Origin of the sequence: Cellulosimicrobium sp. PMB13 (assembly GCF_051294865.1) — a bacterium.
In the GTDB taxonomy this organism is placed as follows: Bacteria; Actinomycetota; Actinomycetes; order Actinomycetales; family Cellulomonadaceae; genus Cellulosimicrobium.
Genome location: NZ_CP145910.1, coordinates 737,749 through 852,358, shown reverse-complemented (window position 1 = coordinate 852,358; position 114,610 = coordinate 737,749). Strand labels below are relative to the sequence as shown.

At 71.5% G+C, this 114,610-nt stretch carries 106 protein-coding genes, 2 tRNA genes and 1 pseudogene (2 of these 109 running past the window's edge); 50 read left to right on the top strand and 59 right to left on the bottom strand.

Going from position 1 to position 114,610, the window contains the following annotated elements; all coding sequences use genetic code 11:
- The 4 genes from V5D56_RS04120 to pknB form a co-directional block, all read left to right on the top strand.
- Window positions 1-1,163: the 3' portion of an FtsW/RodA/SpoVE family cell cycle protein gene (locus tag V5D56_RS04120; protein WP_435738949.1), read on the top strand. Its footprint begins 511 nt before the window's first position; the window shows 1,163 of its 1,674 coding nt (coding positions 512-1,674); its start codon lies beyond the left edge, outside the window; the stop codon is at window positions 1,161-1,163.
- Window positions 1,160-2,623, top strand: coding sequence for a peptidoglycan D,D-transpeptidase FtsI family protein (locus tag V5D56_RS04115; RefSeq protein WP_435737792.1), 1,464 nt, complete (start codon window positions 1,160-1,162; stop codon window positions 2,621-2,623). The genes V5D56_RS04120 and V5D56_RS04115 overlap by 4 nt, the downstream gene beginning before the upstream one ends.
- Window positions 2,620-4,245, top strand: coding sequence for a protein kinase domain-containing protein (locus V5D56_RS04110; protein ID WP_435737791.1), 1,626 nt, complete (start codon window positions 2,620-2,622; stop codon window positions 4,243-4,245). Before V5D56_RS04115 ends, V5D56_RS04110 begins: the two co-directional genes overlap by 4 nt.
- 110 nt (window positions 4,246-4,355) lie before the next feature.
- A complete protein-coding gene (gene pknB, locus V5D56_RS04105) occupies window positions 4,356-6,422 on the top strand; it encodes a Stk1 family PASTA domain-containing Ser/Thr kinase (protein WP_435737790.1) in 2,067 nt (688 codons plus the stop codon).
- Window positions 6,423-6,571: 149 nt separating this feature from the next.
- On the opposite strand, the gene V5D56_RS04100 is transcribed toward pknB, so the two are convergent.
- The 4 genes from V5D56_RS04100 to V5D56_RS04085 are packed head-to-tail and all read right to left on the bottom strand — an operon-like array spanning window position 6,572 to window position 9,004.
- A complete protein-coding gene (locus V5D56_RS04100) occupies window positions 6,572-7,222 on the bottom strand; it encodes an aminodeoxychorismate/anthranilate synthase component II (protein ID WP_435737789.1) in 651 nt (216 codons plus the stop codon).
- Window positions 7,219-7,422 carry a hypothetical protein gene (locus V5D56_RS04095; RefSeq protein WP_435737788.1) on the bottom strand — a complete coding sequence of 68 codons (204 nt, stop codon included), beginning with the start codon at window positions 7,420-7,422 and terminating at the stop codon, window positions 7,219-7,221. The genes V5D56_RS04100 and V5D56_RS04095 overlap by 4 nt, the downstream gene beginning before the upstream one ends.
- Entirely contained in the window at window positions 7,419-8,198 is a 780-nt protein-coding gene (locus tag V5D56_RS04090; protein ID WP_435737787.1) for a class E sortase, read from the bottom strand. Before V5D56_RS04090 ends, V5D56_RS04095 begins: the two co-directional genes overlap by 4 nt.
- Window positions 8,195-9,004 (bottom strand): DUF881 domain-containing protein, encoded by an 810-nt coding sequence (locus V5D56_RS04085; protein ID WP_435737786.1) that lies wholly within the window; start codon window positions 9,002-9,004, stop codon window positions 8,195-8,197. The genes V5D56_RS04090 and V5D56_RS04085 overlap by 4 nt, the downstream gene beginning before the upstream one ends.
- Before the next feature lie 209 nt (window positions 9,005-9,213).
- On the opposite strand from V5D56_RS04085, the gene V5D56_RS04080 reads away from it, so the two are divergent.
- Entirely contained in the window at window positions 9,214-9,468 is a 255-nt protein-coding gene (locus V5D56_RS04080; protein WP_435737785.1) for a cell division protein CrgA, read from the top strand.
- 95 nt (window positions 9,469-9,563) lie between these two features.
- On the opposite strand, the gene V5D56_RS04075 is transcribed toward V5D56_RS04080, so the two are convergent.
- Together V5D56_RS04075 and V5D56_RS04070 are read right to left on the bottom strand one after the other, a co-directional pair.
- Window positions 9,564-10,286, bottom strand: a complete 723-nt coding sequence (locus V5D56_RS04075) for a rhomboid family intramembrane serine protease (protein ID WP_435737784.1) — start codon at window positions 10,284-10,286, stop codon at window positions 9,564-9,566.
- 203 nt (window positions 10,287-10,489) lie between these two features.
- Window positions 10,490-11,029, bottom strand: a complete 540-nt coding sequence (locus V5D56_RS04070) for a peptidylprolyl isomerase (RefSeq protein ID WP_435737783.1) — start codon at window positions 11,027-11,029, stop codon at window positions 10,490-10,492.
- Between the two features lie 149 nt (window positions 11,030-11,178).
- Here V5D56_RS04070 and V5D56_RS04065 point away from each other — a divergent pair, with 149 nt between their 5' ends.
- Window positions 11,179-12,351: a hypothetical protein gene (locus tag V5D56_RS04065; RefSeq protein ID WP_435737782.1), complete on the top strand. Its 1,173-nt coding sequence runs from the start codon at window positions 11,179-11,181 to the stop codon at window positions 12,349-12,351.
- A 100-nt stretch (window positions 12,352-12,451) separates the two neighbouring features.
- Here V5D56_RS04065 and V5D56_RS04060 read toward each other — a convergent pair.
- The 6 genes from V5D56_RS04060 to gyrB form a co-directional block, all read right to left on the bottom strand.
- Window positions 12,452-12,524, bottom strand: a tRNA-Ala gene (locus tag V5D56_RS04060).
- A 40-nt stretch (window positions 12,525-12,564) separates the two neighbouring features.
- Window positions 12,565-12,684 (bottom strand): DLW-39 family protein, encoded by a 120-nt coding sequence (locus V5D56_RS04055; protein ID WP_251152963.1) that lies wholly within the window; start codon window positions 12,682-12,684, stop codon window positions 12,565-12,567.
- Window positions 12,685-12,712: 28 nt separating this feature from the next.
- Window positions 12,713-12,786 (bottom strand) — tRNA-Ile (locus V5D56_RS04050).
- Between the two features lie 137 nt (window positions 12,787-12,923).
- Window positions 12,924-13,838 (bottom strand): DUF3566 domain-containing protein, encoded by a 915-nt coding sequence (locus tag V5D56_RS04045; RefSeq protein ID WP_435737781.1) that lies wholly within the window; start codon window positions 13,836-13,838, stop codon window positions 12,924-12,926.
- Window positions 13,835-16,450, bottom strand: a complete 2,616-nt coding sequence (gene gyrA, locus V5D56_RS04040; protein WP_435738948.1) for a DNA gyrase subunit A — start codon at window positions 16,448-16,450, stop codon at window positions 13,835-13,837. Before gyrA ends, V5D56_RS04045 begins: the two co-directional genes overlap by 4 nt.
- A gap of 210 nt (window positions 16,451-16,660) precedes the next feature.
- Window positions 16,661-18,709, bottom strand: coding sequence for a DNA topoisomerase (ATP-hydrolyzing) subunit B (gene gyrB, locus V5D56_RS04035; RefSeq protein ID WP_435738947.1), 2,049 nt, complete (start codon window positions 18,707-18,709; stop codon window positions 16,661-16,663).
- Between the two features lie 624 nt (window positions 18,710-19,333).
- Here gyrB and V5D56_RS04030 point away from each other — a divergent pair.
- Window positions 19,334-20,848 carry a hypothetical protein gene (locus V5D56_RS04030; protein ID WP_435737780.1) on the top strand — a complete coding sequence of 505 codons (1,515 nt, stop codon included), beginning with the start codon at window positions 19,334-19,336 and terminating at the stop codon, window positions 20,846-20,848.
- Window positions 20,849-20,936: 88 nt separating this feature from the next.
- Here the strand turns inward: V5D56_RS04030 and V5D56_RS04025 are convergent, their stop codons facing one another.
- The 5 genes from V5D56_RS04025 to dnaA all read right to left on the bottom strand — a co-directional run bounded on the left by V5D56_RS04025 (window position 20,937) and on the right by dnaA (window position 27,661).
- A complete protein-coding gene (locus V5D56_RS04025; RefSeq protein ID WP_435737779.1) occupies window positions 20,937-21,554 on the bottom strand; it encodes a DUF721 domain-containing protein in 618 nt (205 codons plus the stop codon).
- A complete protein-coding gene (locus tag V5D56_RS04020; protein WP_435737778.1) occupies window positions 21,541-22,926 on the bottom strand; it encodes a DNA replication/repair protein RecF in 1,386 nt (461 codons plus the stop codon). Before V5D56_RS04020 ends, V5D56_RS04025 begins: the two co-directional genes overlap by 14 nt.
- Before the next feature lie 55 nt (window positions 22,927-22,981).
- Entirely contained in the window at window positions 22,982-23,917 is a 936-nt protein-coding gene (gene gnd, locus V5D56_RS04015) for a phosphogluconate dehydrogenase (NAD(+)-dependent, decarboxylating) (RefSeq protein ID WP_435737777.1), read from the bottom strand.
- 43 nt (window positions 23,918-23,960) lie between these two features.
- Entirely contained in the window at window positions 23,961-25,091 is a 1,131-nt protein-coding gene (gene dnaN, locus V5D56_RS04010; protein WP_251152957.1) for a DNA polymerase III subunit beta, read from the bottom strand.
- A gap of 1,136 nt (window positions 25,092-26,227) precedes the next feature.
- Window positions 26,228-27,661, bottom strand: coding sequence for a chromosomal replication initiator protein DnaA (gene dnaA / locus V5D56_RS04005; protein WP_435737776.1), 1,434 nt, complete (start codon window positions 27,659-27,661; stop codon window positions 26,228-26,230).
- 557 nt (window positions 27,662-28,218) lie between these two features.
- Here dnaA and rpmH point away from each other — a divergent pair.
- The 9 genes from rpmH (at window position 28,219) to V5D56_RS03960 (ending at window position 36,555) form a co-directional block, all read left to right on the top strand.
- Window positions 28,219-28,356 carry a 50S ribosomal protein L34 gene (gene rpmH / locus V5D56_RS04000; protein WP_012880118.1) on the top strand — a complete coding sequence of 46 codons (138 nt, stop codon included), beginning with the start codon at window positions 28,219-28,221 and terminating at the stop codon, window positions 28,354-28,356.
- Window positions 28,295-28,729, top strand: coding sequence for a ribonuclease P protein component (gene rnpA / locus V5D56_RS03995; protein ID WP_435737775.1), 435 nt, complete (start codon window positions 28,295-28,297; stop codon window positions 28,727-28,729). The genes rpmH and rnpA overlap by 62 nt, the downstream gene beginning before the upstream one ends.
- A 71-nt stretch (window positions 28,730-28,800) precedes the next feature.
- The gene (yidD, locus tag V5D56_RS03990; protein WP_435738946.1) at window positions 28,801-29,091 is read left to right on the top strand and encodes a membrane protein insertion efficiency factor YidD; all 291 of its coding nucleotides are present in this window, start codon (window positions 28,801-28,803) and stop codon (window positions 29,089-29,091) included.
- 54 nt (window positions 29,092-29,145) lie between these two features.
- A complete protein-coding gene (yidC, locus tag V5D56_RS03985; protein WP_435737774.1) occupies window positions 29,146-30,210 on the top strand; it encodes a membrane protein insertase YidC in 1,065 nt (354 codons plus the stop codon).
- Window positions 30,211-30,254: 44 nt separating this feature from the next.
- Entirely contained in the window at window positions 30,255-30,785 is a 531-nt protein-coding gene (locus tag V5D56_RS03980) for a protein jag (RefSeq protein ID WP_435737773.1), read from the top strand.
- A 130-nt stretch (window positions 30,786-30,915) separates the two neighbouring features.
- Window positions 30,916-31,578, top strand: coding sequence for a 16S rRNA (guanine(527)-N(7))-methyltransferase RsmG (rsmG, locus tag V5D56_RS03975; protein ID WP_435737772.1), 663 nt, complete (start codon window positions 30,916-30,918; stop codon window positions 31,576-31,578).
- Between the two features lie 117 nt (window positions 31,579-31,695).
- Entirely contained in the window at window positions 31,696-33,123 is a 1,428-nt protein-coding gene (locus V5D56_RS03970) for a ParA family protein (RefSeq protein ID WP_435737771.1), read from the top strand.
- A complete protein-coding gene (locus tag V5D56_RS03965; protein WP_435737770.1) occupies window positions 33,120-34,472 on the top strand; it encodes a ParB/RepB/Spo0J family partition protein in 1,353 nt (450 codons plus the stop codon). The genes V5D56_RS03970 and V5D56_RS03965 overlap by 4 nt, the downstream gene beginning before the upstream one ends.
- A gap of 1,303 nt (window positions 34,473-35,775) precedes the next feature.
- Window positions 35,776-36,555, top strand: a complete 780-nt coding sequence (locus tag V5D56_RS03960) for a hypothetical protein (protein ID WP_435737769.1) — start codon at window positions 35,776-35,778, stop codon at window positions 36,553-36,555.
- Window positions 36,556-37,166: 611 nt separating this feature from the next.
- Here V5D56_RS03960 and V5D56_RS03955 read toward each other — a convergent pair.
- From V5D56_RS03955 to V5D56_RS03920, 8 genes are all read right to left on the bottom strand, one after another.
- The gene (locus tag V5D56_RS03955) at window positions 37,167-38,231 is read right to left on the bottom strand and encodes a D-alanine--D-alanine ligase family protein (RefSeq protein ID WP_435738945.1); all 1,065 of its coding nucleotides are present in this window, start codon (window positions 38,229-38,231) and stop codon (window positions 37,167-37,169) included.
- Between the two features lie 96 nt (window positions 38,232-38,327).
- A complete protein-coding gene (locus V5D56_RS03950) occupies window positions 38,328-39,677 on the bottom strand; it encodes a PLP-dependent aminotransferase family protein (RefSeq protein ID WP_435737768.1) in 1,350 nt (449 codons plus the stop codon).
- Window positions 39,678-39,752: 75 nt separating this feature from the next.
- Window positions 39,753-40,085 (bottom strand): thioredoxin, encoded by a 333-nt coding sequence (gene trxA, locus V5D56_RS03945; protein ID WP_435737767.1) that lies wholly within the window; start codon window positions 40,083-40,085, stop codon window positions 39,753-39,755.
- A 74-nt stretch (window positions 40,086-40,159) separates the two neighbouring features.
- Complete coding sequence (gene trxB, locus V5D56_RS03940; RefSeq protein WP_435737766.1) at window positions 40,160-41,200, bottom strand: thioredoxin-disulfide reductase; 1,041 nt, start codon at window positions 41,198-41,200, stop codon at window positions 40,160-40,162.
- Between the two features lie 319 nt (window positions 41,201-41,519).
- A complete protein-coding gene (locus tag V5D56_RS03935; protein WP_435737765.1) occupies window positions 41,520-43,478 on the bottom strand; it encodes a protein kinase family protein in 1,959 nt (652 codons plus the stop codon).
- 121 nt (window positions 43,479-43,599) lie between these two features.
- Window positions 43,600-45,429, bottom strand: coding sequence for a murein biosynthesis integral membrane protein MurJ (gene murJ, locus V5D56_RS03930; RefSeq protein WP_435737764.1), 1,830 nt, complete (start codon window positions 45,427-45,429; stop codon window positions 43,600-43,602).
- 80 nt (window positions 45,430-45,509) lie between these two features.
- On the bottom strand, window positions 45,510-47,636 hold the full coding sequence (locus V5D56_RS03925) for a DUF6049 family protein (RefSeq protein WP_435737763.1): 2,127 nt from the start codon (window positions 47,634-47,636) through the stop codon (window positions 45,510-45,512).
- Window positions 47,633-48,379: an NUDIX hydrolase gene (locus V5D56_RS03920; RefSeq protein ID WP_435737762.1), complete on the bottom strand. Its 747-nt coding sequence runs from the start codon at window positions 48,377-48,379 to the stop codon at window positions 47,633-47,635. Before V5D56_RS03920 ends, V5D56_RS03925 begins: the two co-directional genes overlap by 4 nt.
- Before the next feature lie 58 nt (window positions 48,380-48,437).
- Between V5D56_RS03920 and V5D56_RS03915 the strand changes: the two genes are divergently transcribed.
- Window positions 48,438-50,036: a CCA tRNA nucleotidyltransferase gene (locus V5D56_RS03915; protein WP_435737761.1), complete on the top strand. Its 1,599-nt coding sequence runs from the start codon at window positions 48,438-48,440 to the stop codon at window positions 50,034-50,036.
- Window positions 50,037-50,344: 308 nt separating this feature from the next.
- On the opposite strand, the gene V5D56_RS03910 is transcribed toward V5D56_RS03915, so the two are convergent.
- The gene (locus tag V5D56_RS03910) at window positions 50,345-51,835 is read right to left on the bottom strand and encodes an MDR family MFS transporter (RefSeq protein WP_435737760.1); all 1,491 of its coding nucleotides are present in this window, start codon (window positions 51,833-51,835) and stop codon (window positions 50,345-50,347) included.
- 443 nt (window positions 51,836-52,278) lie between these two features.
- Between V5D56_RS03910 and V5D56_RS03905 the strand changes: the two genes are divergently transcribed.
- A complete protein-coding gene (locus V5D56_RS03905) occupies window positions 52,279-53,502 on the top strand; it encodes an epoxide hydrolase family protein (protein ID WP_435737759.1) in 1,224 nt (407 codons plus the stop codon).
- Here the strand turns inward: V5D56_RS03905 and V5D56_RS03900 are convergent, their stop codons facing one another.
- The 3 genes from V5D56_RS03900 to V5D56_RS03890 all read right to left on the bottom strand — a co-directional run bounded on the left by V5D56_RS03900 (window position 53,503) and on the right by V5D56_RS03890 (window position 56,991).
- Window positions 53,503-54,834: an MFS transporter gene (locus V5D56_RS03900; protein ID WP_435737758.1), complete on the bottom strand. Its 1,332-nt coding sequence runs from the start codon at window positions 54,832-54,834 to the stop codon at window positions 53,503-53,505.
- Between the two features lie 373 nt (window positions 54,835-55,207).
- The gene (locus V5D56_RS03895; RefSeq protein WP_435737757.1) at window positions 55,208-56,299 is read right to left on the bottom strand and encodes an inositol-3-phosphate synthase; all 1,092 of its coding nucleotides are present in this window, start codon (window positions 56,297-56,299) and stop codon (window positions 55,208-55,210) included.
- Window positions 56,296-56,991: a helix-turn-helix transcriptional regulator gene (locus tag V5D56_RS03890; protein ID WP_435737756.1), complete on the bottom strand. Its 696-nt coding sequence runs from the start codon at window positions 56,989-56,991 to the stop codon at window positions 56,296-56,298. Before V5D56_RS03890 ends, V5D56_RS03895 begins: the two co-directional genes overlap by 4 nt.
- 404 nt (window positions 56,992-57,395) lie before the next feature.
- Here V5D56_RS03890 and V5D56_RS03885 point away from each other — a divergent pair, with 404 nt between their 5' ends.
- From V5D56_RS03885 to rplI, 5 genes are all read left to right on the top strand, one after another.
- Window positions 57,396-59,777: a transglycosylase domain-containing protein gene (locus tag V5D56_RS03885; protein WP_435737755.1), complete on the top strand. Its 2,382-nt coding sequence runs from the start codon at window positions 57,396-57,398 to the stop codon at window positions 59,775-59,777.
- A 203-nt stretch (window positions 59,778-59,980) separates the two neighbouring features.
- Window positions 59,981-60,271, top strand: a complete 291-nt coding sequence (rpsF, locus tag V5D56_RS03880; protein ID WP_435737754.1) for a 30S ribosomal protein S6 — start codon at window positions 59,981-59,983, stop codon at window positions 60,269-60,271.
- Between the two features lie 160 nt (window positions 60,272-60,431).
- Window positions 60,432-60,977 (top strand): single-stranded DNA-binding protein, encoded by a 546-nt coding sequence (locus V5D56_RS03875; RefSeq protein ID WP_435737753.1) that lies wholly within the window; start codon window positions 60,432-60,434, stop codon window positions 60,975-60,977.
- A 91-nt stretch (window positions 60,978-61,068) separates the two neighbouring features.
- Window positions 61,069-61,305, top strand: a complete 237-nt coding sequence (rpsR, locus tag V5D56_RS03870; RefSeq protein ID WP_021481584.1) for a 30S ribosomal protein S18 — start codon at window positions 61,069-61,071, stop codon at window positions 61,303-61,305.
- A 19-nt stretch (window positions 61,306-61,324) separates the two neighbouring features.
- Window positions 61,325-61,771: a 50S ribosomal protein L9 gene (gene rplI / locus V5D56_RS03865; RefSeq protein ID WP_435737752.1), complete on the top strand. Its 447-nt coding sequence runs from the start codon at window positions 61,325-61,327 to the stop codon at window positions 61,769-61,771.
- Window positions 61,772-61,980: 209 nt separating this feature from the next.
- On the opposite strand, the gene V5D56_RS03860 is transcribed toward rplI, so the two are convergent.
- Window positions 61,981-63,336 carry an MATE family efflux transporter gene (locus V5D56_RS03860; RefSeq protein WP_435737751.1) on the bottom strand — a complete coding sequence of 452 codons (1,356 nt, stop codon included), beginning with the start codon at window positions 63,334-63,336 and terminating at the stop codon, window positions 61,981-61,983.
- A 331-nt stretch (window positions 63,337-63,667) separates the two neighbouring features.
- Here V5D56_RS03860 and V5D56_RS03855 point away from each other — a divergent pair, with 331 nt between their 5' ends.
- Entirely contained in the window at window positions 63,668-67,291 is a 3,624-nt protein-coding gene (locus V5D56_RS03855; RefSeq protein ID WP_435737750.1) for a replicative DNA helicase, read from the top strand.
- Window positions 67,292-67,449: 158 nt separating this feature from the next.
- Here V5D56_RS03855 and V5D56_RS03850 read toward each other — a convergent pair whose 3' ends face one another.
- The gene (locus V5D56_RS03850; protein ID WP_435737749.1) at window positions 67,450-68,325 is read right to left on the bottom strand and encodes an oxidoreductase; all 876 of its coding nucleotides are present in this window, start codon (window positions 68,323-68,325) and stop codon (window positions 67,450-67,452) included.
- Window positions 68,326-68,462: 137 nt separating this feature from the next.
- Between V5D56_RS03850 and V5D56_RS03845 the strand changes: the two genes are divergently transcribed.
- Window positions 68,463-68,882: a winged helix-turn-helix transcriptional regulator gene (locus V5D56_RS03845; protein WP_435737748.1), complete on the top strand. Its 420-nt coding sequence runs from the start codon at window positions 68,463-68,465 to the stop codon at window positions 68,880-68,882.
- An 87-nt stretch (window positions 68,883-68,969) separates the two neighbouring features.
- Here V5D56_RS03845 and V5D56_RS03840 read toward each other — a convergent pair whose 3' ends face one another.
- A complete protein-coding gene (locus V5D56_RS03840) occupies window positions 68,970-69,884 on the bottom strand; it encodes an oxidoreductase (protein ID WP_435737747.1) in 915 nt (304 codons plus the stop codon).
- A gap of 96 nt (window positions 69,885-69,980) precedes the next feature.
- Here V5D56_RS03840 and V5D56_RS03835 point away from each other — a divergent pair, with 96 nt between their 5' ends.
- Entirely contained in the window at window positions 69,981-70,565 is a 585-nt protein-coding gene (locus tag V5D56_RS03835) for a TetR family transcriptional regulator (protein ID WP_435737746.1), read from the top strand.
- Between the two features lie 261 nt (window positions 70,566-70,826).
- Here the strand turns inward: V5D56_RS03835 and V5D56_RS03830 are convergent, their stop codons facing one another.
- A complete protein-coding gene (locus tag V5D56_RS03830; protein ID WP_435737745.1) occupies window positions 70,827-71,231 on the bottom strand; it encodes a DUF2000 domain-containing protein in 405 nt (134 codons plus the stop codon).
- A 122-nt stretch (window positions 71,232-71,353) separates the two neighbouring features.
- Between V5D56_RS03830 and V5D56_RS03825 the strand changes: the two genes are divergently transcribed.
- Window positions 71,354-71,812, top strand: coding sequence for an Lrp/AsnC family transcriptional regulator (locus V5D56_RS03825; protein WP_435737744.1), 459 nt, complete (start codon window positions 71,354-71,356; stop codon window positions 71,810-71,812).
- 75 nt (window positions 71,813-71,887) lie between these two features.
- Here the strand turns inward: V5D56_RS03825 and V5D56_RS03820 are convergent, their stop codons facing one another.
- The gene (locus tag V5D56_RS03820) at window positions 71,888-72,406 is read right to left on the bottom strand and encodes a DUF1992 domain-containing protein (RefSeq protein ID WP_435737743.1); all 519 of its coding nucleotides are present in this window, start codon (window positions 72,404-72,406) and stop codon (window positions 71,888-71,890) included.
- A gap of 97 nt (window positions 72,407-72,503) precedes the next feature.
- Between V5D56_RS03820 and V5D56_RS03815 the strand changes: the two genes are divergently transcribed.
- Complete coding sequence (locus V5D56_RS03815) at window positions 72,504-73,133, top strand: TetR/AcrR family transcriptional regulator (RefSeq protein ID WP_435737742.1); 630 nt, start codon at window positions 72,504-72,506, stop codon at window positions 73,131-73,133.
- A 189-nt stretch (window positions 73,134-73,322) separates the two neighbouring features.
- Here the strand turns inward: V5D56_RS03815 and V5D56_RS03810 are convergent, their stop codons facing one another.
- Window positions 73,323-74,843 (bottom strand): discoidin domain-containing protein, encoded by a 1,521-nt coding sequence (locus tag V5D56_RS03810; protein ID WP_435737741.1) that lies wholly within the window; start codon window positions 74,841-74,843, stop codon window positions 73,323-73,325.
- Between the two features lie 313 nt (window positions 74,844-75,156).
- On the bottom strand, window positions 75,157-75,522 hold the full coding sequence (locus V5D56_RS03805) for a winged helix-turn-helix transcriptional regulator (protein WP_435737740.1): 366 nt from the start codon (window positions 75,520-75,522) through the stop codon (window positions 75,157-75,159).
- A gap of 107 nt (window positions 75,523-75,629) precedes the next feature.
- Here V5D56_RS03805 and V5D56_RS03800 point away from each other — a divergent pair, with 107 nt between their 5' ends.
- A complete protein-coding gene (locus V5D56_RS03800) occupies window positions 75,630-76,268 on the top strand; it encodes an NADPH-dependent F420 reductase (protein WP_435737739.1) in 639 nt (212 codons plus the stop codon).
- A gap of 265 nt (window positions 76,269-76,533) precedes the next feature.
- Here the strand turns inward: V5D56_RS03800 and V5D56_RS03795 are convergent, their stop codons facing one another.
- Entirely contained in the window at window positions 76,534-77,031 is a 498-nt protein-coding gene (locus V5D56_RS03795) for a MarR family winged helix-turn-helix transcriptional regulator (RefSeq protein ID WP_435737738.1), read from the bottom strand.
- A 224-nt stretch (window positions 77,032-77,255) separates the two neighbouring features.
- Between V5D56_RS03795 and V5D56_RS03790 the strand changes: the two genes are divergently transcribed.
- Window positions 77,256-78,047 carry an SDR family NAD(P)-dependent oxidoreductase gene (locus tag V5D56_RS03790; protein ID WP_435737737.1) on the top strand — a complete coding sequence of 264 codons (792 nt, stop codon included), beginning with the start codon at window positions 77,256-77,258 and terminating at the stop codon, window positions 78,045-78,047.
- A 72-nt stretch (window positions 78,048-78,119) separates the two neighbouring features.
- Here V5D56_RS03790 and V5D56_RS03785 read toward each other — a convergent pair whose 3' ends face one another.
- Window positions 78,120-78,920: a class I SAM-dependent methyltransferase gene (locus V5D56_RS03785; RefSeq protein ID WP_435737736.1), complete on the bottom strand. Its 801-nt coding sequence runs from the start codon at window positions 78,918-78,920 to the stop codon at window positions 78,120-78,122.
- A gap of 186 nt (window positions 78,921-79,106) precedes the next feature.
- Here V5D56_RS03785 and V5D56_RS03780 point away from each other — a divergent pair, with 186 nt between their 5' ends.
- Both V5D56_RS03780 and V5D56_RS03775 read left to right on the top strand, forming a co-directional pair.
- Window positions 79,107-79,901 carry a 3-ketoacyl-ACP reductase gene (locus V5D56_RS03780; RefSeq protein ID WP_435737735.1) on the top strand — a complete coding sequence of 265 codons (795 nt, stop codon included), beginning with the start codon at window positions 79,107-79,109 and terminating at the stop codon, window positions 79,899-79,901.
- An 11-nt stretch (window positions 79,902-79,912) separates the two neighbouring features.
- On the top strand, window positions 79,913-82,051 hold the full coding sequence (locus V5D56_RS03775) for an FAD-binding protein (protein WP_435737734.1): 2,139 nt from the start codon (window positions 79,913-79,915) through the stop codon (window positions 82,049-82,051).
- A 15-nt stretch (window positions 82,052-82,066) separates the two neighbouring features.
- On the opposite strand, the gene V5D56_RS03770 is transcribed toward V5D56_RS03775, so the two are convergent.
- The 3 genes from V5D56_RS03770 to V5D56_RS03760 form a co-directional block, all read right to left on the bottom strand.
- Window positions 82,067-82,633 carry an RNA polymerase sigma factor gene (locus V5D56_RS03770; protein WP_435737733.1) on the bottom strand — a complete coding sequence of 189 codons (567 nt, stop codon included), beginning with the start codon at window positions 82,631-82,633 and terminating at the stop codon, window positions 82,067-82,069.
- Entirely contained in the window at window positions 82,630-83,259 is a 630-nt protein-coding gene (locus tag V5D56_RS03765; RefSeq protein WP_435737732.1) for a hypothetical protein, read from the bottom strand. Before V5D56_RS03765 ends, V5D56_RS03770 begins: the two co-directional genes overlap by 4 nt.
- Window positions 83,260-83,360: 101 nt before the next feature.
- Window positions 83,361-84,044, bottom strand: coding sequence for a class I SAM-dependent methyltransferase (locus V5D56_RS03760; RefSeq protein WP_435737731.1), 684 nt, complete (start codon window positions 84,042-84,044; stop codon window positions 83,361-83,363).
- A 185-nt stretch (window positions 84,045-84,229) separates the two neighbouring features.
- Here V5D56_RS03760 and V5D56_RS03755 point away from each other — a divergent pair, with 185 nt between their 5' ends.
- From V5D56_RS03755 to V5D56_RS03730, 6 genes are all read left to right on the top strand, one after another.
- On the top strand, window positions 84,230-85,117 hold the full coding sequence (locus tag V5D56_RS03755; RefSeq protein ID WP_435737730.1) for a hypothetical protein: 888 nt from the start codon (window positions 84,230-84,232) through the stop codon (window positions 85,115-85,117).
- Window positions 85,118-85,272: 155 nt separating this feature from the next.
- A complete protein-coding gene (locus V5D56_RS03750; protein ID WP_435737729.1) occupies window positions 85,273-86,208 on the top strand; it encodes an ABC transporter ATP-binding protein in 936 nt (311 codons plus the stop codon).
- Window positions 86,208-87,002, top strand: a complete 795-nt coding sequence (locus V5D56_RS03745) for an ABC transporter permease (protein WP_435737728.1) — start codon at window positions 86,208-86,210, stop codon at window positions 87,000-87,002. The genes V5D56_RS03750 and V5D56_RS03745 overlap by 1 nt, the downstream gene beginning before the upstream one ends.
- Window positions 87,003-87,008: 6 nt before the next feature.
- Window positions 87,009-88,352 carry a sensor histidine kinase gene (locus V5D56_RS03740; protein ID WP_435737727.1) on the top strand — a complete coding sequence of 448 codons (1,344 nt, stop codon included), beginning with the start codon at window positions 87,009-87,011 and terminating at the stop codon, window positions 88,350-88,352.
- Entirely contained in the window at window positions 88,349-88,969 is a 621-nt protein-coding gene (locus V5D56_RS03735; RefSeq protein ID WP_435737726.1) for a response regulator, read from the top strand. The genes V5D56_RS03740 and V5D56_RS03735 overlap by 4 nt, the downstream gene beginning before the upstream one ends.
- A 137-nt stretch (window positions 88,970-89,106) precedes the next feature.
- On the top strand, window positions 89,107-89,670 hold the full coding sequence (locus V5D56_RS03730) for a hypothetical protein (protein WP_435737725.1): 564 nt from the start codon (window positions 89,107-89,109) through the stop codon (window positions 89,668-89,670).
- A gap of 39 nt (window positions 89,671-89,709) precedes the next feature.
- Here the strand turns inward: V5D56_RS03730 and manD are convergent, their stop codons facing one another.
- Complete coding sequence (manD, locus tag V5D56_RS03725; RefSeq protein ID WP_435737724.1) at window positions 89,710-90,936, bottom strand: D-mannonate dehydratase ManD; 1,227 nt, start codon at window positions 90,934-90,936, stop codon at window positions 89,710-89,712.
- A 234-nt stretch (window positions 90,937-91,170) separates the two neighbouring features.
- Here manD and V5D56_RS03720 point away from each other — a divergent pair, with 234 nt between their 5' ends.
- Entirely contained in the window at window positions 91,171-92,244 is a 1,074-nt protein-coding gene (locus tag V5D56_RS03720) for an NAD(P)H-binding protein (protein ID WP_435737723.1), read from the top strand.
- Window positions 92,245-92,265: 21 nt separating this feature from the next.
- Here the strand turns inward: V5D56_RS03720 and V5D56_RS03715 are convergent, their stop codons facing one another.
- The 3 genes from V5D56_RS03715 to V5D56_RS03705 are packed head-to-tail and all read right to left on the bottom strand — an operon-like array spanning window position 92,266 to window position 95,700.
- Entirely contained in the window at window positions 92,266-93,939 is a 1,674-nt protein-coding gene (locus V5D56_RS03715; protein WP_435737722.1) for an ABC transporter permease, read from the bottom strand.
- Complete coding sequence (locus V5D56_RS03710) at window positions 93,936-94,961, bottom strand: ABC transporter ATP-binding protein (RefSeq protein WP_435737721.1); 1,026 nt, start codon at window positions 94,959-94,961, stop codon at window positions 93,936-93,938. Before V5D56_RS03710 ends, V5D56_RS03715 begins: the two co-directional genes overlap by 4 nt.
- Before the next feature lie 52 nt (window positions 94,962-95,013).
- Window positions 95,014-95,700, bottom strand: a complete 687-nt coding sequence (locus V5D56_RS03705; RefSeq protein ID WP_435737720.1) for a TetR family transcriptional regulator — start codon at window positions 95,698-95,700, stop codon at window positions 95,014-95,016.
- Between the two features lie 1,072 nt (window positions 95,701-96,772).
- Between V5D56_RS03705 and V5D56_RS03700 the strand changes: the two genes are divergently transcribed.
- A complete protein-coding gene (locus tag V5D56_RS03700) occupies window positions 96,773-97,714 on the top strand; it encodes a hypothetical protein (RefSeq protein WP_435737719.1) in 942 nt (313 codons plus the stop codon).
- Between the two features lie 24 nt (window positions 97,715-97,738).
- On the opposite strand, the gene V5D56_RS03695 is transcribed toward V5D56_RS03700, so the two are convergent.
- From V5D56_RS03695 to V5D56_RS03675, 5 genes are all read right to left on the bottom strand, one after another.
- Window positions 97,739-98,149, bottom strand: coding sequence for a helix-turn-helix transcriptional regulator (locus V5D56_RS03695; protein WP_435737718.1), 411 nt, complete (start codon window positions 98,147-98,149; stop codon window positions 97,739-97,741).
- Window positions 98,146-98,394, bottom strand: coding sequence for a helix-turn-helix domain-containing protein (locus V5D56_RS03690; protein ID WP_435737717.1), 249 nt, complete (start codon window positions 98,392-98,394; stop codon window positions 98,146-98,148). The genes V5D56_RS03695 and V5D56_RS03690 overlap by 4 nt, the downstream gene beginning before the upstream one ends.
- Before the next feature lie 9 nt (window positions 98,395-98,403).
- Window positions 98,404-98,583, bottom strand: coding sequence for a hypothetical protein (locus tag V5D56_RS03685; protein ID WP_435737716.1), 180 nt, complete (start codon window positions 98,581-98,583; stop codon window positions 98,404-98,406).
- A gap of 647 nt (window positions 98,584-99,230) precedes the next feature.
- Window positions 99,231-99,821, bottom strand: a complete 591-nt coding sequence (locus V5D56_RS03680; RefSeq protein ID WP_435737715.1) for a recombinase family protein — start codon at window positions 99,819-99,821, stop codon at window positions 99,231-99,233.
- Window positions 99,822-99,988: 167 nt separating this feature from the next.
- Window positions 99,989-101,749: an FAD-dependent oxidoreductase gene (locus V5D56_RS03675; RefSeq protein WP_435737714.1), complete on the bottom strand. Its 1,761-nt coding sequence runs from the start codon at window positions 101,747-101,749 to the stop codon at window positions 99,989-99,991.
- Window positions 101,750-101,994: 245 nt separating this feature from the next.
- On the opposite strand from V5D56_RS03675, the gene V5D56_RS03670 reads away from it, so the two are divergent.
- The gene (locus tag V5D56_RS03670; protein WP_435737713.1) at window positions 101,995-102,255 is read left to right on the top strand and encodes a metal-sensitive transcriptional regulator; all 261 of its coding nucleotides are present in this window, start codon (window positions 101,995-101,997) and stop codon (window positions 102,253-102,255) included.
- A gap of 436 nt (window positions 102,256-102,691) precedes the next feature.
- On the opposite strand, the gene V5D56_RS03665 is transcribed toward V5D56_RS03670, so the two are convergent.
- Genes V5D56_RS03665 through V5D56_RS03655 form a run of 3 tightly spaced genes read right to left on the bottom strand, consistent with a single transcriptional unit; the run spans window position 102,692 to window position 104,795 of the window.
- Window positions 102,692-103,828: a flavin-containing monooxygenase gene (locus tag V5D56_RS03665; RefSeq protein WP_435737712.1), complete on the bottom strand. Its 1,137-nt coding sequence runs from the start codon at window positions 103,826-103,828 to the stop codon at window positions 102,692-102,694.
- Entirely contained in the window at window positions 103,825-104,436 is a 612-nt protein-coding gene (locus tag V5D56_RS03660; protein ID WP_435737711.1) for a cadmium resistance transporter, read from the bottom strand. The genes V5D56_RS03665 and V5D56_RS03660 overlap by 4 nt, the downstream gene beginning before the upstream one ends.
- Complete coding sequence (locus tag V5D56_RS03655; RefSeq protein ID WP_435738944.1) at window positions 104,430-104,795, bottom strand: ArsR/SmtB family transcription factor; 366 nt, start codon at window positions 104,793-104,795, stop codon at window positions 104,430-104,432. The genes V5D56_RS03660 and V5D56_RS03655 overlap by 7 nt, the downstream gene beginning before the upstream one ends.
- Window positions 104,796-104,953: 158 nt before the next feature.
- Here V5D56_RS03655 and V5D56_RS03650 point away from each other — a divergent pair, with 158 nt between their 5' ends.
- The 7 genes from V5D56_RS03650 to V5D56_RS03620 all read left to right on the top strand — a co-directional run bounded on the left by V5D56_RS03650 (window position 104,954) and on the right by V5D56_RS03620 (window position 109,957).
- A complete protein-coding gene (locus V5D56_RS03650) occupies window positions 104,954-105,163 on the top strand; it encodes a hypothetical protein (RefSeq protein WP_435737710.1) in 210 nt (69 codons plus the stop codon).
- A 120-nt stretch (window positions 105,164-105,283) separates the two neighbouring features.
- A complete protein-coding gene (locus V5D56_RS03645) occupies window positions 105,284-105,844 on the top strand; it encodes a hypothetical protein (protein ID WP_435737709.1) in 561 nt (186 codons plus the stop codon).
- A gap of 214 nt (window positions 105,845-106,058) precedes the next feature.
- Window positions 106,059-107,072: a thioredoxin-disulfide reductase gene (gene trxB / locus V5D56_RS03640; protein ID WP_435737708.1), complete on the top strand. Its 1,014-nt coding sequence runs from the start codon at window positions 106,059-106,061 to the stop codon at window positions 107,070-107,072.
- Window positions 107,069-107,392, top strand: a complete 324-nt coding sequence (trxA, locus tag V5D56_RS03635) for a thioredoxin (RefSeq protein ID WP_435737707.1) — start codon at window positions 107,069-107,071, stop codon at window positions 107,390-107,392. Before trxB (V5D56_RS03640) ends, trxA (V5D56_RS03635) begins: the two co-directional genes overlap by 4 nt.
- Entirely contained in the window at window positions 107,389-108,495 is a 1,107-nt protein-coding gene (arsB, locus tag V5D56_RS03630; protein ID WP_435737706.1) for an ACR3 family arsenite efflux transporter, read from the top strand. The genes trxA (V5D56_RS03635) and arsB overlap by 4 nt, the downstream gene beginning before the upstream one ends.
- Window positions 108,492-109,502 (top strand): metalloregulator ArsR/SmtB family transcription factor, encoded by a 1,011-nt coding sequence (locus V5D56_RS03625; protein WP_435737705.1) that lies wholly within the window; start codon window positions 108,492-108,494, stop codon window positions 109,500-109,502. The genes arsB and V5D56_RS03625 overlap by 4 nt, the downstream gene beginning before the upstream one ends.
- Window positions 109,503-109,519: 17 nt before the next feature.
- On the top strand, window positions 109,520-109,957 hold the full coding sequence (locus tag V5D56_RS03620) for an arsenate reductase ArsC (protein WP_435737704.1): 438 nt from the start codon (window positions 109,520-109,522) through the stop codon (window positions 109,955-109,957).
- A 59-nt stretch (window positions 109,958-110,016) separates the two neighbouring features.
- Here the strand turns inward: V5D56_RS03620 and V5D56_RS03615 are convergent, their stop codons facing one another.
- On the bottom strand, window positions 110,017-110,505 hold the full coding sequence (locus V5D56_RS03615; RefSeq protein WP_435737703.1) for an N-acetyltransferase family protein: 489 nt from the start codon (window positions 110,503-110,505) through the stop codon (window positions 110,017-110,019).
- Between the two features lie 9 nt (window positions 110,506-110,514).
- Window positions 110,515-111,933, bottom strand: coding sequence for an FAD-dependent oxidoreductase (locus tag V5D56_RS03610; RefSeq protein ID WP_435737702.1), 1,419 nt, complete (start codon window positions 111,931-111,933; stop codon window positions 110,515-110,517).
- 83 nt (window positions 111,934-112,016) lie between these two features.
- Between V5D56_RS03610 and V5D56_RS03605 the strand changes: the two are divergent.
- Window positions 112,017-112,392: pseudogene (locus V5D56_RS03605) on the top strand (ArsR/SmtB family transcription factor).
- Between the two features lie 33 nt (window positions 112,393-112,425).
- Entirely contained in the window at window positions 112,426-112,932 is a 507-nt protein-coding gene (locus V5D56_RS03600) for a hypothetical protein (RefSeq protein WP_435737701.1), read from the top strand.
- A gap of 33 nt (window positions 112,933-112,965) precedes the next feature.
- Here V5D56_RS03600 and V5D56_RS03595 read toward each other — a convergent pair whose 3' ends face one another.
- From V5D56_RS03595 to V5D56_RS03580, 4 genes are all read right to left on the bottom strand, one after another.
- A complete protein-coding gene (locus V5D56_RS03595; protein ID WP_435737700.1) occupies window positions 112,966-113,277 on the bottom strand; it encodes a DF family (seleno)protein in 312 nt (103 codons plus the stop codon).
- 98 nt (window positions 113,278-113,375) lie between these two features.
- On the bottom strand, window positions 113,376-113,849 hold the full coding sequence (locus tag V5D56_RS03590) for a hypothetical protein (protein WP_435737699.1): 474 nt from the start codon (window positions 113,847-113,849) through the stop codon (window positions 113,376-113,378).
- Window positions 113,850-113,881: 32 nt separating this feature from the next.
- Window positions 113,882-114,328, bottom strand: a complete 447-nt coding sequence (locus V5D56_RS03585; protein ID WP_435737698.1) for a hypothetical protein — start codon at window positions 114,326-114,328, stop codon at window positions 113,882-113,884.
- Window positions 114,325-114,610, bottom strand: the final stretch of a protein-coding gene (locus tag V5D56_RS03580) for a heavy metal translocating P-type ATPase (protein WP_435737697.1). The gene runs 2,072 nt beyond the window's last position; the window shows 286 of its 2,358 coding nt (coding positions 2,073-2,358); the start codon falls outside the window, past its right edge — the gene reads right to left on this strand; its stop codon occupies window positions 114,325-114,327. The genes V5D56_RS03585 and V5D56_RS03580 overlap by 4 nt, the downstream gene beginning before the upstream one ends.

The window sequence follows — 114,610 nt, the reverse complement described above, 5'->3', positions numbered from 1 at the left end:
CGGGCTTCTCGCTCCAGCCGGCCGAGTTCGCGAAGATCGCGTTCGCGATCTTCTTCGCGGGCTACCTCGTGACCAATCGCGACACGCTCGCGCTCGCCGGGCCCAAGCTGCTCGGCCTCCAGCTCCCGCGCCTGCGCGACCTGGGCCCGATCATCATCGTGTGGCTCGTCTCGCTCGCGATCCTCGTGTTCGAGCGCGACCTCGGGACGTCGCTGCTGTTCTTCGGGCTGTTCGTCGCGATGCTGTACATCGCGACCGAGCGCGTGAGCTGGGTCGTCATCGGCCTCCTGCTCTTCGCCGCCGGAGCGGTCCTCGCCGCCACGACGTTCGGCCACGTGCAGGCCCGCGTCGACGTGTGGCTCGACCCGCTCGCGCCGGAGATCTACAACCGCGACCCGGGTGGTTCCGGCCAGCTCGTCGGCGGGCTGTTCGGCATGGCGAACGGCGGGATGTTCGGCACCGGGTGGGGCGAGGGCTACCCGCGCCTCGTCCCCTACGCGTTCTCCGACTTCATCTACGCGTCGCTCGGCGAGGAGCTCGGCCTCACGGGCCTGCTCGCGATCCTGCTCGGCTACCTCGTGCTCGTCGAGCGCGGCCTGCGCACCGCGATCGGCGTGCGCGACGGCTTCGGCAAGCTCCTCGCGGGCGGCCTCGCGTTCGTCATGGCGTGGCAGCTGTTCGTCGTCGTCGGCGGCATCACGCGCATCATCCCGCTCACGGGCCTGACCATGCCGTTCGTCGCGCAAGGCGGCTCGTCCCTGCTCGCGAACTGGATCGTCGTGGGCCTGCTCCTGCGCATCTCCGACGACGCGCGGCGACCGTCGTCGCTGCCCGTGCGCGGTCTCGTGGCGCCCGGCGGGGCGCGACAGCGCACCGACAGCGACCCCGTGGAGGTCGTCGGCGGGACCGGGGCGATCCCGGTGGGAGCGATGCCCGACGACGCCCCCACCACGGTCGGCGGCGGGCAGCCGGGCACGGGGCCGGTCCGGGCGGCGACCGGCGTCCAGGCGGCGGTGCCGCGCGCGGGCGAGCCCGCGCCGTCGGGCACAGGGCCTGGCACCGGACCTGGCACAGGCCCGGACCGTGACCCGGACGCCGACGACCAGCGCACCGAGGTGGTCAGCAGACCGACCGACGCCGACCCGTGGGGAGGAGCCCGATGAACGTCCCCCTGCGCCGTGTCGCGAGCGTCGTCCTCGTGATGTTCCTCGCGCTCATGGTGTCGACGACCTACATCCAGGTGTTCCAGGCGGACAGCCTGAACAACGACGGTCGCAACGTCCGCACGATCTACCGCGAGTACGGCAACTTCCGCGGCCCGATCGTCGTCGCGGGCGAGGCGATCGCGTCGTCGACCCCGGTGGACGACCCGTTCGGGTTCCAGCGCGCCTACACGAACGGGCCGCTGTACGCGCCCGTGTCCGGGTACTTCTCGGTCGTCAACGGCACGTCGGAGATCGAGCGCGCGGAGAACGAGTACCTCAACGGCGAGGCGAGCTCGCTGTGGCTCGACCGGCTCACCGCGCTGTTCACGGGCGAGCAGCCCCAGGGTGCGTCCGTCGAGCTGACCATCGACCCGGCCGCCCAGCAGGCCGCGTGGGACGCGCTGGGCGACCAGCGCGGCGCCGTCGTCGCGATCGAGCCGAAGACCGGCCGGGTCCTGGCGCTCGTGTCCAAGCCGAGCTTCGACCCCAACGCGCTCGCCACGCACGACACCGGGGCGGCGAGCGCGGCGTTCCAGGAGCTGACGAACGCCGACGGCGACCCCATGAGCAACCGTGCCATCCGCGGCAAGACGTACCCGCCCGGGTCCACCTTCAAGCTCGTCACGTCGGCGGCCGCGATCGAGAGCGGGCAGTACACGTCCGAGTCGGTCGTCCCGGCCCCAGACGTGTACCAGCTGCCCCAGTCCGGCCAGCCGATGAACAACTTCGGCGGTATCCGATGCTCCCCGACGGGGGAGATGACCCTCGCCGACGCCCTGCGCATCTCGTGCAACTCCGCGTTCGCCGACCTCGCCGTGACGCTCGGCGACGACGCGATGCGCGACCAGGCGGAGGCGTTCGGGTTCGACGACGACTCGCTGACCATCCCTATGGACGTCACCGCGAGCCACTACCCGACCGAGGAGCAGTCGGCGCCCGACGACCTCGCCCGTGCGGGCATCGGTCAGGGTGAGGTGAAGGCCACGCCGCTGCAGATGGCGATGGTCTCGGCCGCGATCGCGAACGACGGCGTGCAGATGGCGCCGTACACCGTGGAGACGATCCGCAACCCGGACCTCGAGGTGGTCCAGCAGACCGAGCCGCGCCGCCTGCGCACCTCCGTCTCCCCGTCGACGGCCGACCAGCTCACGCAGATGATGCTCGGCGTCGTCCAGAACGGCTCGGGCACGGCCGCGCAGATTCCTGGCGTGCAGGTGGCGGGCAAGACGGGCACGGCCGAGAACGATCCGGCTCTCCCGCCTCATGCGTGGTTCACGGCCTTCGCCCCGGCGGACGACCCGCAGGTGGCCGTCGCCGTCATCGTCGAGAACGGCGGTTCCTCAGGCAGCGAGGCGACGGGCGGTGCGGTCGCCGCGCCGATCGCGAAGGCCGTCATGGAGGCGGTGTTGAACGGATGAAGCCCGTTCGAGGGCTCCACCTCGGCAACCGGTACCGCCTCGTGCGGCGCATCGCCGTCGGGGGCATGGGCGAGGTCTGGGTCGCGGCGGACGACGCGCTCGGTCGCGAGGTCGCGGTCAAGGTGCTGCGCACCGAGTACGCGGGCAACGAGGACTTCCTCAACCGCCTGCGCACCGAGGCCCGCAACAGCGCCGCGCTGTCGCACCCCAACATCGCGCAGATGTACGACTACGGCGAGCAGGACCGGTCGGGCTACCTCGTCATGGAGCTCGTGATCGGCGAGCCCATGGCCGACCTGCTCGAGCGCGAGCCCGTGCTGCCGCCGTCGCGGCTCCTGCCGATCCTGTCGCAGACGGCGCGCGCGCTGCACGCCGCGCACGTGTCGGGCGTCGTGCACCGCGACGTCAAGCCGGGCAACATCCTCATCGACCGCTCCGGCACGGTGAAGATCACGGACTTCGGCGTCTCGCTCGCGGCCAACCAGGTGCCGATGACGGCCACCGGCATGGTCATGGGCACCGCGCAGTACCTGTCGCCCGAGCAGGCGGTCGGGCAGGCCGCGACCGGCGCGTCCGACGTGTACGCGCTGGGCATCGTCGCGTACGAGTCGGTCGTCGGGAACCGGCCGTTCACGGGCTCGACGCCCGTCGACATCGCCGTCGCGCACGTCAACGAGGCCGTCCCGCCGCTGCCATCGTCGGTGGACCCGGAGCTGGCCGCGCTCATCATGGCGATGCTCGCGAAGGACCCGCTGGCGCGCCCACGGACGGCGGCGAGGCTCGCCCAGACGCTCGACGAGATCGGCGCCCGGCTCGCTGCCGACCCCTGGTCCGCGCGCGTGAGCGGGCAGCCGACGCGACGGTCCCGACGCGGTCGCCACGAGCCCGAGGACGCGGCGTCGGCGAGCGCGGGATCCACCGGCGCTGCGGCCGGGGACGCCGGACGCGGCGGCGCCCCGCACGAGGACCTCGCCCCGGTCATCACGCCGATCGTCATCCCGGCGACCGTCCGCGAGCCGCAGCCGGACGACGAGCGCCCGGCACCGCCGGCACCGCCCGCCCCCACGGAGGCTCCGCCGTACGCCGGCGGTCCGGCGCTGCCGTGGGAACGGCCGTCGTCGCCCACGCCCGGCACGCCCGGGGAGGACGACGACGCGGCGTCCCCTCGCTCCTACCCGCCCCGCCGAGAGATGCACGGCTCGTCCCGCACACGCCGTCCGGCACCTGCGGCAGCGCGGCCCGGCTCGCCGCGCGCCGCGACGCGGAGCACGGGCCCCACGGGCCGGCCCGACGTGCCCGGGGACCGACCGGGCTCGGGCGACCGGACGGCGTCGGGCCCGCCGGCGACCCGTGCGGAGATGCGCCGCCAGACCCAGGACACGCCCGGACGCACGACCACGGCGCGCCGGACCTCGACCACGACGGGCCAGCGGATCGGCGGCATCCCGAAGGGGATGACGTGGCCGCTCGTCGCGCTGCTCGGGCTGCTCCTCGTCGTCCTCGTGGCGACGATCGTGACGGGTGGCGACGGCTCCGCGGACGACGCCGCGCGGTCCGCCGTCCCGACGACGACCGTCGTCGCCCTGCTCGCCTCCCCGGGGGAGCACGGGGTGACATCGTGACGACATCGTTGTGTTCCCGTCCCTCCCGGAAGCCCTCGGGTGGGATGATTGCGCCAGATGTGCCGCGCGCGGACGCGCCCGCGGCTCCGACGACTCCGAAGGACGAATGAGTGGTGGACAACGCTCCCCGCGTGCTTGCCGGTCGCTACGAGGTCGGTGAGCTCATCGGCCGCGGCGGCATGGCCGAGGTGCACATCGGCCACGACGCCCGGCTCGGACGCACCGTCGCGATCAAGATCCTGCGCTCCGACCTCGCGCGAGACCCGTCGTTCCTGGCCCGCTTCCGCCGCGAGGCGCAGGCGGCCGCGTCGCTGAACCACCCCGCGATCGTCGCCGTGTACGACACGGGCGAGGACGTGCACACCGACACCCAGGGTGCGTCGGTGCACGTCCCGTTCATCGTCATGGAGTACGTCGAGGGCCACACCGTGCGCGACATCCTGCGCGACGGCCAGGCGGTCCCCATCGACGAGGCCGTGGAGATCACGGCCGGCGTGCTGGCCGCGCTCGAGTACTCGCACCACGCGGGCATCGTGCACCGCGACATCAAGCCGGCCAACGTCATGATCACGCCCACGGGCGCGGTGAAGGTCATGGACTTCGGCATCGCGCGTGCCGTCGCGGACTCCGCGGCCACGATGACGCAGACCCACGCCGTCATCGGGACTGCGCAGTACCTGTCGCCCGAGCAGGCGCGCGGCGAGACGGTGGACGCGCGCAGCGACCTCTACTCGACCGGCTGCCTGCTCTACGAGCTCCTCACGGGTCGCCCGCCGTTCATCGGCGACTCGCCCGTCGCCGTCGCGTACCAGCACGTGCGCGAGGCCCCGGCGACGCCGAGCGCCGTCGCGCCCGACGTCCCCGAGGTGCTCGACCGGATCACGCTCAAGGCGCTCGCCAAGGACCGCACCGCGCGCTACTCGAACGCCGCCGAGTTCCGTGCGGACCTCGAGAACGCCGTGCGCGGCGGGGCGATCACCGCGCCGTCGCTCGGGGTCGCGGCCGCGGCCGCCGGCCTGGGCGCCGTCGCCGCAGCGGACATGCAGCCGACGATGGTGGAGTCGGCCACCCAGGTCATGAGCCCCGCAGCCGCACCGCCGAACCCCTGGGCGACGGCGGCGGCCCCCGCCGTCCCGCCGGGCGACGTCCCCGGCGAGGACGAGGAGGAGCCGAAGAGCCGCAAGGGTCTCATGTGGACCCTCATCGCGGTCGGCGTCCTCGCCATCGCCGCGATCGTCACCCTGTGGCTGCTCAACCGCCCGCCGGCCGAGCCGGACACGGTCACCGTCCCCACGGTCCAGGCCGGGATGACGGAGGAGGAGGCGCGCGCGCTGTTCGAGGACCTCGACCTCGAGTTCACGCCGGTGCTCGAGCAGAGTGCCGACGTGCCCGAGGGCGAGTTCATCCGCCAGGACCCGGCGGGTGGGGAGGACGTCGATCCCGGCACCGAGGTCAGCGTCTGGTTCTCCACCGGCCCGGACAGCGTGCAGGTGCCCGACGTCGCGGGCAGGAGCCAGGACGAGGCGCGCCAGCTCCTCACGGACGCCGGTCTCACGGTCGGGACGGTGAACACGGAGAACTCCTCGAGCGTGCCGGAGGGCAGCGTGACGCGCACCGATCCGGGCGCGAACGAGACGGTCGCGGCGAACTCCGCCGTCACGCTCTACACGTCCGACGGGCGCGTCGAGCTCGGTGAGCTCGTGGGCATGAACCGGCAGGACGCCGAGGCCGCGATCACCGAGCTGGGCCTCAACCCCGTCGTCGAGGAGACCGAGTCCGACGAGGCCGAGGGCACCGTGCTGTCGCAGCGCCCCAACCCCGGCCAGGTTCCCCAGGGTTCCGACGTGACGATCGAGGTCGCGATCCCGCGGGCGGTCGAGACGACCACCGTCCCGACGGGCCTCGCCGGCATGACCGAGGCGCAGGCGACCGAGGCGCTGGGGGGCGCCGGGCTGAACGCGTCACCGAACCGCCAGACGCAGGAGTCGGACACGTGGCCCGCGGGCACCGTCATCGGCTCCGACCCGCGCGGCGGGACGGAGGTGCCCGAAGGCACCGAGGTCTCGCTCATCGTCTCGACCGGGCCCGGCCCGTCCGGCGGCGAGACCGGTGGCGGTGGTGGCGAGGGCGGCGGCAACGGCGGCGGGAACGGCGGCGGCGACGAGGGCGAGGGCTGACCTCGGGCCCTCGCCCCGCCGGCGCCCCGCCCGGAGCACCGCGCCGCGCCTGGAGCACGCACCACGACGGCGGCCCCTCACCTCGCGAGGTGAGGGGCCGCCGTCGTGCACGGTGGGGAGCCGCTCGGGTCCGGCCCGAGCGGGCGGGGCTACTGCCGCACGAGCGGTGCCATGCCCGCGGACCGCTCGACGGCGCCGTCGAGACCGCACGCCTCGAGCCAGTTCGCGAGCAGGCGGTGCCCGCCCTCGGTGAGCACGGACTCCGGGTGGAACTGGACGCCGTGCAGCGGCAGGTCGCGGTGCTGCAGACCCATGACGACGCCGCCTGCGGTCTGCGCCGTCACCTCGAGCACGCCCGGGACGGTCTCCCGCACGACGGCGAGCGAGTGGTACCGCGTGGCGGTGAACGGCTCGGGCAGGCCGCCGAGGACCCCGGCGCCGTCGTGCTCGACCAGGCTCGTCTTGCCGTGCATGAGCTCGGGGGCGTGCGTGACGGTCGCGCCGTAGACCTCGGCGAGAGCCTGGTGGCCCAGGCACACGCCGAGCATCGGCGTGCGCGACGCGGCGCACGCCCGGATGACCTGCTCGCTCTGGCCGGCCTCCTTGGGCGTCCCGGGGCCGGGGGAGACGAGCACGCCGTCGAAGGGCGTGCCGTCGGTGTCCCGGAAGACGCCGTCGGCGTCGGGCTCCGGGACGGCGTCGTTGCGCACGACGACGGTCTGCGCGCCGAGCTGGTCGAGGTAACCGACGATCGTGTAGACGAACGAGTCGTAGTTGTCGACGACGAGGATGCGGGTCATCTCGGGGTCTCTCCTGCCTCTGCCGGGATGCCGACGGCGCCCGTCTGGACGTTGGGGTCGTTGAACGGCATGCGCTCGGCGACGATGGGGAACAGCCACTCGAAGCACACCAGCACGACGGCGGCCGCGAGGACGAGCAGCAGGAGCACCCGGACCCACGCGGGCCCCGGCAGGACGCGCCACAGCGCTCCGTACATCATGCGCTCCCGTCGGTCGGTGCGGTCTGGCCCACGAGGTCGGGCGGCGTGCCGTCCGCGACGGGCAGCCAGTAGTCGAGCTTCGCGTTGACGATGAAGCGCGCCTGGAGCGAGTTGAGCCCGATGGGGTGGCACGTCGTGAGCGTCAGGTACCGCTCGGTGGGCTCCACGCCGGGCTCCCACGGGACCGGGGCGACGGCCTCGACCTGGTCCGGCTCGACGGCCTGCATGTGCGTCACGCGGTACACGTACCAGGTGTCGTCCGCCTCGACGACGATCGGGTCCCCGACCTGCAGCTCCTCGGCGCGGTGGAAGATCGCGCCGTAGGTCATGCGGTGGCCGGCGAGCGCGAAGTTGCCCACGTCCCCCGGCATGACGGTCTCGGGGTAGTGGCCCGCCATCGCCTTGTCGAGGATCGCCCGTTTGTCGGTGCCCTCCGCGATCGGCATGACGGCGTCGTCCCAGCGCGGGACGTGCAGCGTGCCGAAGACCTCGCCGGCGGCCGGCGGCTCCATGACGGGCGGCGCGTCCCGGCGCACCTGGACCGCGACGTCGTCCGCGTCCGGGACCGGCGCGTCGAGTTCGGCGAGGATCTGCGCCTGCTCGCGGTCGGCCTGCACGTCGGTCCACCAGAGCTGCCACACCACGTAGAGGCCGAGCAGCACCCCCAGGGTGATGAGAAGCTCGCCCACCACGCCGACGACGGCGGAGACCGGGCCACCCCGACGCGACCTCCCGCCGGAGCGGTGTCGGATCGGTGGTGCCGTGGCGGTGCTCACGGGGCGACCTCGGCGGGCCGGTCCTCGTCCGTCTGCGTGGCGTCGTCCGGGACGGACGTCGGCGAGGACGAGCGCGCGTACTTCAGCTCGAGCGCGCCCTCGTAGCGCGGCATGTCGATCCGGTCGTGGTCGTCGACCGCCCACCCGAGGTTCACGGCGTCGACGTACTCCTGGTAGATGTCGATCCGGTCCGAGCGGTCGAGCGCGGCACGGAGCTGCTGCGGGTCCCCGACGGCCTCCACCACGTACGGCGGCGAGTAGACGCGACCGTGGAGGAGCAGGATGTTGCCGGCGCACCGGAACGCGGACGTCGCGGTGACGCGCTGGCCCTGGAGGGTCATCGCCTCGGCGCCGCCTGCCCACAGGGCGTTGACGACGGCCTGGATGTCCTGCTGGTGCACCACGAGGTCGTCCGGACGGATCGACGCGGGGTAGCTCCCCTCGGGCGGCGCGTCGTCGAGCATGACCGAGACGCCCGGACCGCTGACCGCGACGGTGCCCGCGGCGACCCCGGACCGGCTCGCGAGCCCGGGGTCGACCGCGCCGGAGGCCGGGTCGGCCGCCGAGGGCGAGGCGATCTCGTCGTCGAGCGCGTCCACCTGGGCCGCGAGGTCGGCGACGCGATCGGACTCGCGGTCCACGAGCTGGGCGAGGTTCTCCGGGTGCCGGCTCTCCTCGCCGCGCGCGAGGCGCGCGCTCGCCGTGAACATCAGGCCGGCGAGGGCCAGCACGAAGGCGACGGTCAGCGCGGACCGCCAGCGCCGGGCGCGCGAGGGCGCAACGGCCGGGGGATGCTCGGTGCTCATGCGCCCTTCCTTCCTGCGCCGGGGTGCGGTGGCGTGGTCTATTGTGTGCGCCCACTACGCTAGACGACGAACGCCGTCCACGGACGGGACGACTGTCGCGACCCGGGCAAGAGCCCCGGACCGCGACCGCCCGTCGACGACGTCCACCCGAGCCACGCACGGTTCCTGCACGACGGCGGCAGGAACCACCAGGACAGGAGCCATCCCTCGTGCCCGAGTCGAAGTCCCGCAAGAAGCCGGCGCGCCCGGCCCGCGAGCCCCGCCAGCCCAAGCCCGACACGGGGAACCCGCGCTGGCTCGTCCCGACCATGCTCACGCTGATGCTCGTGGGTCTCGCGTGGATCGTGCTGTTCTACCTCAGCGGCTCCGCGCAGCTGCCGATCCCCGCGCTCGGTGCCTGGAACCTCGGCGTCGGGTTCGCGTTCATCATCGCGGGGTTCGCGCTCACCACCCGCTGGAAGTAGCGACCAGCGGGCCGCGGGCCGCGGGCTGCGACGGAATGACACACACGTAGTTCGTTCCACACCTGTGAACAACCCTGTGGACAACCGTGTGAGGGTCAGCCGACCAGCCCTGCGGGGAGTGCGACGGACCGGTACGTCAGCCACGCCGTGAGGATCAGCGCGAGGGTGACGAACGCCGTCGCGCCCACCGAGACGAGCGTGCGCTGCGCCTTCGGCGCGTACGCGTACGCGAGCCCGAGCAGCACGCCGACGACCAGTCCGCCGAGGTGCGCCTGCCACGCGATCCCGGGGAAGAACAGCCCGATCGCGAAGTTGATGCCGATGAGGACGACGATCTGCATCGCGTTGCGCCCCGTGCGGCGCAGGACGAGCAGGATCGCGCCGAAGAGCCCGAAGACGGCCCCGGAGGCGCCGACGACGGCCGTGTACCAGGCCTGCTCGGCGGGTCCGCCGGCGAGCACGAGGTAGCCGACCGAGCCACCGAGGGCCGACAGCAGGTACAACGCCGTGAACCGCCAACGCCCCAGCATCTGCTCGAGGAACGGCCCGGTGATCCACAGGGCGTACATGTTGAACAGGATGTGGACGGGGCTGGTCGAGTGCAGGAAAGCCGCCGTGAGGAAGCGGTACGGGTCCTGCTCGCCCACGACCGGCGCGAACGCCAGCATCCGGGTCCACTCGCCACCGGTCACGAGCTGCAGGATCCAGCTGACCACGCACAGCCCGATGATCGTGAACGTCACGACCGGCGGACCGCCGCGCACCTTCCCGCCGAGCACCGTGCGCGGCTCCGGCGCGTTGCGCGACGCGTCGCGCACGCAGTCGACGCACTGGATCCCGACGGCCGCAGGCCGCTGGCACTCGGGGCACGTCGGCCGACCGCACCGTTGGCAGCGGACGTAGGAGACGCGGTCGGGGTGGCGCGGGCACACGGGCGGGACGGCGGGGCCGTCGTGCGGCCCGGCCGTCCCGTACGCGGGAGGCCCCGGGGGACCCGGGGGTACCGGTGGCTGCGAGATGGTCAGTCCTCGATGGTGACGGAGCTGATGACGATGTCCTCCTGCGGGCGGTCGCCGGGACGCGTCGGGGTGTTGTTGATCCCGTCGACGACGGCGCGCGACGCGTCGTCCGCGACGGTGCCGAAGATCGTGTGCTTGCCGTTGAGCCACGGCGTCGGGATGGTCGAGATGAAGAACTGCGACCCGTTGGTCCCCTCGACGTCGCCCGTGACAGGGTTGCGGCGGAGCCCCGCGTTGGCCATGGCCAGCAGGTACGGCTTGTCGAACTGGAGCTCGGGGTGGATCTCGTCGTTGAACGTGTAGCCCGGGCCACCGGTGCCGGTCCCGAGCGGGCAGCCGCCCTGGATCATGAAGTCGGAGATCACCCGGTGGAAGATCAGGCCGTCGTAGAACGGCTCCGTGCGCTCGGCGCCGGTGCGGGGGTCGGACCAGGACTTCGTGCCCTGGGCGAGCCCGACGAAGTTCGCCACCGTCTTCGGGGCGTGGTTCGGCAGGAGCTCGATCCGGATGTCACCAGCGGTCGTGTGAAGGGTTGCGAACATGCCCACCATCTTCCCACGAGACCCGCGCGGTACCCGTCGGACCCCGACGCCCGGGACATCTCGCGGGCGCGCCCCGCTGGTGGCAGAGTGGGCGGAATCGTGACCTTCCACCACTCGTCCACCCGGACGACGACACCCGAGGAGCGCGCATGACTCGTTCTCGCTCAGGGTCCAGCCCGATCAAGGAGACGATCGACTCGCTGGACACCGAGAAGATCAAGGACCAGGCGGCCGTCGCCGCCGCATCGGCGCAGAGCGCGGCGATCCAGCTCGCGGACCAGGCGAAGGACGCGGCGGTCCACGCGAAGGAGTGGAGCACCCCGAAGGTCGAGGCGTTCCTCGAATGGCTGCAGCCGCGCGTCGAGAAGGCGTGGCAGGACAGCATCCAGGCTGCCGCACCGCGCGTCGAGAAGGCCGCCGACAAGGCGTCGCCGGTCATCGACACCGCGCACGACAAGATCGTCGACGACGTGCTGCCGAGGATCGTCGCCAGCTTCAACGCCGCGGCGGCCAGTGCCTCCGAGGCCGCGCAGCGCGCCGCCGACGACGCCGCGGCCGCCACGGCTGCGGCGAGCGCCGCTGCGGCGGCAGCCAGCGGCAGGAAGGGGCGCAAGCTCGCGAAGCAGGCGAAGAAGGCCGCCGAGGAGGCCGCCAAGCAGGCGAAGAAGTCGTCGGGCAAGGCGGGCAAGAAGGCGGCGAAGGCTGCCGACAAGGCCGCCGACAAGGCGAGCAAGAAGCTGGCCGAGGTCGCTGACAAGGCGAGCAAGAAGGCCGCGGAGAGCGACGCGTCGGGCAGCAAGGGCAAGACGCTGTGGTGGATCGCCGGTGGCGTCACTGCCGCGGGCGTCGGCTACGTCCTCTACCGCCGCGCACAGCCCACCACAGACCCCTGGGCCGAGCCCTGGGAGCAGGAGGAGCAGCAGGTGCGGTTCGACGACGTCGTGGGCGACGCCCGCCACGCCGTGGGCGACGCCGCCGAGACGCTCGGGGAGGCGGCGGGCACCGCCGTCGCCAAGGGACGCGAGGCGACCGACAAGCTCTCCGAGCGTGCCGCCGAGGTACGCGACGACGTCAGCGACCGGGTGACCGGTGCCGTGGGCGACGCCAAGGAGGCCGCCAAGAAGGCGACCAGCCGCCCGCGCGGCGGCGCCGCGAAGAACGCCACCGGCACGGCGTCGGCCGTCCCGTCCGACACGACGGAGTCCACCGCCGGCGGCGACGCCGACAAGGCGGCGGAGCACGTCGAGCAGGCGGCGAAGAAGGCCCGCGAGGCCGCCGAGGCCAAGGGGCAGGACGCCGCGGACAAGGCCGACGACGTCTGACGTCCAGTTCCCCGGGGTGGCGGTGCACCCGCCGTCCCGGGGAGGAGGACGACGAAGGCCCCGCACCGTGAGGTGCGGGGCCTTCGTGCTGTTCAGAACGTGGAGCCAGGGGGACTCGAACCCCCAACCCCCTGCTTGCAAAGCAGGTGCGCTACCAATTGCGCCATGGCCCCGGGACGTCCGGCCGAGGACCGGAGGTGTCGAGCCGCGGACTCACTCGAACGTGTCGGTGACCTCTGCCCACAGATCGCGTTCGGCGTTGTCCTCCGAGTACTTGCGCCACAGGAGGTAGCCGGCGCCGGCGGCGAGCAGAAGGACCAGGAGCTTCTTCATCACGTTCCCCCTCGAGTGGGTTCGGCAGTGGGCCTAAGAGGACTTGAACCTCTGACCTCTTCCTTATCAGGGAAGCGCTCTAACCGTCTGAGCTATAGGCCCGTTCGCCGGCGACGACGCAGGCTCCGACACCAGGTCAGGAGCTGCTCCGCACGCAGGCAGCGCTTGAGATTACCCCACGGGGCGCCGGAGGCCCAAACCGAGGCCGGGCCGGGACGCCCCGTCGGAGCGCTCGAGCGTCAGTCGTCCGTCAACGTCAGGTGCACGCCACCGACGAGAGCAGCGACGATGTTGTACAGGAACGCCATGATCGTCGACAGGGCCGTGATGATCACCACGTTCACGACGCCGAGCAGGGTCGCGACAGAGATGACGCGTCCGAACTCGACGAACTGCAGCATGTCGACGTTGCTCTCCTCGCCCGCGATCTGCGTGACGAAGTCCTGCACCTTCTGGAAGACCATCATCCCGTCGAGGACGTACCAGACGACCGCGGTCGCCACGACGGTCATGATGCCGATCGCGACCGCGAGCAGGAACCCGAGCTTCATGGCCGACCACGGGTCGACGCGGGAGACCGACAGCCGCACGCGACGGGGCCCGTCGTGCCGGACCGTCGGGGTCGCGCCCGTCGCGGGCGACGCCGCAGGGGTCGCCCCGGTGACCGGGCTCGCGGTGCCGGTGACCCCGGCTGCGGAGTAGTGCATCGACGAGGAGCCCGTGGGGGAGCCGTTCGTCGCCGTGGCCGGCGCGGCGGCACCCACCGACGCGGCAGCAGACGTCGTGGTCACGCGCTTCACCGTCCGATCGTCGATCTCGTCGTCGTGCGCGGTCTCCGGGGGAGCGGCCGGCACGGACGCGGACACCTTCTTTGCCGCGGACTTCGCCGCGGCGATCGCCGCGGCGGCGGCCTTCACGGCACCGGCCCGGGCCACCGCGACGCGGCTCTCGCCGGACGCGACCTCCATGCCCTCCGACGGACCGTCGTTCCGCGGGGAGCCGTTGCCCGCGGTGCCGGAGGTCCCGTTGCCCGAGGTGCCGTTGCTCTCCGCAGGGGCGGGCGGGGGCGGAGGCGGAGGCGGGGTGCTCGCGTCAGGGCGTGCCACGGTCAGCCTCGGCGTGATCGCCGGCGGTGCGTTGTTCTCGGTGCTCATCTGGCTTCCTCGGTGGTTCCGTGCGCCGTGTCGGTCCCACCGGCCTCCTCGGCCGTGGCGCTCTGGTCGGTCTCCGGGGCGGAGTCGTTCGACGTGCTCTCCTCGCCCACGGTATCCCGATCCTCCCCGAGACGACGCTCGACGTTCCGGGCGACGGCGATGATGCGGTCCCCCTTGTCCGGCTTCGCGAACGTCACTCCCTGGGTGTTGCGCCCGGTGAGGTTGACCTCGTCGACTGCCGACCGGACGATCTTCCCCCGCTCCATGATGACGAGGACCTCGTCGTCGGACTCCGTGACCAGTGCTCCCACAAGATCTCCACGAGCCTCGACGAGGTTGGCGACCTTGATGCCCAGACCGCCGCGTCCCTGGACGCGGTACTCGTCGAGCCGGGTGCGCTTGGCGAAGCCCCCCTCGGTCACGACGAACAGGTCTGCGCCCTCCTCGACGACGTCCGCCGAGAGCAGCTCGTCCTCCTCGCGGAACTTCATGCCCGTGACGCCCGACGTCGCGCGACCCATCGGTCGGAGCGCGTCGTCGTCCGCGGTGAAGCGGATCGACTGGCCCTTGCGCGAGACGAGGATGAGGTCGTCCGTCGAGTCCACGAGACGCGCCGAGACGAGCTCGTCCGGAGCGCCCGACTCGTCCTCGCGCAGGTTGATCGCGATGAGACCGCCCGAACGGGGCGAGTCGTACTCGGTGAGCCGGGTCTTCTTCACGAGGCCGCGACGCGTGGCGAGCACGAGGTACTCCGCCGCGGCGTAGTCGCGCAGGTCGAGCACCTGGGCGATCTTCTCTCCCGGCTGGAACGCGAGGAGGTTTGCGACGTGCTGCCCCTTGGCGTCACGGCCGCCCTCGGGCAGCTCGTACGCCTTCGCCCGGTAGACACGGCCGAGGTTCGTGAAGAACAGCAGCCAGTGGTGCGTCGTCGTGACGAAGAAGTGGTCGACGATGTCGTCCTCGCGCAGCTGCGTCCCCCGGACGCCCTTGCCACCACGGCGCTGCGACCGGTAGTTGTCGCTGCGGGTCCGCTTGGCGTACCCGCCGCGCGTGATCGTGACGACCATCTCCTCCTCGGCGATGAGGTCCTCGATCGAGACCTCGCCGTCGAACGGCAGGATCGTCGTCCTGCGCTCGTCACCGTACCGGTCCACGATCTCGCGCAGCTCGTCGCCGACGATCTGTCGCTGGCGCTCCGGCGACGCGAGGATCGCCTCGTACTCCAGGATCTCGCGCTGGAGCTTGTCGTGCTGGTCGATGATCTCCTGGCGCTGCAGCGCGGCGAGCCGGCGCAGCTGCATGTTGAGGATCGCCGTCGCCTGGATCTCGTCCACGTCGAGGAGCGCCATGAGGCCCTCGCGGGCCTGGTCCGCGTCGGGCGAGCGACGGATGAGCGCGATGACCTCGTCGAGCGCGTCGAGCGCCTTGAGGTACCCGCGGTAGATGTGGATCTGCTTCTCGGCCTCGCGCAGCATGTACTGCGTGCGCCGCACGACCACGTCGAGCTGGTGCGCCGTCCAGTGCCGGATGAACGCGTCGAGGCTCAGCGTGCGCGGCACGCCGTCGACCAGCGCCAGCATGTTCGCGCCGAACGTGTCCTGGAGCTGCGTGTGCTTGTACAGGTTGTTGAGGACGACCTTGGCGACGGCGTCGCGCTTGAGCACGACGACGAGGCGCTGCCCGGTGCGGCCCGACGTCTCGTCGCGGATGTCCGCGATGCCCTGCACGCGGCCCTCCTTGACGAGGTCCGCGATCTTCGCGGCGAGGTTGTCGGGGTTGACCTGGTACGGCAGCTCCGTGACGACCAGGCAGATCCGCCCCTGGATCTCCTCCACGTTGACGACCGCGCGCATCGTCACGGAGCCGCGCCCCGTGCGGTACGCCTCCTCGATGCCCTTGTGCCCGAGGATCGTGGCGCCCGTGGGGAAGTCCGGGCCCTTGATCCGCAGCAGGAGCGCCGCGAGGAGCTCCTCGCGGCTCGCCTCGGGGTGGTCGAGGTGCCACTGCACGCCCTCGGCGACCTCGCGCAGGTTGTGCGGCGGGATGTTCGTCGCCATGCCGACGGCGATGCCCGCCGACCCGTTGACCAGCAGGTTCGGGAACCGGGCCGGCAGGACCGCCGGCTCCTGCGTGCGGCCGTCGTAGTTGTCCTGGAAGTCGACCGTGTCCTTGTCGATGTCCCGGACCATCTCCATGGCCAGCGGCGCCATCCGGCACTCGGTGTACCGCGGGGCGGCAGCCGGGTCGTTGCCCGGCGAGCCGAAGTTCCCCTGGCCCGCGACGAGCGGGTACCGCAGCGACCAGTCCTGGACGAGACGTACGAGCGCGTCGTAGATCGCGGTGTCGCCGTGCGGGTGGAACTTGCCCATCACGTCGCCGACGACGCGCGAGCACTTCGAGAACGACCGGTCCGGCCGGTAGCCGCCGTCGTACATCGCGTACAGCACGCGCCGGTGCACGGGCTTGAGCCCGTCACGCACGTCGGGCAGCGCACGCCCGACGATGACGCTCATCGCGTAGTCGAGGTACGACCGCTGCATCTCGAGCTGCAGGTCCACCTGCTCGATGCGCCCGTGGTGCACCGCGACGGCCGTCCCGTCGGAGTGCACGATCGCCTCGGCCCCGTCGCCGGGGACCGTGGGCTCGATCTCGGGGTTCTGCTCGTCGGTCACGATCTACCTCGTTCGTCGTCTTCTCGTCGTGCTGCTGTCGCCGTGCGCCGTGTCATGGCCGCCACCGCGCGGGGTGCGCCGCCCGCGCGATCGTGCCGGACCGGGGCCGGAGGGGCGGCCCGGCACACACCCGCACCCTCGACCAGCGGCTCAGATGTCAAGGAAACGCACGTCCTTGGCGTTGCGCTGGATGAAGTTGCGTCGCGACTCGACGTCCTCGCCCATCAGGACGGAGAAGATCTCGTCCGCGGCGGCGGCGTCGTCCAGCGTCACCTGGTTGAGCGTCCGGTGCTCCGGGTCCATCGTGGTGTCCCACAGCTCGGAGTAGTCCATCTCGCCGAGGCCCTTGTAACGCTGGATCCCGTTCTCCTTGGGGATCCGCTTGCCCGCGGCCTGCCCCTGCGTGAGGAACGCGTCGCGCTCCCGGTCCGAGTACACGTAGTCGTGCGGCGCGTTGGACCACTTGAGCCGGTACAGCGGCGGCTGCGCGAGGTACACGTGGCCGTTCTCGATGAGGGGCCGCATGTAGCGGAACAGCAGCGTGAGCAGGAGCGTCGCGATGTGCTGGCCGTCGACGTCGGCGTCGGCCATGAGCACGATCTTGTGGTACCGCAGCTTGGTGAGGTCGAAGTCCTCACCGATCCCGGTGCCGAACGCCGTGATGATCGACTGGACCTCCTGGTTGGACAGGGCCCGGTCGAGGCGCGCGCGCTCGACGTTGAGGATCTTGCCTCGGATCGGGAGGATCGCCTGCTTGTCGGGGTTGCGCCCGCGCACGGCGGAGCCGCCCGCCGAGTCGCCCTCCACGATGAAGATCTCGCACTCCTCGGCGCGGTTCGACTGGCAGTCGCGCAGCTTGCCCGGCATGCCGCCGGACTCGAGGAGCCCCTTGCGGCGCGTGGCCTCGCGCGCCTTGCGGGCGGCGAGGCGCGCCTGCGACGCCTGGATCGCCTTGCGGATGACGTCGCGGCCCTCGGTCGGGTGCGAGTCGAACCAGTCGACCAGCCGCTCGTTGACCACGCGCTGGACGAACGTCTTCGCCTCGGTGTTGCCGAGCTTCGTCTTGGTCTGGCCCTCGAACTGCGGCTCGCCGAGCTTCACGGAGACGACGGCGGTCAGCCCCTCGCGGATGTCGTCTCCCGTGAGGTTGTCGTCCTTCTCCTTGAGGATGCCCTTGTCCCGCGCGTAGCGGTTGACGAGGGACGTCATGGCCGCGCGGAAGCCCTCCTCGTGCGTGCCGCCCTCGGTCGTCGAGATGGTGTTCGCGTAGGTGTGCACGGACTCCGAGTACGACCCGGTCCACTGCATCGCGATCTCGACCGAGATGCGCCGCTCGGTGTCCTCGGACTCGAAGTCGATGACGTCGGGGTGGACGAGCTCGACCTTCTTCGCAGAGTTGAGGTGCTTCACATAGTCCACGAGGCCGCCGTCGTACTTGTACGACACGGTCCGGGCCTTCGGTGCAGGAGCCTCGCTCGAGCCCTCTGCCGCGTCCTCGGAGTCCGCACCCGTGACCTCGTCGCCCGTGTCGAGATGCGCGGGACGCTCGTCGGTCAGGTTGATGCGCAGTCCCTTGTTGAGGAAGGCCATCTGCTGGAACCGGGCGCGCAGCGTCTCGAAGTCGAACTCGGTGGTCTCGAAGATCTCCGGGTCGGCCCAGAAGGTCTGCGTGGTGCCCGTGGCGGTCGTGGGCTCGCCGCGCTCGAGGCCGGTGAGCGGCTTGCCACCGTCGCCGAACTCCTGGCGCCACGAGTAGCCGTCACGCCGCACCTCGGTCACGACGTGGCGGGAGAGCGCGTTGACCACCGAGATGCCGACGCCGTGCAGACCACCGGACACCGCATAGCCGCCGCCGCCGAACTTCCCGCCGGCGTGGAGGATCGTCATGACGACCTCGACCGTCGGCTTCCCCTCCGTCGGGTGGATGGCGACAGGGATCCCTCGACCGTTGTCGACGACTCGTACACCTCCGTCTGCCAGAAGTGTCACGTCGATGGTGTCCGCGTGCCCCGCGAGGGCTTCGTCCACAGAGTTGTCCACAACCTCGTACACCAGGTGGTGGAGCCCTCGTTCACCCGTCGAGCCGATGTACATCCCCGGACGCTTGCGGACCGCCTCGAGACCTTCGAGGACGGTGATGTTGCTCGCGTCGTAGCCACCGCCTGCGGGAGGTGCTCCGTCGGCGGGTGCCGCGGACACGGGCTGGGCGGTGTCGGTGTGATCTGCCACGGGCAGTACTGCTCCTCGTCGTCGCGCGCGACGACGGCTGCCGCGGCGGGCGCGGGCGCGGATCCGGCCAGGATCCGGCCGAATCCCGCTGCAGGACGGTCGTCGACGGCTCATAGGTTCCGGGCCCCCGACCGGCCGTCGACGCCGCTGTCCCTTGCACGAACGCGGTACCGGCGGTGGCCGGCGGCGACCTCGGCAGAGGGCTGCGTGGACGGTCGGTGAGACGACCCGGAATGACCCTCCCAGTCTACCCGGAAGGAGCCGAAAACCGCGGATCTTCGGCCTCCTGGGGACAGCTCGTGCGCAGGTTCGCGGCCGTCTCCGCATCCTGCGTGCGGACTTTCTCCACATCGTTGTCCACAGGCTTGCCCACAGGAGTCTGTGCACTGTCGCAGCGGCTCTCCGGCGGACCTCCGAGCGTGCCGTGCGGAGGAGGATCCGATCCCTCCCCGCTGCCCGTTTCGCGATCGCTCATGAGGTATCTGGGGGAATCGGCTTTTTGCGCGGAAGGTGGTTGACTACCACACACGATCCTCTTGTGCACGTCGACCGCGGCGAAGCGGTCGGCCCCACCCCGAAGGGACACCTCCCCCAGTGAAGAGATTCCTCGCGGGCGCCATGACCACGGCGCTCGCCCTCGGCGGGCTGCTCGTCGCCACCGCCGCCCCCGCCTCGGCCCACACCCCCGTCGTGGTGGCCGAGTGCGACTCGCTCGACATCGACCTGAGCTACTACGCGAAGAGTGGCAACAGGGTCACCGTCGTCGTCGACGGGAAGACGCTCGCCGATGACCAGTTCGGCCGCAGCTACGAGAAGTCGTTCCCGCTCGACGGATCGACCGGCCACGCGTGGACCGTCTCCGTCGACGCCTCCGACGAGGACCGGTTCGACTGGTCCGACAAGGGCTCGACGACGGCCTGCCCGCCGGCCGAAGGCGACGAGGGCGAGGAGGTCCAGGTGGGCATCTATCTGTACCCGAAGCTCGACGCGACGAAGAACGCCGCCTGGGAGAACTCCGGCAAGCAGGAGCTCCTCGCGACCAAGACGCTCGTCCTGCCCGAGGACGAGCTCAAGAACGACCAGCACTGGTACACGGAGCTCCCCGAGACCGACCTGCTCGAGGACGTCGACCTGTGCCGCGGCTGGGGCATCCAGCAGGACCTCCTGCGCGGCGGGCCGGACGACTACACGATGCCTCCGACCATCACATACCCCGACGGGACGTCGATGGACGGTCGCCTCGTCGACTGGACGCACCAGGAGCTCTCCGAGCTCGGGATCACGCTGCCGTCGGCCGAGGAGTGCGCGACACCTCCCGCACCGCCCGTCGATGAGGTCGACGAGCCGGAGACCGTCGTCCCCGTGGCACCCGCAGAGGTCACGGTGTGCGGCGCGCACTCGAAGGACCTCGTCGCCCCCGAGAACACCGAGGACGTGACGTACCTCGTCACGGAGGCCGGGGTCCTCGCGACCCCGACCGAGGGTCGGGTCTTCGGCGACGACCTCGCCGGATACACCGTCACGGACGAGGGTGTGCTCTACCCGGCCGAGGAGCTCCTGCCCACGGAGGAGGAGTGCGCCCTGATCCCCGGTGCGATCGAGGCCGTCTGCGAGTCCGACGTCCCGTACCTGGGCTACGCGGTCGCGCTGCCCGAGGGCGTCGAGGCCGACGGTGACACCCCGCTGACGATCACGTTCCTGCACCCCCGCGGCGGTGAGAACTACGTCGTGGAGAACCAGCCGCTGTCCGGCAGCATCCTGTGGCCGGGCGCGTCCGCGACCGAGCCCAAGCAGTGGCCCGGGTACGTCCGCAACGAGGACGGCTCGTACACGCAGACCGAGGGCAACTTCGCGTGGACGCGTGAGGGCGTCCAGGTGAAGTTCGAGGTCAACCCGTCGTACCAGACCATCGTCGAGTACCCGCCGGCGTCGAGCGAGTGCGCGAACCCGCCGGTGGCCCCGGTCGCCGCCGAGGACGCCACGCTCGTGAGCGACGACGACCAGCTCGCCTCGACGGGTGCGACGGTCGCGGGCGCCGCCACGTTCGCGGTCCTGCTCGTCGCGGGCGGCGCGCTCGTGTTCTGGCTCCGCCGTCGCGTGCTGGCCTGATCTCCGGCCCACGCCCAGGCCGAGACCGGTCGAACCCCGGAGGCCCGTCGCGACAGTCGTCGCGGCGGGCCTCCGCCGTTCCCTGCGCTCAGCCCCAGGTGTCGCGCGGCCCGGGCCCGCGGACGGCGCGCTTCCCGCGCCGAAAGCTCGGTCCGGCCGGGCCCAGCACCGTCACGCTCTCGACGACGCCCTCGCCGACCTCCTGCGCCAGCCGCTCGAGCAGTCGGGGGACGAGGAGCCGCACCTGGGTGGCCCAGGCCGTCGAGTCGGCGCGCACCACCAGGACCTTGTCCTCGAACGTCTCGGGCTCGCAGTGGTCGGCGACCTGGTCGCCGACCACCTGCCGCCAGCGGCCGATCACGCCGCCGACGGACACGTCCGCGACCCAGTCACGCTCTCGCAGCAGGTGCGCCAGGACGTCCGACAGCAGCTGGGGGTCCCGCCCGCTCGGGCGCGCTCCTGACGTCGGCGAGTCCGCCAGGATCCGACGACGCGGCTCCTGACCGGGCCGCAGGCCCTTGGCTCGTGCGGCCGCCTTCGCCCGGTTGAGCGCCTGACGCGCGACCTCCGCGGGCGGCGTCAGATCGACGACGTGACCGACGGGTACCCCGGTCGCCCGTGGCTCGCGGTCGTCGTCGTGCCGATCGCGGCCGGTGGGTTCGGTGTCGCCCTGCGACGGCCGGGTCTCGTCCTCAGGCGTCGACACGGGTCACCGTCCCGTCCTGGACGGCGAAGCGCGCGCCGTCGAGCACCGCCGGGACGTCCTCGGCCACGGCCGCGGTGATGATGACCTGCCCCGCCCCCGCGACGAGCTCGGCGAGGCGGTCGCGGCGTCGCGCGTCGAGCTCGGCGAACACGTCGTCGAGCACGAGGACGGGCTCGCCGTCGGGCCCCCACTGGTCCGCCCACAGGAGCGAGTCGAGCCCGGCCGGGGCACCGTCCTTGAGCAGGCGGTAGGACGCGAGACGCAGCGCGAGAGCGAACGACCACGACTCCCCGTGGCTCGCATACCCCTTGGCGGGCAGCCCTCCGAGGGTCAGGACGAGGTCGTCGCGGTGCGGACCCACGAGGTTCACCCCTCGCTCGATCTCCTTCGCCCGCACCTCGCGCATGGCGTCCAGCATGCGCTTCTCCAGCGTCGGCACGTCCGGGATGCCCGACGCCGGACCGTCGCCTCCCGGAGCCGGCTCACCTCCCGGGGGTGGTGCGGCCGCGTCGTCGTGGTCTGCCGAACCCGCGGCAGGGGCGTCCGTCGGTGCCCGCGTGCCGTCGGACGCCGGCACCGCGTCGCCGAGCGCCTCGTCGACCGACGAGCGGTAGGCGACGAGCGCCTCGCCCTGTCCGGCGCTCACCTGCTCGTACGCGTGCGCGACGTACGGCGTGAGCGCGGCGACGAGCTGGAGCCGCAGCGCGGTGATCTCGGCACCGAGGCTCGCGAGACGCGTGTCCCACACGTCCAGGGTGGCGAGGGCTGCCTCCGTGCCACCTGCCGGCGAGACCTCCGCACCGTCGTCGGGCACGGGAGGCTCCGGCGCGCGAGGCGCGCGGCCTCGACCGCGCCCTCTGAGAGCGGACGCGGACTTCAGCAGCGCGCCGCGCTGGCGCAGGACCCGGTCGTAGTCGGCGAGGAGCGCCGACACGCGAGGCACGAGGAGGACGGCGAGCTGGTCGAGGAAACGGCGCCGACCGTCGGGGTCGCCCTTGACGAGCGCGAGGTCCTCCGGCGCGAAGAGGACCGTGCGGACGACACCTAGGACGTCGCGGGGGCGGGCGGCAGGGGAGCGGTTGATGCGCGCCCGGTTGGCCTTGCCGGGGTTGAGCTCGATCTCGACGGTGCTCGCGCGGTCGCCGCGCACCACACGGGTGCGCACGACCGCGCGCGGCGCGCCCGCTCGCACGAGGGCGACGTCGCCCGCGACCCGGTGGCTCGAGAGCGTCGCCACGTACCCGATGGCCTCCACGAGGTTGGTCTTGCCCTGCCCGTTGGGCCCGACCAGGGCGTTCACGCCCGGCTCGAGCTCGACGTCGACCGTCTCGTAGGAGCGGAAGTCGACGAGGGACAGGTGGGAGACGTACATGTGCTTCTCGGGTGGTGCTCGTCGGGGTCCGGCCGGGCGTCGCGAGACCGCGCGGTCAGGCGGGCGGCTCGAGCGGGCCCGCACCGGGGGACGCCGGGCCGGCCGCCTTGACGGCGTGGCCGCCGAACTGCTGACGCAGGGCCGCCACCGCCTTGAGCGCGGGGGACTGGTCCTGGCGCGACGCGAACCGGGCGAAGAGCGCGGACGAGATGACCGGCAGCGGGACCGCGTTGTCGATCGCCTCGTCGACGGTCCATCGGCCCTCGCCCGAGTCGTCGACCCAGTCGTCGATCGCGGTGAGCTGCGGGTCCTCCTCGAGCGCCTTGACGAAGAGGTCGAGCAGCCAGGAGCGGACGACCGTGCCGCGCGTCCACGCCTTCATCGTGCCGTGCACGTCGGTGACGAGGTCCTTCGCGGCGAGGAGCTCGTAGCCCTCCGCGTAGGCCTGCATGAGGCCGTACTCGATGCCGTTGTGGACCATCTTCGCGAAGTGGCCCGCACCGACACCGCCGGAGTGGACGAAGCCCTCCTCGCGCGGGCCGTCCGGGCGCAGGGCGTCGAACACCGGCATCACGGTCTCGACGAGCTCCTTCTCGCCGCCGACCATGAGGCCGTAGCCGTTCTCCAGGCCCCACACGCCGCCGGACACACCGACGTCGAGATAGCCGACGCCCTTCTCGGCCAGCTCTGCGGCCCTCGCCTGGTCCTCCTGGTAGTACGAGTTCCCGCCCTCGATGACGATGTCGCCCTCGCCGAGGAGCTCGCCCAGCTCCGTGACGACGCCGCGGGTCGGGTCGCCCGCGGGGACCATCACCCAGACGATGCGCGGACCGTCGGTCGGCAGGGCTGCGACCAGGTCGTGCAGCGACGCGACGTCCGAGACCTCGGGCCGCGGGTCGTAGCCGGTGACCTCGATGCCCGCGGCGCGGACACGCTCACGCATGTTGTTGCCCATCTTGCCCAGGCCGACGAGTCCGATGCGGGTGACCATGCGAGTCCTCCGGGTGCGTGTGGTGCGCTGTCGGGCGGTTGCCTCAGCCGGCGAAGCGGATGGGGACGAGCAGGTAGCGGTAGGCGGACGAGTCCTCGCCGTCCAAGGACTCCTGGCCCGTGAACTCCACCGGCTTGTTCGGGTGCGTGAAGCTCAGACGGACGAAGTCCGTGCCGAGGGCGCCCAGTCCGTCGAGCAGGAACTGCGGGTTGAACGCCACCGAGATCTCCTCGCCGACGAGCACGGCCTCGAGCGCCTCGGAGGCCTGCGCGTCGTCGCCCTGGCCGGCGTCGAGGACCACCTGACCGTCCGTGAACGACAGGCGGATCGGGGTGTTGCGCTCGGCGACCAGCGAGACGCGCTTGGCCGCGTCGATGAGCGGGGCTGTGGGGACGACGGCGTGGATCGGCGTCTCGTCCGGGAAGAGGCGGCGCACGGCCGGGTAGTCACCGTCGACGAGCTGCGAGGTCGTGTGCCGACCGCCCGCCTCGAAGCCGATGAGGTCGACGCCGGCGCCCGTGTTCAGACCGACGTTCACGAGGCCCGAGCCGCCGAGGGACTTCGCGACGTCGTTGAGCGTGCGCGCGCGCACCAGCGCGACCGCCGAGTAGCTCGGGGTGACCGGCGTCCAGGTGAGCTCGCGCAGCGCCAGGCGGTAGCGGTCGGTCGCGAGCAGCGTGATGCGCTCGCCCTCGATCTCCACGCGGACGCCCGTGAGCAGGGGCAGCGTGTCGTCGCGGCTCGCGGCGACGGTGACCTGGGCCACCGCGTGCGTGAGCTCGTCACCGGAGACGGTGCCGGTCAGCTCGGGCATCGCGGGGAGGGCGGGGTACTCCTCGACCGGCATCGTCAGGAGCGTGAACCGGCTCGCACCGCACGTCACGATGACCTTCGTGCCCTCGAGGACGACGTCGACGGGCTTCGCCGGGAGCGCACGGGAGATCTCGGCCAGCAGGCGCCCCGAGACGAGGACCGTGCCCGGCTCGCTCACCTCGGCGGGGATCTCCGAGCGCGCGGACACCTCGTAGTCGAAGCTCGAGAGACCGATCGTGCCCGAGGCGTCCGCCTCGAGACGGACGCCGGCGAGGACCGGAGCCGGGGGACGGGTCGGCAGGGTTCGCGCCGTCCAGGTCACCGCGTCGGCCAGGACATCACGCTCAACCCGGAACTTCATCCCACACCCTCTCGTCCCCACGTCCAGATCGGACTGATCTTCACACGTGCCGGACGTCCCTGCTCGCCCGTGCCTCGGCGGGCCGCCCTGTGCGTCAGGACCGGGCTGCCCGCGCGCCGCTCGACGGCGGTGTGCGCGGTGCTCCGGATGGTGCGGTCGGCGTGTCGGCGGGGTGGGGAAGGACGTCCTGTCCAGCATGAACAGTACGCGAGGACGACGTTCGGGAGGAACCGGGAGCGCGTGGATGTGGAAGCAGCTGTGGATCGTGGGGGGCAGCAGTCTGGGCAGGCGATGACACGGTCCGGCACGTCGGCCGCCCCAGCCTGATGAAGGCGCTCGATATTTCTCCCTGATAGATCGTTCGTCATCGTCATAGGGGTTGTGCAAACAGTGGAGAACGTGTCTTTCCGCAGGTCAGGGCGTGTTTTTGGGTGTGGACCGAGCCGTGGGCAGAGTGTGGGAAAGTCGCACGCCCTGTGGGCGGCCGGGTTTTCCCCACACGCTGTCCACCGACGACAGGTGGTCCGTCCACACCTTGAGGCCGGTCGTCCACAGTTATCCACAGCGAGATGCACAACTGTGCACACCTGCCCGAGAGCGAGCGTCTGCCGGGGCGCGGTCGTCCACACCGTGGTGTGGGAAAGCTGGCCTGTCCTGCCCCGCTCGGGTGGGTACGGCACGGTTGTGGTCCACGGTGACCGTTCTGGTTCGAACGATGCGGTTGCCCACAGGTCTCCTGTGGACGGGTGTGGATATCTCTGCCCACACCGTGTGCACAACGACCCGATTCGGTGGGATTCGACCAGATTCGCGGGCGGCGCCGGGCGGACGGGGACGCTGTGGCGGCGGCCGGAGGCGCGCAGGAAAGGTGGCCCGTCGGGTGTGTGTGCGCCCCGGCCAGAGGCCATGTCGTGCGTCACGTCGGTCACGGGGAGGCGTGCGCTGGGGCCAGAGCGGGCCAGAGCGGGCCTGAGCGGGCCTGCGTCGCGCGTGCGGGGCGCAGGAGGTCGCGACGAGCGGACGCCGCGGCGGGGTGCACTCGGCCGACGACGGGGGCACTGACGCACGCAGCGCACGGCGATGGTGGTGTCGGTGCGCGACACCCGCTGACAGGTCGGTGGCGTACGTGCGGACGATCAGCCGCGGTGCTGCTGCTTGATCCGGCTCGTGAGTTCCGTGACCTGGTTGTAGGTCGAGCGCCGCTCCGCCATCTGCTCGGTGATCTTGCGGTTCGCGTGCATGACCGTCGTGTGGTCGCGGCCGCCGAACTGCTGGCCGATCTTGGGCAGGGAGAGGTCCGTGAGCTCCCGGCACAGGTACATGGCGATCTGTCGGGCCGTCACGAGGACCCGGGAGCGGGAGCTGCCGCAGAGGTCCTCGATCGTCAGGCCGAAATAGGCAGCGGTCTGGGCGATGATCGCGGCCGGGGTGATCTCGGCGGAGTCCTCGTCCGTGATGAGGTCCTTGAGGACGATCTCCGCCAGCGGCAGGTCGACCTGCTGACGGTTGAGGTTCGCGAACGCGGTGACGCGGATCAGCGCGCCTTCGAGCTCGCGGATGTTCGTCGAGATGCGCGAACCGATGTACGACAGCACGTCGTCGGGCGCGTTGAGCCGCTCGCTGCTCGCCTTCTTGCGCAGGATGGCGATGCGCGTCTCGAGGTCCGGCGGCTGGACGTCGGTGATGAGCCCCCACTCGAACCGGGACCGCAGGCGGTCCTCGAACCCGTTGAGCTGCTTGGGCGGCAGGTCGGACGTGATGACGACCTGCTTGTTCGCGTTGTGGAGGGCGTTGAACGTGTGGAAGAACTCCTCCATCGTCTGTTCCTTGCCCTGCAGGAACTGGATGTCGTCGATGAGGAGGACGTCGACGTCCCGGTAGCGGCGCTGGAACGCTCCCGCCTTGCCCTCACCGATCGAGTTGATGAAGTCGTTGGTGAACTCCTCGGAGTTCACGTACCGCACGCGGACGTTGGGGTACAGGTTGTGGGCGTAGTGCCCGATCGCGTGCAGGAGGTGCGTCTTGCCCAGACCCGAGTCGCCATAGATGAAGAGAGGGTTGTACGCCTTGGCGGGCGCCTCGGCCACCGCGACGGCTGCGGCGTGCGCGAACCGGTTGGACGAGCCGATGACGAACGTCTCGAAGACGTACTTCGGGTTGAGCCGGCTCGGCTCCGCCTGTGGACGAGGCGGCGGTGGTGGCGGCAGGTCGGGGAGGTCGTCGTCAGGATCGACGTACGGGCGCTCGACGGCAGGCCGTGAGGCGGGCGCCAGGACGGGTTCGGAGCTCAGCTCCGGGTCGACGGTGATGCCGAAGCGGACGTCCCGACCGAGACAGGACGACATCGCGGTGACCAGCTCGTCGCGCACCCTCGTCTCGAGGTAGGTGCGGGTCTGCTCGTGCGGCACGGCGATGAACACGGTGTCGTCGAGGATCGCGAGCGGCTTCGCGAGCCGGATGAACGCGATCTGCCGGGGGGTGATGTCCGGACTCGCCTCGAGGATGCTCAGGGTCTGCGCCCAGACGTCGGCGATGCTGTCGGCCGGGTTCGCCACGGGCGGTGTCCTCACGAGGTCGAGGGTGTGCGTCGACGAGCGATGGCCGCGCGTCACGATGGCGCGAGTGGCGAGGGTCGACGAGTGTCTGGTGGGATGGTGCTGAGGACGATCGTGCCACGTCATGGGCTCATCCACATAGTTGTCCACAGGCTGTGGGTTACGTAGCGTGACAACGCGCCGAGGTCAAGGTCCGGTGCTCGACGTCGCCCGAAGACGTCCCGACGACGCGGGCCACAGGCCCGACGAGGCACGATCCGGCGGTGGCTTCCCGACGCCGCCGGCCGCCGCGGCCTGGTTTGACCTGAGCGGGTCGGACAGCGTAGCGTCATACAGCCGTTCCAGGTGCTCTTTGCGCGCCCGCGTGAGCAACTCCGGTCGAGCTGCGATCGAGTCGTGTCGCGGAGGACCAGCGCACCGCACACGGTCCACGTGTTGCTCGCACCAGGACGGCCGACGAGAGGGAAACCGCTCGTCAGCCCCACCCGAACACCGACAGGGTCCACCGGAGCCTGTCACTGCATCGTCGAGGACATAGACGGTGTACCTCCCCGACGTTCTTGGAGTACCTCGTGAGCAAGCGGACCTTCCAGCCGAACACCCGACGCCGGGCGAAGACCCACGGTTTCCGGCTGCGGATGCGGACCCGTGCCGGCCGCGCCATCCTGGCTGCCCGCCGTCGCAAGGGCCGCACCGAGCTCTCTGCCTGATCGCGTGCTCCCCGCGGCGCACCGACTGCGCCGTTCCGTAGATTTCGAACGGGCGGTGCGCCGCGGCGTGCGTGCTGGCAGGTCGACCGTGGTCGTGCATCTCTCCGAGGGCTCTCGGGGCGACGACGCGCCACAGGTCGGCTTTGTCGTATCCAAGGCGGTGGGGAACGCTGTGCATCGCAACCTTGTCAAGCGCCGCCTGCGTGCCGTCGTCGCGACGCATCTCGCAGAGCTCCCGGCGCGCAGCCGGACGGTCGTCCGAGCGCTCCCGGCCTCCGGGTCGGCGACCTTCGAGCAGCTCGACCGGGACGTCGCCCGCGGTCTCGACCGGGCCGTCTCCCGGTGGCGCGAGCACGAGAGCGCCCGGCCGTGATCACGACTCCGACTCGGGACGCTCAGGTGACCGGCTCCGTCGGCGACGGTCCCGACTCCCCGACCCCCGAGGTGGACGAACCTCGCCGGGGGGCGAAGGTCGTCGAGCTCCTGCGCCGTGTTCCTGCACTGGCCCTGATCGGGATGATCCGGGCGTACCAGTCCGTGATCTCGCCCATGACCGGGCCCACCTGCAAGTACTACCCGTCCTGCTCCCAGTACGCCCTGACCGCCGTCCAGCGGCATGGTGCGCTGCGCGGCACGGGCCTCGCTCTCTGGAGGTTGCTCCGCTGCAACCCCTGGAGCCTTGGCGGGGTCGACGACGTGCCGCCGGCACGAGACGCGCACACGCACCAGTCCTGAGCCCCGCAGAGGGCGATTCACGAGCTTTGTCAGAAGGTTAGGGAGCAGTCACCGATGGACTTCTTCGCGTTCCTCGCCCCCATCGAGTGGGTCGTGGCGTGGATCATGTACCTGTGCCACCAGGGCCTCGTCTTCCTGGGGTTCTCCGACGGTCCGGGCCCTGCGTGGGTCCTGTCGATCGTCGGACTCGTCGTCATCATCCGCATCCTGCTCATCCCGCTCTTCTTCAAGCAGATCAAGGCGTCGCGCGGCATGCAGATGCTGCAGCCGGAGATGCAGGCGATCCAGAAGAAGTACAAGGGCAAGTCGGACCCGGCGTCCCGTGAGGCCATGAGCCGCGAGACGATGGAGCTGTACCGCAAGCACGGGACGAACCCCTTCGCGTCCTGCATGCCGATCCTGCTGCAGTCGCCGATCTTCTTCGCGCTCTTCCGGGTGCTGAACGGTCTCGTGCCGATCTCCGACGGCTCGGACGACCCGATCGGGCCGATCAACGCCGCGGTGGCGAGCGACATCGAGAGCTCGTCGGTGTTCGGTGCGAACCTCTCCGACGTCTTCCTGCGGACCGACGACCTGCAGGCGAAGATCGTCATCGCCGTCCTCATCCTCGCGATGTGTGCCACGACGTTCTTCACCCAGCGTCAGCTCACCATGAAGAACATGCCGAAGGCCGCTCTCGAGGGTCCGATGGCGTCGACGCAGAAGATGATGCTCTACGTCTTCCCCTTCATCTTCGCCGTCTCCGGTGTCAACTTCCCGGTCGGTGTCCTCGTCTACTGGACCACCACCAACCTGTGGTCCATGGGCCAGCAGTTCTACACGATCCGACGCATGCCGGCGCCCGGCTCCGAGGCGGAGCGTCTCCTCAAGGAGCGTCAGGCCCGCAAGAAGGCCGCCAAGGGCATCGTCGAGGACGCGGCACCGGTCATCGAGCAGCCTCGTGGGCAGCGGCAGCAGCCGAAGCGCAAGGACCGGCAGAAGCCCCGACCGCAGGTGTCTGGACCGTCCGCCGCGACGAACGGACAGAAGAGCCCGATCGAGGACGCTCCTGTCGTCGACGACGGTCCGAGTGAACCCCCGGCCTCAGGGCCGGCGAAGAAGCCCAAGAAGAAGCAGTAGACCCCGCGCCGTCGCGCGACGCTGCCGCACCGAGGAGCATTCGTATGCCATCAACCGATATCCCCGTGCCCGACGACACCACCGCCGAGGAGACGACGTCGCGTCAGCCGACCCGTCTCGAGGAGGAGGGTGAGATCGCGGCTGACTACCTGGAAGAGCTGCTCGATATCGCCGATCTCGGCGGGGACATCGACATCGACGTGGAGCACGACCGTGCGGCGGTCGAGATCGTCGCGGACGACGACTCCGAGCTCGGTGTCCTCGTCGGCGAGGACGGCGAGGTGCTCGAGGCGCTTCAGGAGCTCACACGGCTCGCCGTTCAGGCCCGGACGGGAGAGCGGAGCCGTCTGATGCTGGACGTCGCCGGCTTCCGTGCGCAGCGTCGTCGTGAGCTGACCGTGCTGGCAGAGGACGCGATCGCTCGGGTCCGCGATGCGGGCACCTCGGTGACGATGGAACCGCTCAACGCCTTCGAGCGGAAGGTCGTGCACGACGCCGTCGCGGCAGCCGGTCTCCGCAGCGACTCCGAGGGTACGGAGCCCCAGCGATACGTCGTCATCCATCCCGCCCAGTAGTCCGATTCCCGGGCGCCCCCTGTTTCCCGTGAAACAGGGGGCGCTCGGCGTTGGGGCACCGGGAGGTCGCAAGGCGGGTTTCACGTGAAACGATGGGCCCGATACACGAACGAGGGAGGGCGACAGATTCATGGATGCTGAGACGGGCGCCGGGCTCGGATCACAGCTCGACGAGTCGGCGCTGGCGGCATATTTCGGTGACGCCTATCCGCAGGTCGCGGCCTACGCAGGTCGCCTCGAGAGCGAGGGGGAGCTCCGGGGTCTGATCGGTCCGCGCGAGGTGCCCCGCATCTGGGACCGCCACATCCTGAACTCTGCAGCCGTGGTTCCGTTCCTTCCCGAGCGAGGCCTGATCGCTGATATCGGGTCCGGTGCGGGACTTCCGGGCATCGTCATCGCGGCACTGCGCCCGGAGTCGACGGTCTACCTGGTCGAGCCGATGGAGCGGCGATGCGCTTGGCTGACGGAGATCGCCGAAGATCTGGGCCTGACCAACGTCGAGGTCAAGCGGGGGCGGGCCGAGGAGTTCCATGGCGCGTTCGAGTGCGATGCCGTGACGTCTCGGGCTGTGGCATCGCTCGACAAGCTCGTCCGGTTGTCCATGCCCTTGGTGCGTCCCGGCGGCGAGATGATCGTGCTGAAGGGCCGAAACGTCGCCCAGGAGGTCGACCCGGCGCGCAAGGCCATCCGCAAGCTCAAGGGCTCTGAGCCCGAGATCATCGACGCGCCGACGCTCCCCGGTGTGGAGAGCACCACCGTCGTCCGCATCGTGCGGCAGACTGGGTCTCGCTGAGCACGAAGCGTCCCGAGATCGACGCTGGGACGCAGGACGGGGGCGTCTGGGATCTGTTCGATGCCCGGTATCTCGGCTCGGCAGCTGCTGGTCGGAGTTTCGAAGAGGGAGAGGCGCGTGACCGAGAGCACCCACGAGATCCATTCCGGTGCTACGGGCTGGGACGGTGATGCCGCTAGTCTCCTGCAGGCCAGCGTCCCGGCCGAGGACGATCGGCGGGCTGCTCTCATGGCGAGCCTCCCTCAGACAGACGAGAGCACACCCCTCGCCTCACAGCTCGCCATCGACGCACGACGGCGGATCGACCTCCAGGGTCGGCGCTTTCCCCGGCCGGCTGCGACGCGGATCATCACCGTCGCCAATCAGAAGGGCGGCGTCGGGAAGACCACGACGACGGTGAACATCGCCGCTGGCCTGGCGCAGGCCGGGCTCAATGTGCTGGTCATCGACAACGACCCGCAGGGCAACGCCTCGACGGCCCTGGGAGTCGATCACCGCGCTGGCACGCCGTCGATCTATGAAGTCCTCGTGGACGGCTCGCCGCTGGCATCAGCGGTTCAGCAGTGCCCCGACATACCGACGTTGTGGTGCGTCCCAGCGACGATCGATCTCTCCGGTGCGGAGATCGAGCTCGTCTCGATGGTTTCACGTGAAACACGACTGCGCCGTGCGCTCGACGTCTATCTCGAGGAGCGCGTGGCCGCAGGTCTCGACCCGATCGACTACGTGCTGGTCGACTGCCCACCGAGTCTTGGTCTCCTGACCCTCAACGCGTTCGTCGTCGGGCGCGAAGTGCTCATTCCGATCCAGTGCGAGTACTACGCACTCGAGGGATTGAGCCAGCTTCTCAAGACCATCGAACTGATCAAGGCCCACCTGAACCCAGGCCTGCACGTGTCAACCATCCTGCTCACCATGTACGACGGCCGAACCAATCTCGCGCAACAGGTCGCGGCTGAGGTGCGTGAGCACTTTCCCGACCAGACGCTCCGAACGACCGTTCCCCGATCGGTGCGGATCTCTGAAGCGCCCAGTCACGGACAGACGGTCATGACCTACGACGCAGGATCGACCGGTGCACTGGCCTACCTCGAAGCAGCGCGCGAGCTGACCCAGCGTGGCCCGGGTGTTGGACCTCCCGTCACCTCAGCCGGGGACGAGGGGTCGCGAGGCGCGGGTGACGCAGCGCGTGATCCCGAGGCGGATGTCGAGGCGGATCGAGCATCACGAACGGCGCAGAGCGCCGAACCGCCTGTCGTAGAGCCCTCGCAGATCGACGACGTCAGCCGGGGAGAACACCAAACCAACTCAGGGAGTCACGAGACGAATGTCCCGGAACCGGGCTTCGCGTCCTCTGAAGAACCAGCTGAGGACAGAGATCGAGCCGCCGAAACCCCGGGTGGGCGTCAGGACGATGTGGCGCACGGGGCGGATGTCGTAGTGGCTGTGGCTGCAGAGCGTGATGATGTCCAGACGACGACGAGCGGTCACGAGTTCGCCGCGTCGATCGGTGGAGCGGCAGTTCGACTGGAGGAGCAGCGATGAGTGAGAAGCGACGCGGGCTGGGACGCGGCCTCGGTGCGTTGATCCCGACAAGCTCCGAGGGGAAGCGCCCAGTCGATGTGTTCTTCCCCAGTGCGCCGGCGAGTGACGGCGCTGGCCAGGACAAGGAATCTATCGGGGACGTCGCGCCAACGCCGAGCAATGATCCTGCACAGGATGCCGGCGCGGAGACGGCCGTCGCCACCCTCGACGGAACGCCTGGGCCCGCGGACGTGATCGGTGTGGTCACTCTGTCGGAGCAGGACCTTGCTGAGCTGGCAGCCCTCGAGGATGCTCAGGTTAGGGCGACCGCCACAGAGCTGACGGTTGGCGCGGGCGAACCGGCGTCTGACGATGTGCACGGTGCGGTGCAGGGCGTCGCGCTTCAGGCCGACGTGGAGTCGGTTTCACGTGAAACAGCAGGGATTCCTGGCAGCGACGGTAGTCGGTCGTTGTCCGACACGGCTGCCCCTGTCGACACGGACCTGGAATGGACCGGTGGTGTCGGGGACGATCTGGTGCCGGTCCCGGGTGCGCGATTCGCTGAGATCCCGGTCGAGGCGATCCGGCCGAACCCGCGCCAGCCTCGAACGGTGTTCGATGACGCTGACCTGGAAGAACTGGTCGGCTCGATCCGTGAAATCGGCGTTCTTCAGCCGATCGTGGTGCGCCCGGTACCGGGGGAGAGCGCGTCGTACGAGCTCATCATGGGCGAGCGTCGGTGGCGTGCGACCCAGGCCGCCGGGTTGACCACTATCCCGGCGATCGTGCGTGAGACGGACGACGCTGACCTGCTGCGGGACGCGCTCCTCGAGAACCTGCACCGCAGCGCGCTGAACCCCCTCGAGGAAGCGGCGGCGTACCGACAGCTCCTCGACGACTTCGGGTGCACCCACGAAGAACTCGCGGAGCGAATCTCCCGAAGCCGCCCGCAGATCTCGAACACCCTGCGCCTCTTGCGATTGCCCCCGCTGGTCCAGCGGAGAGTTGCTGCCGGCGTGCTGTCTGCAGGCCACGCTCGCGCCCTCCTGGGCCTCACCGATGGTGCTGAGATCGAGCGGCTGGCGCAACGCATCGTCGCGGAAGGGCTCTCGGTGCGCGCCACCGAAGAGATTGTCGCCATGGGCGGCTTGGATCAAGAGCGACGCCCTGCCCGGACGCCACGAGCGGGTCAGAGGTCGGCTGCGATCGACGAGTTGGCAACCCGCCTGTCCGATCGGTTCGAGACGCGGGTGAAGGTCGACCTCGGGAAGAACAAGGGTCGCCTGACGGTGGAGTTCGCGTCCGTGGAGGACCTGAACCGAATTCTCGATGTCATGGCTCCCGAGGACCCGGGGTTGCTTCGACAGTAGGCCGGCGGCCGGGTGCGGGGGCGACACGTCAATCTCCCCGTGACTCGAACCGCGGGGCCCAGGGATCGGGTCGAGCTACCTGGCGGCGTGGAGCGTTCCAGCACCAGTCATGTCTTCGTGCTCAGGTGACGGCGCACGCATCGGGTGTCGAGGGATCCGGTCGCGCCACTACTCGAGGCCGTTGAGCGCTGCCCTGTCGATGGGGAGTAGTGGCTGTAGGACGGTGTCTGGCTGGCTGTTGGTGTGATCCCGCCGCCTGGTGACTGGGTCGCTCGGACGCCCATGGCCGGTGCTCCGACGGTGGTCTGGAGCCGTGGGGGAGCAGACCGGACCCGCGGCGCGCTGTGCCGATGTTCCACGTGAAACGCCCGCCGAATCGCGGCCGAACGCGCCGCGAGTCACTGTGGCGACGATCGCTCCAGCGTGAGGATCGCCCACAGTGAGCCCGGGTGATTGCCCAGGTGAGATCGGGTGAACGCCCACGATGAGCCATACTGGGCGACTGGGCGAGGGCGCTTGCGGAGCGATCGCCCTCGTGCGGCGCACACGGGACGGTGTCGATGACGACAACGACTGTGGTGAGATTGTGCACGGCGAGGCCGACCCATGGTTGTGCCCTCATGGTGAGGCGTGCTGTGGGAGATGTGACACGGTGCGTGGTGGTGCGGTGCGAAGCGCTGCGGTGGAGATTCGCTGCGACGCGAAATCCCGCGGTGGAGGTCTACCGCGGCGGAGGCTTGCTGTTGTGACTGTTGTGACTGCTGTGACTGCGGTGTGTCGTCGTCGGTGTGAGCGCCTTCGCTGGGAACGACGAGCGTCTGCGGCGACCCGCGCCCAGGTCGAACGCCGGAGGAAGAGTTCACCGTCTCCTTGGGACGGGATGGGGCGAAGTGATCCGCGTGGACGGCATCCCAACATCTCCTGGGTGCCAGCTGGCGGCGAAGTGATCCGCGTGGACGGCCTCCCAACATCTCCTGGGTGCCAGTTGGCGCGGATCCCAGGAGTTCTGGTCGGATCCGGCGCGGAGAAGCCCCGGCCGCGGGCACAGTTTCACGTGAAACAGCTTCCCGCGTACCCGAGACACGCCTCGCTTGTGGGCGAGCAACGCGGACTGCCGGCAGCGCGAGGAGTGTGTCAGACCTGCCATCTCAGCCCGATCCGTCTCACCACGACGATGGATGGCACTCTCTTCGGGCCCGGGTGGGGAAGAGCTACTGAGGACGGCGCGACGGTGCGACAGGGAGCGGGTGGAGGTCCATTCTGTGCTGTCGACGCGTCGAGAGGGCGGTCCAGCGGAAAAGCCATGGCCCGCCCGGTGCGGGTGGCGGATCCTTGGTTCGTGATCCCTACGCTCGATCCCGAGTCCACTGCTGATGCCGCGCGCGAATCCTTCGAGGCGGCCGGTTGGTACCTCGCGGGAACGGGGGACTGGGCTTGGGTGCTCGCTTCACCGGACGACACCCTGGCTGCGCGCATCACTCCCTTTGATCCAGCGTTCCGGCTCTTCGCCGAGGCATGCCTGGCTGGCTCGCCGAACGAGTTCCTCGTCCGTGTCGACGGTCTCGTCCCCTTGCGGCACAAGGGCTACGTCGTCCTCATGGAACGCCTGTACCCGGTCGACGAGGCGCGGTCGTCGCGTCTCGTCGAGGCTCTCGGCAGCGGCAGCGGCAGCGGCAGCGGCAGCAGCAGCAGCAGCAGCGGCAACGGCGGCGGCAACGCGACGACCGCAGCACCTCCTGACAGGTCCGGAGAGCTCGCGGGGCATCCCGACATCGTCGACCTCCGACGCCGGATCAACGATCTCCTCGCGGTTGGCGCGCGTCATTTCGAGCTCTGGGGTGGCGCAGACGTCCGTCCCGGCAACATCCTGCAGACGCCGAGCGGCGACCTCAGGCTCACTGACCCCCTCTTCGTGCATGGTCCGAGCATCGTCGAGGCCATCCGTGACGGGCGGGCGGAGGCTCTCGAGGACTTCTCCCGGACTGACCTCGCCGACTTCCTGCGGATCCCGGCATTCGCTCGGGGCTCCGAGACGGCAGCGCTGCGCGCCGCGGTGGGCGAGCTTCGCCTCACACATTCCTGACCGGGGGCCTGCATACACGTGCCCCCGGAAGCGGGCCACCTGGTGAGGGCGGCTCTGGTCCACGAACACAACCTGAGGTCGCGGTGCCGGTATCCCGCAGGACGTGCGAGGCCGACGTAACTGCACCATCACCTGGATCAGGGAGTGCCTTCTCTACCCGGCGAGAGTGAGGGTGATCATCCTCCGGTACCCGGATGGCGTCCGGTCGTGGCGCCTGGGGCGACTCCCTACGGTCGATGCGAGCCGACGACGCGGGCGATCCCGGGAGATGCACCGGGCCCCGGACTGACGCCGGCATGTATGCCACGTGCGCGCGCCGCGCGAAGGGCTGCGACAGCTCGACGAGGCGGGCCGCGCTTTCAGACCAAGGCGATTCCCCTGAAACTGTGCGACGCACGAGAGGCCACGTTCCACGTGAAACAGCTTCCGCTCGCACAAACCGTTTCGTTCCACGTGGAACACCTGGATCTCGCTCGAACTGCACCGTTCCACGTGAAACACCTAGGTCTCTCACGAACGGCACCGTTCCACGTGAAACATGCGATCGCCTCGCACCACTCGCAGTGGGACCGGCAGTGCCACTACCCAGAAGGTAACGGCTGCACCGTTGCTCAGCGCGCGCGGACGTGAACGTCGACGAGAGCGCGGTACAGGGCCGGCAGATCTGCGCCGGCCGCACGTGCCGCCTGCGGAAACAGCGACGTCTCGGTCATCCCGGGGGCGACGTTGACCTCGAGGAACTGGACCGCGCCATCGACGTCGAGGATGACGTCGGTACGGGACAGGTCACGCAGCCCGAGAGAGGTGTGGGCACGGACAGCGACGTCCTGCACCGACTGGAGGACGGCGTCGTCGAGGCGGGCCGGTGCGAAGTACTCGGTGCGTCCAGGGTTGTACCGCGCGTCGTAGTCGTACGGGCCGTTGGTCACGATCTCCACGGGAGGGAGAGCAGAGGGCCCCGAGCCGAGGTCGACGACACTGACCGCCAGCTCCACGCCCTGCACCGCACGCTCGATCAGGGCGACCTCGCCGTAGGCGAAGCAGTTCACCATCGCGCGGGGGAGTGCGTCGGCCGAGGTGACGAGCGTGACCCCGAGGGCGGATCCACCGTGGGTGGGCTTGACGACGAGCGGCAGCCCCAGACGCGCCACGACGGCGTCGAGGACAGGCTGAGCGCCGAGCTCACGGAACAGGCTCTGCGGGAGCGTCACGTACTCGGGGGTGGCAATCCCGGCACCCAGGACCGTGCTCTTCGCTACCGGCTTGCTCCAGGCGGTGCGGCTCTGCCGGGGCCCGGTCCCCACGTAGGCGAGTCCGAGGAGCTCGAGCATGTCTCGGACGGACCCGTCTTCACCGCTGGCTCCATGGAGGAGCGGCCAGACGACGTCAGGCCGGTGCTTTTCCAGAAAGGGCAGGAGCGTCGCGTCGAGGTCGTGCACGGACACCTCGAGACCTGCTGCACGCAAGCTCTCCGCGACGCGTCGGCCGGATCGCAGGGACACATCTCTCTCGTGCGAGAGGCCACCGGCAAGGATGACGACGTGGCCTGCGCGCTCGGCAGCCCCGCCCGCAGGACGGGCGTGAAGGCCCTGGTCAGAGCGAGGATCCGCGCCGGTCGGCTCTACGGGGAGACGTGCCTCGCCCTCGGTCGTGCGCGACGTGCGCTGGTCTGCCACGGCGGGGGTGCCGGCGGTCGTGTCCACGGTAGGACTCCTTGTCACAGTGCTCGCGCGGAGTCACGCGGCGAGCCCACGGTGAGATGGCTGAGGTGATCAGGCCAGGTCGGGCGAGGGGTTCTCGACGTCCGTGAGGTCCGGGTCGAGTGCGGCGCCGGTCCCGAAGATCTCGACGAGCTCGCGCTCGGCGTTGACGACGCCGGCGAGGCGCCGCACCCCCTCGCGGATGCGGTCAGGGGTGGGGAAGCAGAACGACAGGCGCACGTGGTCGGCCCCCGTGCCGTCCGCGTAGAAGGCGGTGCCGGGGACGTAGGCGACGCGTGCCGTGACGGCTCGGGGCAGCATCGACCGGGCGTCGAGCCCTTCGGGGAGCCGGACCCACGTGTAGAACCCGCCCTCGGGGACCGTCCAGCGCGCCGTCGGAAGGTGTTCCGACAGTGCTCCGATCATCGCGTCGCGACGCTCGCGGTAGAGCTCACGGAACTGCTTGATCTGGCCCTTCCAATCGCTGGTGTCCAGGTAGGCCGCGATAGCGAGCTGCGACGCGTTCGACGGGCAGAGGATCGCGGACTCGCTGGCAAGGACGAGCTTCTCCCGCACCGCATGGGGTGCGACCACCCAGCCGACCCGGTAACCCGGGGCGAACGTCTTGGAGAAGGATCCGAGGTACAGCACGCCGTCCTCGTCGAGGGAGCGGAGTGCGGGCAGGGTCTGTCCGTCGAAGCCGAGCAGGCCGTACGGGTTGTCCTCGATGACGAGGACACCGTGGCGCCGCGCGATCTCCAGCACCCGGGGTCGTCGCTCGGCGGAGAGGCTGACGCCCGCCGGGTTGTGGAAGTTGGGCACCGTGTAGAGCAGCTTGACCCGTCTGCCGTCGGCGGCCAGAGCAGTGAGCGTCTCGTCGAGCGCCTCGGGCACCAGTCCGTCATCGTCGAGGGGGACGTGGACCACGTCGGCCTGGTAGGACCGGAAGACGCCGAGCGCGCCGACGTAGCTCGGGGCCTCGGCGACCACGACGTCGCCCGGGTCGATGAAGATCCTCGTGACGAGGTCGAGCGCCTGCTGCGACCCGGTCGTGACCACGACGTCGTCGGGGTGGCAGTCGATGCCCTCCAGCCGGACGATGTCGAGGATGCGCTCGCGCAGGGACTCGTCGCCCTGCCCGGAGCCGTACTGCAGAGCGGTCGTGCCACGCGTCGCGACGAGCCGCTGCATGGTCTCGGCGATCGTGTCGAGCGGGAGGCCTTCGAGGTAGGGCATCCCGCCGGCGAGCGACACGACCTCAGGGCGGTTCGCGACCGCGAAGAGCGCGCGGATCTCCGACGCCCTCATCCCGTGCGCGCGCTCTGCGTAGGCGCCGAACCACGGGTCGAGGCGGGTGCCTGCGGAGGTCGGCTGCGGGGGAGGGGTGGGCGCGCTCACGTCGCCCAGTCTCGCACGACGCATCGGGGGATCCCGTGAAGACGCCGGAGGGCGGACCGCGCGAGGCGGCCCGCCCTCCGGCGTCGTGAGAGTGGTGCGTCAGGCCGTCGTGGCGAGGACGGCGTCGATCTCCTCGGCGAGCGCGCGCTTCGGTCGGGCGCCGATGATCGAGCGCTGGAGCTCGCCCCCGACGTAGACGTTGAGCGTCGGGATCGACACGATGCCGTAGGCGCCGGTGGTCTCCGGGTTCGCGTCGGTGTCGAGCTTCGCGATCTTGATCTTGTCGCCGTACTCCTCGGAGAGCTCCTCGAGGATGGGCGCGACCTGGCGGCACGGGCCGCACCAGGTGGCCCAAAAGTCGACGAGGACGGGTACGTCGGACGCGAGGACCTCGTCGCGGAAGGTGGCGTCGGTGACGGGGACGGTGGCCATGCGTGACCTCCAGGGGTGAGGTGGCGACGGGGGGACGACCCTCGTCGTGGGTGGGTGGGGAAGACGTCGAGGAGTCAGGCCGGGAGCTCGGCGAGCGCCTCGGGAAGCTCCTCGGGGTTCGGCTGCTCGGGCGTGCCGGCGGAGTGCGGCAGCCCTGCGGCGTCCTCGAGACGGTCCGCGAGCTCGGTGAGGTAGCGCTGGGCGTCGAGCGCGGCGGAGCAGCCGGAGCCGGCCGCGGTGATGGCCTGGCGGTACGTGTGGTCGACGAGGTCGCCGCACGCGAACACGCCGGCCAGGTTGGTGGCGGTGGTGCGGCCGACGACCTTGACGTAGCCCTCGTCGTCCAGGTCGATCTGTCCCGCGAGGAGCTCGCTGCGCGGCTCGTGGCCGATCGCGACGAACAGTCCCGTGGCGGGCAGGGCGCTCTCGGCGCCGGTCACCGTGTCGCGCAGGCGCACGCCCTCGACCTTGTTCTCACCGTCGATGCCGACGACCTCGGAGTTCCAGGCGAACTCGATCTTCGGGTCGGCGAGAGCGCGGTCGGCCATGATCTTCGACGCACGCAGCTCGTCGCGCCGGTGCACGATCGTGACCTTCTCCGCGAACCGGGTGAGGAACGTGGCCTCCTCCATCGCGGAGTCACCGCCGCCGACGACGGCGATGTGCTGGTCGCGGAAGAAGAACCCGTCGCACGTGGCGCACCACGAGACGCCGCGGCCGGACAGTCGCTTCTCGTCGTCGATGCCCAGCTCACGGTAGGCAGAGCCGGTCGCGAGGATCACCGCACGCGCGCGGTACGTGTCGCCGTTGCCCGTCACGACCGTCTTCACCGGGCCGTCGAGCTCGAGCGACGTCGCGTCGTCCCACTCGACCCGGGCGCCGAAGCGCTCCGCCTGCTTGCGCAGCGACTCCATGAGGTCCGGACCCATCACCCCGTCGGGGAAGCCCGGGAAGTTCTCGACGTCCGTCGTGTTCATCAGCGCACCGCCGGCGGTCACCGATCCGGCCAGCACCACGGGCGCGAGGCCTGCGCGGGCCGCGTAGATCGCCGCGGTGTAGCCAGCAGGACCCGATCCCACGATGATCAGGTTCTCGACGGTCGGCTGCTCGGTCACGTGATGCTCCTCGATGTCGGTGCGCGGCGTACCGTCCGCGCGATGTGGTGAACGCCTGCGGCGGCCCATCTGTTCCGCGGCGGGCCCCACGCCACCACGGTACGGCGTCGGACGCCCGGGGCGCGCGGCCCCACCTGGCAGCGATCGCACGAGGCGGACGGACGTCGTCGCCTCCGCTCCGCACACGCCCGGACGGCTCCGAACCGCACACGCCCGGACGCCTCGAACCGGACACGTCGGACACAGCCGACCACTGTCGGATCGCGCAGGGCGCCCGTCCAGCGGGCGTGGAGCCTCGACGTACGGCCCCGCGCCGTGCTCAGGACAGCAGGATCTCGTTGATCTCCATGCGGTTCTCCCCGGCCGCGTTCTGCGGGAGCGCGGTGAACCACAGCACGATCGACTCGGCCTCGACAGGCGCGGCGAACTCGAACTCCACGCCGGGTGAGAGCGGGCCGGAGGCCAGCACCTCGCCCTCGGTCGGGGTGGACGGCGACGTGGCGCGGATCTCGACGTTGCCGCCGTTCACGCCCGAGTCGATGACGATCGTCTGGACGGGGGCCTTCTCCTCGAGGACGACGGCGAAGCCGACGCCGTCCTTGAGCCCGGCGAAGTCGGGGCTGTTGTACCGGCGGGTGTACCAGAAGGTCTCGGGCTGGCCGTCGAAGGCGAGCGCGACGGCTTCGGGGTGCTCGCCCTCGTTTCCCGGATCGGCGTCGCCCTGCGGGTCGAGCGCCTGGGCCGAGGCGATGACCGGCCGGACCTCGGGCGCGGGCGCCGGCTCCTCTCCGCCCCCGTCCGTCGCGCCCGGCTCTCCCTCGGTCGGTGTCTCTCCACCGCTGGTCTCCCGGCCCTCGGACTGCACGGGAGGGGAGAAGCCGTCGAACGCGGTGTTGACGGCCCAGAAGACGCCGGCACCGACGAGCAGGACGACGAGCACGAGGACGAACGGCGTCGCGTTGAAGCGACGCGGCCCACGGCGCGGGACGGGCTCGCCCCAGGTTTCCCCGCCGCTCGGCTCGGCGGGCTGCTGGACCGCGGGGTCGTGGATCGCGGGCGGATAGCCGGCCGGTGCGTGGGAGGCGGGGTTGCCGGCCGGGGCGGCGTAGGCGGGCGTCGCGTAGGCCTCGGTCGGCGTGGTCGCCGGGTCGGGGCCGGGCGGCGCCGGGACGGGGACCGGGCCGGTCGGAGGTGGCCCGACCGCGGTCGTGCCGGCGATCGGCTCCTGGCCGTACGCCGCGCTCCCGGCCGCGTAGCCCGCCGCGGCGTAGCCGGCGGTCCCGGGGACGGCGCCGACCCGGTGGATCCGCCCGGTCGCGGGCCGGCGGACCGGGGGAGCGGGGGGCGGCGTCCCGGGCGGGGCCGACGCCCCGCCGTCGAACGCGGTCCGGACGGACTGCCGGCTCACGCCGGCGGCGGCGGTGGCAGCCCCGGGCTGGACGAACGCGGGCAGCGCGGCGACGACGGACACCTCGCCCCAGGGCTCGAGCGCCGCGACGACGTCGGCGGGCGTGCTCGGACCGCCGCCGGGCACGGGGCCCGTCCAGGACGCGGCGTCACCCGTGGTGGCGGCGAAGGTCTCGCTGCACAGCTCGTCCAGCTCGACGGGAACGTCCGTGCGGACCGCGGACGGTGGGAGGGCGCGGTCGCCCGAGAGCTGGGCGGGGAGCGGGTGGATGGCGTCCGCGGAGATCCACGGGACGTCCAGGGACGGGCCTGCCCAGCGCGCGGTGATCGCGTAGTAGAGGAGCGCGACGAGCCCGACGGCGTCCGCCCGGGACGTGCGGTCGGGGTCCTGCTGGTCCTGGCCCGCGACGCCCGCGTCCAGGCCGAGCCCGGTCACGACGACGCGGCTGCCGTCCACGCGGACCGCGTCGGGCCGCAGCGCGAGGTGGTGCACGCCGCGGCGTCGGGCGGCCTCGAGCGCGGAGGCGGCCTCGCCGACGATCGCGCGGGCCTGCTGCGGGTCGACGATGCCGCCCGCGACGACCTCGGCGAGCGTGATCCCGACGAACGGCTCGGTGACGACGTACGCCGCGCCGTCCTCCGCCCCGACGTCGAGGACGCGGGTGAGGCGCGGATCGGCGACGAGCGCGGCGCGTCGTGCCGAGTCGAGCGCGTCGGCGACGTGCGCGCCGGTGACGAGGGACACCCGCACCGGCCGGTCGAGGATCTGGTCGTGCGCCGACCAGGCCGTGACGTCGGCGAGGTCGGACGCGAGCTGCTCGTCCAACCGGTAACGGGCGACGAGCAGTGTTCCGGGGGCCACGCCGTTCACCGGACCTCCTTCGGGGGACTCGTGGGCGACACCACCACATGGTACGCGGGCCCGGAATGCCCGGGTCGCCATCGGGGTGCCCGGCGCAGAGTCTGTCGGTACGGCGGGCCGCACGCGCTCCTCATCGACGCACGAGACGTCGGACGCGGCCGAGGACCGGTCCGAGGAGCTGGTCGAGCTCGCGCACGCGCAGCACCTTGAGGCCACCGACGTACGCGGCGGTCATGACGGCACCGACCACCCCGACGACGAGCACGGCGTGCCACCACGACAGGCCGTAGAGGTCGCCGAGGAACTGCCCGTGGAGCTGGAGGAGGCCCCAGCCCACGCCTGCGCTCACGAGGGCCGCGAGGACAGCCTTGACGTGCATGCGGACGATCCGGAAGCCGTCGAGACCGCGCAGCGTGCGGCGCAGGCCGACCGTCCGCAGCGCGACCGCGACGATGTTGGACAGGCTCATCGCCGCACCGACGCCGACGACCCACCACTGCGGGTCGAGCGTGCGCGTCGCGAGCCACGACACGCCGACGAGCACGATCGTGCCCGGCACCTGGATCCAGAAGACGGTCCGCCCGTCCTCGAACGCGTAGTAGACCCACTTCATGAGGACCATGCCGCCGAGCGGGACGAGGCCGAACGCCATCGCGACGAGGACCTGGGAGACGGCTGCGCCCGACGCGGCGTCGACGGACGGCACGAGGAGCTTCGTGATGGGCAGCGCGAGGACGACGAACACCGCGGTCGCGAAGACGGTGAACACGCCGACCGTGCGGACGCCGCGCGACAGGTCGTGCCGCACGCGCGCGACGTCGCCCGCGTGCGCGGCGGCGCTCATCCCGGTGAAGAGCGCGGTCGCGATCGACACGGTGACGAGCGAGTGCGGCAGCAGGTAGATCATGAGCGCCTGCGTGTAGGCGGCGTTCCCGGCGACGGTGAGCGAGTCGGCGAACGCCTCCGGGGCGCCGGCGGTGAGGCCCGTGACGACGCCGAGCGCGCCCGGGTCGTCGGCGTAGGCACCGAACGCGTCGGTGAGCGCGGCGCGTGGCGCCTCGCTCGCGAACCGCGTCGTGAACAGCACGCCGACCTGCTCGAGGAGCACGGCCGCGAACGTCCACAGCGCGACCTGGCCTGCGGACCGCAACCCGATGCCTCGCAGGCCGAACCGGACGTGCCACCGGAAACCGGCTCGCCACAGCGGCACCAGCAGGATGAGGGCCTGGGCCGCGACGCCGAGCGTCGCCGTCCCCGCGAGCAGCGCGACCTTCGGCCCGTCCCACTGCGACAGGTCGTCGACGTTGCCCGTCGCCGCAGGGCCGTAGACGGCGATGAACGCCGCGAACCCGGCGATCGACACGACGTTGTTGAGCACCGGCGCCCACATGAACGGCCCGAACTGACCACGCGCGTTGAGCACCTGCCCGAGCAGCGTGTACAGCCCGTAGAAGAAGAGCTGGGGCGTGCACCAGAACGCGAACGCCACGGCGAGAGACATCTGGGGCGACGTCCATCCCGGGCCGGTGTAGAGCGCGACGAGGATGCTCGACCCGGCCGTGAGCAGGGCGGAGATCGCGAGCAGCACGACGCCCGAGAGCGTGAGCAGCTTGTCGAGCCGCTCCTGCGTGTTGTGGGCACGGTAGGCGCGCACGATCTGCGGCACGAGCACGGCGTTGAGCACGCCGCCTGCGAGGATCGCGAAGAGCACGTTGGGGATCTTGTTCGCGACGTCGAACGCGTCGGCGACGAGGCCCGTGGTGCCGATCGCCGCGACGAGGAGCACGTTGCGCACCAGGCCGAGCGCGCGAGACACGAACGTCCCCGACGCCATGAGCGCCGACGACCGGCCCAGCCCGCCCGTGCGTGCGCCACCGGCCGGGGCCTCGGTCGTCCCGGCCTCGGCGACCTCGTCCGGCGTGCTCGACGCCGCGGGGTCGCCGGGGAGGGGCGACGGCACCGCCCGGCCGGCACCCGGCGTCGTGCCGGGCCGGTCGCCGCGGCCCGCGCCCGGCGGGCGGACGTGTCGCGGTGCGCCGGTCACGGGCGTGGCCCGCCGTCGGTCGAGGAGTCGTCCGGGGGAGGGGCGGGCTGGTCGACCGTCGCCCCTGCGAGGCGGCGCGGCGAGCGTCCGCGGCGCACGGTCCGCCAGATGCCGGCGATCATCCCGACGGCGAGGAGGACCGCGACGACGACGGTGCCGACGGACTCCCAGTCCGCACGCACCCGGACGACGAACTGCTGCGGCTCGGCCACGCGCACGTCGGGACGCGCCGCGCTGACCACCTCGACGTCCACGACCACGTTGACGCTGCCTGCCGCCTCGACGGGCACCTGGACGGTGACCTCGGAGCCGGCCGGGATCGTCGCCTCCTTGCGGTCGGGCGCCTTCAGGCGCGGCTCGTCGGGGCGCAGGACGACCTGCACCACCGCATCCTGAGCGAGGTCGTTCTGCAGCCGGACCGGCAGGCTCTGCTGCTCGGCGAGCAGCAGGATCGAGGACCCGCGCACGATCGAGATGCTCCCCGTGACGGACCGGCTGGCCTGCTCGGCCTGCCGGACCGCGTCCGACCGCGCCGCGGGCACGCTGCGGAACGCGACCGACGTCGGCGTGACGAAACCCGTCTCGAGCGGTCGCGTCAGTGCCGCCGGGTCGGGCGCCACCGTGGCGAACGCGGAGAGGTCGTCGCGTGAGCGGACGAGCGTGCGGAGCTCCGTCGCCGGCATCTCGTCCGTGCCGCGCGAGCTCTCCGGCAGCGCTGTCCTCGCGACGTCCGGGACCTGCGCGGCAAGCAGGTCGTCGACCGGCACGACGTCCACCCACGCGGCGGCCTGCAGCGCGGCGAGCCGTGCCGTGAACGCCGCCGGGTCCGGGTCCCAGGCGCGCGGCAGCGCGACGAGGACGTTCCGCGCCTCGGCCGGGCGCTCGCGCGCGATGACCGCGGTCTCGGCGAGCAGCCGCTGCGTCGTCACGGGATCGGCGCTGCTGCCGGCGGCGAGGAGGCCGGTGAGCACCGGGTCGGGGACCAGGGCCGTGACGTCGCCCGCAGGGGTGGGGACGCGCGCGGTCCCGGTCGGTGTGTACGTCAGGGCCGAGTCCGGGGCGAGCGCGTCACCACCCACCACGACCGTCGTCGCGCCCGACGCCGCGGCCAGGGTCACGGTCGGCAGGTCCGGGACCGTCTCGGCGGGCCACGCGAGGTCCGTCCGCCAGTCCGCCGTCGCCGACGGGTCCTCGAGGACGGCGGGAGCAGTGTCCGCACCGGGGAGCGGTGTGCCCTCCGGCAGCGCGACGCTCGCGTGCGCGTAGGCCGCGACGTCCGGGTCGTAGGCACGGAGCGCGAAAGTCGTCCGACCCTCCGTGGCGGAGAGGACGTCCCCGGCCCAGGCGGTCACCGCCGGGTCCGGCGACGCCTGCGCGGCCGCGACGAGCGCCGGGTCGACGACCCAGCCGATCTCCGGGGTCGCCCCGGTCGCCGCGGTCAGCCGGCTGAGGCGACCGGGCTCGCCGTCGGTCCCCACGGCGGCGGACAGCGCGTCGTCGTACGTCTCCGGGTCCGGGTCGACCGCGGGGCCGGTGACCGCGGCGACGACGCTCAGCCGCACGGGAGGCACCTCGTCCGACGGCGCCCACACGACGAAGGTCCGCTGCACGGCGAGGCGCTCCCCGCCGTCGGACACCCGGACGGCGAGTCCGCGGGGCCCCCAGTCGCTCGCGCTGCCGAGACTCAGCTCGGCCGCGGTCACGGAGAAGGAGACCTCCGCCGTCGCGCCGGGTGCGAGCGGGTCGAGCGTCTCGCGAGCGGCTCGGTTGCCCGGGAGCGTCGAGGCGTCGGCGGTCGCCCAGGCGTCGAGCGCCGAACGGGTCACGGCTGCACCGCGCTGGACGCCGAGGTCGACCACGGGCGCCTCGAGCGTGCGGTCCGTCCCGTTGGCGACGGTCGCCGTCAGGGCGAGCGTCCCGCCTGCGGACAGCACGCCGGGCGAGAGCGTGTCGACGGTGACGGTGACCTGGCCGTCCGTCGGCGTCACGTCGGCACCCACCTCGGACGGCGTCGCGCGGCTCGTGACCGGGGCGAGGACCGTGAGGACGAGCAGGAGCAGCGCGAGCAGCACGGCCGGGGCGGCGTGGTGCACGCGCGCGCCGCGAGGGTCGGAGGACGTCATGGGTTGTCGGTGGGGCTCCGTGGGGCGGGCGGTACCGGCCCGCCCGGCTCGTCGGTCGGCCGGCGGGACGAGCGGACGATCGTCCCGGTCACCCTACTCGTGATCGTCCCGTGGAACCTCGCCGGTCGACCGGCGAGGACGCTGTGCGCGACGAGGGCGATGCGCCGCTCGTTGGGGTACGCGAGGCGGTCGGGCAGGTCGGCGACCGGGACCCACGCGACGTCCTCCGCCTCGCCGTCGGGGTCGCCCTCGACCGTGAGGTAGCCGCCCGTCGCACGGAGCAGGAAGTGGTGCACGACCTTGTGGACGCGGCGGTCGTCACCCGTGAACCAGTAGTCGATGACGCCGAGCGGCTCGCGGACCTCGCCGCGGATGCCCGTCTCCTCCGCGATCTCGCGCACCGCCGCCTGCTCGGGCGTCTCCGTGCCCTCCAGGTGGCCCTTCGGCAGGCACCACTCGAGGCGGCCGCCCCGGTTGCGGCGCGCGATGACCGCGGCGCTCGGACCGTCGGTCGTGTCGTGGATGACGAGCCCGCCGGCGGACACCTCCTCCACGACCGGCAGCGGCGCGGGCGTCGGGACGGCCCGGGCGCGAGGGTCGATGTGCAGGGGATGCCCACCGGGCGGTGCAGGGACGGCGACGGGACGCTCGTGCCCGCGGTCTCCCGCCGTCGTCCCCCTGCCGCCCGGCCGGTCGGCGCCCGGAAACCTCCGGGGCTCGTCGGCGCGCGCAGGGGTGGACATGCACCAACACTACCGAGTGGCGCCTCGCCGACCGTCCGATCTGGCAGGCTTGGGTGTCGTGCCCACGCCACCGTCCTCCCAGCCGACCCCCGCGGCGCTCGAGCTGCAGCGCCGCGCCCTCGCCGTGCTCGCAGAGCTCGCGCCGGCCGCGATCGAGCTGGGCGAGGCCTTCCGCGCGGCAGGCCACGAGCTCGCGCTCGTCGGCGGCCCGGTGCGGGACGCGTTCCTCGGACGCGCGAGCAACGACCTCGACTTCGCGACGTCCGCGTCCCCCGACGAGACGCAGGCGATCCTCGCGCGGTGGGGCGACGCGCACTGGGACATCGGCAAGGAGTTCGGCACGATCGGCGCGAAGCGCTTCGGCAGGCGGCGCCCGGCGGGGACGACGACGCCGGGTCTACCATCCGGACCCTCGTCCCTCGGGTCCTCCCGCCAGACCCGCCACGACCCGGCGTCGTCGTCCCCGCCGGGCGCCGCGGGTGACCTCGTCGTCGAGGTGACGACGTACCGGTCCGACGAGTACGACGTGGCATCGCGCAAGCCGGTCGTCGCGTTCGGGGACACGCTGGAGGGCGACCTGTCGCGCCGCGACTTCACGGTCAACGCGATGGCCGTCCGCGTGCCGGAGATGACGTTCGTCGACCCGTTCGACGGCCTCGGGGACCTCGAGCGCCGCGTGCTGCGCACACCGATCGCCCCCGAGCGCTCGTTCGACGACGACCCGCTGCGCATGATGCGCGCCGCGCGGTTCGCGGCACAGCTCGGGTTCGCGGTCGACGGCGGGACGCTCGCCGCGCTCGTCCTCATGACCGAGCGCGTGGAGATCGTGTCGGCCGAGCGCGTGCGCGACGAGCTGTCCAAGCTGCTGTGCGCGGCCGAGCCCCGGCGGGGGCTCGAGGTGCTCGTCGACACCGGCCTCGCGGACCACGTCCTGCCCGAGCTCCCCGCGCTCAAGCTCGAGATCGACGAGCACCACCGCCACAAGGACGTGTACGAGCACTCGCTCACCGTGCTCGACCAGGCCATCGCGCAGGAGACCGGGCCCGACGGCGCCGTCCCCGCCCCCGACCTCGTGCTGCGCCTCGCCGCGCTCCTGCACGACGTGGGCAAGCCCCCGACGCGGCGGTTCGAGGAGGGCGGCGGCGTGAGCTTCCACCACCACGAGGTCGTCGGAGCGAAGATGGTCGCGAAGCGGCTCAAGGCGCTGCGCTACGACAAGCAGGTCGTGAAGGACGTCGCCCGGCTCGTCGAGCTGCACCTGCGGTTCCACGGGTACGGCGACGGCGCGTGGACGGACTCCGCCGTGCGCCGGTACGTGACCGACGCCGGGCCGCTGCTCGAGCGGCTGCACCGCCTCACGCGCGCCGACTGCACGACCCGCAACCGCCGCAAGGCGCAGCGCCTGCGCGAGTCGTACGACGACCTCGAGCAGCGCATCGCCGACCTGCGCGCGAAGGAGGAGCTCGACGCCGTCCGGCCGGACCTCGACGGCGCGCAGATCATGGCGATCCTCGGCATCCGCCCCGGTCCGGTCGTCGGCCGGGCGTACAAGCACCTGCTCGAGCTGCGGCTCGACCGCGGACCGGTCGACGAGGACGTCGCGCGCGAGGACCTGCTGCGGTGGTGGGCCGAGCAACCGGAGTCGTCGGCCTCCTGACTCGGGCCGGTGCGGGCCGGACGGCGGGGTCGGAGCGGGCCTGGGGTGGCGCCGGACGAGGCGCTCCGGGGCGGCCGTGCCGGGTCTACCATCCGCGGTGCTCGTTCCTCGCACCGCTCCCGCCAGACCCGCCACGACCCGGCACGGCCGCCCCTCCGGCCTCGTCCGGCGCCCGTCCCGTCCGGCGCCGGTCCCGTCACGTGTGGCCCCCTTTCGGGGCCCTTCCCGTCATGTTCGGCGCGCGTCCGGCCCACCTCGGGGGTGGTACGGCGACGCGCCTCCGGCCTCGTCCGGCGCCGGACTGCTCGTCAGTGGCCGGACGGGACCGGGGCTCCGTGCGGAGCGGCCGGGGTGCGGCGCAGGAGGAACGACAGCCCGACGGCGACGAGCATGACCGCGGTGCCCCAGACGAACGCGTCGCCGACGCCCTCGGCGAGCGCGACCTGCGCTGAGGCGCCTTCCGCCTCGTAGGCGATCGAGCGCGTGGTCATGACGGCGACGAACATCGCCGTGCCGGCGGCGCCGGCGAGCTGCTGCACCGTGCCGATCGCGGCCGAGCCGTGCGAGTACCGGTTCGGCTGGAGCGACGACAGGGCCGTCGTGAAGAGCGGCGTGAACATGAACGCGAGGCCGAGGCTCAGCGCGACGTGCAGCGCGAGGACGAAGAACGGCGACGAGTCCGCGTGGATCGTCGTGAACGCGCCGAGGGCGACGGCCACGACGCTGACGCCGGGGATCACGAGCGGACGGGGGCCGACGCGGTCGAACAGGCGACCGACGGTCGGGCCGAGCAGGCCCATGAGCAGACCGCCCGGCAGGACGATGAGTCCTGTCTGCAGCGGCTCGAGACCCATCGCGTCCTGGAGGAACAGCGGGAGCAGGATGAGCGAGCCGAACATCGCGACCATGCCGACGGCCATGATGCCGAGCGGGACGCTGAAGCCGCGCGAGGCGAACACGCGGAGGTCGAGCAGGGCGCGGTCCTCGCGCTGGAGTACGAGCTGGCGCCACGCGAAGACCGCGAGGGCGAGCGCCCCGAGGACGATCGGGATCCACGGCGCCACCACCGGGGTGTGACGCGCGGCCTCGCCGATGCTCGACAGCCCGTAGACCAGGCCGCCGAACGCGAGCGCGGCGAGCAGGAGCGAGAGCGGGTCGAGGCGCGAGTGTGTACGGTCTGCGACGTCCCGTACGTACAAGAAGCCGAGGACCAGCGCGACGAGGCCGATCGGCAGGACGATGCCGAACACCCAGCGCCAGCTCAGCGTGTCGAGGATGAGGCCGGAGAGAGACGGGCCGAGCGCGGGCGCCGCGGCCATGACGATCGAGATGTTGCCCATGACCTTGCCGCGGATCGCGGGCGGGACGAGCGTCATGATCGTCGTCATGAGCAGCGGCATCATGATGGCCGTGCCCGACGCCTGCACGACTCGACCGACGAGCAGCCAGGAGAAGCCGGGCGAGAGCGCGGCGAGCAGGGTGCCGGCGCTGAACAGCGACATCGCGAGGAGGAACGCCCCACGCGTGCCGAGGCGCTGCAGCAGGAAGCCGCTCGCCGGGATGACCACGGCCATCGTCAGCATGAACGCCGTCGTGAGCCACTGACCGGTGCTCGCCGTGATGCCGAGGTCGTCCATGAGTGGCGCGAGAGCGACGCTCATCGTCGTCTCGTTGAGGATCACGACGAACGCGGACACGAGCAGCAGCGCGATGACGAGGAAGTCCTCGCGCGGGAGCTTGTCGACGCCGACGTGCGGTGCGGTGCGCGACGGCGCGTCGGTCACCTGAGCGTCGGTCACGGCATCGGTCACCGCGTCGCGGGGCACGGGTCGAGCCGTGGTGTCGGGGGAGGGGGAGGCTGGCACGGGGTTCTCCGCTCGCGTCGTTCGGTGCGCCGGTCTCGGTCCAGGCCGGCGAGGGGCGGTGTCGGGCTGCGCGGCGGCAGCCCGGAGGTCGCGTGCGAGGGCACGCGACGGCGGTGTCGGGGGAGGTCGGTCGAGAGGCCCGTGGAGTCGGGCCGGCCGGGCCTCGCGGCGTCCGCCACGAAGATCCGTACCCTGTACGACCGATCCTCATCCTGCGTTATTCCCACCCGACGAGACGACTCCTTTTCGGCGTCGGAGTCATCGGTGTCGCCGACAGCAGAACCGTTCGCTCCAGGCCGGGGAAGAGGACAGAAACAGACCTCTTCCCTCGCTACCGTCGAGGTGAACCGTCAGCCCAGCAGCACCCGGAGGCCATCATGGAGATCAGACCGTTCACCATCGACGTCCCGCAGCCCGTCCTCGACGACCTGCGCGAGCGCCTCGCCCGCACCCGGTGGCCCTCCGAGCCGGAGAGCGACGGCTGGGCCCGCGGCACGGAGCTCGCGACCGTGCGCCGCCTCGCCGCGTACTGGGCGGACGGCTACGACTGGCGCGCGCAGGAGGCCCGCCTCAACCGGCTCCAGCACGTCGTCGCGACGGTCGACGGTCGCGAGGTCCACGCGATCCACGAGCGCGCCGTGCGACCGGACGCCCCCGCGCTCCTGCTCCTGCACGGGTGGGCGGACTCGTTCCACCGCTACGACCACGTGGTCGATCTCCTCACCGGCCGCGACCCCGCCGTCGGGCCCGACGCCATCGTGTTCGACGTCGTCGTGCCGTCGCTCCCCGGGTTCGACTACTCGGAGCAGCCGGACGCAGGAACCTTCAGCGGTACGCAGAGCGCCGAGGTCGTCGCGAGCCTCATGGCCGGGCTCGGGTACCACCGCTACCTCGTGCACGGCGGCGACTGGGGCAGCGTCGTCGCGCAGGAGGTAGCCCGCGCCCACCCCGACCAGGTCGCAGGCCTCCACCTCACCGACGTGCCGTTCCCCAACCTCTTCCTCGTCGACCGCGAGACCGCGAGCGACGCCGAGCAGGCCATGTTCGCGGCGATCGACGCGTGGAGCGCGAACCACGGCGGGTACGTCGCGATCCAGTCGACCCGTCCGCTCACCCTCTCCTACGGGCTGAGCGACTCGCCGGTCGGGCTCGCCGCGTGGCTCGTGGACCACTTCGCGTACCTGTCCGAGACCATGCCGTCCGACGACGACCTGCTCACCAACGTGATGCTCTACTGGGTCGGCAACTCGGTCCGGTCGTCGATGCGGCTGTACAACGAGGGCCCCGACGCCGACTGGGGCGACGAGTCGGGTGCGGAGTCGTGGGGCAGCGCGGACGGCGAGGCCGACGCCGGGTGGGCCGGCGAGGGGGACGACGCCGCGTGGTCCGCGCGCCTCGAGGTGCCGACGGCATTCGCGTGCTTCCCGCGCGACATCGCCCAGCCGCCGCGCGAGTACGCGGAGCGCTTCTTCGACGTCCGCCGGTTCGCCACCATGCCGCGCGGGGGGCACTTCGCCGCGCTCGAGGAGCCGCGGCTCGTCGTCGACGACCTGCGGGCCTTCGCCGCCGAGCTCGACCAGACGGCCGCGCCGACCGGTTGATCAGGCGCGGGTCGTGCCCGAGGTCGCTGCGGCGTCGGGCACGACGGCGCCCGCCACCGGGGCGGGACGGCGCGCCCCGCGCGTCCACAGGACGAGCGCGGCGAGCACGTAGGCGATCGCGAGCGCGACGAACACCCCGCGGGACCAGCCCGTGTCGGGCAGGGTGAACGCCGCCAGGGCGGCCGCCCCGACGAACGCCGCGTTGTAGAGGACGTCGTAGAACGCGAAGGCACGCCCCCGATACCCGTCCTCGGTGTCGCGCTGGACGATCGTGTCGACGGCGATCTTCGTGCCCTGCGCCGCGAGCCCGAGCAGCGCGGCGCCGGTGTAGACCACGGCGCGCGACGGCGTCGCGACGAGCAGGAGCTGGCTCGCCGCGGCGAGCAGCAGCATGATCGCGATCCACGCCTGCGGACCGGTGTACCGCGAGAGCGTGGGCGTCAGGACCATCGCGCCCGCGCCGCCGACGCCCGTGAGCCCGACGACGATCGCGAACGTCGCCATGCCCGCGTCCTGGTTGCCGGGGTCGAGGAGGTTGCGCGAGATGAGGATCGACGCGATGAAGACGACGCCGTACAAGAACCGGTGCGTCGCCATCGCGAGCAGCGCCTGACCGGGCGTGCGGCGCGCGACGAGGTAGCGCGCGCCGTCGACCAGGCCACGCGCGACCTTCGCGATCTCGCTCGTGATGGCGGCCTCGGCGGGCCGGTCGGGACCGAGCTGCGTGCGGCCCAGCCGGAGCGCGAGGAGGGACGCGACGCCGAAGACGAGGGCCGCGCACACCAGGGCGGACGAGTCCTTGACCCGACCCGGCTCGAACGTCAGTCCCAGGAGGAACCCGATACCGCCGCCGACGAACGCCGCACCGGCACCGAGCGTGGGGGTCAGCGAGTTCGCCGTGAGCAGCAGCGGGCCGTCGACGACGCGCGGGAGCCCCGCGGACAGGCCGGCCAGGAGGAAGCGGTTGACGGACAGCGCCGCGAGGCCGACCGCATAGATCCAGCCGCTCACGCCGCCCGAGAGCATGAGCACGGCCATGCCGAGCGTGAGGACGACGCGGACCGCGTTGCCCCACACGAGGACCTGCCGCCGCTGCCAGCGGTCGAGCAGCACGCCCGCGAACGGCCCGACGATCGTGAACGGCGCGAGCATCACCGCGAACGCGCCCGCGATCGCCGCCGCCGTGCCCTGCGACTCGGGGGAGAAGAACAGCAGGGAGGCCAGGCCGACCTGGAACATGCCGTCGCCGGCCTGCGACACGAGCCGCACCGCGAACAGCCGACGGAAGCCCCCGAGGCGCAGCAGCGCCCGGAGCTCGGAGATCACACCCACACGTTCACCCTACGTTTCGTCGTGGCGGCCGGAACATGCGGTTGTCCCCCGTGCGCGACGGCGTGGGTCGGCTCGGGTGGTCTGTGGGCGTCGTCGGCTCGGGTGGTCGGGCGGGTGAGCGCGCCGCGTCTACCATCCGCCGCTCGTTCCTCGCGGCTCCCGCCAGACCCGCCACGACGCGGCGCGCCCACCCGCCCTCCCGGTGCCGTCTCACCGCAGGCCGTGGCTGCGGCCGCCCTCGCGAGGTAATCCCTGGCGCGAGAGGTAGAGCGTGGGTCCGCGAGGTAGCGCCCCGGTCGCAGGTGAGACGACGCCCCACCCACGGACCAGGGCTCTACCTCGCGGACCAGAGCTCTACCTCGGGGCGATCAGATCAGCGCTCGACCTCGCCGGCGATGAAGGCCTCGAGCTGGGCGCGGCCCTTCGTGTCCTCCATCTGGACCGGCGGGGACTTCATGAAGTAGGTCGACGCCGAGAGGATCGGGCCGCCGACGCCGCGGTCCTTGGCGATCTTCGCGGCGCGGACGGCGTCGATGATGATGCCGGCCGAGTTGGGGGAGTCCCAGACCTCGAGCTTGTACTCGAGGCTCAGGGGGACCTCGCCGAACGCGCGGCCCTCGAGGCGCACGTACGCCCACTTGCGGTCGTCGAGCCACGCGACGTAGTCCGACGGGCCGATGTGGACGTTGCGGTCCTCCGTCTTGCCGGCGAGGGCGCCGGTGAGGTTGGAGGTCACGGCCTGGGTCTTGGAGACCTTCTTGGACTCCAGGCGCTCGCGCTCGAGCATGTTCTTGAAGTCCATGTTGCCGCCGACGTTGAGCTGGTACGTGCGGTCCAGCACGACGCCGCGGTCCTCGAACAGCTTGGCGAGCACGCGGTGCGTGATCGTCGCGCCGACCTGCGACTTGATGTCGTCGCCGACGATCGGCACGCCGGCCTCCTCGAACTTCGCAGCCCACTCCGGGTCGGACGCGATGAACACGGGGAGCGCGTTGACGAACGCCACGCCGGCGTCGATCGCGGCCTGCGCGTAGAACTTCGCGGCCTGCTCCGACCCGACCGGGAGGTAGCAGACGAGCACGTCGACCTGCGCCTCGCGGAGCGTGGCGACGACGTCGACCGCCTCGGCGTCCGACTCCTCGATGGTCTCGGCGTAGTACTTGCCGATGCCGTCGAGCGTCGGGCCGCGCTGGACGGTCACGCCGAGCGGCGGGACGTCCGCGATCTTGATCGTGTTGTTCTCGGAGGCGTTGATCGCCTCGGAGAGGTCGAAGCCGACCTTCTTCGCGTCGACGTCGAACGCCGCCACGAACTCGAGGCTCGACACGTGGTAGTCGCCGAACTGCACGTGCATGAGGCCCGGGACGGTGCTGCTCGGGTCGGCGTCACGGTAGAAGTGCACGCCCTGGACCAGAGACGATGCGCAGTTGCCTACGCCGACGATGGCGACGCGGATGGAGGTCATCCTCGCTCCTTGGTGTTCGAAGTTCCAGGGTCCTCGGGTCGCCGTGCGCCGTCGGGCTCCTGCTCGGGTGGTTCCGCAGGATGCGGGGTGCTGCTGGGTCGTGCGCGGCCGCTCCCTCGGGGATGCCCGAAGGTCCGGTCGCGCTCGGTGGTGATGAGACCGTCGAGCCAGCGCACCTCGCGCTCGACCTGCTCGAGTCCGTGGCGCTGCAGCTCGAGCGTGTACTCGTCGAGCCGTTCGCGGGTGCGGGCCGCGGACTCCCTGACCGCCTCCAGCCTCTCCGTGAGCCGGGTGCGCCGGCCCTCGAGGATGCGGATGCGGGTCTCGGCGTCGGTCTGCGCGAAGAACGCGAACCGGACGTCGAAGCTCTCGTCCTCCCATGCGGCGGGCCCTGAGGAGGCCAGCACGTCCTGGAGGTGTTCCTTGCCCTCGGCGGTCAGCTCGTAGACGATGCGCGCGCGCCTGCCCGAGAGGGCCGGTGCGAGCGCCGTCTGCGCCGCCGTCTGCTCGGTCCCCGTGATGAGGCCGCGCGCGACGAGCGACTTCAGCGCCGGGTACAGCGAGCCGTAAGACAGCACGCGGAACGAGCCGAGCATGATGTTGAGCCGCTTGCGCAGCTCGTACCCGTGCAGCGGCGACTCGTTGAGCAGTCCGAGGATCGCGGTCTCGAGCACCGGTGTCTTGCTGCGCACGATCCCACCTCCTGACTGCCTCACGCCTCGCCGGCCGACCGGCCGAAGAACTCGATGTATCGAGTCGATACATCGAGAGGTTAGGTCCTCCCGAGGTGTCGCGCAATGCCGGCGCGCCGGTGAGACGCGCGTCACGGGGGTCGCGGGGGTTTGTGAAGGACCCGGGGAGGGGCGGGGACGCCCGGGCGAATCAATGGGGCAGCATCGCCCGAACGTCGCCGCAGGCCCTTGTGCGCGGGGGACGACGCCCTATTGTTCAGGGTGGTCCGCCGTGTGCCGGTCCCGTGCCCGACGACGTCCCTCGCCTCAGGCGGGGACGCGGCGTCGGCCCCCGGGCCGGGTCGTGACGGGCCACGAGCGCGCATCCTGCCGCTCTCCGCTTGTCCCCCAGAGGAAGGTAGACCGTGGCGCGATCCACGAGGACGAAGGGACGGACGACCGCCAGCGGGCGCCGTCGCTTCTTCGACTACCCGCGTTCGCGCGTCAAGGGCTTCCGTCGGTGGCTGCCGTCGTGGCGCGTCGTCGTCGGGACGATGCTGACCGGCGTCGCGCTCGTCGCGGGCGTCCTCGTCGCCGCCTGGTACACGACCGACGTCCCGAGGACGCTGCCCGACATCGACAACCAGACGTCCACCGTCTACTGGGGCGACCAGACGACGGAGATGGGTCGGTACGCGGTCGAGGACCGCGTGATCGTCGACTACGCGGAGCTGCCGAAGTACATCGGGGACGCCGTGGTCTCGTCCGAGGACCGCACGTTCTGGACCAACTCGGGTGTCGACATCCGGGGCATCGGCCGCGCCTTCCTGAACAACCTCACGAGAGGCAGCCAGCAGGGCGGCTCGACGCTCACGCAGCAGTACGTCGAGCGGTACTACATGGACACGACCACGGACTACGCGGGCAAGTTCAAGGAAGCCATCCTCGCGCTGAAGATCACGCAGCAGCAGGAGAAGTCCGAGATCCTGGGGAACTACCTCAACACCATCTACTTCGGTCGCGGCGCGCACGGCATCCAGGCCGCGGCGCAGAAGTACTACGGCGTGGACGCCGCCGACCTCACCGTGTCGCAGGCGGCGATGATCGCGGGCATCATCCCGAGCCCGACGAACTGGGACCCCGCGAACAACCACGACCAGGCGGTGCACCGCTGGAAGCGCACGCTCAATCAGATGGAGGAGGACGGGCACATCTCCGCGGCGGACCACCAGGCGGCGCTCGCCGGCGGGTTCCCCGAGGCCGTCGAGTACGCGAAGTCGAACCTCTACGAGGGCCCCACGGGCTACCTGCTCGACATGGTCGAGAGCGAGCTCGAGGCCAACGGGATCCCGAAGGATGCGCTCCAGACCAAGGGATACAAGGTCACGACGACGATCGACCCGGCGCTCCAGCAGGCCGCGGTCGCGACGGCGCAGTCGGTCCCCGAGGACGCGTCACCGAACCTCAAGGTGTCGATCACGTCGATCGACCCGGCCGACGGGTCGATCCGGGCGCTCTACGGCGGTCCGGACGCGGTCGAGCAGCCCTTCAACACGTCGGTCGACGCGCGCGCGCAGGGCGGCTCGACGTTCAAGCCGTTCACGCTCATCGGCGCCCTCGAAGAGGGGCACACGCTCGACGAGCGCTTCGACGGGAACAACGACCTCGAGATCGAGGGTTTCACCGATCCGGTGACGAACTTCAGCGGCGTGCCGTACGGGAACATCGACCTCGTCAAGGCGACGGCGAACTCGGTCAACACCGTGTACGCGGCCCTGAACTCGGAGATCGGCCCGGAGAAGACGGTGGACGTCGCGACCCGCGCCGGGATCCCCGCCGACACCCCCGAGCTCGGGCCCGTCTACTCGAACGTGCTCGGCACCGCGTACCCGCACCCGCTCGACATCACCAGCGCCTACGCGACGTTCGCCGCCCAGGGCATGCGATCGACCCCGCACATCGTGGCGTCCGTCGTCGACGCGCAGGGACGGCTCATCTACGAGGCGCCCGGGGCGGACGACCGCACGAAGGCGTTCGAGCCGGATGTCATGGCCGCCGCGACGTACGCCATGACCCAGGTGGTCGAGGCTCCCGGCGGCTCCGGCAACCCGGCGCAGGCGCTCGAGCGCCCGGTCGCCGGCAAGACGGGGACCTCCAACACCAACCGGTCGGCGTGGTTCGCGGGTTACGTGCCGCAGCTCGCCACCGTGGTCGGGCTCTACCAGGTCGCCGACGACGGTGTCTCCGAGGCGCAGATCACCCCGTTCGGTGGCTGGGAAGAGATCACCGGTGGTACCTGGCCGGTCGAGGCGTGGACGTCGTACATGCAGGCCGCGACGGCGAACATGCCCGTCCAGGAGTTCCCCGCGTACACCCCGCCGAAGAAGCCGCAGCCGACGGAGACACCGACCGAGACCCCGACGGAGACGCCGACCGAGGAGCCCACGGAGGAGCCGCCGCCGGTCGAGCAGCCGGAGAACGTCACCGTCCCGGGCGTCGTCGGCATGGAGCAGGGCGCCGCGCGCTCGGCGCTCCAGGCAGCCGGGCTCAAGGTGCGGGTCACCGAGGAGTTCTCCGACCAGCAGCCGCGCGGGTACGTGCTGAGCCAGTCGTCGATGGCGGAGGTGCCACCGGGCTCGACGATCTCGATCGTCGTGTCGAAGGGACCGGACCCGGCGACCCAGCCGACCGAGGAGCCGACCGAGCCCGAGCCGACCGAGGAGCCGACGGACGGCGGGACGGAGCCGCCCGACGGCGGCGGCGGCAACAACGGCGGTGGCAACAACGGCGGCGGGGGCGGCGGCTGACACCGTCGCGCCTCCAGCCCGCGGATTTCCCGGGCCCCGCCCCGTGCGGGTAGCCTGGGGAGCTGCTGTCCGCGCTGCCGCACGCCCACCTGGGCGAGCGACGTCGTCGGGCAGCAGTGCGCGAGAGCGCACAGCAGTGCATGAGAACCCTCCTGTCACGGATGGACCGTGACCGCGAAGACCAGAGGAGGTGGGTTACCCGCATGCGCCAGTACGAACTGATGATCATCCTCGACCCCGAGATCGAGGAGCGCACCGTCGCCCCGTCGCTCGACAAGTACCTGTCGGTCATCAAGACCGACGGCGGCACCGTCGACAAGGTGGACATCTGGGGTCGTCGCCGCCTGGCGTTCGACATCAAGAAGAAGTCCGAGGGCATCTACGCGGTCGTCGACTTCACCTCGACGTCCGACACCGCCAAGGAGCTGGACCGTCAGCTCGGCCTCAACGAGGTCGTGCTGCGCACCAAGATCCTGCGCACGGACGCTCGCTGACCCTCCCCGCACCCCCTCTCGGCCCTCGTCCACGGGTCGTCCCCACGCCGTAGCGCGTGTGGGCGCCGCGTGATGGGATGGGCCGACGCGCGAGCGGCGAGAGATCGTACGAGTCGAGACACGACGCCGACGACACCGACGAACCACGAAGGAGCAGGCCATGGCAGGTGACACCGTCATCACGGTGATCGGGAACCTCACGGGTGACCCTGAGCTGCGCTTCACCCCTGCGGGTGCGGCGGTGGCCAACTTCACGGTGGCGTCGACGCCGCGGACCTTCGACCGCCAGTCGAACGAGTGGAAGGACGGCGACACGCTGTTCATGCGCTGCTCGATCTGGCGCGAGGCCGCGGAGAACGTCGCGGAGTCGCTGACGAAGGGCATGCGCGTCATCGTGCAGGGCCGTCTCGTCCAGCGCTCGTACGAGACCCGTGAGGGAGAGAAGCGCACCGTCGTCGAGCTGCAGGTGGACGAGATCGGTCCGTCCCTGCGCTACGCCTCCGCGAAGGTCACCCGGGCCCAGCGCTCGGGTGGCGGTGGCGGCGGCAACTTCGGCGGCGGCGGTGGCGGCTTCGGAGGCTCCGGCGGAGCCTCCGGCGGTGGCGGATTCAGCGCTTCCGGCGGCGGTCAGCAGCAGAACGACCCGTGGGCCACGGCAGGCCCCGCGTCGTCCGGTGGTTCGTTCTCGGACGAGCCCCCGTTCTGACCGTCCGCCTCACCCAGAACACCCGACATCTGGTGCCTGACGCCGCGTGAGCGGCCAGGGCGCAGATCGCACCTTGTAGAGGAGCAACACCATGGCGAAGCCTGTGGTGCGCAAGCCCAAGAAGAAGTCCAACCCGCTGAAGTCGGCCAAGATCGAGTCGGTCGACTACAAGGACACCGCGCTGCTGCGCAAGTTCATCTCCGACCGCGGCAAGATCCGCGCGCGTCGCGTGACCGGCGTCTCCGTCCAGGAGCAGCGCCAGATCGCCCGTGCGGTGAAGAACGCCCGCGAGATGGCTCTGCTGCCGTACACGTCGACGGCTCGCTGAGCAGGAAGGGGAAGAACTCATGGCCAAGCTGATCCTGACGCACGAGGTCACCGGTCTCGGTGAGCCCGGCGACGTCGTCGAGGTCAAGGACGGGTACGCCCGCAACTACCTCGTCCCGCGCAAGCTCGCCACGCCGTGGTCGAAGGGCGCCGAGTCGCAGGTCTCCGCGATCCGCAAGGCGCGCAAGACCCGCGAGATCGCGTCGCTCGACGACGCGAAGGCGATCCGCGACTCGCTGCAGTCGAAGCCGGTCGTCGTCGAGGCGAAGGCCGGCGCTGCCGGTCGTCTCTTCGGCGCCGTGACGACGGCGGACATCGCGTCCGCGGTCGCCGCTGCCGGCTCGTCGGTCGACAAGCGCAAGATCGAGATCGGTCAGCCGATCAAGGCGACGGGTGACTACACGGTCTCCGTCCGCCTGCACCCCGAGGTCTCCGCGACCGTCGCGGTGAAGGTCGTCGCTGCCTGATCCCGCAGTACCCCTGAGCCCTCGGGCTCGGACGTCGAAGGCCCGGTCCCTCTCCGGAGGGGCCGGGCCTTCGTGCGTCGCGAGCCCGTGCGCGTCGTCAGCACTGCACCGGCCTCTGGACCTGTGGGGTGCTGACAGCTCTGGGGCCCTCAGGGTTGTCAGCGCTGCGCGGGCTCAGGGACCCGTGAGGTGCTGACACCTCGCGCGGGTCAGGCGGTGCCGGTGACCATCCAGCGCGAGCCGCGGGCGCGGAGCCCGGTGGTCACGGCACGCGCTGCCATGAAGACCCCCGCAAAGGCGAGCCAGAGCCACGCGAGCCCGGCCGCGCCGTCGGGCGCCCAGTGCCGGACGGCGAGAGCGAACGGTACGTAGACGACGAGCGTGAGCATGCCCGCCCAGGCGAGGAAGCGGCCGTCGCCGGCGCCGATGAGGACACCGTCGAGGACGAACACCCAGCCGGCCATGGGCAGGAGCAGGCCGCAGACGGCCATGCCGAGGGCGACGGCGGTCCGCACGTCGGGGTCCGACGTGAAGAGGAGCGCGAACCACCAGCCGCCCGCCGCCATGACGAGACCGAGGAGAGCCCCGGCCGCGACACCCCACTGCAGCGTGCGGCGCAGGACCGCGCGGACGCGAGGGACGTCGTCGGCGCCGAGGCCGTAGCCGACGAGCGCCTGCGCGGCGATGGCGAGCGCGTCCAGCGCGAACGCGGCGAGCCCCCAGACGGAGGCGACGACCTGGTAGCCCGCGAGCGTGACCTCGCCGAGCCCGGTGGCGACGAAGACGGTGAGGAGGATCGCGAGGCGCAGCGAGAGGGTGCGGACGAAGAGCGGCGTGCCCGCGAGGACGTTGGCCCAGATGCCGCCGGCTGCGGGACGCAGGGCCGCGCCGCGGCGTCGGGCACCGCGCACGACGACCGCGACGAGGATCGCGCCCATGCCGAGCTGGGCAACGGCCGTGCCGATGCCGGACCCGGCGATCCCCAGGCCGACGCCGTAGACGAGGACGACGTTGAGCACCGCGTTGGCCGTCGCGCCGCCCGCCGCGACCCACAGGGGCGTGCGGGTGTCCTGGAGCCCGCGGAGCACGCCCGTGGAGGCGAGGACGAGGAGCATGCCGGGGAGGCCGAAAGCCGACCAGCGCAGATACACGACGGCGTGTTCCGCGACGTCGCCCGTCCCGCCCATCGCGCCGACGGCCCAGGGCGCGGTGATCCACAGGAGGCCCGCGAGCAGGATCCCGAGGCCGAGCGCGAGCCACAGCCCGTCGACGCCGGACTGCAGCGCCTCACGCTCCTGGCCGGCGCCGAGGCGTCGCGCGACGGCGGCCGTGGTCGCATACGCGAGGAAGACGCACAGGCCGACGAGCGTGACGAGCAGCGTCGAGGCGAGGGACAACCCGGCGAGCTGTGCGGTGCCGAGGTGTCCGACGACGGCCGAGTCGACGAGGACGAAGAGCGGCTCCGCGACGAGGGCGCCGAGGGCAGGCACGGCGAGGGCGAGGATCTGCCGGTCGAGCAGCGACCGGCGTGTCGTCGGCGTGTCGTCGAACTTTCTTTCGTCCACACCCCTGAGGGTAGTGAAAGGGCTGGTCAGGCGGGCTCCGGCCGCCTGTACACAGGGATATCCCCTCGTTGTCCACATGGTTGTCCACCGGGTGTGCACAGCACGAGGGGGTGTGTCCACAGGCTGCCCCCCGTCTGTCCACCGGCCTGTGCACAGGCACGTTTGCGGTGCCCGGGAGGCGGATCTAGTGTCGCGGGGTCGTGCCTGTCGGATCAGAAGGTGCGGCCACCGGGACAGTCGTGTGGGTGGCCCGCTGTAGAACACGTGTACGACGCGGGCGATGCCCGGGGCGCCCCCGAGAGGGCCGTGTCCCCGGGGGAACGAGGGGCGCATGTCGATCGACGAGCTCGAGGAGAGCTACGGGGGATCCGGTCACTCCGGGTTCGACCGCACGCCGCCTCAGGACGTCGCGGCCGAGATGAGCGTCCTCGGCGGCATGCTGCTCTCCAAGGACGCGATCGCCGACGTCATCGAGCAGATCCGCGGCAACGACTTCTACCGCCCGGCGCACGAGCTTGTCTACGACGCGATCATCGACCTCTACGGTCGCGGCGAGCCGGCGGACGCCATCACCGTCGTCGCGGAGCTGACGAAGCGCGGAGAGCTCCAGCGGATCGGTGGAGCCCCGTACATCCACGACCTCATGGCGGGTGTTCCGACCGCCGCCAACGCCGGGTACTACGCGCGCATCGTGCGCGAGCGCGCGGTGCTGCGCCGCCTCGTCGAGGCCGGGACGCGCATCGTCCAGCTCGGGTACGCGACCGACGGCGGCGACGTCGACGAGATCGTCAACAACGCCCAGGCCGAGGTGTACGCCGTCACCGAGCGGCGGACGACGGAGGACTACGCGCCGCTGTCCGACATCCTGGGCCCCACGTTCGACGAGATCGAGGCCGCGCAGGGCCGCGGCGAGGGCATGACCGGCGTGCCGACCGGGTACTCCGACTTCGACCGGCTGACGAACGGGCTGCACCCGGGTCAGATGATCGTCGTCGCGGCGCGACCGGCCATCGGCAAGGCCCTCGCCCTCGACACGCCGCTGCCCACGCCGTCCGGCTGGACGACGATGGGGGACGTAGCCGTCGGCGACCTGCTCGTCGCGGCCGACGGGACGCCGACCCGCGTCGTCGCCGCCACCGAGGTGATGGTCGGACGCCCCTGCTACGAGGTCGAGCTCGACGACGGCACCGTGATCGTCGCGGACGCCCAGCACCAGTGGGTGACGTCGACCCGTGCGCAGCGTCGCGTGGTGCGCGGTGGCGAGACGCCTGAGTCGTCCGTCCGCACGACCGAGGAGATCGCCGCCACGGTGAGGTGCACCACGGCGGACGGGCGTGTGAACCACTCCATCGCGACGGCGGCCCCGTTGGCTCTCCCGGAGGCCGAGCTGCCGATCCATCCGTACGCCCTGGGTGTCTGGCTGGGTGACGGGAGCTCACGTCGGGCAGAGTTCACCTCTGCCGATCCTGAGATCGCGATGCGGATCGAGGGCCTGGGCTACTCGACGGAGCCGACCGACGACCAGCTGCGTGCCCTCGGTGAGGCGGCGACGTCGCGCATTCCGGAGCCGTACCTGCGGGCCAGCGAGGTCCAGCGACGAGAGCTGCTGGCGGGACTCCTGGACGCGGACGGAACGGTGGACCCCACGGGCAGCGTGCAGATCACGCTGACCAACGGGCGCCTCGCGTCCGAGACGCGGGAGCTGGTGCACACGCTCGGATATCGCACGGGCTGGTCGACGAGGGCGGTGAAGGGTCGGAGCGAGGCGTCATCGACGGCCTACACGATCACCTTCACGACAGATGACGACGTCTTCGCGCTGGAGCGCAAGCGCCTCGTCCACAAGGACCGACGTCGCCCGGGCACCGCGAGGCTGACGTCACGCTTCGTCGTCGACGTGCGGCGGGTCGAGTCGGTGCCGGTGCGTTGCGTCGAGGTCGAGCACCCCTCCCACCTGTACCTGGCGGGTCGGTCGATGGTGCCGACGCACAACTCCGTGCTCGGCATCAACGTCGCGACGCACGCCGCGGTGCACCACCAGATGGCGTCCGTCATCTTCTCCCTGGAGATGAGCCGCAACGAGATCACGATGCGTCTGCTCGCGGCCGAAGCACGGGTCCCGTTGACGCGCATGCGCTCCGGCAAGATGGACGACGGCGACTGGCAGAAGCTCGCCGGCACGATGGGCAAGGTCGCCGAGGCGCCGCTGTTCATCGACGACTCGCCGAACATGTCGCTCATGGAGATCCGCGCGAAGTGCCGGCGGCTCAAGCAGCGCCACGACCTCAAGCTCGTCGTGATCGACTACCTCCAGCTCATGTCCTCGGGCAAGCGCGTCGAGTCGCGACAGCAGGAGGTCTCGGAGTTCTCGCGTGCGCTCAAGCTGCTCGCGAAAGAACTAGAAGTCCCGGTTATTGCCATCTCTCAGCTGAACCGTGGTCCGGAACAGCGCGGCGACAAGAAGCCGCAGATGAGCGACCTTCGTGAGTCCGGCTGCCTGACCGAGGACACGAAGATCCTGCGCGCCGACACGGGCGCCGAGACGACGATGGGAGAGCTGTTCGCCCTCAACGCCAAGGACGTCCCGGTGTGGGCGCTCAACGATCGTCTCCAGTACGTGCGCCGGCACCTCACGCACGTGTTCCCGACGGGCGTGAAGCCCGTCTTCCGGATGCGGCTCGCGTCGGGCAAGGAGGTCGAGGCGACTGCGAACCACCCGTTCCTCACCTACGACGGCTGGACGCCGCTCGGCGAGCTCGAGGTCGGTTCGCGCATCGGTGTTCCGCGCCACGTCCCTGGTCCCGAGCGGAACGCCGAGTGGGACGACCGGAAGGTCGTCATGCTGGCCCATCTCCTCGGTGACGGGTCGTTCGTCAAGCGTCAGCCGATCCGCTACGCCTCGATCGACGAACGAAATCTCACGGCCGTCAGTGAGGCGGCCACGGCGTTCGGGATCACCCCCATCCGTGACGAGTACGCGGCCGCGCGATGCACCACGCTGCGGCTCCCGGCGCCGTACCGGCTCGCCCGTGGTCGACGGAACCCGATCGCCGAGTGGCTGGACGAGATGGGTCTGTTCGGCGCGCGGAGCCACGAGAAGTTCATCCCGACGAGCGTCTTCCACCTGCCGAAGCGTCAGATCGCGCTCTTCATCAAGCACATCTGGGCGACTGACGGCTCGGTGACCGTGAACGAGAACGGACGCAGCGGGCGTATCTACTACGCCTCCACCTCGCGTGAGCTCGTCGACGGCCTGTCGCGGCTCCTGCTCCGGTTCGGCATCTCGACGCGGCTACGCCGGACGACGCTCAAGGGCGACTACCGCCCCGGCTACTCGCTCGACGTCAGCGGTGTGGACGACCAGCGCCGGTTCCTCCAGGAGATCGGCGTGCACGGAGACCGCGGCGACATCGCCGAGAAGCTGTTGGCGATCATCCGGGATACGCGTTCGAACACCAATGTCGACACCGTACCTCGCCAGGTCTGGGAGGACGTGCGCGAGATCCTCGTCGAGCGTGGCATGACGCAGCGGGAGTTCGCTTCGGCGATCGGCACCCAGTTCTGCGGGAGCGCTTTGTGGAAGAACGCACCCTCCCGGCACCGGCTCGGCAAGATCGCGGCGGTGCTCGAGAGCGAGGAGCTCGAGATCATGGCGGTCAACGACCTGCTGTGGGACGAGGTGGTCGCGATCGAGCCGATGGGGGAGAAGCAGGTCTTCGACGCCACGGTGCTCGACGGTCACAACTTCATCGCCAACGGGATCGCGGCGCACAACAGCATCGAGCAGGATGCGGACGTGGTGATCTTGCTGCACCGTGAGGACGCCTACGAGAAGGAGTCGCCGCGTGCCGGCGAAGCAGACCTGATCGTGGCCAAGCACCGTAACGGCCCGACGGACACGATCACCGTGGCGTTCCAGGGGCACTACCAACGCTTCGCCGACATGCAGATGTAGTCGCCCACGGGCATGTCGAGATGCTGTCGAGATGCAGGCTACTTTGACCGATCCTCCGTCTGGTTGAACCGGCGAGATGCCCGCGGCTTGCAGCTTCGCACCGAGGGAGACGCCGCGTGCCCACGCCGGTGGGCGCGGACACGCGGCGACTGGCCGCGTCAGACTGCGCCGATCTGATCGAGCTCTCCGAGGTCTGCGGCGGAGAGGGGGAGGTTGGCGCGCGCGACGTTCTCCCTCAGGTGCGCCACGGACTTGGTGCCCGGGATGAGCAGGATGTTGGGCGAGCGCTGCAGCAGCCAGCTCAGCGCCACCGCCGTCGGCGTCGTCTCCAGTCGTCGTGCCACGGTGGAGAGGGTGGAGGACTGCAGCGGTGTGAAGCCGCCCAGCGGGAAGAAGGGCACGTAGGCGATTCCGTCACCGGCCAGCTCGTCGATCAGCGCGTCGTCGGCCCGGACGGCGAGGTTGTACATGTTCTGTACCGACACGATCGGGGCGATCGATCGCGCCTCACGGACCTGCTCAGGGGTGGCGTTGCTGATACCCAGGTGGCGGATCAGGCCCTCCCGCTGCAGGTCCACGAGGACTCCGAAGGAGTCGGCGATGGGCTCCTGGACGGGGCCAGTGGCGTTGCCCAGCCGCAGGTTGACCACGCTCAGCGCGTCGATGCCGAGGGACTCGAGGTTGTCGTGCACCTGGCGGCGCACGTCCTCGGGTCGTCGGGCGGTGGGCCAGCCACCCTGGGCGTCTCGCGTCGCACCGACCTTGGTGACGACGTGCAGCGAGTCGGGGTAGGGCTGCAGAGCCTCGCGGATGAGCTCGTTGGTGTCCCGTGGCCCGTAGGCATCGCTGGTGTCGATGTGGGTGATGCCCAGGTCGACGGCCTCACGCAGGACGGCGAGGGCGCCGTCGTGGTCGGCGGGCGGGCCCAGCACCCCCGGGCCGGCGAGCTGCATCGCGCCGTACCCGAAGCGGGTGACCGGCAGGTCGCCCAGGGTCCAGGCGCCACCGGGAAGCGTGGTCGAGATGTTCGTCAAGGTGCTGCCTTTCGGATCGGAGCGCTCGGGCGAGCCGCTCGGCATGCCATGATCCGAGCAGTCGGTCACCAGACGGAAGGAGGCACCTCAAAGTGCGTAAGGCACCAGAGGTGTCGGGAGAGGAAGCGATTGTGACGATGACCGCCGCGCAGCAGCGCGCGCTGGCGAAGGTGGAGTACGACGCCTTCCTCGCCACCTGCCCGAGCCGGCAGCTGCTCGACCGGCTCTCCAACAAGTGGGTGACCCTGGTCCTCGCGGCCCTGGGCGACGCCTGCTCGGCGCCCGAGGACGCAGCTCGGCCGATGCGCTTCTCGGAGCTCTCCCGGCGCGTGGCCGGTGTCAGCCAGAAGATGCTCACGCAGACGCTGCGCTCGCTGGAGCGGGACGGCCTGGTGACCCGGACCGTCGTCGCGACGGTTCCGGTCACGGTCTCCTACGAACTGACCGAGCTCGGACTCTCGCTCCAGGAGACGATGCGCACCCTCAAGTCCTGGGCGCAGGACCACATGGACGACGTGTTCACCCACCGAGAGGATTACGACACCCGAGCGGCGTGAGCGAGTCCACGCCGTCCTCCGCTCCGCGTCGCCCACCAGAGGGCGCGTCGGTGCCGTAGGCACAGCACCTCGAGCTCATAGCGGAGGTCAGACGGCGAAGGTCACCCCGGTGAGTCGTTCGCTCTCGGTCCAGAGCCAGGCGCCGACCTCGGGGTCTGCCGCGACTCGTGGGACGTTCGCCGGCGCGGGGGCACCAGACATCTGGTCACGGCCAGCCGGACCGTAGAACGTCCCACCGAGGGCGTCGTCGCTCGTCGCTGCGTACAAGGTCGGCCAGGACGCGCCCTCGGCCGAGCCCATCAGGAGCCGCTCGGCGAGTGAGGTGACCGCACGTGCCACCGGGTTGCCGCCGTGGCGCTGCAGACCGGTCATGGCCGCGCCCGGGTGCACGACGATGGAAGCGACCTTGCGCCCCGCCGCCCTCGCTCGCCGATCGAGCTCGAGGGCGTAGACCGCGTTGGCTCGCTTGGACTTCGCGTACGCGCCCATGGGGCGGTAGCGGACCTCGCTCTGGAGGTCGCGGAGCCTGCCCGACGGCCAGCGTGACGCGATCGCGGTGACCGTCACGACGCGTGCGGAGCGGGAGCGGAGCACGGCCGGCCAGACCTGCGCGTCGAGTGCGAAGTGGCCCAGGTGGTTGGTGCCGAACGTCGTCTCGAACCCGTCTGCGGTCGTGGTGCGTTCGGGCAGGTTCATCACCCCGGCGTTGTTGATCAGCAGATCGATGGTCTCGTGCTGCGCGATCCGGGTTGCGGCCTCGCGCACCGAATCCAGGTCCGCGAGGTCGACGACGACGGTCCCCAGGACGGCCGACGGCGCGGTCACGCGGATCGCGTGGGCCGCTTCGACAAGCTTGACCTCACTGCGCCCGGCGAGCAGGACTCGCGCACCGCGCTCCGCGAGAACACGGGCAGTCTCCAAGCCGATACCGCTGTTCGCCCCTGTCACGAGGGCGGTGCGACCAGCCTGATCGGGGATGTGTTTCGGGGTCCAGCGCTTCATCGACGACTCCTTACTGAAGGTTCATTCACTAACTCTCCGAGAATGGGGCGCAGTGGCTCGCTTGTCAAATGAACGTTCAGTTATTAGGTTGGACGTGTGACGTCGGAACCACGCACGAGGGACCCCGAGGCAAAGCGGACGCGGCTGCTCGAGGCCTCACTCCGTGAGTTCGCCGAGGTCGGGCTCGCCGGTGCCCGGGTCGAGCGCATCGCCCGTCGCGCGAAGATCAGCCCTGGCCTCGTGTACTCGTTCTACGCCGGCAAGCAGGAGCTGTTCGACGGCGTCTTCGACGAGGTGGTCCACCGGACCGTCTCCGAGGTTCCGATCGACGCCGACGACCTTCCGGAGTATGCGGCCAGGCTGCACGACGCGAACCTCGCGCATCCCGAGGTCGTGCGGTTCCTCACCTGGTACCAGCGCGAACGGGGCGCCGCCGCGCAGCGTGACACCGTGACGGAGTCGATGCGGGAGAAAGTCCGCACGATCGCGGCCGCACAGGAACGCGGCATCCTCACTGGAGAGTTCAGCGCAGAACAGGTGCTGGCGCTCGTGCTGACGATCGCCACCATGTGGGTCCAGCAATCCGAGGACGTCACGGCCCTCGTCCCCCCGGCGGCGCAGCGCCAGACGATCAAGGACGCCGTGGCTCGCCTCACCGCGCCTCAGGACGTGTCTCCGTGACTGTCCCGGACGCATCGCCGCCCGTTCTTGCTCCGTGGGTGTAGCCCACGGGGAGTCGTGCCGGTGGCCGAGCATGCCCCTCGCGCGTCGAGAGGCGTGCATCAAGCAGGACCCGAGAGGAACCACCCGGCGCCACGCGACCAACGACGCCGGACCTGCGACTCGGCCGCCAGGGACGGCAGGGTCAGCGCACCGGACCGACCAGGCTGCCGAGCAGCATCCCCGTCCCGGCCAGCACCCCGAGCCGGTACCGCGACGTGCTCATGAGACCAGCGCGAGACGCTTGGTGAGCCGGGTGACCTGATTGCGCGGACCGTGCAGGATGACGCCCACGTACTCGATCTCCTCGCTCGGTGTCGCGGCCAGCGCCTCCTCGTACTCCGGGTAGGTGCGCGAGCGGCGCGCGACCTCGTTGAAGCCGACGACGGTCAGGTCCTCGCGCGCGGCCGCGGCCGCGTGGAGCTCGGCGAGCTGGTCCCCGGACGCGGCCAGCGTGGGGACGGGCACCGGGTTCAGCCCTGCGTGCGTCGCCCCGGATGCGTCCGGCCCGTCGGGCGCGACGGAGTCCGTCAACCGTCCACCCAGGGCCAGACCCAGTACCGCCGCGGCGTTCGCCGCGTGCGCGCGCGACAGGTCCTCGCGAAGCACCAGAACGATCTTCAGCATGTGCATCCTTTCCACCCAGGAGCATTCATTCGACCAGCAGGACGGCAACACACTAGACACCTGAAACCAGGTAAGAGCGCTGCCGGCGAATTTCGTTCGGCGAGGAGAGGTAGCCTCGACGCGTGGACGAACTTGATTCGGCGATCATCACCGAACTGCAACGAGATGCACGGCAGACCAATCGTGAGCTCGCCCGGCGCCTGGGCGTCGCGCCCTCGACCTGCCTCGAGCGCGTGCGCGCGCTGCGCGCCCGCGGGGCGATCCTCGGCTACCGGGCCGTCATAGCGCCCGCGACCTTGAACCGCGGCGTCGAGGCGTTCGTCTCCACCCGCCTGCGCCCGCTCAGCCGTTCAGTCATCGACTCGTTCAAGGCCGCCACGATCGAGATGCCCGAGGTCCTGGCCGTCTACGTCATCGCCGGCGAAGAGGACTTCCTCATCCATGTCGCCGTCCCCGACCTCGCACGGCTCCACGACTTCCTCGTCGACCGCCTCAGCCAACGCCGCGAGGTCCTCAGCTTCCGAAGCCAGATCGTCTACCAGAGCGCGCACAAGGAAGTCATCGAACGCCTCCCCGAATAGGACCCTCCGGTTCTGGCACCACCAGGTGCTACCTCGTTCGCTCTCCGAGGCCTGTGCGACGAAGCGTAACCACCGTCACCGTCGACGGGTGCGTCGACGGTGACGACGCCCTTCATCAGGCGCGTCCGCACGAGCCCTCGACCGTGCTTCCGCGGCCCGCTTCGCGCGGCGATCCGCCCATGCAGCGATCGTCGCTTCGACGTCCCGCGGCATGGTGACCAGGGGCGGCCCGGCGGCCGGCTGGTAGCGGCCGCGAAGCACTCGCCTGTTGAACTCCTCGATCTCGTGACGCACGTCCGCCTCGCTCCACATCTCGTCGAGGCGTTCATCCAGTGCGGCGTCTTCCTTGCGCAGCTGGAACGAGGCCGGCAGCAGCACGAGCCTCTCGCGCTTCAGGAGGTTCTTCAGCCACCAGACGGGGTCGTGGCGGTCAGGCATGTCGAGGGGTTTGCCGCTGCCGGGCAGGTTGTCGAACTCGCCTCGTTCGATCGCCCTCCGAACATGCATGTCAGCCAGCAGCGCGATCGCCACCTCGTCGTCGATGGCGACCGCGTACGGGTTGAAGAACGCGGGTGGTGGGTGCGGGTCAGCCATCGTCGCTCCGTCCCGTGGTGTGCACACGCCTGGTTTGCCATACGCTTGTATTGTGTCACGCGTATTGCCAACGCGAGGGGGAACGGTGCCGAAGCTCGTGGACCACCAGGAACGACGCGAGGTGATCGCGCACGCACTGTGGCGGGTCGTCGACCAGCACGGCTGGACCCGGGCGACCCTGCGTGAGGTCGCCCGCGAGGCGGGCGTCTCGCTCGGGCAGCTCCAGCACTACTTCGTGTCCCGTGCGGCGATGCTGACCTTTGCGATGGAGTTCGCCGCAGACCGGACCGCCGACCGGGTCGCGGGCGGGCTGGCCGGGCTCGACCAGCCTCCGCACCCCAGGGACGTGCTGCGCGTGGTGCTCGCCGAGATGTTGCCTCTGCATCCCGACGCCCGTGCCTCGTCCCGGATGAGCGCCGCGTATGTCCTCGAGGCGCTGCACGACCCGGCACTGCGCAGGCAGGTGGCCCTCGGGCTCCGTGACGGTCGCGCCATGATCGAGCGCCTCGTCCGACAGGCGATCGCGCAGGGCCAGATCGCCCCGGACAGTGACCCGGACATCGAGACAGATCTCATCCTTGCGCTGACCGGGTTCGCTCCCCTGCTCGAGCTCGAGGTGATCGAGCCCCAGGCCGCGCTGGCTGCCATCGACCAGCATCTGAGTCGCCTCTTCACCGAGGCGTCGTCCCCGCGCCCGAGACAAGGACGCGCGGTGACGTCTGCGTAGGACACGCACGATCGCGACCCCCGCCGGTCCATAACCCCGGCGGGCTTCGTGGCTGCCGGCGCGAGCAGGGTGGCGGACGTGACGAGGCACCCGCCGGCCTCGTCCAGAGGCCGGCGGGTGCCGGGTCAGTGCGCTCGGGCGGCCTCGACGTTCAAGACCTTCGAGAGGATCGAGCGATCCAGGAGATGGTCAGGAGCAGGTGAGCTCGTCGTGGTCGAGGTCGAACGTCGAGGTGACGTCCTCGCCGTCGACCGTCCCCGTACCCGTGACGGTCACCGAGCCGCTCGCGACCGAGGTCGAGCGCACTCCGAACGCCTGGTACGCGTTCGTGCCGGGGTCCACGTCCGCGAACTCGCGGGTGCCGAAGGGCGTCGCGAGGGTCACGTCGACCGGTGAGTCCTCGCCGTTGGTCGCGCGGACGGCGAGGTAGGCCTGGCCGGCGATGCACCGCGGCTGGACCTCGGCGTCGAGGTCCAGCTCCGGCTGTCCGCCGCTCGGCGTGCCGTAGATCTCGAGCTCGTAGAGGGAGAAGCCCCACTGCGTCGCGCGCTCCGTGGCGTAGAGGCGCACGTGCCGGCCCGTGCCCGAGACGTCCAGCTCGTCGAAGAAGCCGTCACCGTCGGTGACGGTGTGCACCGTGGTCCAGGTCTCGCCGTCCGGCGAGGTCTGGATCTCGTACCCAGACGCGAACGCGGTCTCCCAGTCGATCACGACGCGGTCCAGGTCGTAGTCGGCGCCGAGGTCCACCGCGATCCACTCGGGTTGGCTCCATGCGCTGCCCCACCGGGTGCCGGCGTTGCCGTCCACCGCCATCTCGGCCTCGTGGCCGGGCTCGTCGATGCTGGAGGCCGTCACCGGCCGGCCGAGAGCCAGCGACTCCTCGTCGTCGCCGCCCCCGCCGCCATCGTCGTCGGACAGGTAGCAGCGCAGGTACTCGTAGGACTCCGCCGAGGTCTCGAAGGACGGCGCCCAGTCCCACTCGTAGGTGTAGTACTCGACGTTCGGCTCGGCCGCGGCGATGATCGCCGGGAGGTCGATGTCACCGTTGCCGAGCGCGACCTGCCGCATGTCGCCCTCCGCGTCGACGTTCACGGCGTCCTTGATGTGGAGGTGCTCGATGCGGTCCCCGTACTCCTCGATCCACGCCGGGACGTCGATGCCGGCGTCGGCGGCCCAGCCGACGTCGAGCTCGAACGTCACGTAGCGCGGGTCGGTGTTCTCCTCGATGACCTGCCAGGCGCTGACCATCTCACCCGTCTCCGGGTGGGGGTACCGCGTGGTGAGCTCGCTCTGGTGGTTGTGCAGCACCAACTTGCCCGCGCCGTTGGCGGTCGAGTACTCGCCGAGCTGGTTGGCGTACGCCGCGGTCGCGAGCGCTTCGTCGTAGGTGCTGTAGCCGCCCGCCATCCCGCCGGTCCCGATGTAGTCCTGGCCCAGTGCGACGGCGTAGGCGACGGTCTCGGGCCACGTGTCCCAGCTCGTGCTGCCGTGGCTCGACGACACCTCGAGGCCGTGCTTGTCGAGGATCGCCTGGTACTCCGCGGCCGGCATCGAGTAGGGCTGGTTGTACGGCTCGACGTTGGTGAACCCGGCGTCGGCGACCTCGCCGAGCACGCGGTCCAGCGTCTCCGGCGACGGTGTGCCGGAGGACCCGAGCTCACCGACGTGCGTGTACAGCTGGATGGAGATCTTGGAGTCGGGGATCCCCATGTCCTCACCGCACGTCGGGGCCCCTGTGGTGGTTGGTGGTGGCTCGGCGTCGGTCGGCGCCGCCAGAGCCGGGGTCGCGGCGAGCGTGGCTGCGAGCATCGCGCTGCCGGTCAGTGCCGCGCTGAGGCGCCGCGTTCGAGACGAGAGGTGAGAGTTCTGCATGGGACTCCAATTGACAGCGTTGTCTTTTAGGATGGCGATCATGCGACTTCTGACTGGAGGGTATGCAAAAGCACGGTAATGGTCGGTCGGTAGGACGTCAAGGCGCGGCCCTGCCGTGTCGGTCTCCGGCGACCTCACGGCATGACGTGGGCTATTCGTCAGCCACGGTTTCGCCCTCGCCTCGCAGGAGCTCGTCGCCATGGTCGACCGCCCAGGCGGCGAGGGCGAGCAGAGGCCCGTCGTGCATGCTCTGCCCCAGGGTCGTGAGTGCGTACACGACTCTCGGTGGCGACTCACGGTGGCGTCGGCGCTCGACGAGTCCCCAGCCGACGAGCCGGGCGAGCGACTCGGTGCGCGGCTTGTCCTGCATGCCGCCGATCTTGTCCTTCAGGTCGACGCGGCGCTCTGGTCCTTCGCCGAGGGCAGCGAGGACCACCGGGTCCCATCGGTGAGTCAGGACGTCGGTCGCCGCCCGCACACGGCAGTCGGCGACAAAACCGTGGTCCGCCGTGCTCATGCACCCACTCTGCGCCGTCCTGACGCACCATCCGGTGCGCAACGCCGTCCCTAGGTTCGTGTCACGACGTCGAGCACGGCGTCCGTCAGGTCGAGGGAGGTCGTCGGATGCGGATCGGGATCCTGGGGACGGGCGCGCTGGGGAGCACTCTCGCGCGGGGTTGGGTGGCCGCGGGGCACGACGTCGTCGTCGGTGGGCGGTCCCGCCCCCAGGCGGACGAGATCGCCGCTCGACTCGGGTCCCGCGCGTCGAGCGCTTCGTTGTCGGGCGCGGTCCGTGACGTCGACGCGGTCCTCGTGGCGATCACCTGGACCGGGGTCGAGGACGTGCTCGACGCGGTCGACGCCCGGCGCGGCAGCCTGGCGGGCACCGTGGTCGTGGACCCGACCAACCCGGTCGAGCACGGAGTCGGCGAGCATCTCCTCCCGGCCGGCTCGGTGGCGCAGGTGATCTCCTCGTCGGCGCCCGGTGCCTCCGTCGTCAAGGCGTTCAACCTGCACCCGGCCCAGACGTGGACGGCGCTCGCCACGGGGGTCACGGTGCCCTACGCGACCGACGAGGAGGACGCGTCGCCGATCGCCGCGGAGCTCGTCAGCAGCCTCGGAGCGACGGCGCACCGGATCGGAGGCATCGATCGCGCGCGCCAGCTGGAAGAGCTGGCAGGGGCGGTGATCGCGCTCGCCGCGGCGGGCATCGATCCGCAGTCCGTCGTTCCCGGTGCCCACCGCGTCACGGAGATCCCGTAGCGGACGTACCCGAAGCCTCGGAGGAGAGGTTACGACGGGTCGTCCTCGCCGAGCGGCGTCGTCGCGGCGTCCTGCCCTCGGGAAGGGGCCGCGCGATCGAGGGCGGCGGCGGCAGTCGCTTCCCGATCGCACCGCGGAGCCCAGCGCCGAGGAGAGATCCGGACGGCTTGGTACGGCAGCCGCCGTCGAGCCGGCGTACGGGATCCAGACCCTTCGGTGACTGCCTGGGAGCCGCGGCGTGGGGGCGCCGCGGGCTCCCGGCGCGTCACGAAGGTCGCCAGCCCTCGTCCTCCCGGATGGCCCGCAGGATGCGCTGCGTGATCTCCCGCAGCTGGCGGGTCTGCCGCTCCGTGAGGCGGTCGAGGACGAGCCGGTGGACGGTCTGCACATGGCCGGGGGTGGCGTCGTCGACCTTCGCCTGCCCGAGGTCGGTGAGGGCGGCCAGGGTGTAGCGCCCGTCGGCAGGATCTGGCGTGCGTCTCAACCACCCGTGCGACTCCAGCCGGGTCGCCGCGCGCGACAGGCGCGACAGGGTGCTGTTCGCGTAGCCGGCCAGCACGCTCATCCGCAGCGTGCGATCCGGGGCCTTGGCGAGGGCGTACAGGACCCCGTACTCGAAGTGGGACAGGTGCGCGTCGCGCTGGAGCTGTGCGTCGAGGGCGGACGGCAGCCACTCCAGGACCGTCGCGACGCCGGCCCAGGTCTCGAGGTCCTCGCCCGTGAGCTCGGTGGGGACGACGGCGGGGGCGTCGGAGTCGCGCATGGCGGTCAGCGTACGCGAGGGGGCAGCTCGAGCGCTCAGGACGTCACTTGCTCAGGAAAGTCATGCGGGCTACCGTTCACTTGCTTGGGCAAGCGAATGCGCTCGTTCTCGAGCCCTCCTCGGGCGCGAGCAACGACACGCGGTGGCCCGACGCGCGACACACGGTGCATCGCGCACGAGACGCGGAGCACGACATGGCGCAGGGGAGCAGAGAGGCAGGAACGATGGATCTGGACCTGGCGGGCAAGAGAGCCTTCGTCAGCGGCTCGACGCAGGGCATCGGCTACGCGATCGCGGAGGCGTTGCTCGCGGAGGGGGCGACCGTCGTCGTCAACGGACGCAGCGAGGACGGGGTCGCGGCCGCGGTCCGGAAGCTGGAGGCAGCCGTCCCGGGTGCCGCGGTGTCCGGGATCCCGGCGGACTTCGCGGACCCCGAGCAGGTCCGGCACCTGCTCGGGTCGCTCGGCGAGGTGGACGTCCTGGTGAACAACGTGGGCGTCTTCGAGATCGGCGCCTTCGAGGAGATCTCCGACGACGACTGGCAGCGCTACTTCGACGTCAACGTCATGAGCGGCGTGCGCCTGTCTCGGCACGTGCTGCCGCGCATGCTGGCCCGGGGCTGGGGTCGGGTCGTCTTCCTGAGCAGCGAGTCCGGGGTGAACGTCCCCGCCGACATGACGCACTACGGCACGACCAAGGCCGCGGTGATCGCCCTGGCCAGCGGGCTGGCGAAGCTGACCCGGGGGACCAGCGTCACGGTGAACACCGTCCTCGGCGGACCGACGTACTCCGACGGCGTCGCCCGGGCCGTCGAGGACGTCGCACGCGCCCAGGGGCTGCCCGTGGATCGTATGAAGAGCGCGATCGAGACGGCGAACCAGACGTCTCTGCTCCAACGCTTCATCGAGCCCGTCGAGATCGCTCGCCTCGCCACCTACCTGGCCAGCCCCGTCTCGTCCGCCACCAACGGCGCCGCCCTGCGTGCGGACGGAGGAGCTCTCACGGCCGCACTCTGAGGACCCTGGACGGTGTCGACCCGCCGCCCACGCTGACGCGCCCGAGCGGTCGTGACCGGCCTACGGTCCGGTTCAGGCGCCGCGTCGGGCCTCGACGAGGTGGCGGTTCGAGTGCGCGACGAACGGGGTGGTCGTCGTCCCGTCGGTGCGCGCGCCGGCGCGCAGCCGGGCGTCGAGCTCCTCGAGGACGTCGGCGTAGCGGTCGACCGAGAAGCCCGGCACCCACCACACGCACTTGCGCAGGAGCCACACGACCGCGCCGACGTCGTAGAGCTCCATGCGGCACCTCGCCGTGCGCAGCTCGACGACGTCCAGGCCGGCCGCGCGAGCCTGCTCGGCCTCCACGAGCGGGTCCCGGTCCGCGCGAGCCTCGGGCTGCGGGCCGAGGAACAGCTCGATGAGCTCGAACACGGAGGCGGGTCCGACGTGCTGTGCGAGGTACGCACCGCCGGGCCGCAGCACCCGGTGGATCTCCGACCACGGCGGGGCGACGGGATGGCGGGCCGTGACGAGGCTGAAGGAGGCGTCGGCGACCGGGAGCGCGCCGTCGTCGGGCGAGACGACGAGGGCGCCCCAGGGAGCGAGGCGCTCGCGGGCGAGGACGGCGTTCGGCGCCCAGGTCTCCGTGGCGACCAGCCTGGTGGGCGTGGGGTCGGCGCGTTCGTCGGCGTGACTCAGCGCCTCGGCCAGGACCTCGCCGCCCCCGGTGTCGAGGTCGAGCGCCGAGTCCGCCGCGGCGAGGCGGTGGGACAGGAGGGAGGCGAAGCGCCACGGCGGGCGCTCCTCGGTGGCGCGGCCGTCGAGCCAGCCGAACCCCCAGCCCGTGACGTCCGCCTCCACGGCTTCGGTGATCAGCTCGTCGTAGGGGCGCACCCGCGCATCGTCGCGCACCCGGTGGGAGGGCGCCCAGCGGATTCTTCCCCGGCGCACGGGACGGGCACTCGTGGAAAGCGCTTGCCCATCCGTCTCGAGCATGGCAGGATCGGGCGTCGCACAGGTGGCACGCAGGTCGTGGCACGGTAGGGGTGCGGACCGCACGCTCGAGGAGGAGAGGCGACGATGCCGACTGTCGCACTGGTCACTGGTGGGAACCGCGGGATCGGGCTCGGGATCAGCCGACGCCTGCTCGCGGACGGCTTCGCCGTCTCGATCCTGGCGACGCGCGAGGAGCCCACCGACGTGATCGCGGAGCTGCGCGAGCTCGCGGGTGACGACTCGCGCGTGCGGTACGTGCGGGGGTCGGTCGCCGACCTGGACGACCACCGCCGGTACGTCGCGGACGCCGTCGACACCTGGGGCCGGCTCGACGTGCTGGTCAACAACGCGGGCGTCGCGCCGAGCGTGCGCGCGGACCTGCTGGACGCCACGGCGGAGTCGTTCGACCGCGTCCTCGGTATCAACCTGCGCGGGCCGTACTTCCTCACGCAGGAGTTCGCACGCCGCGTGATCGAGCTGCGCGGGCCACTCGACGAGCTGCCGGAGCCGCCGTCCGGTCCGGTCGCGACGGTCGTCAACGTGTCGTCGATCTCGGCCACGACGGTCTCGACCAACCGCGGTGACTACTGCATCTCCAAGGCGGGCGTCGGCATGGCCACGCAGCTGTGGGCGGCGCGCCTCGGGCCCGAGGGGGTCGTGGTGTACGAGGTGCGGCCCGGCGTGATCGCCACGGACATGACCGCGGGCGTCACGGCGAAGTACGACGACCTCATCGAGCAGGGTCTCGCCCCGATCAACCGCTGGGGGCGCCCGGCCGACGTCGCGGGCGCCGTCTCGATCCTCGCCTCCGGCCAGACCCCGTACTCGACCGGCGAGGTGTTCCACGTCGACGGCGGCATGCACATCCCGGTCCTGTGAGGGGAGCACCCATGAGCCACGACCCCGAGATCCTCCGCATCGCCGGTCACGACGTCCCCGTGGTGACCGCCACGACCGTCGTCGTCGGCACCGGGTCCGCCGGCTACTGCGCGGCGGACCGCCTGGTCCAGTTCGGCCACGACGACGTCGTCATGGTCGCCGACAAGATCCACGCCGGGGCGTCGCGCAACGCGGGCTCCGACAAGCAGACGTACTACAAGCTCACGCTCTCGGGCGGCGACGACGACTCGGTGCGCGAGATGGCGCAGACGCTGTTCTCGGGCGGCGCCATGGACGGCGACAACGCGCTCGCGGAGGCGGCGCTCTCGGCGCGCGGTTTCCTCCACCTCGTCGACCTCGGTGTGCCGTTCCCGCAGAACCGGTTCGGCGAGTTCATCGGGTACAAGACGGACCACGACCCGCGTCGGCGTGCGACCTCGGTCGGCCCGTACACGAGCCGGACGATGGTCGAGAAGCTCGAGAAGAAGGTCCAGGCCGACGGCACGCGCGTGTTCGACGAGTGCCGCGTCGTCGACGTCGTCACGGCGCCGGACCCGCACGGCGGGCCGGGCGCGCGCCGCGTCGCGGGCCTGCTCGTGCTGCGGACGGACGTGCCGCACGACGGCGCCGAGAGCCCCTGGTTGCTGTTCCGCTGCACGAACCTCGTCTACGCCACGGGCGGACCCGCGGGCATGTACGCCACGCGGGTGTTCCCCAACGGGCAGTGGGGCGCCTCGGGTGCTGCCTACCGCGCCGGCGTGCACGGAAAGAACCTCACCGAGTGGCAGTTCGGGCTCGCGTCGACCAAGCCCCGGTGGAACGTGTCGGGGACGTATATGCAGGTCGTGCCGCGGTTCGTCTCGACCGACGCCGACGGCGGGGACGAGCGCGAGTTCCTCACCGAGGCGATCACCGACTACGGGCGGCTCCTGACCCTCGTGTTCCTCAAGGGCTACCAGTGGCCGTTCGACATCCGCAAGGCGCGCGACGGGTCGAGCCTGATCGACCTGCTCGTGTACCGGGAGACGGTGCTGCGCGGGCGCCGCGTGTTCCTCGACTTCCGGCGCAACCCCGTGCGCGAGGACTTCGACCCGACCGCGCTCGCGCCCGAGGCGTACCAGTACCTCGAGAAGGCCGGCGTCCTGTTCGGCACGCCGATCGAGCGGCTGCGGCGCATGAACGAGCCCGCGTACCAGTTCTACCTCGACAAGAACCCGTACGTGGACCTCGAGAAGGAGATGCTCGAGGTCGACGTGTGCGCGCAGCACAACAACGGCGGTCTCGTGGTCGACGCGTGGTGGCAGTCGAACGTCGCCGGGTTCTTCCCCGTCGGCGAGGCCGGCGGCGCGCACGGCGTCTACCGGCCGGGTGGCGCGGCGCTCAACAGCGGCCAGGTCGGGGCGACGCGCGCCGCGCAGTTCATCGCGGCGCGCCGCGACGAGAAGCCGTCCGACGAGGCCGCGTTCACCGACGTGGCGGCGCCGGTGCTCGCCGCCGCGCTGGACCTCACGGCCCGTGCGACGGGCCGCGTGGCCGCGGGCGTGCCGGACAACACCGGCGACCTGCTGCGCGACGTGCAGCGGCTCATGAGCGAGAAGGCCGGACCGGTGCGGTCGGAGGCGTCGATCCGCGAGGCGCTCGACCAGGTCCACGCGTGGCTCACCGGCTACGAGGACCTGGTCAGCGCCGACGCCGGGTCGCGGCGCGCCGTGAACCGGACGTTCCTCGTGCGCGACATCCTCACGAGCGCGTACGTCTACCTCTCGGCCATGGCCGACTACGTCGCCCACGGCGGGCGCTCGCGCGGGTCGGTCCTGTACACGGACGCCGAGGGCGACCTGCCCCTCGTCGGGTACGGCGACGACGCGGAGCGCGAGCTCGACCTGCCCGACCTCTACCGCTTCCGGCTCGACCGCGGTGCGCTCGACGAGGAGGTCCAGGAGACCGCGTGGGTAGCGCCGGGCGGGACCGTCCCGGCCGCCGACGAGGCGTCCCCGTCGGCCCCGTGGGTGCCGGTGGTCCCGCGCGACGCCGCCGACGCCGCGGGCGTCCCGGTCTTCCGGTGGCGCCCGCGGCGACCGCTCCCGGCCGACGACGACTTCTTCGAGAACGTCTGGCGCGACTTCCGGGAGCACGGCAACGTGCTCTAGGAGCGCCGTCCGACGTCACCTGGAGGGGACCACCCCGAGGTGGTGATCCGTGCGCGCGCCGGGGCGCAGGCCGCCCAGCGCGGTCTCCAGCGTGCGCCGCGCCCTGGCGTAGTGGGTGCGCGCCGTCGACGCCCGGATGCCGGCGATCTCGGCGGCCTGGGTCAGCGTGAACCCGTCCCAGTGGACGAGCCGCACCAGCTCCCGCTGGCGCGCGGGCAGCTCGGCGACGGCGTCACGGACGGCAGGGCCGGCGTCGTCCCGATCCACCACCGGGGCGGGGTCGACGCGCAGCGCGTCGGACAGCCGTGCCGTGAGCGCGTCGGCCCGTGCGCGCGACCTCCGGTGGTTGGCGGTCGAGCGCCGCGCGATGCCGAACAGCCACATCCGCGCCCGCTCCGGGTCCGTCGGCAGGTCCGCCCGCCGCCGCCAGGCGGTGGCGAACACGGTACCCAGCACGTCGGGCGCGTCCTGGGGGTCGAGCCGGCGCACGAGGTACGCGAGCAGGTCGGCGGCGTTGATCCGCATCGCGTCCTCCGCGGACCGGTCGTGGTCGGCACCGCCCGCGACCGCGCGGCGAGTCATGGCAGCGTCCCCGCGCCGCACTCGGCCGACTCGACGAGGATCGCCGAGCCCGTGGCGTTCAGCCCGTGCGCGGCCAGGACCTCCTCGACGGGTTCCTTGACGCTCGTGAAGCTCCCCTCGACCGTGCCGCCCTCGCTCCCGTCCGAGGTGACGGAGGTGCCGCCGAAGGGCGCCGCCTCGGCCATGACGTCGCTCCAGTCGTGGGTGCGCAGGAACGCCTCGACGGCGTCGAACTCCGCCTGGTCGAAGGTCTCCGCGGATCCCCCGCTCGTCTCGCCGCCGGACGAGTCGGCGTGCACCGCGCCGTCGGCGGGGACGACGTTGAGGAACACGGAGCACGAGCCACCGGGGACCTCGAGCTCGACGGTCTCGACCACGGGCGAGCCGGCGCCGAAGAGGTCGAGCAACGAGGGCGCGGCGACCGCCAGGCCGCCCGTGAGGACGAGCGCGCCGCCCACGGCGGTGACGAGGACCGGGCGGGTGACGCGCCGCCCCGCGGACCGGTCGTCGGGCGCGGTGGTGGCGAGCAGGGGAGCGGTGGCGGCGAGCCTCTCGGCGGCGTCACGGGCGTGCGGGCTCGTCCGCCCCGGGTCGGCGGAGCGCAGCAGGGTGTCCAGGTCGTTCATGGGGTCCTCCTCGAAGGGTGTTCTCACCCTCTACGTGTCCGACCAGACACCAGGCGTCCACACGGGCGTCGACACCACCGGACCGCTGCGCGACGTCGGGCTCAGGCCCGGCGGAGCTCCGCCCGCCAGATCCCGGGCCGACCGGGCGAGCCCGGGACGGCGAGCTCCTCGATCGAGACGACCGAGAGACCGTCCCGGCCGAACGCCTCGATCTCCGCGCGGGTCAGCGGCCAGGGCGGGCCCTCGTCGTCGCGCTCGCGCGCGACGGCCTGGACCGCCAGCAGGGTGCCTCCCGGCGCGACCAGGGAGCGGACGCCGGCCGTCAGCTCCTCGCGGACGCTGCGGTTCACCGCCTGGACGGTGTAGATCTCGACGACGAGGTCGAAGGCGCCGGTCCACGCGTCCGGCAGGTCGAGCAGGTCCCCGACGGCGTAGGTCACCGGTGAGCCGGCGTTCCGTCCGCGGGCCGCGGCGACCGCGGTGGGCGAGATGTCGAACGCGGTCGTCTCGTACCCGAGCCGGGCGAGGTGCTCGGCGTCGGCCCCGAGCCCGCACCCGACGACGACGGCCGTCCCGGTCGCGCGACCCGTCCCCGTCGCGTGACCCGGGCGGGTCGGTCCGGCCCACGAGGCGAGCGCCGGGTGCGGGTCGTCCCGGTCCCACGGCGTCGTGACGTCACCGTCGCGCGCCGACGCCCAGAGCCGCTCGAACCAGCCGGTCGGGTCGGTCGGGTCGGCGTTGCCCAGCCGCGCGGTCTCGGACTGCCAGGAACGGGGCTGTGCCATGGCGTCGACCGTAGCCAGGCTGCCGGACGTCGACAAGCGGCCGTCGGGTTGCAGCGCACCGACGAGGTTCTCGGGGTCGCCGGTCGGACCACCCGGCCACGACCGCCGTCGTCTACGGTGGGCGCGCAACCCCCGACCACGCGACGGGTCGCTCCCTCGCGTGCTGAGCCTCGAAGGACAGCCTGGTGGAGAAGAAGCGGACCGGTGGCGGCACGCTGACCGTCATCCTGATCGGGGTGGCGGTCGGCTACTTCGTGCTCGCGTGGCCGTACCACCTGGGCGCCTGGCTCGCGGTGCAGCTGGGCGCCGGGCTGCCGTCGCCGCAGCGGTCGGTCCTGGCCTGGGCCTTCGAGGTCCTCTACGTGCTCGTCCTGGCAGCGGTCGGAGCGCGACGGCTGTGGCTGCGCTCGCGCCGCGCGCAGGACCCGCCGCCGCCGTTCGACGAGGACGCCGCCGACCGGGTGCTCGCGATGATCGACGGCGCGACCGGCAGCTGGGCCGACCCGCGCGTCCCGGACGACGAGAGGGTCCGGGCGGTCCTCAACGACGTCCGCCTCGTCGAGCCCCGCCGCGAGGGGGGTGCCACGGTGCCCGCGGTGGTGGGGACGACGGGCGTGCTGCTGCTGACGGACCGGGCGGCGCGGTTCCACGGCTCTGAGGGACGCACCCGGGTGTGGAGGTGGGACGAGGTCACCCGTGTCACGGACGTGGTGGACCACGTGAAGATCGCCGTGTCCTCCCGGACGACGGAGTCCGGCGTCATGTTCCTCCGTGAGCTCGACGCCGCAGGGCGGACCGCGATCAGGTGGTCCGTGCGCTCGGCCCAGGGTGCCGGGCCGGACGAGCTGGGTCAGATCGGCCAGGGCCTGCGCGACACGGCCCGCTCGGCGCGGGAGCAGGTCGCCGCAGAGCCCGAGCCGCCGCGCCCGCTCTCGCGGCGCACGATCGGCACCGCGGTCGCCGCCGTGGTCCTGGCGGCGCTGCTCTCGACCGGCGCGGTCGCCGTCTGGATCGGGGCGGCACCCCCCGCACCCTCCGCCGTCGCCGCGGCGGAGGTCGTCCAGACCGGGTGAGGGAACCGGCTGACCAGACCCTGTGACGGGACAAGTGACCAGGCGTCCGTGCGGTCCTCAGGGCCCCGTCCACCGAACGGTGGATGCGCGGATCCACCGCGGCTCGGACGCCACGGTGGATGTGGCCGGGTGCGGTGCCTCCGTAGCGTCGCGGCATGACCGCGTTGGACGTACGACACCTGCACAAGCGCTACGGGGAGCACGTCGCCGTCGACGACGTCTCCTTCACCGTCGACGAGGGGGAGATCTTCGGCATCATCGGGCCCAACGGCGCCGGCAAGACGACGACTGTCGAGAGCATCGCCGGCCTGCGGACGCCCGACTCGGGCACGATCTCCGTGCTGGGGCTCGACCCGGTCGAGGACCGGGCGGAGCTGCGTGAGCGGCTCGGCGTGCAGCTCCAGGAGAGCAGCTTCCCCGACGCGATCAAGGTCGCGGAGGCGCTCGACCTCTACAGCTCCTTCTACCGGGACCCCGCCGACTGGCGCGAGCTCATGGACCTCCTCGGGCTCACCGACAAGCGCGACACGCAGTACAAGGCGCTGTCCGGCGGGCAGAAGCAGCGGCTCTCCGTCGCGCTCGCGCTGGTGGGCAAGCCGCAGGTCGCGATCCTCGACGAGCTCACGACAGGACTGGACCCGCAGGCGAGGCGGGACACCTGGGACCTGGTCGAGCGGGTCCGGGACACGGGCGTCACGATCCTCCTCGTCACGCACTTCATGGACGAGGCGGAGCGCCTCAGCGACCGGGTCGCCGTCATCGACAGAGGCCGGGTCGTGGCGGTGGACACGCCGGCAGGACTGATCGCGCGGTCGAGCGCGGTGCAGCAGATCCGCTTCCGCGTGAGCCAGCCGCTGGACCGGAGCGTCCTCGCCGGCCTCCCCGGGGTGTCCGACGTCGCGGTCACCGAGGGCCGCTGGGTGGTCACCGGCACGGGACAGCTCGTGAGCAGCGTCGCGGGCGCCCTCGCCAGGGCGCAGGTCGTGGCGGAAGACCTGCGCGTCGACCAGAGCACCCTCGATGACGCGTTCGTGGCCTTCACGGGACGCGTCCCGCGATCCCCGGAGCTCTCCGAGAGGACGGTCGACTGATGTCCACGGTCACCACCCACGCCCTGCGGCCGCGCACCCGGCTGAAGACGGTCACGGTCGAGGCGAAGCTCTTCCTCCGGGACTCTGCCACCGTCCTCTTCGGCGTGCTGTTCCCGGCGGGACTCCTGCTCGGGCTGGGCGCCGTCCCGGCGCTCAGGGAGGCGTCGCCGGAGACCGGCGGGCTGCGGGCCATCGACGTCTGGGCGCCGACCGCGCTGGTGTTCGGGATGGTGATGATCGCCGTGCAGCACGTCCCGTCGGTGATCGCGACCTACCGTGAGCGCGGCATTCTGCGCAGGCTGTCGACCACCCCCTTGCACCCGCGGAGCGTCCTGCTCGCGCAGATGGTCGTCGCGTTCGCGTCGGTGGTCGTCTCGGCGACGCTCCTGATCGTCGTCGCGTGGGCGGTGCTGGACATCGCGCCGCCCGAGCGGCCCTTCGAGTTCGCCGTCGCCTTCGTCGTCGGCTACGCGGCGCTGCTCGGGATCGGCATGATCTCCGCGGCCGTGGTCCGCACGAGCAGCGCCGCGAACCAGGTCGGCACCGTCCTGTTCGTCGCGCTGATGTTCTTCGGCGGGGCCTTCCTGCCCCGCGTCCTCATGCCCGACGTGCTGCGTGAGGTCGGCGAGCTCGTCCCGCCCGGACTGCAGGCTCTCACCGCGGCGTGGTCACCCGCGGCGGGCGAGGTCACCGCCGCCGCCGGTGGCCAGCCGTTCTGGTTGCAGATTGCCATAATGGCGGGGATCGCGGTGAGCGCGAGCGCGATCGCCGCGAAGCTCTTCCGCTGGGAGTAGGTGTCGATGACGGGGGACCCCGGGGCCGGCGAGCGCCCGAGCTCCGCGACGCTCGCGTCGGTCGTCACGCGCGAGGCGGAGGCCGCGAACCGCTCACGCCTCGCCTGGCGGCAGGAGCAGCTGCGGGTCTGGGACCTCCTGCAGCTCGTCACGCCGTGGCTCCTCCTGACGATCTCGACGGCGATCTACTTCTCCAGGGTCCTCCCGGCCTCGGGTGACGGCTTCTGGCCCGAGGGGGCCGTGGTCCTCGGGCTCGTCGCGGCCACGGCTCTGTGGGTGCTGTTCGGCCAGACGCTGCCGCTCCGGAGAAGGGCGCTCCGGCCGGTGCCGGCCGGCATCTACCTCGTCGGGCTGTTGGCGCTGTGCGTCGTCCTCATGACCGTGTCCGACGTGTTCCTCGTCGTCACCGTCGCGGGCTTCTTCCAGGCGTACCTGCTCAGGCCGTGGCCGGTGGGGGTGCTCGGGGTCCTCGTCACCTCCGTGGTCCTCAACGGCGCGGCGATGAGCGTGTGGGCCGACCCGAGCTCGGAGGTGCTCGCGGAGTTCCTCCTCATCGTGGCCGTGCAGACCGCGGCCATCGGGGTGGGCATCGTGCTGACGGCGCGCAGCGAACCGGAGGAGCGCAAGCGCGAGGAGCTCGTCGAGCGGCTGGAGGCGGCCCTGCACGAGAACGCCGGGCTCCACGCGCAGCTCGTCGCCCAGGCCCGGGAGTCGGGGGTCCAGGACGAGCGGCAGCGACTGGCCGGCGAGATCCACGACACCCTGGCCCAGGGCCTCGCCGGCATCATCACTCAGCTCCAGGCCGCGGAGCGCTCCACGGGGGCGCGGGGCGAGAGCGACGAGCACGTCGCCCGCGCCCTGCGGCTCGCGCGCAGCAGCCTGACCGAGGCCAGGCGGTCCGTGCAGGCGCTCGCTCCGCAGGAGCTAGGGAGGGCGCAGCTCCCGGACGCGCTCCGGACGCTGGCCGAGCGATGGTCGCAGGACCAGGGGATCGCCACGCGGGTGGAGGTCACCGGCACCCGGGAGCCCCTGAGCCCGGCGATCGAGGTGTCGCTCTTCCGGGTGGCGCAGGAGTCGCTGACCAACGTCGCGAAGCACGCGGACGCGTCACGTGTCGGTGTCACGCTGTCGTACACAGGCACCGAGGTGCTCTTGGACGTGCGCGACGACGGGCGCGGGTTCGCGGACGAGGACGGCACCGGCTTCGGCCTCACGAGCATGCGCCAGCGCATCCGAGGCGTCGGCGGGCACGTCGAGGTGCAGAGCGCACCGGGCGACGGGACGTCCGTGAGCGCGCGCGTCCCGGCGATCGCGCCCGCGGGCGCCAGGGCGGCGGAGGTCGACCGATGATCCGGCTCCTGATCGTCGACGACCACCCGGTCGTGCGGGGTGGCCTCCGCGACACCTTCGCGGACACCGAGGACGTCCTCGTGGTCGGCGAGGCGGGTGACGGCGCCGAGGGCGTCGACCGGGCGATGGCCCTCGCAGCGGACGTCGTGCTCATGGACCTGCGGATGCCCGGCACGGACGGCGTCGCCGCGACGGCTGCCCTGCGCGAGCAGGCCCCGGACACCCGGGTGCTGATCCTGACCACCTTCGACAGCGAGAGCGACGTCCTGCCGGCGATCGAGGCGGGTGCGATCGGCTATCTCCTGAAGGACGCGCTGCCCGACGAGCTGATCCGAGCGGTCCGTGCGGCAGCGCGCGGAGAACCGGTGCTCGCACCGTCGGTGACGCAGCACCTCATGGGGCAGGTGCGCCGACCCGGCGCCGGCACGCTGACCGAGCGCGAGAGGGAGGTGCTCCAGCTGGTCGCGAACGGCAGCTCCAACCGTGAGGCCGCCGCGGCGCTGTTCATCGGCGAGGCCAGCATCAAGACCCATCTGCAGCACATCTACGACAAGCTCGGCGTCCGTGACCGGGCCTCTGCGGTGGGCGAGGGCTACCGCCGTCGGCTGCTCACCTGACGCCTGCTCGAGCGCGCGCCGGAGGGCGCGAAAGAGGGCCGCGGAGCGACGCCGGGAGGCGCTACCCTTCGAAGCGCGCCGGACGGCGCAGTCTGCCGTGCACGCCGCAGAACCCACCGGGACGAAGGAACGACGTCGTGAGCCAGCCCCCGTACCAGCCGTACCAGGGCGGCGACGCCCCTCAGCCCCCGCAGAACCCCGCCCCGTACGGGCAGGACCAGTCCGGCTACGGCCAGCCCGCGCAGCCCGCCTACGGGCAGCCCGCGCAGCCCGACGCCTACGGTCAGCCTGCGCAGCCCGCCTACGGGCAGCCGGTCCAGCCGGCCTACGGGCAGATGGCGCCCCAGGCACCTCCGGTGGCCTCCCCTCCGGCGGCCGGCCAGCCGTACGGTGCGTACCCGTCGCAGGGCCAGCCGTACGGGTCGCCCTACGGAGGCGCCGCCGGCTACGCCCCGTACGCCGCCCCCGCCGGCCCGCAGCCCCTGAGCTGGCGCACGATCCTGGCCTACGTGTTCAGCCCGATCGCGGTGATCTTCCTGCCCATCGTGTTCGGCGTGCTCGCGATCGTGTTCTCCGCGCTCGCGGTCAAGCGGAACGAGAAGACGGCGAAGATCGCCCTCGGCGTGGCGATCGGCTGCACGGCGCTCGGGTTCATCCTCGGCGCGGTGACGGCCGTGCAGACGATGCAGCAGTTCGGCTGACCTCGACGGTCGGCCGCACGAGCCCGGGGACGGCTCGTCTCACCAGTCGTGCACCGTCCCGTCCGCGAGGCGGTTGACGGGCAGGTAGGCCGGCGCGTAGGGGTGCGCGGCGGCCAGCTCCTCGTCGAGCTCGACGCCGATCCCGGGCGTCTCGCCCGGGTGGAGGTGGCCGTCGTCGAACGTGAAGGCGTGCCGGAAGACCTCGTGCGTACGGTCGGTGTACCCGGAGTACTCCTGGATGCCGAAGTTGTGGATGGCGAGGTCGAGATGGATCGCGGCCGCCATGCCGACGGGTGAGATGTCCTCGGGGCCGTGGATGGCGCTCTTGACCTGCCGCAGCGCCGCGTAGTCGAAGAGCTTGCGCAGCGGCGTGACGCCGCCGAAGTGCGTCACGGCCGACCGGACGTAGTCGACGAGCTGCTCGTCGAGGAGCGTCTGGTAGTCGTGCACGGTGTTGAACACCTCGCCGATGGCGAGGGGCGTCGTCGTGTGCTGACGGATGAGCCGCAGGCCCTGCTGGTTCTCCGCAGGGGTGCAGTCCTCGAGCCAGAACAGGTCGTACTGCTCGATCTCCTTGCCGAGCCGCGCGGCCTGCTGCGGCGTGAGCCGGTGGTGCGCGTCGTGGAGCAGAGGCAGCTCGGGACCGAACTCGTTCCGCACGGCCTCCAGCACGCGGGGCAGGTGTCGCAGGTAGCCGGCGGTGTCCCAGTCCTCGACGACGGGACGCACCCGCTGGTCCAGCCGGGCGCCGTCGGCCTCCGCGGCGATCGCCGTGCCGTCGTGCACGCCGTAGACGACCTTCAGCCCGGGGACGCCGGTCTGCACGCGCACGGCCTGGTAGCCCTCGGCCAGACGTGCGCGGACCGAGTCGAGCAGCTCGGGGACGTCGCGGCCGTTGGCGTGGCCGTAGGTGCGGACCCGTTCGCGCGAGGCGCCGCCGAGCAGCTGGTACAGCGGGAGCCCGGCGACCTTGGCCTTGATGTCCCACAGCGCGACGTCGACGGCGGCGATGGCGGCCATCGTCACCGGGCCGCGCCGCCAGTACGCCCCGCGGTACAGCGACTGCCACGTGTCCTCGATCCGGTGCGGGTCGAGCCCGACGAGGAGCGGGGCCACGTGGTCGCGCAGGTAGGAGACGACGGCGAGCTCGCGGCCGTTGAGCGTCGCGTCGCCGAGGCCCGTGACGCCGTCGTCCGTCGTGAGCTTCAGGGTGACGAAGTTGCGTCCGGGGCTGGTGACGACGACCTGCGCGTCGACGATCCTCATGGCTGCTCGATTCAGGTGGTCCGTGGTGGTGCGGGATGGTCCTCGGCGCCCGGGTCCCCGGCGCGCGTCCGCACGACCGTAGCAACGGGCGGGACGCCGTCGCGACGGCGCTCGGGTCCGCCCGCCGGACGACGACCGGGCCCGCGACGCGCGACACCGCGTTGGCAGGAAATGGACGGTTCCTGTCGTTCCGGACCCTGGGAGCCGGCGCGGTGATCGGGCATGATCCTCGTCATGGACGACGTCGAACGCGCAGGTCACAGCCAGGGTCCCGGTCAGGTCGTCGCGGTGTACGGCGCCACCGGGCACACGGGACGGTTCGTCGTCGCGGAGCTCGCCGGGCGCGGTTACCGGCCGCTCCTGCTCGGTCGCGACCGGGACCGGCTGGCAGCACTGACGCAGGACCGACCGGGCCTCGAGGCGCGACAGGCGTCGGTGGAGGACCCGGCCTCGCTGGACCGCGCCCTCGCCGGCGCGGCCGCCGTGATCAACTGCGCCGGCCCGTTCGCCACGACCGCCGCCCCGCTCGTCGAGGCCGCGCTGCGCGCGGGGATCCCGTACGTCGACGTGGCGGCGGAGATCGAGGCGAACGTCGACACGTTCGCGCACTTCGGGGACCAGGCCCGCGCCGTCGGTGCGCTCGTGGTCCCCGCGATGGCGTTCTTCGGCGGTCTCGGCGATCTGCTGGTGACCACGGCGGCGGGCGACTGGGACTCTGCGGACGAGGTGCACGTCGCGTACGGGCTGAGCAGCTGGCATCCCACGGCGGGCACGCTCGCGGCGGGTGCGGTCTCGGGCCGGCGACGCGGTGGGCGTCGCGTCCGCTACACGGGCGGGCGGCTCGAGTACCACGACGACGCGCTGCCGACGCTGGAGTGGGTCTTCCCGGAGCCGCTCGGTGCACAGGCCGTCATCGGCGAGTTCACCATGGCGGACGTCGTGACGGTCCCGAGCCACCTGGACGTCCCCGAGGTGCGGACCTCCATGGCGGCGGTCGCGGCCGCGGACCTCTCCGCCCCCGACGCGTCCTCCCCGGTCGCCGTGGACGCGGAGGGTCGCTCCGACCAGACGTTCGTCGTCGACGCCCGGGTGCGCAGGGGCGGTGTCGAGCGGCGCGCCGTCGCGAGCGGCCGGGACATCTACGCCGTCACCGCACCGCTCGCGGTCGAGGCGGTCGAACGCCTCGTCACGGGCCGGACCAGGGCGACGGGCGTCGTCTCTGCGGGGGCGGCCTTCGACGCGCGGGACTTCCTCGCCGCCCTGTCCGACCACCTCACGCTGGACGTCCCGCTCGACGCACCGGTCTGAGCGACGAGCGGGACGTGGCGGTCAGGTCGAGGCGACGTCCCGCCGTCGGAAGCCGACGAGCGCCGCGCCGACGAGGAGCACGACGACGGCGGACAGCCCCAGGAGGTAGGCCGGGTCGAGGTCCTCGCTGAACGCCGTGGGCACCCAGTGGAACGGGGAGACCCAGCGCGCGGCGTCGGGCAGGTCCTCGATCAGCTCGCCGAACATGCCGATCACGAACGTGTAGGCGAGCAGCGCCCAGCCCGCCCCGGTCGCGCGCGGAACCCAGGCGTAGAGCGCCGCGGTGAGCGCGAGGTACACCAGGACAGCCGGGAGGTAGCTCACGAGCACGGTGGTGTAGGCGCCCAGGTCGGGGCCGCCGCCGTCGACCGCCACGGCCCCGAGCCACACCGCGTAGACGCTCACGGCGAGGAGCACGGCCGTGCCGACGCCCGCGACGAGGAGCTGCGCGCCCAGCCAGCGCGGCCGGGAGACGGGCAGCGCGAGCACGACCTCGGCCCGGCCCGCCGACTCCTCCGCCTTGGGCCGCAGCCCCATGACGACGGCGTACGCGGCGCAGCACAGCGCGCCGTAGAGCATCATCACGCCGAGGAAGCCGAGGGTGAACTGGTCGGGGTCCGCCCCGAAGATCGCCGCGACGGTGGGGTTGTCCTGCGCGATGCCGCCGACCATCTCGTCGATGTCGGGGAGCATCGTGCCCGACGCGAACCACATCAGGCCGAGCCCGAGGCACGACCACAGCAGGGCGGAGCGCTGCTGGAGCCAGGCCAGCGACACGGGACCGCGCAGCGTGGCGCGCGCCGTCGCCCGACCACCGCGCGTCGCGAGCAGGCCGCCACCGAAGTCGCGGTGCGACGCGAGCGCGGACGCGAGCCACAGGAGGAGCGCGACCGCGACGACGCTCAGCAGCGCCGGCCACCAGCGCAGGTCGACGAACGCGCGCATCTGCTGCGCCCACGCGATCGGCGAGAACCAGGACAGCGCGCTCCCGCCGAGCTCGCGCATGTCGCCCGCGGCGCGGACCACGAACGCGATCCCCAGCACGGCGAGGCTCAGCCCCGTCGCGGTGCGCGCGTGCTCGGTGACCTGGCACAGCACCAGGGCCACCGCACCGAACACCATGGCGCTGAGCGCCGACCCGAGGGTCATCGCGAACGAGTCGACGACGGCGAGCCCGCCCGTGCCGACCATCGTCAGCGCGGACAGGGTCGCGATGACGAGCTGGGCGACCACGAGCGTGATCGTGGCCGCGACGGCGGGCGCGTGACGGCCGACGGGCGCGGCGCGCACGAGCTCCGCGCGGTTCGACTCCTCCTCGGCGCGCGTGTGGCGCACGACGTGCAGGATGCTGAACAGCGCGAGCGCCAGCACGACCCACGTGATGCCCTCGTTCGCCATCGCGACGCCGGTCGTGTAGTGGTCGATCCCGTAGCCGGGACCACCCATGACGATCCCGGCCGGCGTCTCCATGACGGCGGCGCGGCCCTGCTGGGCGGCGGGGTCGGCGAACAGCGTGTCGAGGGCGAAGGTGAAGTAGGCGTAGAACAGCACGACGGACCCGGACCACACCGCGAGCCGCACCCGGTCGCGCCGCAGGATCGACCGGACCAGGGTCCACGTGCCGGTGAGCGTCGTCCCTCCGGTGGCGCGGTCCACGGGTCCGGCCGTCGCGGGTCGCGTCAGGGTCGTCGTCATCGCGCACCTGCCTCGCTGCGAGCGCCGTGGCGGCCGGTCGCGCGGTCGCCGGGCCCGCCGTCGGACGTGTCGCCGGAACCGTCGGCGGACACGTCGTCGCCGTAGTGGCGCAGGAACAGCTCCTCGAGCGACGGCGGGGTCGCGGTGAGGCTGTGCACCCCGAGAGCGCTCAGCGCGGTCAGGACCTGCCCCACGCGCGCGTCGTCGACGTCGAACCCGACGCGCGTCCCTGCGTCGGTGGGGGTGGCCGCGAGGTCGTGGACCCCGTCCATCGCGGCGAGCGGCGAGGGGTCGCCGTCGACCACGGCGGTGACGGTGGACCGGGTGAGGTGCCGCAGCTCGGCGAGCGTGCCGGACTCGACCGCGCGCCCGGCGCGGATGATCGTCACGGTGTCGCAGACCTTCTCGACCTCGGACAGGATGTGGCTCGACAGCAGCACGGAGGTCCCGGACGCCTTCGCCTCGCGGACGTGCTCGGTGAACACCGCCTCCATGAGCGGGTCGAGGCCCGAGGTCGGCTCGTCGAGCACGAGGAGGTCGACGTCGGACAGGAACGCGGCGACGAGCGCGACCTTCTGCCGGTTCCCCTTGGAGTACGTGCGGGCCTTCTTCGTCGGGTCCAGCTCGAAGCGCTCGAGCAGCTCCTGGCGGCGCCGGGCGGCGCTCTCGCCGCGGCCGCGACCCCGCAGGCGGGTGAGGAGGTCGATCGCCTCGCCGCCCGTGAGGTTCGGCCACAGCGTGACGTCGCCGGGGACGTACGCCAGCCGGCGGTGCAGCGGGACGGCGTCGCGCCACGGGTCGCCGCCGAGCAGGCGGACCGAGCCGGAGTCGGCTCGCAGGAGCCCGAGCAGGACGCGGATCGCCGTCGACTTCCCGGCCCCGTTGGGGCCGAGGAAGCCGGCGACCTCGCCGGGACGGACCGTGAGGTCGAGCCCGTCGAGGGCGGCGACCGTCCCGAAGGACTTGCGCAGGTCGTGGATCTCGATGGCGGGGGCCTCGGAGGCCCGGGTGGTGGTGGTCATGGTTCCTCTTCTCGCGACGGTGGGTGCACGTGGCGGACGGCGCGGGGCCGGCTCAGGCCGGCGGCGCGCCGGGCCCGGCGGGCGGGTCGCCCACGTAGAGGAGGTACTCGTCGAGCATGCGGCGGGACGTGAGGAAGCCCTCGGTGTACAGCTCCAGGGCGGGGAGCGTGAGCTCGTCGAAGAAGCGGCGCATCGAGGCGCTCACGTCGCTGAGGTCCTCGGGCGGGTCGATCGTGACCGACAGGAGGATCGCGCCGAGGCCCGACAGCGTGAGGTAGCGCGCACGACGCCGCTCGTCGCGGCTGGGGACGGCGACGCCCGCGGCGACCGCCGAGGCGACGTACTCCTCGGAGTCCTCGATCATGTGCGTGACGAAGCCCCGGGCGAGCGGACCGCCGTCGAGCAGCGAGCGCAGCACGTACCCCATGGCTGTCGAGTAGCGGTCGGCGGTGGCGAAGTACTGGAGGAAGGCGCCCGCTTCCGTCCCGGTGATCGCGTCGTGCTTCGCCGTGCGGATCTGCTCGAGGACGTGCTCGTCGCACGCCTCGCGCAGCCCGTCCTTGGACCCGAAGTGGTGGACGACGAGCGCGGCGCTCACCCCGGCGTCGGCCGCGACCGCGCGCAGCGAGGCGCCGAAGCCGTCGCGCGCGAACCGCTCGACGGCGGCGTCGCGGATGCGGGCGCGGGTCGAGAGGTCGGAGGTCGTGCCGCTGGGCCGACCGGCCGTCGTTGAACGCATGTTCAACATGCTAACCACGTGTTCAATGCTCTGTCGAGAGGCGACCGCGCGAGCTGCCCTGTGGACGACCGCCCGGACGCTGCGACGGGGCCGTACCGTGACCGTCGGCAGGCGCCGCCTACCGTCCAGATCTCCCGGAGGTACCGCGACCGTGACCGTCCCGCACGACACCGCGCGCCACGCCCCGCCCGGCCCGCACGACGCGCCGCGACCCGTCCGTCGCGAGCGCACCGGCCTGTTCGTCGGCCTCGTGAGCGGGGGCGCCGCCGTCGTCTGGGGAGCCGGGCTCGCGCTCTTCGCCGCCGTCTGGGGCCCCGAGCCGGACCAGCCGCCCGTGCAGGCCGAGACACGATCGCGCGGTAGCCGTCCCACTTCGGCTCGTAGCGGCATCCGCCCTCGAGCGCGCCCGGCGCGGGGATCTGCTCGACGACGCGCGCGAGGGCGACGTCGTACGGCATCGCCCTCGCGCCGGCCATGGTTCAGCCTGGCACGTTGCACGGGACAGTGACCGCCTGGGGCGGCGGGCCGCGCCGGGCTACATCGTCGACGTGCCTCAGCGCGCCTTTCGGCGGGGGGCCGGGCCACCGATCTTGCGGACACGACGGACGTTCTGCGGCCCTCCGTGTCCCTCCGTATTACCTATGGAGCTTGGTAGAGGGCTGTCGTCCGGGAGCCCGAGTGCTGCACGGTACTGACTGTCCCTGATCTGCTGCTTCGTCTGCCGTCGCGGTCGCGCTGGTGGGTTGCCGCGTGGAACTCCGGGAGGCGTTGTTCCGGCGGAAGCAGGCGGTTTCTGTAGGCCCGTCCCACGGCAGGACGCGCAGCGATTGACCCGCTCCTTCTCAAGCCAGCCGCGACCGACGCACGTTCCGCACAACAGCGTGAGGCCCCTGGCCTTCGACGTCTTCTTCTTGCGGGCCGCCACGATGCCCTCCTCTGTCCTCAGAGCGTCACTAGAGCATGGCAGTCAGCTACCCACACCAGCTGGCGGACGGCGCTTTTCACCCGCAAGCGCGCACAGCATCGTCAGTCGGGCCCGGCCCAAGTCGGCACGACGATCTACTCTGCGATCGTGACCGAAACCCTCCTCCGCTCGCTGCGTGAACGCCTGCTCGACGAGTCCGAGCCGCTCGCCGGGCTGCTCCGCAAATGCCTCATGCTCGGCGCCGAGACCGGCTCGAACTCGCTCCGAGAGTGGGCGCGCAAGGAACTCAACGGGTACGGCGACGATGATGAGGTACCCGCGTACCGCAAGGTCGAGGTGACCATCGCGATGGACTCGCTGAGTGGGAACTACTGGACCAGGAACCAGACCGTTGACCGTCTCCACATGCCTCAGGCGTGTTGGGAGTACGTGTACGACTCGATCGATCTGAAGCAGCCCATCGAGGAACTGGAGCGACTAGCGACCCACGGCGGATTGTCGTTCGCGAACTCAAGTCTGTCGTACGCGCAGGCGGTATGGAACGAAGAGCTTGGCCCGTTCCAGAACGTCCTGAACTTGCGATATGTGTCGAGCGGCTCGGCTTTGACGGGGATCCTCGGGCAGATCCGAACGCAGCTCGTTGACCTGGTCGCTGACCTCACCGCCGACACGCCGCTGACCGCTCTGCCGCACAAGGACCAGGTCGACGCCGCCGTCCAGCACCGGCTCGGTCAGGCTGGTGACGTGTACAACACGACGATCCATCAGGCGGACGGACCTCTCGCGATCGGAGCTGAGGCGAAGGCCAGCACGGAGGGTCTGACCGTCGAGGACGCCATGAGGCTCCTGGATCGGGTCCAGCAGATGGCCGGCGAAGTAGAGGCAGGCCAGCGCTCCGAACTGATGGACGCAGTCGCGGAACTTCGGGACGCTATCGAGCAGGGCTCGCCCGACACGGGCGACGTCGTCAAGAAGGTCGGGCGGCTGCGCAGGCTTGCCGACCGCATCGGCGTTCCCTCCGTATCCGCGGCGATCGGCGGCGCCTCTCAAGCACTCACTGAACTGGCTGTGAACGGCGCTTTCAACTGACGTAGAACGCCCTCCGGGATCCAGCTACCTCGCGCGGCAGGCACGGCAGCGCCGGCGCCCGTCCGACGGGTAGACGACGGTGTTCTCCGGCGTGTACTCGTGCCCGTGCGGGCAGTGCGTCTTGGCCCGCTGGTGCGCGCCGCTACTGACGCCGTCCGTGCTCCCGGTGCGGTACCACCGGTCGTAGTGCATCTTGCACAGCCCCCGCCCGTGCGCGGACCGATCGCACCCGTCGACCGAGCACGGTCCCGGCTCGCGCTCACGAATCGGCGCCGTCGCGGTGAACCGCTCGCGCACGCGCGCAGCCATAGCCTCGTCGAGCAACCACCGCCGGTCGACCGGGCGCGGGAACGTCGCGCGCAACCACGCGTACACCGCGGCCCGCGAGACCCCGACCTCGGCCGCGAGCTCGGTCGGCGTCCACAGCCACTTCACGACGACGTCCTAATCTGCTGGGCGCCACGGCCGCGCCGCGGCGTGCCCGTGCGGTCCAGACTGCGACGCACCGCCGTCTGCGTGCGCCCCGTCAGCTCGCCCAGCTCACGCAGCGATCGGCCGGCCGCGTACTGCTCGGCCACGAACCGGTCGAACCGGTCCCGCTGGAACACGTTGGAGCCATGCTTCACATCGCCGCGGAACTGCGGCAACACCTCGAGCACGGGACGCGACGGGTACGGCACGACGCGAGGCTAGCTCGGGTCGTGCCGGTCCGGCTTGCGGCCCTTCGGCGAACCGAGCGCGACGAGCACGGGCGAGGTGACGACGACCGCCTGCGAGGGCTCACCGGTGATGAGCAGGGCGGTCACGGCGACCGCGCCGACGATGAGAGCGGAAATCCAGGTGGGCGCGGGGGCCCGGTGTACGGTCATGTCTAGTGTCCCTTCAACTCTCCCGAGTGTTGGGTCCGGAGCGGCCTCCTGTTGGTAGCAGGGGGCCGCTCGTTTCTTGAGCGGCCCGTGGTGCTCCGAACCTTCAGGAACAACTCTGGACCATGTAGGGGGGACCTAACCGGCTCGACAGGCGTTCTCGCAGGTCACGAATGCGGATCCGTAACACCATCGATGTGATTCTGACGCCGGATTCTCGTAGGGCGTGGGGATTATTGGCACCTGACCGGAACCACACGGTCAGGTGCGGTCGCCCACGGTGTGGCTCGTTTCGATCAGGCAGAAGGTCCAGCAGAAGGGCCCAATCTCGCCGTCCGGACGCAGTAGCGTTAACCCCGGGTCCTCATGGTCGGGCTCAGCGTCATCGCTGATGACTTGGGAGCAGCGACGGCACTTCGTGGGCTTCGCGTACGCCACCACGAACACCGGCCCTCGGTCACGCGGTGCCAGGAGGTCGACAAGGCCGTTGTCGCCCGCGTACTCAGCCCAGGTCACTCGCCATAGTTCGACCGGCACGCCAGCCTTGGTGCGCCGGCGGTAGGCAGCTTGCCTGCATCGCGCCGAGCAGTAGAGCGCATCGTGGCGGGACCGCCACCCGATGGGCGTACTGCAATGCAAGCAGGCCCGGTTCATCGGGTCTCGCTGACCTCGGTCGCGCCCAGGGCGCCGAGGTGCCGATACAGCGTGTCTCGGGAGACGCCGAGCGCGCGGGCGACGGCGGCGCGGGACTGCCCGCCAGCGAGTGCGACACGCGCGGCCGCGACGCGGTCCGGGGTCATGACGCTCGGGCGGCCGCCGACGCGGCCCCGGGCGCGGGCAGCGGCGAGACCGTCTAGCGTTCGCTCTCTCGCGAGGTCGGCTTCCATCTGCGCGACGGCGGCGAGCACGTGCACCATGAGCCGCCCGGTCGCGCTCGAGGTGTCGATCGTCTCCGTGAGCGACCGGAGCGCCACGCCGCGGTCGTCGAGGTCGCGCACCAGGCGCGCGATGTGCGCGGCCGACCGGCCGAGCCGATCGAGCTTCGTCACGACGAGGGTGTCCCCCTCGCGTACCCCGGCGAGGAGTCGGGCGAGCTCGGGGCGGTCCTCGCGGCGCCCGGAGGCCTTCTCCACGACGACGTCGCGCTCGTCGACTCCGCCGGGCCCGGTGAGCGCGTCGACCTGGGCGTCGAGGTTCTGCGCCGTGGTGGAGACCCGGGCGTACCCGTAGGTGTGTGCCATGCGGTGACCGTAGCGAAAACCCCCGGGTCGCGTTCTGCGACACCAGGGGTTTTCGGACACTAGTTCTGCGACATGTCCTCTCGGCGTGTCGCGACGGCCGCCGCGGTGTACGGAAAACGGTCGGTTTTGCGATGCCGGAGAACCGCGTGAGGTGCGCTGGCCGAAACTCAGGCAGCGACCAGTGTTGTTCGTAGATTCGCGTTCGCCAGTGCTGCGGTTCCGTCGCGCCAGGTGAGGTAGCCGCCGTCGAGGTTGCGGACGTCGTAGCCGAGCTGGTCGAGCAGGCGCGCGGCGGTGTGGCCACGCTGGCCGACTTGGCAGTGCACGACGACCGGCGCCTCGGTGGAGATCTCCGCGGTGGCGCGGGCGCGGAGCTCGTCGAGGGGCACGTTGACGGCGGGCCGTCCGTGCGCGGTGCGCACGGTGCCGCGCGCGTGCTCGTCCGGCGTCCGGACGTCGACGACGGTCGCGCCGTCCTCGACCAGCGCGTCGAGCTCGTGCCACTGCACGGTCCGGGTGTGCCCGGTGCGGAGGTTGTCGGCGACGTACCCGAGCATGTTGACCGGGTCCTTCGCCGATCCGTAGGCCGGGGCGTAGGCGAGCTCGAGGTCTGCCAGGTCGGACGCGGTGAGCCCGCCGGAGATCGCGGTGGCGATGACGTCGATGCGCTTGTCGACGCCGTCGCGTCCGACGCCCTGCGCGCCGAGGATCAGGTCGGTCTCTGGGTCGATGAGGAGCTTGAGCGCCATCTGCTCGGCGCCCGGGTAGTAGCCCGCGTGCTGGGTGGGGTGGGTATGGATGGCGCGGTACGGGCGCCCCTCGGCGCGTAGACGCTTCTCGTTGCGGCCCACCACGGCGGCGGTCAGGCCAAAGACGCCGACGACCGCGGTGCCGACGGACGGGCGCAGGGTGCGAGGGCGTCCCAGGATCACGTCGGCGACGTGTCGGCCGTGCCGGTTGGCGAGGTTGGCGAGCGGGACGAGCGTGGTTGCGGCATGGTCTGGCCCGTCCGCACCGGCTGCGGCGAGCGCGTCGCGCTTGGTCGCGGCGTCCCCCACCGCGTAGACGTCCGGCACGGAGGTGCGCAGGTCGTCGTCGACGAGGATCCCGCCGCGCGGCCCGGTTCGCGCACCCGCGCGGACGGCGAGCTCGACGTCCGGGCGCACCCCGATGGCGGCGACCACGACGTCGGCGGCCACGGTGCCGAGTGCCTGGCCCGCGGCGTCGGTCAGCTCGACCGTCCGGGCGCCCACCGCGGCGACCTGAGCGGACGTGCGCACGTCGACGCCGTGCGCCTCCAGCTCGCGCTGCACGCGCACCGCCATCTCGGGGTCGAGCGGGGCCAGGACCTGGTCGGCGAGCTCGACGAGCGTCACGTCGAGGCCGCGGCGGACGAGGTTCTCCGCGACCTCCACGCCGACGAACCCGGCGCCGATCACGACGGCGGTGCGGGCCGGAGACCCGTCTTCGCCCCCGTGGTCGATCGCCCCGACGAGCCGGTCGACGTCCGCGACGTCCCGCAGCACGAGGGCGCGGTCGACCCCCGGCACCTCAGGGACGATGGGGCGGGCGCCCGGGCTCAGCACGAGCCGGTCGTAGGACTCGAGGTACTCCTGCCCCGTCGACAGATCGCGCACCGTGACGCTGTGCCCTGCGGCGTCCACGCCCATCACGCGGCTGCGCACGCGGACGTCGAGGCGGAAGCGCGCGGCGAGCGACGCGGGCGTCTGCAGGAGGAGCGCGTCCCGATCCTCGATGATCCCGCCCGCGTGGTACGGCAGGCCGCAGTTCGCGAACGAGACGTGCTCCCCTGCCTCGAGAACGACGATCTCGGCGGTCTCCGACAGGCGGCGCAGCCGCGTGGCCGCGGACATGCCCGCGGCTACTCCACCGACGACGACGATCTTCAGCGACTTCTTCTCCGACATGACTCCAGGATACCCCCCGGGGTATTGTGTCGGGAACGACCGACCGAGGAGGACCACGATGTGCCAGGCAGCGACCTGCAGGCAGTGCGGCAAGACGACGTGGAGCGGCTGCGGCCAGCACGTCGACCAGGTGATGCAGGACGTGCCGCGCGGCGAGCGCTGCGAGGGGCACCCGGAGCGGCCGGGCACCTCTTTTCTCGCCCGGCTGTTCGGGCGCTGACGGCAGCCCGACGGGAGGAACCGATATGCAGCTCGACCAGGACGAGATGAAGAAGGTCTCGAACCGCCTCAAGCGCGCACAGGGTCAGTTGGCCGCCGTTGTGCGGATGGTTGACGAGGGCGGTGACTGCGCCGACGTCGTCACGCAGCTCGCGGCCGTCTCGAAAGCCCTCGACCGGGCCGGGTTCGCGATCATCGCGTCCGGCCTCAAGCAGTGCCTCACGGACGAGGAGAACGGCCCCGATGACGTCCAGCGGCTGGAGAAGCTCTTCCTCTCGCTCACCTGACGAGGGGGTTCCGCACCCAAGGGCGGTCCGGTGTTCGACCTCGCGTTGCTGGCGCACATCGGCGCAGGGCTGACGGCGGTGCTCGCGGGGTTGGTCGCGTGCTCGCGCGTACGGGCGGGCAGTGGCATGTCGGGGCGGGTCGCGTGTTCCTGGGCGGGACCGTCGCTCTTTTCGCCTCGATGGTCGTGATGGTGGTGATCCGCTGGCCCGCCACGATCCACCTGGCTGTGCTCGGGGCGTCGCCCTGGCCGCTGTGCTGCTCGGGTGGCGCAACCGGCGCCGTGGCAGCAGCGACGGCGGACATATCGCGTGGATGGGCGTGGCGTACGTCGCGATGCTGACCGCGTTCTACGTCGACAACGGCCCGCACCTGCCGCTGTGGGAGCGGCTACCGGACTGGTCGTTCTGGATCCTTCCGCCCTGGTCGGGGCGCCGCTCACCGCGTGGGCAATTCGCCGACATCGTCCAGCGGCCACGACCCGGTCCGGGCCGGCACCGTAGGAAGGCTCGCGGGGCACTCGCTCGTGATGCGGCTGGCGAGGCGATCGGCGTCGCGGTGGACGTAGCCGAGCAGCGCTGAGCCGCGGTCGCGCTGCCAGGAGCGGCCGATCGTGTACAGGCCCGGGACGGGGGTCGAGCCGTCGTCGACGGCCAGTGCCCCGGCCTCGTCGAGGACGCCGGGCACGGTGACCCAGGTGTCGCCGTGCCGGTACCCGGTCGCCCACACGACGGCCACGGGCTGGACGGCGTAGCCGTCGACGAACCTCACGGTGTCGCCGGTGGCGTCCTGGGCTCGGGGGTGGAAGGTGACGGCGGCGGCGCGCAGATCACGTCGCGGGATGCCGATTGCCGGCTCGTTCGCGCGCACGCGGCGCCCGACGAGCGAATCCCCGGGCGCGTGAATCGCTCGGGTGGCCGTCAACCACCAGAACAGGTCACGCCCGAGTGGCCGTTGCGGGAGCTCACGCAGGCGCGCCCCTTCGGACAGGTGCACGGACCGGCCGGCCCGGGCGAGCTCGAGCGCGATCTGGCGCCCGGAGTTCGCGCCGCCGACGACGAGCACCGCCCCGGGTGGAAGCGCGTCCGGGCGCTGGTAGTCGTCGGTATGGACCTGCACGACGGCCGGGTCGATGCCGGTCGCGAACGGTGGCGTCCAGGGACGGCCGAACGCACCGGTAGCCACGACCACCCGCGCAGCGCGGATCATCTCACCGCCGGCCAGGTGGACACGGAAGTCACCGGCATCGCCCTCGAGCCGGACGACGTCGGCGCCGGTACGCACAGGCAGCTCGAACCGGGCGGCGTAGTTCGCGAGGTACGCGGCCACCTGGTCCTTGCCCGGGTAAGACCACGCGTCGCCGGGGAACGCGAGCCCGGGCAGGGCGTCATACCGGGCGGGGGTGAACAGCCGCAGCGAGTCCCACCGGCGCGCCCAGCTCGCCCCGACGTGCGCGGCGCGCTCGAGCAGGAGCACGTCGACGCCGGCGCGGGTCAGGTAGTACCCGAGCGCGAGCCCCGCCTGCCCGGCCCCGACCACGACGACGTCATGGTCGGGGCCGGTGCTGCCGCTCACAGCAGCGAAGCGATGTGAGCCAGGGTGCCGGACTCGATGAGGATGAACACACCGAGGCCGATGAACACCACCGGCACGAGCCAGTGCTCGACCTTCTCCAGCCCCTCGGTCACCTTCTCGTTCGTGCCGATCGCGCGCGCGAGCAGGCACCACAGCGCGAGCAGGAGGAGGAACACCGCGATCGTGACCAGGGCGTCCGTCGTCGAGATGGTGCGGAACACCGGGGTGTAGATCGCGATGTTGTCCCCGCCGTTGGCGATCGTGATGCCCGCGACGCCGAGCAGCCCGACGGCCTTGAGCGCGGACTCGGCCTCATCGTCGTCGTCCTTGCCGCGCAGCGTGCGCACCAGGGCCAGCACACCGATCGCGAGCGGGATCAGGCCGAGCAGGCCCACCCACTCGTCCGGCACGATCGTCAGGCCGAGCGCCGCCAGGAAGCTGACCGCGATCAGGGTGACCAGGCCCAGGTACTGCCCGGCCACGATCTGCCACCCGCGCAGCCGCGAGGTCCCGCGCGCGGCGACAGCGAACAGGACCGTCAGGACCACAATGTCGTCGAGGTTGGTCGCGACGAACAACCCGATCGCGGCCGCGATCGTGCTCAGCACGCCGACACCTGCCCGTCCACGCCGTACGTCGGGCAGAGCGCGACCGCGCTGCCCGTCGCCGCGAGCAGCGTCTCCGCCGCCGCCAGCATGTCCAGTAGCTCCGGGCGGGCCAGCGAGTAGAACACCCGCCGCCCCTCCATGCGCCCAGCCACCAGGCCGCAGTCCTTCAAGCACGCCACGTGCGAGGACACCGTCGACTGTGCCAGCCCCAGATCAGCCGTCAGCTCCGCGACTCGCGCCTCCCCGACCGCGAGCCGGCGCACGATCGCCAACCGCGCCGGATCCCCCAACGACCGGAACAACGCGACCGCCGGCTCAACATCCACCGTGCTCGCCGCACACACCTCAGATTCTATGATCGACACAGGGCGATAATAACCGATCTTGATCGATCATCTGCTGGGCGTCCTGCCGGGCGTGGTCGATGAGCTGCGAGGTCCGCAGCCCGTGGGTATGGGTGCTGACTGGCACTATCACAATCCAGGCGAGTCGTGACTGTGACGAGGGGATGCGCACCATGGCCAACTTCAAGTTCGACACGAAGGGTCTGGCCGACCTGGAGAAGCACCTGGAACAGCAGCTCAAGACGGTCGAGGTCGAGGCCAATCGGGCGGCTGCGCGTGAGTCGACGCCGGAGGCCAAGGCGCGAGCCTTCGCGCGGGTCCTTCGCAAGCACGGGGTCGAGAACGTCAACGAGGCGGAGATCCGTAGGAAGTTCAGTCGCTGAGCCTTCTCCTCGCTCGCGGGACCCATCACGTGCCGATCCCGGGTTCTGCGCGTCGCCGAGAAAGCCGACGCCCGGGCCGCTCGCACGGTGGTGTCGTTCGCCGTCCGTACCCTTGCGTTCGTGCCTACCAGCGTCTCGGACCGCTCCCTACGAGGCGGTCACGTGTTCGTCGATGAGAGCAAGAAGCAGGACTACCTGCTGGTCGCCGCGGTGATCATCCCCGGCGAGCTCGCGCTCGCCCGCAAGACGGTGCGGGGGCTGCAGAAGCCCGGTCAGCGGCGGTTACACATGGTCAAGGAGTCGCCGGCGCGCCAGCACACGATCTTGTCGACGCTCGGCACACTCGGGGCGCAGGTCACGATCTACCAGGCCGGCGCGGGGTACCGCACGAACATCGAACGGCGGGCGGCATGCCTGGAGCGCCTCGTCGAGAACATCGCGGAAGCGGGCTGCGCCCGGCTGATGCTCGAGAGCGAGCAGGGCGAAGAGGAGCGCGACCGGCGGCTGCTGTACCGGGAGACGGGCCGCCGCGGGTGCCGGGACTCGCTGGCGTACGACCACGCGACCGCGGCCGCCGAGCCCTTGCTCGCGATCCCGGACGCGATCGCCTGGGCCTGGGCCCGTGGCGGTGACGCGCGCCGTCGCGCGCAGCCGCTGGTCGCCGACGTCATCCGGCTGTAGAAAGCGCGAAACCCGAGCGCCACAACCGTCCGGAAGGGTCTCGGGTTCACTTCTCGCCGCTACTGCGGTGAGCTGCCCCAATCTTAGGCACCCGCGTTGCGTACGCGCAACGAACCGCCGATCCCCACGAGGTGATCTTGGGCGGCGGCCCTTGCCAGAGTCCGTCAGCGCTTCCGTCCTTGCGGCCTACATCGAGAACTGTCAACATAGAGACATGTCGATACAAGACGTGGTGATCGTGGGTTCGGGTCCGGCGGGCTACACCGCGGCGATCTACGCGGCACGGGCGGGCTTGGCCCCGCTCGTCCTCGCGGGCTCGATCACCGCGGGCGGTGCGCTGATGAACACCACCGAGGTGGAGAACTTCCCCGGGTTCCCGGACGGGATCATGGGCCCCGAGCTCATGGAGAGCATGCGCAAGCAGGCCGAGCGGTTCGGCGCGCGGGTCGAGTGGGACGACGCGACGCTGCTCGACCTGCAGGGCCCGGTGAAGACGGTCGCGACCGGCAACGGCGAGACGTACCGGGCCCGCGCGGTCATCCTGGCGACGGGGTCGGCCTACCGTGAGCTCGGCCTGGACGACGAGAAGCGCCTGTCGGGCCGGGGCGTGTCCTGGTGCGCGACGTGCGACGGGTTCTTCTTCCGCGACCAGCACATCGCGGTCGTCGGCGGCGGTGACTCCGCGATGGAGGAGGCCACGTTCCTGACCCGGTTCGCGCAGAAGGTGACCCTCGTGCACCGGCGCGACGAGCTGCGGGCGTCGAAGATCATGGCCGACCGCGCTCTCGCCGACCCGAAGATCGAGTTCGCCTGGAACTCCGAGGTCGTCGGCATCGACGGGCAGAACAAGGTCGAGGGCGTGCGCCTGCGCGACACGGTGACCGGCGCCGAGAGCGCCCTGCCCGCCACGGGACTGTTCGTCGCGATCGGGCACGAGCCCCGCAGCGAGCTGCTCGCGGGACAGATCGACCTGGACGACGAAGGCTACATCCAGGTCGTCGGCCGCACGACCGCCACCAACCTGGCCGGCGTGTTCGCGTGCGGCGACGCCGTCGACCACACCTACCGCCAGGCCATCACCGCCGCCGGGTCGGGCTGCTCGGCCGCGCTCGACGCCCAGCGCTACCTCACCGAGCTCGCCGACGCCGCCGGCCTGGAAGACCTCGCCGGCACCCCCGAGGTCCCGAACCCCGACGATCTGCCGCTGGCGCTGGAGGAGATCCGATGAGCACCGTGACCGTCACCGACGACACCTTCGACGAGGTGGTCCTCGGCTCCGAGATCCCCGTCCTGGTGGACATCTGGGCCACGTGGTGCGGCCCGTGCCGCAAGGTCGCCCCGATCCTGGCCGAGCTTGCCGAGGAGTACGACGGCAGGCTCACGATCGCCAAGCTCGACGCCGACGCCAACCCCAAGACCGTGGCCGCGGCCGGGGTCGTGTCGATCCCGACGCTGAACTTCTACTCCGGCGGCCGGCTCGTGAAGTCCGTCGTCGGTGCCCGCCCGAAGCCGGCGCTGGTCGCGGAGATCGAGGAGGTCCTCGCGTGAGCGACGCCACGACCGCCACGCGCGGGCGCCTGTCCACGCTCGACCGGTGGCTGCCGCTGTGGATCGGGCTCGCGATGGTCGCCGGCCTCGTCCTGGGCCGGTTCGTCCCCGCGCTGTCCGAGGTGCTCACGGCGATGGAGGTCGGCGGGGTCTCGGTCCCGATCGCGCTCGGCCTGCTCGTCATGATGTACCCCGTGCTGGCCAAGGTCCGCTACGACCGCGTCGGCGCGGTCACCGGCGACAGGCGACTCCTGGTCTCCTCACTGGTGCTGAACTGGCTGGTCGGCCCGGCGCTGATGTTCGCCCTGGCCTGGATCTTCCTGCCCGACCTGCCCGAGTACCGCACCGGGCTGATCATCGTCGGCCTGGCCCGTTGCATCGCGATGGTCGTCATCTGGAACGACCTCGCGTGCGGGGACCGGGAGGCCGCCGCTGTGCTGGTCGCGATCAACTCCGTGTTCCAGGTCGTCGCGTTCTCCCTGCTCGGCTACTTCTACCTCACCGTGCTGCCCGGGTGGCTCGGCCTGGACACCCAGGGCCTGGACGTCTCGGTCGGGCAGATCGCGCTCAACGTCCTCGTCTTCCTCGGCGTCCCGCTGGCCGCCGGGTTCGCCTCCCGCCTCGTCGGGGAGCGCGCCAAGGGCCGCACCTGGTACGAGGACCGGTTCCTGCCGAAGGTCGGACCGTGGGCGCTCTACGGGCTGCTCTTCACGATCGTCCTGCTCTTCGCCCTGCAGGGCGAGGCCGTCACCTCGAACCCGCTCGACGTGGCCCGCATCGCCCTGCCGCTGCTGGTGTACTTCGCCGCCATGTGGGGCATCGGCATCATCGTCGGCAAGACGCTCGCGCTCGGCTACGCACGCTCCACGACGCTCGCGTTCACCGCGGCCGGCAACAACTTCGAGCTCGCGATCGCCGTCGCGATCGGCACGTTCGGCGCGACGTCGGGCCAGGCACTTGCCGGTGTCGTCGGCCCGCTCATCGAGGTCCCCGTCCTCGTCGGCCTCGTCTACGTCTCCCTGTGGCTCGCACGCCGCTGGTTCGCCGTCGACCCCTACGCCACCCCGACTCCTGCACGTGAGCTGGAAGAGGTGAGGTCATGACCACCACCCCCCTGACCGCCCGTGAGGCGGACTGCGCCCCGCAGATCGAGTCCCACGCGATCGGCACCGAGGTCGCCGGCGCCGTCGCGACCACGCTCAAGGCCCTCGCCGAGCCGCTGCGACTGCGGATGCTGTCCTTCATCGCGACCTCTCCCGCCGGGGAGGCGTGCGTGTGCGACCTCGCGGCTCTCACCGACGTGTCACAGCCGACGGTGTCGCACCACCTGAAGGTGCTGCGCGACGTCGGGGTGCTGACCTCCGAACGACGCGGCACCTGGGTCTGGTATCGCATCACCCCTGGCTACAAGGGCGCGGTCTCCACCCTGCTCGAGTCCTTCGCCCCGGCCGCGCTCGAGGCGCTGGTCGCCCCGCACGAGCTCACGGGTCTGGAGGACGTCGACGCCGCGCTCGACCGCCTGGCCGCCGACCTCGCCACACGCCACCCGAACGTCGGCCCCGAGGTGGTGCTGCGAACCGTGCGCGAGTCCTACACGGCCCTGGCCCGCTCGGCCACGGTCTCGGCGCACCTGCTGACCCTCACGGACCGCTTCGCCCGCCAACGCCTCGCGGACATGTCCCGCGAGCCCGACGCTCGACCGCAGGTGCTGTTCGTCTGCGTCGCGAACGCCGGGCGCTCCCAGCTCGCCGCGGCCCTGGTCCGCCGCTACGCCGGGGAGCGCGTCGTGGTCCGCTCGGCGGGCTCCACCCCGGCCGCGGACGTGCACCCCGCGGTGCGCCCCGAGCTCACCGCGCTCGGCACCACCGACGGCGAGGCGTTCCCCAAGCCGTTGACAGACGACGCGGTCCGCGCCGCGGACGTCGTGATCACCATGGGCTGCGGCGACGTCTGCCCGGTCCTTCCCGGCACGCAGTACGAGGACTGGCTCGTGGGCGACCCCGCCCTGGCGTCCCCGGCCGGGGTCGCCGCGATCCGCGACGAGCTCGACACCCGCGTGCGCGCGCTGCTCACCGACCTCCTGCCCGACCTCGACCTGTCCACCCTCTGAACCACCGGAGAATCACCATGACCGAGACCAGCACCGCCAAGCCGTCCGCCCTGTTCGTCTGCGTCCACAACGCCGGCCGCTCCCAGATGGCCGCCGGGTACCTGCGCGCCCTGTCCGGCGGCGCCGTCGAGGTCCGCTCCGCCGGCTCGGCGCCGGCCGACCAGATCAACCCCGTCGCCGTCGAGGCCATGCTCGAGGAGGGCATCGACATCCGCGCCGAGCAGCCCAAGATCCTCACCACCGACGCCGTGCAGGCCTCGGACGTCGTCATCACCATGGGCTGCGGCGACGCCTGCCCGATCTTCCCCGGCAAGCGCTACGAGGACTGGGCACTGGCCGACCCCGCCGGGCAGGGCATCGAGTCCGTGCGCCCCATCCGCGACGAGATCCGCACCCGCGTGCTCACCCTGCTCGACGAGCTCGGCGTCACGCCCGTGCAGGTGGCCACCGCCTGACACTGCCCGTACCACGACGTCGGCCGGGACCCTGCCCAGGGTCCCGGCCGACGCGCGTGTCAGGTCAGCGTCTTCTGCAGCAGGCTCGTGCCGAGCCACCGGTCGAACTTGCGGCCCACGCGTTCGAGCCGTCCCGCGTCGGTGAACCCGGCCCGGCGGTGCAGCGCCAGCGACGCGTCGGTGTCGCCGTCGGCGACGACCGCGATCACCTCCCGCGCCCCGGCCTCCGCGGCGTCGGTGAGCACCTGGTCGAGCAGCCGGGTCCCGATCCCGCGCCCGGTCGCGGCCGGGTCGAGGTAGATCGTGTCCTCGACCGTGTGCGCGTACGCCGGACGCGGGCGCCACGGCCCCACGTACGCGAACCCGGACACGGCGCCGTCGAGGTCGACGACCAGGAACGGCCAGCCCGCACCCTGCAGGACCTCGAGCTTGTCCGCCCACTCGCCTTCACCCGGTGGGGTGAGCTCGAACGTCGCGGTCGACGTCACCACGTAGTGGTCGTAGATGCGCGCGACCCCCGCCATGTCGGCGGGGGTCGCGCTCCGCACGGTCAGGGCTCACGCGTCCAGACCGTCGCCCGAACGCCCGTGCACGACACCCGTGGCAAACCCCACCCCGACGGGCGCCCCGAGGCCGAGCGTGACGAGCTGCGGCTCGGTCGGCGCGGTGCCGCAGCACGACCCGCCCGCGCTCTCGCCGTCGGCCTCCAGGGCGAGGTCGGACGAGCAGACGCCCGTCGCAGGCAGGTTCAGCTCGACCGCGTCCGCCGCCGCGCGGTCCCCGGCCAGCGCCGCCGCGATCGAGCGCACCTGCTCGTACCCCGTCGCGAGGAGGAACGTCGGTGCGCGGCCGTAGGACTTCATGCCGGCGAGGTAGAACCCGTCGTCCGGGTGGGACAGGACCTGCTCGCCGTGCGGGGGCACGGTGCCGCACGAGTGCTGGTTCGGGTCGATCAGCGGGGACAGCGCGGTCGGAGCCTCGACGACGGGGTCGAGGTCCAGGCGCACCTCGCGCAGCATGTCGAGGTCCGGTCGGAACCCGGTCGCGTTGACGATCTGGTGCACGTCCAGGTTCAGCGCCCCGTCGCGCGCCGTGCCCAGGACCTGCACGGAGTCCCCGTCCGGGACGAGGCGCTCGATCGAGACCCGGGTGAGCAGGGTCAACCTTCCCGCCTCCACGGCCGCCCGCAGCCGCGTGCCGAGCAGCCCGCGCGCGGGGAGCTCGTCGTCGGTTCCACCGCCGAACAGGCGCCGCGCCGACCCGCCGCGGATCGCCCACGTGACCGTGGTGCCCGGCTCCGCCTCGGAAAGCTCGACGAGGCTCAGCAGCGTGTTCGCGGCCGAGTGCCCCATCCCGACGACGAGCGTGTCCCGGCCGGCGAACCGGTCGCGCTGCGACCCGAGGACGTCGGGCAGCGGCCCGGTCACGAAGCGGGCCGCCTCGGCCTCGCCCGCGGCCGGGAGACCCGAGACGCCCAGCGGGTTCGACGTCGAGAACGTGCCCGACGCGTCGATCACCGCGCGCGCCAGCACGTCCGCGACCCGTCCGTCCGGGCCGACCGTGCGCACCCGGTAGCCGCTCCGCTCGCGCCCGAGGGAACGCGTCTTGTCCGCGCCGTCGCGCGCGACGGCCAGGACCCGCGTCCCGGTGCGCAGCCGCGCGGAGAGCTGCGGCGTCGCGGCCAGCGGCGCCAGGTAGCGCCCGACGAGCTCGCCACCGGTCGGCAGCGTGTCCGGGTCCGGCTCGGCCCAGCCCGTCGGCTCCAGCAGACGACGCGCCGCGGCGTCGACGTCGTACCGCCACGGGGAGAACAGCCGCACGTGGCCCCAGGAGGCGATCGCCGAACCTGGGCCGTCACCTGCCTCGAGGACCAGCGGCTCCAGGCCGCGCTCCAGCAGGTGCGCCGCCGCCGCCAGGCCCACCGGGCCCGCACCGATCACCACGACCGGCAGCTCGTCTCGCACTACCTCGCCCATCACGCCTCCTCGCATCGACAAACTTCGATCAAAGACAGGACGCCAACGTATCCATAAACGTCGATGAGTGGCAAGATGGGGGGATGACGACCACCGCGCTCACCCTCGAGGCACCGGACACCTCTGCGAGGGGCGGGTGCTGCGCGCCGCTCGTGCGCCGACGCCGCCGACCCCGAGACCGCGCGCGACCTGGCCCGCGTGTTCAAGGCGCTCGGCGACCCTACCCGGGTGCAGCTGCTGTCGATCGTCGCCGCGCACGACGGCGGCGAGGCGTGCGTGTGCGACCTCACCGACCCCGTCGGTCTGGCCCAGCCCACGGTCAGCCACCACCTCAAGATCCTCGTCGAGGCCGGCCTTCTCCACCGCGAGCAGCGTGGGCGCTGGGCCTACTTCTCCCTGGTCCCCGGCGCGCTCAGCCAGCTCGCGACCTCGCTCACCGAGACAGCCCCGAGCAGCTGACCGAGCAGTACCACGCGCCTCCTGGAGGCGGCCGTGATGGACATCCCAGGCCTACCGGAGCCGGACGCGGGCCCGATCTTCGACCTCGCGCTGCTGGTGCACATTGCTGCCGGGCTGACTGCGGTCCTCGCGGGTCTGGTGGCGATGGTCGCGCCCAAGGGTAGGCGGTGGCACGTCGGGGCAGGGCGAGTCTTCCTCGGCGGGATCGCCGCCCTCTTCGGCTCCATGGTCGTCATGGTGGCGATCCGCTGGCCCGCCACCATCCACCTGGCCGCGCTCGGGGGCGTCGCGCTGACCGCCGCGGCCCTCGGGTGGCGCAACCGGCGCCGCCGCGGCAGCGACCGTGCGCACATCGCGTGGATGGCCCTGGCCTACATCGCGATGCTGACCGCGTTCTACGTCGACAACGGACCACACCTACCGATCTGGGAACGGCTGCCCGCCTGGTCGTTCTGGGTCCTGCCCGCGGCGATCGGGACACCGCTCACAGTGCGGGCGATGCGACGCCACCGCCCACACCACCCGACCGACTCGCGTTAACCGGCGCCGACACCGTAGGTCGGTCGAGCTCGGTCAGCGCGCGGCCCGGGCCGCGACAGCGGCGGCCAGCGCCTCGTCGTCGGGAACACCGCGCAGACCTGCGCTCGTGGGGTAGACGCGGCACGCCACACCAGGACGAGCCCCCGGCAGGGGGAACACGTCCTGCCCGTCGACGTGGAACGACGGCGACCCGTGGAAGCCGTACCTCTGGGCCTGGTCGTCGTCAGTGATGACTACGGTGGCGATCGGCACATCGATGCCGGCCCGGTCCAGGGCCCGGCGCAGCGCGTCCCGGGCGGGTGCCTCGTTCGGGCACGCGTCGACGACCTGAAGCTCAACCTTCATCTGTCCATCCTCTCTCGCTCTGCAAGTGGTGCTGTGGATTTCGTGGCCGTACATCGCTCACCTCGCCTGCGAGGCGTCGCGCGTCGCAATGGACGCTGTCAGGCGATTGGGTGCCAGGTTCGGTCGGGAGCCTCGAACTCGTACGCAGTCGCATCGTGGAAGTCGTCGGTCACGCGAACGTCGAGGATCCAGCCGCTGTCGTCTGCGGTCAGGGTGCGCCACGGTTCACCCGATTGCCGGGTTCGGGCGGTGGTGATGCCTGCGGCTCGGATTGCCGCGAAGTGCAGTCGTGGTCCCTGCCCGTACTGCGGGGCGGCGCTTCCGACGTGGATCGTGTGCTCGGCCGCCAGGTCCAGCAGCGTGCTCGAGTAGTCCGCGCGTGCTCCCGCCGTCGTGCACATGTAGAGCAAGCCCCATGCGCCGTGAGGGTCGGCCCGCACGAGCACGACTGCGGCGCTGTTGCGGACGTGGTGCGCGATGATGCGCTCGTCCGCTGGGGCGCCGTCGACGACCGCCCGGGCATGGTTCCGAGCGCTCTCGAGGTCGATCTCCTCCCACACCGGGTCCGCCATCCCAGCAGCCTTCCATCGGGCGGGCGGGCCCGCTACACACCGGCGTTGACGTCTGCCGACCCCGGGGCGCGGTCGGGCGGCACCTGTTGCTGGAGGTGCAGCACGAGGGGACGCAGAGGTTCGGGCAGAGGAGCGATCCCAGGGCCTCCCGCGCTCAGCCAGCCCTGCAGCTCGGTGGTGAGGTCCTCGCCAGCGAGGCGCTCGAACCAAACCGGTCGTTGCCTCGCCCGCACATCAGGTATGGGTCGCACGACGAGAATGTCTCCACGTTCACACGCGTCGAGGCAGTCCACGACTGTCAGGCGCGCGTGACCGCTTGCCGCGATCTCGCGGACCCGCTCGAGCTGGCCGCCGGGGCGGGGGTCGTCTTCCCCCAGGGTCTCGCCGGCGCACAGGCGGCAAGCGGTCAGGCCGGGGACGGCGCGCCGCGCGCCGCCGGTGGGCGGCTGCGCGCGGGCGCCCGATGGGTGAGTGGTCATGGGTGAACGTCCTGGTGTTCGGCACCGACGGCGGGCTGGCGAAGGATGGCCCGGGTGCTCGTCTCGGGGCGCAGGTCAAGACGTCGCAGGAGCTGGGCGTTGAGCGCGACGACGACGGTCGATGCGGACATGAGCAGTGCACCGACAGACATCGGCATGACGAAGCCGATGGGCGCGAGCACTCCAGCGGCGAGCGGGACGGAGATCAGGTTGTACCCCGCTGCCCACCACAGGTTCTGCTTCATCTTGCGGTAGCTCGCCCGCGACAGCTCGATGACCGAC

Coding starts and splice junctions, on each gene's coding strand:
- trxA (WP_435737707.1), top strand. CDS start 107,069: ATGAGCACCGTGACCGTCACCGACGACACCTTCGACGAGGTGGTCCTC.
- V5D56_RS03820 (WP_435737743.1), bottom strand. CDS start 72,406: ATGGCTGACCCGCACCCACCACCCGCGTTCTTCAACCCGTACGCGGTC.
- trxB (WP_435737708.1), top strand. CDS start 106,059: ATGTCGATACAAGACGTGGTGATCGTGGGTTCGGGTCCGGCGGGCTAC.
- V5D56_RS03715 (WP_435737722.1), bottom strand. CDS start 93,939: ATGACGACGACCCTGACGCGACCCGCGACGGCCGGACCCGTGGACCGC.
- V5D56_RS04055 (WP_251152963.1), bottom strand. CDS start 12,684: ATGAAGAAGCTCCTGGTCCTTCTGCTCGCCGCCGGCGCCGGCTACCTC.
- V5D56_RS03670 (WP_435737713.1), top strand. CDS start 101,995: ATGCAGCTCGACCAGGACGAGATGAAGAAGGTCTCGAACCGCCTCAAG.
- dnaN (WP_251152957.1), bottom strand. CDS start 25,091: ATGAAGTTCCGGGTTGAGCGTGATGTCCTGGCCGACGCGGTGACCTGG.
- V5D56_RS03805 (WP_435737740.1), bottom strand. CDS start 75,522: ATGAGCACGGCGGACCACGGTTTTGTCGCCGACTGCCGTGTGCGGGCG.
- V5D56_RS03875 (WP_435737753.1), top strand. CDS start 60,432: ATGGCAGGTGACACCGTCATCACGGTGATCGGGAACCTCACGGGTGAC.
- rpsR (WP_021481584.1), top strand. CDS start 61,069: ATGGCGAAGCCTGTGGTGCGCAAGCCCAAGAAGAAGTCCAACCCGCTG.
- V5D56_RS03775 (WP_435737734.1), top strand. CDS start 79,913: ATGAGCCACGACCCCGAGATCCTCCGCATCGCCGGTCACGACGTCCCC.
- V5D56_RS03675 (WP_435737714.1), bottom strand. CDS start 101,749: ATGTCGGAGAAGAAGTCGCTGAAGATCGTCGTCGTCGGTGGAGTAGCC.
- V5D56_RS03585 (WP_435737698.1), bottom strand. CDS start 114,328: ATGACCACTCACCCATCGGGCGCCCGCGCGCAGCCGCCCACCGGCGGC.
- V5D56_RS03855 (WP_435737750.1), top strand. CDS start 63,668: ATGTCGATCGACGAGCTCGAGGAGAGCTACGGGGGATCCGGTCACTCC.
- V5D56_RS03705 (WP_435737720.1), bottom strand. CDS start 95,700: ATGCGTTCAACGACGGCCGGTCGGCCCAGCGGCACGACCTCCGACCTC.
- V5D56_RS03980 (WP_435737773.1), top strand. CDS start 30,255: ATGCCATCAACCGATATCCCCGTGCCCGACGACACCACCGCCGAGGAG.
- V5D56_RS03830 (WP_435737745.1), bottom strand. CDS start 71,231: ATGCTGAAGATCGTTCTGGTGCTTCGCGAGGACCTGTCGCGCGCGCAC.
- V5D56_RS04070 (WP_435737783.1), bottom strand. CDS start 11,029: ATGTTCGCAACCCTTCACACGACCGCTGGTGACATCCGGATCGAGCTC.
- V5D56_RS04045 (WP_435737781.1), bottom strand. CDS start 13,838: ATGAGCACCGAGAACAACGCACCGCCGGCGATCACGCCGAGGCTGACC.
- V5D56_RS03920 (WP_435737762.1), bottom strand. CDS start 48,379: ATGTCCACCCCTGCGCGCGCCGACGAGCCCCGGAGGTTTCCGGGCGCC.
- manD (WP_435737724.1), bottom strand. CDS start 90,936: ATGAGGATCGTCGACGCGCAGGTCGTCGTCACCAGCCCCGGACGCAAC.
- gnd (WP_435737777.1), bottom strand. CDS start 23,917: ATGGTCACCCGCATCGGACTCGTCGGCCTGGGCAAGATGGGCAACAAC.
- V5D56_RS03680 (WP_435737715.1), bottom strand. CDS start 99,821: ATGGCACACACCTACGGGTACGCCCGGGTCTCCACCACGGCGCAGAAC.
- V5D56_RS03790 (WP_435737737.1), top strand. CDS start 77,256: ATGGATCTGGACCTGGCGGGCAAGAGAGCCTTCGTCAGCGGCTCGACG.
- V5D56_RS03800 (WP_435737739.1), top strand. CDS start 75,630: ATGCGGATCGGGATCCTGGGGACGGGCGCGCTGGGGAGCACTCTCGCG.
- V5D56_RS03770 (WP_435737733.1), bottom strand. CDS start 82,633: ATGACTCGCCGCGCGGTCGCGGGCGGTGCCGACCACGACCGGTCCGCG.
- V5D56_RS03595 (WP_435737700.1), bottom strand. CDS start 113,277: ATGAAGGTTGAGCTTCAGGTCGTCGACGCGTGCCCGAACGAGGCACCC.
- rplI (WP_435737752.1), top strand. CDS start 61,325: ATGGCCAAGCTGATCCTGACGCACGAGGTCACCGGTCTCGGTGAGCCC.
- V5D56_RS03950 (WP_435737768.1), bottom strand. CDS start 39,677: ATGCGTCGTGCGAGACTGGGCGACGTGAGCGCGCCCACCCCTCCCCCG.
- V5D56_RS03720 (WP_435737723.1), top strand. CDS start 91,171: ATGGACGACGTCGAACGCGCAGGTCACAGCCAGGGTCCCGGTCAGGTC.
- rpsF (WP_435737754.1), top strand. CDS start 59,981: ATGCGCCAGTACGAACTGATGATCATCCTCGACCCCGAGATCGAGGAG.
- V5D56_RS03650 (WP_435737710.1), top strand. CDS start 104,954: ATGGCCAACTTCAAGTTCGACACGAAGGGTCTGGCCGACCTGGAGAAG.
- yidC (WP_435737774.1), top strand. CDS start 29,146: ATGGACTTCTTCGCGTTCCTCGCCCCCATCGAGTGGGTCGTGGCGTGG.
- V5D56_RS03625 (WP_435737705.1), top strand. CDS start 108,492: ATGACCACCACCCCCCTGACCGCCCGTGAGGCGGACTGCGCCCCGCAG.
- V5D56_RS03810 (WP_435737741.1), bottom strand. CDS start 74,843: ATGGGGATCCCCGACTCCAAGATCTCCATCCAGCTGTACACGCACGTC.
- V5D56_RS03610 (WP_435737702.1), bottom strand. CDS start 111,933: ATGGGCGAGGTAGTGCGAGACGAGCTGCCGGTCGTGGTGATCGGTGCG.
- V5D56_RS03745 (WP_435737728.1), top strand. CDS start 86,208: ATGTCCACGGTCACCACCCACGCCCTGCGGCCGCGCACCCGGCTGAAG.
- V5D56_RS04065 (WP_435737782.1), top strand. CDS start 11,179: ATGACTCGTTCTCGCTCAGGGTCCAGCCCGATCAAGGAGACGATCGAC.
- V5D56_RS03765 (WP_435737732.1), bottom strand. CDS start 83,259: ATGAACGACCTGGACACCCTGCTGCGCTCCGCCGACCCGGGGCGGACG.
- V5D56_RS03845 (WP_435737748.1), top strand. CDS start 68,463: ATGACCGCCGCGCAGCAGCGCGCGCTGGCGAAGGTGGAGTACGACGCC.
- rsmG (WP_435737772.1), top strand. CDS start 30,916: ATGGATGCTGAGACGGGCGCCGGGCTCGGATCACAGCTCGACGAGTCG.
- V5D56_RS03750 (WP_435737729.1), top strand. CDS start 85,273: ATGACCGCGTTGGACGTACGACACCTGCACAAGCGCTACGGGGAGCAC.
- trxA (WP_435737767.1), bottom strand. CDS start 40,085: ATGGCCACCGTCCCCGTCACCGACGCCACCTTCCGCGACGAGGTCCTC.
- V5D56_RS04085 (WP_435737786.1), bottom strand. CDS start 9,004: ATGAGCACCGAGCATCCCCCGGCCGTTGCGCCCTCGCGCGCCCGGCGC.
- V5D56_RS03840 (WP_435737747.1), bottom strand. CDS start 69,884: ATGAAGCGCTGGACCCCGAAACACATCCCCGATCAGGCTGGTCGCACC.
- V5D56_RS03760 (WP_435737731.1), bottom strand. CDS start 84,044: ATGGCACAGCCCCGTTCCTGGCAGTCCGAGACCGCGCGGCTGGGCAAC.
- V5D56_RS04020 (WP_435737778.1), bottom strand. CDS start 22,926: ATGTACGTCTCCCACCTGTCCCTCGTCGACTTCCGCTCCTACGAGACG.
- V5D56_RS03895 (WP_435737757.1), bottom strand. CDS start 56,299: ATGACCTCCATCCGCGTCGCCATCGTCGGCGTAGGCAACTGCGCATCG.
- V5D56_RS03960 (WP_435737769.1), top strand. CDS start 35,776: ATGGCCCGCCCGGTGCGGGTGGCGGATCCTTGGTTCGTGATCCCTACG.
- V5D56_RS03795 (WP_435737738.1), bottom strand. CDS start 77,031: ATGCGCGACTCCGACGCCCCCGCCGTCGTCCCCACCGAGCTCACGGGC.
- V5D56_RS03735 (WP_435737726.1), top strand. CDS start 88,349: ATGATCCGGCTCCTGATCGTCGACGACCACCCGGTCGTGCGGGGTGGC.
- V5D56_RS04095 (WP_435737788.1), bottom strand. CDS start 7,422: ATGATGTACGGAGCGCTGTGGCGCGTCCTGCCGGGGCCCGCGTGGGTC.
- V5D56_RS03620 (WP_435737704.1), top strand. CDS start 109,520: ATGACCGAGACCAGCACCGCCAAGCCGTCCGCCCTGTTCGTCTGCGTC.
- V5D56_RS03710 (WP_435737721.1), bottom strand. CDS start 94,961: ATGACCACCACCACCCGGGCCTCCGAGGCCCCCGCCATCGAGATCCAC.
- V5D56_RS03905 (WP_435737759.1), top strand. CDS start 52,279: ATGGAGATCAGACCGTTCACCATCGACGTCCCGCAGCCCGTCCTCGAC.
- V5D56_RS03925 (WP_435737763.1), bottom strand. CDS start 47,636: ATGACGTCCTCCGACCCTCGCGGCGCGCGCGTGCACCACGCCGCCCCG.
- V5D56_RS03965 (WP_435737770.1), top strand. CDS start 33,120: ATGAGTGAGAAGCGACGCGGGCTGGGACGCGGCCTCGGTGCGTTGATC.
- V5D56_RS03590 (WP_435737699.1), bottom strand. CDS start 113,849: ATGGCGGACCCGGTGTGGGAGGAGATCGACCTCGAGAGCGCTCGGAAC.
- V5D56_RS03740 (WP_435737727.1), top strand. CDS start 87,009: ATGACGGGGGACCCCGGGGCCGGCGAGCGCCCGAGCTCCGCGACGCTC.
- V5D56_RS04110 (WP_435737791.1), top strand. CDS start 2,620: ATGAAGCCCGTTCGAGGGCTCCACCTCGGCAACCGGTACCGCCTCGTG.
- V5D56_RS04100 (WP_435737789.1), bottom strand. CDS start 7,222: ATGACCCGCATCCTCGTCGTCGACAACTACGACTCGTTCGTCTACACG.
- V5D56_RS03685 (WP_435737716.1), bottom strand. CDS start 98,583: ATGACCGTACACCGGGCCCCCGCGCCCACCTGGATTTCCGCTCTCATC.
- V5D56_RS03780 (WP_435737735.1), top strand. CDS start 79,107: ATGCCGACTGTCGCACTGGTCACTGGTGGGAACCGCGGGATCGGGCTC.
- V5D56_RS04115 (WP_435737792.1), top strand. CDS start 1,160: ATGAACGTCCCCCTGCGCCGTGTCGCGAGCGTCGTCCTCGTGATGTTC.